This is a genomic window from Sphingobium chlorophenolicum (genome assembly GCF_000722875.1).
GTDB lineage: Bacteria > Pseudomonadota > Alphaproteobacteria > Sphingomonadales > Sphingomonadaceae > Sphingobium > Sphingobium chlorophenolicum.
On the sequence record NZ_JFHR01000001.1, the window covers coordinates 169,867 to 283,948 of the forward strand.

At 63.4% G+C, this 114,082-nt stretch carries 110 protein-coding genes and 1 pseudogene (2 of these 111 running past the window's edge); 62 read left to right on the forward strand and 49 right to left on the reverse strand.

Annotation, left to right across the window (positions count from 1 at the left end):
- From BV95_RS23365 to BV95_RS00875, 8 genes are all read left to right on the forward strand, one after another.
- A protein-coding gene (locus tag BV95_RS23365; protein ID WP_013846881.1) for a hypothetical protein crosses the window boundary here: on the forward strand, positions 1-24 show its end. It extends 171 nt beyond the left edge of the window; only the last 24 of its 195 coding nucleotides appear in the window; the start codon falls outside the window, past its left edge; it ends in the stop codon at positions 22-24.
- Positions 21-569, forward strand: a complete 549-nt coding sequence (locus BV95_RS00845; RefSeq protein ID WP_013846880.1) for a hypothetical protein — start codon at positions 21-23, stop codon at positions 567-569. The genes BV95_RS23365 and BV95_RS00845 overlap by 4 nt, the downstream gene beginning before the upstream one ends.
- Positions 570-691: 122 nt before the next feature.
- On the forward strand, positions 692-1,216 hold the full coding sequence (locus BV95_RS22580; RefSeq protein WP_119034652.1) for a hypothetical protein: 525 nt from the start codon (positions 692-694) through the stop codon (positions 1,214-1,216).
- 205 nt (positions 1,217-1,421) lie between these two features.
- Positions 1,422-1,673, forward strand: a complete 252-nt coding sequence (locus BV95_RS00855) for a type II toxin-antitoxin system prevent-host-death family antitoxin (protein ID WP_013846878.1) — start codon at positions 1,422-1,424, stop codon at positions 1,671-1,673.
- Positions 1,663-2,085: a putative toxin-antitoxin system toxin component, PIN family gene (locus tag BV95_RS00860; protein WP_013846877.1), complete on the forward strand. Its 423-nt coding sequence runs from the start codon at positions 1,663-1,665 to the stop codon at positions 2,083-2,085. The genes BV95_RS00855 and BV95_RS00860 overlap by 11 nt, the downstream gene beginning before the upstream one ends.
- Positions 2,086-2,406: 321 nt before the next feature.
- Positions 2,407-2,706 carry a hypothetical protein gene (locus BV95_RS00865; RefSeq protein WP_013846876.1) on the forward strand — a complete coding sequence of 100 codons (300 nt, stop codon included), beginning with the start codon at positions 2,407-2,409 and terminating at the stop codon, positions 2,704-2,706.
- Positions 2,707-2,757: 51 nt separating this feature from the next.
- Entirely contained in the window at positions 2,758-3,159 is a 402-nt protein-coding gene (locus BV95_RS00870; protein ID WP_030538185.1) for a hypothetical protein, read from the forward strand.
- Between the two features lie 194 nt (positions 3,160-3,353).
- Positions 3,354-4,439: a hypothetical protein gene (locus tag BV95_RS00875; RefSeq protein ID WP_013846875.1), complete on the forward strand. Its 1,086-nt coding sequence runs from the start codon at positions 3,354-3,356 to the stop codon at positions 4,437-4,439.
- A 127-nt stretch (positions 4,440-4,566) separates the two neighbouring features.
- On the opposite strand, the gene BV95_RS24410 is transcribed toward BV95_RS00875, so the two are convergent.
- A complete protein-coding gene (locus BV95_RS24410) occupies positions 4,567-4,884 on the reverse strand; it encodes a hypothetical protein (RefSeq protein WP_170150862.1) in 318 nt (105 codons plus the stop codon).
- On the opposite strand from BV95_RS24410, the gene BV95_RS00885 reads away from it, so the two are divergent.
- Positions 4,868-5,872 carry a deazapurine DNA modification protein DpdA family protein gene (locus BV95_RS00885; protein ID WP_013846873.1) on the forward strand — a complete coding sequence of 335 codons (1,005 nt, stop codon included), beginning with the start codon at positions 4,868-4,870 and terminating at the stop codon, positions 5,870-5,872. The two genes, BV95_RS24410 and BV95_RS00885, sit on opposite strands and share 17 nt — an antisense overlap.
- A gap of 111 nt (positions 5,873-5,983) precedes the next feature.
- Here BV95_RS00885 and BV95_RS00890 read toward each other — a convergent pair whose 3' ends face one another.
- A complete protein-coding gene (locus BV95_RS00890) occupies positions 5,984-6,160 on the reverse strand; it encodes a hypothetical protein (RefSeq protein ID WP_013846872.1) in 177 nt (58 codons plus the stop codon).
- A gap of 234 nt (positions 6,161-6,394) precedes the next feature.
- Between BV95_RS00890 and BV95_RS00895 the strand changes: the two genes are divergently transcribed.
- From BV95_RS00895 to BV95_RS00905, 3 genes are all read left to right on the forward strand, one after another.
- Complete coding sequence (locus tag BV95_RS00895; protein ID WP_013846871.1) at positions 6,395-6,997, forward strand: hypothetical protein; 603 nt, start codon at positions 6,395-6,397, stop codon at positions 6,995-6,997.
- Between the two features lie 87 nt (positions 6,998-7,084).
- Positions 7,085-7,399, forward strand: coding sequence for a type II toxin-antitoxin system Phd/YefM family antitoxin (locus BV95_RS00900; RefSeq protein ID WP_013846870.1), 315 nt, complete (start codon positions 7,085-7,087; stop codon positions 7,397-7,399).
- The gene (locus BV95_RS00905; protein WP_013846869.1) at positions 7,396-7,848 is read left to right on the forward strand and encodes a type II toxin-antitoxin system VapC family toxin; all 453 of its coding nucleotides are present in this window, start codon (positions 7,396-7,398) and stop codon (positions 7,846-7,848) included. The genes BV95_RS00900 and BV95_RS00905 overlap by 4 nt, the downstream gene beginning before the upstream one ends.
- A gap of 25 nt (positions 7,849-7,873) precedes the next feature.
- On the opposite strand, the gene BV95_RS24215 is transcribed toward BV95_RS00905, so the two are convergent.
- Complete coding sequence (locus BV95_RS24215) at positions 7,874-8,023, reverse strand: hypothetical protein (protein ID WP_169804641.1); 150 nt, start codon at positions 8,021-8,023, stop codon at positions 7,874-7,876.
- A 293-nt stretch (positions 8,024-8,316) separates the two neighbouring features.
- Positions 8,317-8,712 carry a hypothetical protein gene (locus BV95_RS00910; protein ID WP_013846867.1) on the reverse strand — a complete coding sequence of 132 codons (396 nt, stop codon included), beginning with the start codon at positions 8,710-8,712 and terminating at the stop codon, positions 8,317-8,319.
- 99 nt (positions 8,713-8,811) lie between these two features.
- Between BV95_RS00910 and BV95_RS23370 the strand changes: the two genes are divergently transcribed.
- From BV95_RS23370 to BV95_RS00925, 3 genes are all read left to right on the forward strand, one after another.
- Complete coding sequence (locus tag BV95_RS23370) at positions 8,812-9,048, forward strand: DUF5818 domain-containing protein (protein WP_062116437.1); 237 nt, start codon at positions 8,812-8,814, stop codon at positions 9,046-9,048.
- A 575-nt stretch (positions 9,049-9,623) separates the two neighbouring features.
- On the forward strand, positions 9,624-10,097 hold the full coding sequence (locus BV95_RS00920; RefSeq protein ID WP_030538182.1) for a DUF736 domain-containing protein: 474 nt from the start codon (positions 9,624-9,626) through the stop codon (positions 10,095-10,097).
- A gap of 83 nt (positions 10,098-10,180) precedes the next feature.
- Positions 10,181-11,206 (forward strand): SLOG family protein, encoded by a 1,026-nt coding sequence (locus tag BV95_RS00925; protein ID WP_013846864.1) that lies wholly within the window; start codon positions 10,181-10,183, stop codon positions 11,204-11,206.
- Positions 11,207-11,370: 164 nt separating this feature from the next.
- Here the strand turns inward: BV95_RS00925 and BV95_RS00930 are convergent, their stop codons facing one another.
- Positions 11,371-11,694: a hypothetical protein gene (locus BV95_RS00930; protein WP_013846863.1), complete on the reverse strand. Its 324-nt coding sequence runs from the start codon at positions 11,692-11,694 to the stop codon at positions 11,371-11,373.
- Positions 11,695-12,158: 464 nt separating this feature from the next.
- Here BV95_RS00930 and BV95_RS00935 point away from each other — a divergent pair, with 464 nt between their 5' ends.
- From BV95_RS00935 to BV95_RS00980, 10 genes are all read left to right on the forward strand, one after another.
- Positions 12,159-12,458, forward strand: a complete 300-nt coding sequence (locus BV95_RS00935) for a ribbon-helix-helix domain-containing protein (RefSeq protein WP_013846862.1) — start codon at positions 12,159-12,161, stop codon at positions 12,456-12,458.
- 172 nt (positions 12,459-12,630) lie between these two features.
- A complete protein-coding gene (locus BV95_RS00940) occupies positions 12,631-14,781 on the forward strand; it encodes a type IV secretion system DNA-binding domain-containing protein (RefSeq protein WP_013846861.1) in 2,151 nt (716 codons plus the stop codon).
- Positions 14,778-17,771, forward strand: coding sequence for a MobF family relaxase (mobF, locus tag BV95_RS00945; RefSeq protein WP_013846860.1), 2,994 nt, complete (start codon positions 14,778-14,780; stop codon positions 17,769-17,771). The genes BV95_RS00940 and mobF overlap by 4 nt, the downstream gene beginning before the upstream one ends.
- A gap of 24 nt (positions 17,772-17,795) precedes the next feature.
- Positions 17,796-18,371, forward strand: a complete 576-nt coding sequence (locus BV95_RS00950) for a restriction endonuclease (protein WP_234703076.1) — start codon at positions 17,796-17,798, stop codon at positions 18,369-18,371.
- A 14-nt stretch (positions 18,372-18,385) separates the two neighbouring features.
- A complete protein-coding gene (locus BV95_RS00955) occupies positions 18,386-18,925 on the forward strand; it encodes a lytic transglycosylase domain-containing protein (protein ID WP_013846858.1) in 540 nt (179 codons plus the stop codon).
- 565 nt (positions 18,926-19,490) lie between these two features.
- Positions 19,491-21,872 (forward strand): phosphoenolpyruvate synthase, encoded by a 2,382-nt coding sequence (gene ppsA / locus BV95_RS00960; RefSeq protein WP_030090317.1) that lies wholly within the window; start codon positions 19,491-19,493, stop codon positions 21,870-21,872.
- 338 nt (positions 21,873-22,210) lie between these two features.
- On the forward strand, positions 22,211-23,182 hold the full coding sequence (locus BV95_RS22880; protein WP_081465117.1) for a universal stress protein: 972 nt from the start codon (positions 22,211-22,213) through the stop codon (positions 23,180-23,182).
- A gap of 3 nt (positions 23,183-23,185) precedes the next feature.
- Positions 23,186-31,597, forward strand: a complete 8,412-nt coding sequence (locus BV95_RS00970) for a GH36-type glycosyl hydrolase domain-containing protein (RefSeq protein ID WP_030090319.1) — start codon at positions 23,186-23,188, stop codon at positions 31,595-31,597.
- A gap of 111 nt (positions 31,598-31,708) precedes the next feature.
- The gene (locus BV95_RS00975; RefSeq protein ID WP_013846854.1) at positions 31,709-31,945 is read left to right on the forward strand and encodes a hypothetical protein; all 237 of its coding nucleotides are present in this window, start codon (positions 31,709-31,711) and stop codon (positions 31,943-31,945) included.
- A gap of 54 nt (positions 31,946-31,999) precedes the next feature.
- A complete protein-coding gene (locus BV95_RS00980; protein ID WP_013846853.1) occupies positions 32,000-32,326 on the forward strand; it encodes a TraR/DksA family transcriptional regulator in 327 nt (108 codons plus the stop codon).
- A gap of 72 nt (positions 32,327-32,398) precedes the next feature.
- On the opposite strand, the gene BV95_RS00985 is transcribed toward BV95_RS00980, so the two are convergent.
- The gene (locus tag BV95_RS00985; RefSeq protein WP_119034650.1) at positions 32,399-33,859 is read right to left on the reverse strand and encodes a bifunctional aminoglycoside phosphotransferase/ATP-binding protein; all 1,461 of its coding nucleotides are present in this window, start codon (positions 33,857-33,859) and stop codon (positions 32,399-32,401) included.
- 100 nt (positions 33,860-33,959) lie between these two features.
- The gene (locus tag BV95_RS00990) at positions 33,960-34,454 is read right to left on the reverse strand and encodes an Hsp20/alpha crystallin family protein (RefSeq protein WP_013846851.1); all 495 of its coding nucleotides are present in this window, start codon (positions 34,452-34,454) and stop codon (positions 33,960-33,962) included.
- A gap of 540 nt (positions 34,455-34,994) precedes the next feature.
- On the opposite strand from BV95_RS00990, the gene BV95_RS00995 reads away from it, so the two are divergent.
- The 14 genes from BV95_RS00995 to BV95_RS01060 all read left to right on the forward strand — a co-directional run bounded on the left by BV95_RS00995 (position 34,995) and on the right by BV95_RS01060 (position 50,668).
- Positions 34,995-36,818 carry a PAS domain-containing sensor histidine kinase gene (locus BV95_RS00995; RefSeq protein ID WP_013846850.1) on the forward strand — a complete coding sequence of 608 codons (1,824 nt, stop codon included), beginning with the start codon at positions 34,995-34,997 and terminating at the stop codon, positions 36,816-36,818.
- Positions 36,808-37,422: a response regulator transcription factor gene (locus BV95_RS01000; RefSeq protein WP_013846849.1), complete on the forward strand. Its 615-nt coding sequence runs from the start codon at positions 36,808-36,810 to the stop codon at positions 37,420-37,422. The genes BV95_RS00995 and BV95_RS01000 overlap by 11 nt, the downstream gene beginning before the upstream one ends.
- 62 nt (positions 37,423-37,484) lie before the next feature.
- Positions 37,485-37,916: a response regulator transcription factor gene (locus BV95_RS01005; protein WP_013846848.1), complete on the forward strand. Its 432-nt coding sequence runs from the start codon at positions 37,485-37,487 to the stop codon at positions 37,914-37,916.
- Between the two features lie 47 nt (positions 37,917-37,963).
- Positions 37,964-38,374: a group II truncated hemoglobin gene (locus BV95_RS01010; protein ID WP_013846847.1), complete on the forward strand. Its 411-nt coding sequence runs from the start codon at positions 37,964-37,966 to the stop codon at positions 38,372-38,374.
- A 31-nt stretch (positions 38,375-38,405) separates the two neighbouring features.
- On the forward strand, positions 38,406-39,413 hold the full coding sequence (locus tag BV95_RS01015; protein WP_013846846.1) for a zinc-dependent alcohol dehydrogenase family protein: 1,008 nt from the start codon (positions 38,406-38,408) through the stop codon (positions 39,411-39,413).
- A 115-nt stretch (positions 39,414-39,528) separates the two neighbouring features.
- Entirely contained in the window at positions 39,529-40,362 is an 834-nt protein-coding gene (locus BV95_RS01020; RefSeq protein ID WP_013846845.1) for a universal stress protein, read from the forward strand.
- A 36-nt stretch (positions 40,363-40,398) separates the two neighbouring features.
- Complete coding sequence (locus BV95_RS01025; protein WP_013846844.1) at positions 40,399-41,436, forward strand: zinc-dependent alcohol dehydrogenase family protein; 1,038 nt, start codon at positions 40,399-40,401, stop codon at positions 41,434-41,436.
- Positions 41,433-43,004, forward strand: coding sequence for a thymidine phosphorylase family protein (locus BV95_RS01030; protein ID WP_425454911.1), 1,572 nt, complete (start codon positions 41,433-41,435; stop codon positions 43,002-43,004). Before BV95_RS01025 ends, BV95_RS01030 begins: the two co-directional genes overlap by 4 nt.
- Complete coding sequence (locus BV95_RS01035) at positions 43,001-43,918, forward strand: ribose-phosphate diphosphokinase (protein ID WP_051749578.1); 918 nt, start codon at positions 43,001-43,003, stop codon at positions 43,916-43,918. Before BV95_RS01030 ends, BV95_RS01035 begins: the two co-directional genes overlap by 4 nt.
- 557 nt (positions 43,919-44,475) lie before the next feature.
- On the forward strand, positions 44,476-44,790 hold the full coding sequence (locus BV95_RS24890; RefSeq protein WP_373886340.1) for a universal stress protein: 315 nt from the start codon (positions 44,476-44,478) through the stop codon (positions 44,788-44,790).
- A 132-nt stretch (positions 44,791-44,922) separates the two neighbouring features.
- Positions 44,923-47,616 (forward strand): HAD-IC family P-type ATPase, encoded by a 2,694-nt coding sequence (locus BV95_RS01045; RefSeq protein ID WP_162849038.1) that lies wholly within the window; start codon positions 44,923-44,925, stop codon positions 47,614-47,616.
- On the forward strand, positions 47,613-48,524 hold the full coding sequence (locus BV95_RS01050; protein WP_021246219.1) for a universal stress protein: 912 nt from the start codon (positions 47,613-47,615) through the stop codon (positions 48,522-48,524). Before BV95_RS01045 ends, BV95_RS01050 begins: the two co-directional genes overlap by 4 nt.
- Positions 48,521-49,489, forward strand: a complete 969-nt coding sequence (locus BV95_RS01055; RefSeq protein WP_030090329.1) for a calcium/sodium antiporter — start codon at positions 48,521-48,523, stop codon at positions 49,487-49,489. Before BV95_RS01050 ends, BV95_RS01055 begins: the two co-directional genes overlap by 4 nt.
- 246 nt (positions 49,490-49,735) lie before the next feature.
- Positions 49,736-50,668: a 1-phosphofructokinase family hexose kinase gene (locus BV95_RS01060; RefSeq protein ID WP_030090330.1), complete on the forward strand. Its 933-nt coding sequence runs from the start codon at positions 49,736-49,738 to the stop codon at positions 50,666-50,668.
- Positions 50,669-50,792: 124 nt separating this feature from the next.
- Here the strand turns inward: BV95_RS01060 and BV95_RS01065 are convergent, their stop codons facing one another.
- Genes BV95_RS01065 through BV95_RS01080 form a run of 4 tightly spaced genes read right to left on the reverse strand, consistent with a single transcriptional unit; the run spans position 50,793 to position 53,950 of the window.
- Positions 50,793-51,125 (reverse strand): carboxymuconolactone decarboxylase family protein, encoded by a 333-nt coding sequence (locus BV95_RS01065; RefSeq protein WP_231746297.1) that lies wholly within the window; start codon positions 51,123-51,125, stop codon positions 50,793-50,795.
- A 38-nt stretch (positions 51,126-51,163) separates the two neighbouring features.
- The gene (locus tag BV95_RS01070; protein WP_030090332.1) at positions 51,164-52,429 is read right to left on the reverse strand and encodes a TolC family outer membrane protein; all 1,266 of its coding nucleotides are present in this window, start codon (positions 52,427-52,429) and stop codon (positions 51,164-51,166) included.
- On the reverse strand, positions 52,426-52,629 hold the full coding sequence (locus tag BV95_RS01075) for a YgaP family membrane protein (RefSeq protein WP_021246224.1): 204 nt from the start codon (positions 52,627-52,629) through the stop codon (positions 52,426-52,428). Before BV95_RS01075 ends, BV95_RS01070 begins: the two co-directional genes overlap by 4 nt.
- Before the next feature lie 40 nt (positions 52,630-52,669).
- Positions 52,670-53,950: an NAD(P)/FAD-dependent oxidoreductase gene (locus BV95_RS01080; RefSeq protein ID WP_030090333.1), complete on the reverse strand. Its 1,281-nt coding sequence runs from the start codon at positions 53,948-53,950 to the stop codon at positions 52,670-52,672.
- An 83-nt stretch (positions 53,951-54,033) separates the two neighbouring features.
- Between BV95_RS01080 and BV95_RS01085 the strand changes: the two genes are divergently transcribed.
- From BV95_RS01085 to BV95_RS01105, 5 genes are read left to right on the forward strand one after another with little or no spacing between them, the layout of a single operon-like run.
- Entirely contained in the window at positions 54,034-54,372 is a 339-nt protein-coding gene (locus BV95_RS01085; protein ID WP_021246226.1) for a rhodanese-like domain-containing protein, read from the forward strand.
- 39 nt (positions 54,373-54,411) lie between these two features.
- Positions 54,412-55,461 (forward strand): efflux RND transporter periplasmic adaptor subunit, encoded by a 1,050-nt coding sequence (locus BV95_RS01090; RefSeq protein WP_030090334.1) that lies wholly within the window; start codon positions 54,412-54,414, stop codon positions 55,459-55,461.
- Entirely contained in the window at positions 55,458-58,664 is a 3,207-nt protein-coding gene (locus tag BV95_RS01095; protein WP_030090335.1) for an efflux RND transporter permease subunit, read from the forward strand. Before BV95_RS01090 ends, BV95_RS01095 begins: the two co-directional genes overlap by 4 nt.
- Positions 58,661-58,984: an ArsR/SmtB family transcription factor gene (locus tag BV95_RS01100; RefSeq protein WP_030090336.1), complete on the forward strand. Its 324-nt coding sequence runs from the start codon at positions 58,661-58,663 to the stop codon at positions 58,982-58,984. The genes BV95_RS01095 and BV95_RS01100 overlap by 4 nt, the downstream gene beginning before the upstream one ends.
- A gap of 8 nt (positions 58,985-58,992) precedes the next feature.
- Positions 58,993-59,619, forward strand: coding sequence for a Tll0287-like domain-containing protein (locus BV95_RS01105; RefSeq protein ID WP_030090337.1), 627 nt, complete (start codon positions 58,993-58,995; stop codon positions 59,617-59,619).
- A 96-nt stretch (positions 59,620-59,715) separates the two neighbouring features.
- On the opposite strand, the gene BV95_RS01110 is transcribed toward BV95_RS01105, so the two are convergent.
- From BV95_RS01110 to BV95_RS01135, 6 genes are all read right to left on the reverse strand, one after another.
- Positions 59,716-60,264, reverse strand: a complete 549-nt coding sequence (locus tag BV95_RS01110) for a cytochrome b (protein WP_030090338.1) — start codon at positions 60,262-60,264, stop codon at positions 59,716-59,718.
- A 96-nt stretch (positions 60,265-60,360) separates the two neighbouring features.
- Positions 60,361-60,666, reverse strand: coding sequence for an alkylphosphonate utilization protein (locus BV95_RS01115; RefSeq protein ID WP_030090339.1), 306 nt, complete (start codon positions 60,664-60,666; stop codon positions 60,361-60,363).
- A gap of 28 nt (positions 60,667-60,694) precedes the next feature.
- Positions 60,695-61,387 carry a DUF1275 family protein gene (locus BV95_RS01120; protein WP_030090340.1) on the reverse strand — a complete coding sequence of 231 codons (693 nt, stop codon included), beginning with the start codon at positions 61,385-61,387 and terminating at the stop codon, positions 60,695-60,697.
- 9 nt (positions 61,388-61,396) lie between these two features.
- Entirely contained in the window at positions 61,397-62,593 is a 1,197-nt protein-coding gene (bktB, locus tag BV95_RS01125; RefSeq protein ID WP_030090341.1) for a beta-ketothiolase BktB, read from the reverse strand.
- A gap of 52 nt (positions 62,594-62,645) precedes the next feature.
- A complete protein-coding gene (locus tag BV95_RS01130; RefSeq protein ID WP_037446394.1) occupies positions 62,646-64,322 on the reverse strand; it encodes a SulP family inorganic anion transporter in 1,677 nt (558 codons plus the stop codon).
- The gene (locus BV95_RS01135) at positions 64,319-64,633 is read right to left on the reverse strand and encodes a helix-turn-helix domain-containing protein (RefSeq protein WP_030091389.1); all 315 of its coding nucleotides are present in this window, start codon (positions 64,631-64,633) and stop codon (positions 64,319-64,321) included. The genes BV95_RS01130 and BV95_RS01135 overlap by 4 nt, the downstream gene beginning before the upstream one ends.
- A 408-nt stretch (positions 64,634-65,041) precedes the next feature.
- Between BV95_RS01135 and BV95_RS01140 the strand changes: the two genes are divergently transcribed.
- From BV95_RS01140 to zapE, 3 genes are all read left to right on the forward strand, one after another.
- On the forward strand, positions 65,042-66,619 hold the full coding sequence (locus BV95_RS01140; RefSeq protein ID WP_030091390.1) for a phosphoenolpyruvate carboxykinase: 1,578 nt from the start codon (positions 65,042-65,044) through the stop codon (positions 66,617-66,619).
- 46 nt (positions 66,620-66,665) lie between these two features.
- Positions 66,666-67,103, forward strand: coding sequence for a DUF983 domain-containing protein (locus BV95_RS01145; protein ID WP_051743820.1), 438 nt, complete (start codon positions 66,666-66,668; stop codon positions 67,101-67,103).
- A gap of 85 nt (positions 67,104-67,188) precedes the next feature.
- Entirely contained in the window at positions 67,189-68,382 is a 1,194-nt protein-coding gene (gene zapE / locus BV95_RS01150) for a cell division protein ZapE (protein ID WP_234703077.1), read from the forward strand.
- A gap of 233 nt (positions 68,383-68,615) precedes the next feature.
- On the opposite strand, the gene BV95_RS01155 is transcribed toward zapE, so the two are convergent.
- The 6 genes from BV95_RS01155 to BV95_RS01180 all read right to left on the reverse strand — a co-directional run bounded on the left by BV95_RS01155 (position 68,616) and on the right by BV95_RS01180 (position 73,293).
- Positions 68,616-69,032, reverse strand: a complete 417-nt coding sequence (locus BV95_RS01155; protein ID WP_030091393.1) for a ferritin-like domain-containing protein — start codon at positions 69,030-69,032, stop codon at positions 68,616-68,618.
- An 85-nt stretch (positions 69,033-69,117) separates the two neighbouring features.
- A complete protein-coding gene (locus tag BV95_RS01160) occupies positions 69,118-69,597 on the reverse strand; it encodes a Dps family protein (RefSeq protein WP_021246237.1) in 480 nt (159 codons plus the stop codon).
- A 22-nt stretch (positions 69,598-69,619) separates the two neighbouring features.
- On the reverse strand, positions 69,620-70,408 hold the full coding sequence (locus BV95_RS01165; RefSeq protein WP_030091394.1) for a TlpA disulfide reductase family protein: 789 nt from the start codon (positions 70,406-70,408) through the stop codon (positions 69,620-69,622).
- 12 nt (positions 70,409-70,420) lie between these two features.
- Positions 70,421-70,531, reverse strand: coding sequence for a cytochrome bd-I oxidase subunit CydX (gene cydX, locus BV95_RS22885; RefSeq protein WP_030091395.1), 111 nt, complete (start codon positions 70,529-70,531; stop codon positions 70,421-70,423).
- A 14-nt stretch (positions 70,532-70,545) separates the two neighbouring features.
- On the reverse strand, positions 70,546-71,694 hold the full coding sequence (gene cydB / locus BV95_RS01175; RefSeq protein ID WP_030091396.1) for a cytochrome d ubiquinol oxidase subunit II: 1,149 nt from the start codon (positions 71,692-71,694) through the stop codon (positions 70,546-70,548).
- 12 nt (positions 71,695-71,706) lie between these two features.
- Positions 71,707-73,293: a cytochrome ubiquinol oxidase subunit I gene (locus BV95_RS01180; RefSeq protein WP_030091397.1), complete on the reverse strand. Its 1,587-nt coding sequence runs from the start codon at positions 73,291-73,293 to the stop codon at positions 71,707-71,709.
- A 90-nt stretch (positions 73,294-73,383) separates the two neighbouring features.
- On the opposite strand from BV95_RS01180, the gene cydD reads away from it, so the two are divergent.
- The 3 genes from cydD (at position 73,384) to BV95_RS01195 (ending at position 77,990) form a co-directional block, all read left to right on the forward strand.
- The gene (cydD, locus tag BV95_RS01185) at positions 73,384-74,967 is read left to right on the forward strand and encodes a thiol reductant ABC exporter subunit CydD (RefSeq protein ID WP_030091398.1); all 1,584 of its coding nucleotides are present in this window, start codon (positions 73,384-73,386) and stop codon (positions 74,965-74,967) included.
- Positions 74,964-76,580: an amino acid ABC transporter ATP-binding/permease protein gene (locus BV95_RS01190; protein WP_030091399.1), complete on the forward strand. Its 1,617-nt coding sequence runs from the start codon at positions 74,964-74,966 to the stop codon at positions 76,578-76,580. Before cydD ends, BV95_RS01190 begins: the two co-directional genes overlap by 4 nt.
- A gap of 162 nt (positions 76,581-76,742) precedes the next feature.
- A complete protein-coding gene (locus BV95_RS01195) occupies positions 76,743-77,990 on the forward strand; it encodes an MgtC/SapB family protein (RefSeq protein WP_021246244.1) in 1,248 nt (415 codons plus the stop codon).
- 162 nt (positions 77,991-78,152) lie between these two features.
- On the opposite strand, the gene BV95_RS01200 is transcribed toward BV95_RS01195, so the two are convergent.
- On the reverse strand, positions 78,153-78,395 hold the full coding sequence (locus BV95_RS01200; protein WP_030091400.1) for an HP1242/YdcH family protein: 243 nt from the start codon (positions 78,393-78,395) through the stop codon (positions 78,153-78,155).
- A gap of 91 nt (positions 78,396-78,486) precedes the next feature.
- Positions 78,487-80,088: an MBL fold metallo-hydrolase gene (locus tag BV95_RS01205; RefSeq protein WP_030091401.1), complete on the reverse strand. Its 1,602-nt coding sequence runs from the start codon at positions 80,086-80,088 to the stop codon at positions 78,487-78,489.
- Positions 80,089-80,304: 216 nt separating this feature from the next.
- Here BV95_RS01205 and BV95_RS24220 point away from each other — a divergent pair, with 216 nt between their 5' ends.
- Entirely contained in the window at positions 80,305-80,532 is a 228-nt protein-coding gene (locus BV95_RS24220; RefSeq protein WP_030091402.1) for a hypothetical protein, read from the forward strand.
- Here BV95_RS24220 and BV95_RS01215 read toward each other — a convergent pair.
- Together BV95_RS01215 and BV95_RS01220 are read right to left on the reverse strand one after the other, a co-directional pair.
- Positions 80,510-80,884, reverse strand: coding sequence for an ArsR/SmtB family transcription factor (locus tag BV95_RS01215; protein WP_030091403.1), 375 nt, complete (start codon positions 80,882-80,884; stop codon positions 80,510-80,512). The genes BV95_RS24220 and BV95_RS01215 overlap by 23 nt on opposite strands.
- Positions 80,881-81,546 (reverse strand): peroxiredoxin, encoded by a 666-nt coding sequence (locus tag BV95_RS01220; protein ID WP_030091404.1) that lies wholly within the window; start codon positions 81,544-81,546, stop codon positions 80,881-80,883. The genes BV95_RS01215 and BV95_RS01220 overlap by 4 nt, the downstream gene beginning before the upstream one ends.
- Before the next feature lie 106 nt (positions 81,547-81,652).
- Here BV95_RS01220 and trxC point away from each other — a divergent pair, with 106 nt between their 5' ends.
- From trxC to BV95_RS22890, 6 genes are all read left to right on the forward strand, one after another.
- On the forward strand, positions 81,653-82,096 hold the full coding sequence (gene trxC, locus BV95_RS01225) for a thioredoxin TrxC (RefSeq protein ID WP_021246250.1): 444 nt from the start codon (positions 81,653-81,655) through the stop codon (positions 82,094-82,096).
- Positions 82,097-82,305: 209 nt separating this feature from the next.
- Positions 82,306-82,950: a peroxiredoxin gene (locus BV95_RS01230; RefSeq protein WP_030091405.1), complete on the forward strand. Its 645-nt coding sequence runs from the start codon at positions 82,306-82,308 to the stop codon at positions 82,948-82,950.
- 70 nt (positions 82,951-83,020) lie between these two features.
- The gene (locus tag BV95_RS01235) at positions 83,021-83,941 is read left to right on the forward strand and encodes an MBL fold metallo-hydrolase (RefSeq protein WP_021246252.1); all 921 of its coding nucleotides are present in this window, start codon (positions 83,021-83,023) and stop codon (positions 83,939-83,941) included.
- Positions 83,942-83,945: 4 nt separating this feature from the next.
- Complete coding sequence (locus tag BV95_RS01240; RefSeq protein ID WP_030091406.1) at positions 83,946-84,734, forward strand: sulfite exporter TauE/SafE family protein; 789 nt, start codon at positions 83,946-83,948, stop codon at positions 84,732-84,734.
- 28 nt (positions 84,735-84,762) lie between these two features.
- Complete coding sequence (locus tag BV95_RS01245; RefSeq protein ID WP_030091407.1) at positions 84,763-85,623, forward strand: class I SAM-dependent methyltransferase; 861 nt, start codon at positions 84,763-84,765, stop codon at positions 85,621-85,623.
- Between the two features lie 25 nt (positions 85,624-85,648).
- On the forward strand, positions 85,649-85,900 hold the full coding sequence (locus BV95_RS22890; protein ID WP_030538178.1) for a hypothetical protein: 252 nt from the start codon (positions 85,649-85,651) through the stop codon (positions 85,898-85,900).
- On the opposite strand, the gene BV95_RS22895 is transcribed toward BV95_RS22890, so the two are convergent.
- The 12 genes from BV95_RS22895 to BV95_RS01305 form a co-directional block, all read right to left on the reverse strand.
- Complete coding sequence (locus BV95_RS22895; RefSeq protein WP_232037386.1) at positions 85,894-86,589, reverse strand: energy transducer TonB family protein; 696 nt, start codon at positions 86,587-86,589, stop codon at positions 85,894-85,896. The two genes, BV95_RS22890 and BV95_RS22895, sit on opposite strands and share 7 nt — an antisense overlap.
- 27 nt (positions 86,590-86,616) lie before the next feature.
- Positions 86,617-88,809: a TonB-dependent receptor gene (locus BV95_RS01255; RefSeq protein WP_119035245.1), complete on the reverse strand. Its 2,193-nt coding sequence runs from the start codon at positions 88,807-88,809 to the stop codon at positions 86,617-86,619.
- A gap of 109 nt (positions 88,810-88,918) precedes the next feature.
- Positions 88,919-89,317, reverse strand: coding sequence for a DUF2946 family protein (locus BV95_RS01260; protein WP_231746293.1), 399 nt, complete (start codon positions 89,315-89,317; stop codon positions 88,919-88,921).
- A 60-nt stretch (positions 89,318-89,377) separates the two neighbouring features.
- A complete protein-coding gene (locus BV95_RS01265; protein ID WP_021246259.1) occupies positions 89,378-90,616 on the reverse strand; it encodes a TolC family protein in 1,239 nt (412 codons plus the stop codon).
- The gene (locus BV95_RS01270; protein ID WP_021246260.1) at positions 90,616-90,915 is read right to left on the reverse strand and encodes a DUF3240 family protein; all 300 of its coding nucleotides are present in this window, start codon (positions 90,913-90,915) and stop codon (positions 90,616-90,618) included. The genes BV95_RS01265 and BV95_RS01270 overlap by 1 nt, the downstream gene beginning before the upstream one ends.
- Positions 90,908-93,979: an efflux RND transporter permease subunit gene (locus tag BV95_RS01275; protein ID WP_030538175.1), complete on the reverse strand. Its 3,072-nt coding sequence runs from the start codon at positions 93,977-93,979 to the stop codon at positions 90,908-90,910. Before BV95_RS01275 ends, BV95_RS01270 begins: the two co-directional genes overlap by 8 nt.
- Positions 93,980-93,988: 9 nt before the next feature.
- Positions 93,989-95,101 carry an efflux RND transporter periplasmic adaptor subunit gene (locus BV95_RS01280; protein WP_030093018.1) on the reverse strand — a complete coding sequence of 371 codons (1,113 nt, stop codon included), beginning with the start codon at positions 95,099-95,101 and terminating at the stop codon, positions 93,989-93,991.
- Between the two features lie 57 nt (positions 95,102-95,158).
- Positions 95,159-96,175 carry a sensor histidine kinase gene (locus tag BV95_RS01285; RefSeq protein ID WP_021246263.1) on the reverse strand — a complete coding sequence of 339 codons (1,017 nt, stop codon included), beginning with the start codon at positions 96,173-96,175 and terminating at the stop codon, positions 95,159-95,161.
- Complete coding sequence (locus BV95_RS01290) at positions 96,172-96,849, reverse strand: response regulator (RefSeq protein WP_021246264.1); 678 nt, start codon at positions 96,847-96,849, stop codon at positions 96,172-96,174. The genes BV95_RS01285 and BV95_RS01290 overlap by 4 nt, the downstream gene beginning before the upstream one ends.
- A 78-nt stretch (positions 96,850-96,927) precedes the next feature.
- A complete protein-coding gene (locus BV95_RS01295; RefSeq protein WP_030538173.1) occupies positions 96,928-97,617 on the reverse strand; it encodes a cytochrome b/b6 domain-containing protein in 690 nt (229 codons plus the stop codon).
- 72 nt (positions 97,618-97,689) lie between these two features.
- Complete coding sequence (locus BV95_RS01300) at positions 97,690-98,391, reverse strand: VIT1/CCC1 transporter family protein (protein ID WP_030538172.1); 702 nt, start codon at positions 98,389-98,391, stop codon at positions 97,690-97,692.
- A 193-nt stretch (positions 98,392-98,584) separates the two neighbouring features.
- Positions 98,585-98,836 carry a hypothetical protein gene (locus tag BV95_RS01305; protein ID WP_021246267.1) on the reverse strand — a complete coding sequence of 84 codons (252 nt, stop codon included), beginning with the start codon at positions 98,834-98,836 and terminating at the stop codon, positions 98,585-98,587.
- A 280-nt stretch (positions 98,837-99,116) separates the two neighbouring features.
- On the opposite strand from BV95_RS01305, the pseudogene BV95_RS24005 reads away from it, so the two are divergent.
- Positions 99,117-99,302: pseudogene (locus BV95_RS24005) on the forward strand (DUF7079 family protein); the annotation flags it as partial.
- Between the two features lie 28 nt (positions 99,303-99,330).
- Here the strand turns inward: BV95_RS24005 and BV95_RS22585 are convergent.
- Positions 99,331-99,981, reverse strand: coding sequence for a hypothetical protein (locus BV95_RS22585; protein WP_051749579.1), 651 nt, complete (start codon positions 99,979-99,981; stop codon positions 99,331-99,333).
- 121 nt (positions 99,982-100,102) lie between these two features.
- Positions 100,103-101,185 carry a L,D-transpeptidase gene (locus BV95_RS01315; protein WP_081856543.1) on the reverse strand — a complete coding sequence of 361 codons (1,083 nt, stop codon included), beginning with the start codon at positions 101,183-101,185 and terminating at the stop codon, positions 100,103-100,105.
- 139 nt (positions 101,186-101,324) lie between these two features.
- On the opposite strand from BV95_RS01315, the gene BV95_RS01320 reads away from it, so the two are divergent.
- Positions 101,325-102,182 (forward strand): universal stress protein, encoded by an 858-nt coding sequence (locus BV95_RS01320; RefSeq protein WP_021690797.1) that lies wholly within the window; start codon positions 101,325-101,327, stop codon positions 102,180-102,182.
- 44 nt (positions 102,183-102,226) lie between these two features.
- Positions 102,227-103,729 (forward strand): phospholipase D family protein, encoded by a 1,503-nt coding sequence (locus BV95_RS01325; protein ID WP_051743722.1) that lies wholly within the window; start codon positions 102,227-102,229, stop codon positions 103,727-103,729.
- 84 nt (positions 103,730-103,813) lie between these two features.
- On the opposite strand, the gene BV95_RS01330 is transcribed toward BV95_RS01325, so the two are convergent.
- From BV95_RS01330 to BV95_RS01360, 7 genes are all read right to left on the reverse strand, one after another.
- Positions 103,814-104,398 (reverse strand): hypothetical protein, encoded by a 585-nt coding sequence (locus BV95_RS01330; RefSeq protein ID WP_021246272.1) that lies wholly within the window; start codon positions 104,396-104,398, stop codon positions 103,814-103,816.
- Positions 104,399-104,479: 81 nt separating this feature from the next.
- Positions 104,480-104,890, reverse strand: coding sequence for a DUF2147 domain-containing protein (locus BV95_RS01335; protein ID WP_021246273.1), 411 nt, complete (start codon positions 104,888-104,890; stop codon positions 104,480-104,482).
- Positions 104,891-104,940: 50 nt separating this feature from the next.
- Positions 104,941-105,513, reverse strand: a complete 573-nt coding sequence (locus BV95_RS01340) for an HdeD family acid-resistance protein (protein ID WP_021246274.1) — start codon at positions 105,511-105,513, stop codon at positions 104,941-104,943.
- Between the two features lie 140 nt (positions 105,514-105,653).
- Positions 105,654-106,877: a phospholipase A gene (locus BV95_RS01345; protein ID WP_030090399.1), complete on the reverse strand. Its 1,224-nt coding sequence runs from the start codon at positions 106,875-106,877 to the stop codon at positions 105,654-105,656.
- Positions 106,874-108,067, reverse strand: a complete 1,194-nt coding sequence (locus tag BV95_RS01350) for an acetate/propionate family kinase (protein ID WP_030090400.1) — start codon at positions 108,065-108,067, stop codon at positions 106,874-106,876. Before BV95_RS01350 ends, BV95_RS01345 begins: the two co-directional genes overlap by 4 nt.
- Complete coding sequence (locus tag BV95_RS01355; protein ID WP_030090401.1) at positions 108,064-109,485, reverse strand: bifunctional enoyl-CoA hydratase/phosphate acetyltransferase; 1,422 nt, start codon at positions 109,483-109,485, stop codon at positions 108,064-108,066. The genes BV95_RS01350 and BV95_RS01355 overlap by 4 nt, the downstream gene beginning before the upstream one ends.
- Before the next feature lie 3 nt (positions 109,486-109,488).
- On the reverse strand, positions 109,489-111,243 hold the full coding sequence (locus tag BV95_RS01360) for a PHA/PHB synthase family protein (RefSeq protein ID WP_030090402.1): 1,755 nt from the start codon (positions 111,241-111,243) through the stop codon (positions 109,489-109,491).
- Between the two features lie 515 nt (positions 111,244-111,758).
- Here BV95_RS01360 and lptB point away from each other — a divergent pair.
- Positions 111,759-112,508 (forward strand): LPS export ABC transporter ATP-binding protein, encoded by a 750-nt coding sequence (lptB, locus tag BV95_RS01365; RefSeq protein ID WP_047169120.1) that lies wholly within the window; start codon positions 111,759-111,761, stop codon positions 112,506-112,508.
- On the opposite strand, the gene BV95_RS22595 is transcribed toward lptB, so the two are convergent.
- Entirely contained in the window at positions 112,498-113,256 is a 759-nt protein-coding gene (locus BV95_RS22595) for a TetR/AcrR family transcriptional regulator (protein ID WP_051749582.1), read from the reverse strand. The two genes, lptB and BV95_RS22595, sit on opposite strands and share 11 nt — an antisense overlap.
- Positions 113,257-113,413: 157 nt before the next feature.
- Here BV95_RS22595 and BV95_RS01375 point away from each other — a divergent pair, with 157 nt between their 5' ends.
- On the forward strand, positions 113,414-114,082 hold the beginning of the coding sequence (locus BV95_RS01375; protein WP_232037389.1) for an efflux transporter outer membrane subunit. The gene runs 744 nt beyond the window's last position; the window shows 669 of its 1,413 coding nt (coding positions 1-669); it begins with the start codon at positions 113,414-113,416; its stop codon lies off the right edge, out of view.

A 114,082-nucleotide genomic window follows, 5' to 3' on the forward strand; every position in this document is an offset into this window, starting at 1 on the left:
TGGCACAAGGAACGCCGCCCATGAAAACGCACGCGATGGCGAGCGGCCTTCGGGTCACTCTCAGCAAGACCGAACTGCAGGCATTGCTTGCGCTCGCGCGATACGGCGCTGAACAGATTGCGGCCGCGCACCACTCTTATATCGTGCCCAAGCGACAGGAAGCCGTGGCGGCCGGCGTCATCCAGGGCCTCGAACAGGGTCTGTCGTCGGTCCGCTGGAAACAGGCGGAGGCCAAGGCAAGACGCGACGCACCGAAACGCGAGGCCGAGCGGCGTGCAACGCGCGAGCATCATGCCCAGATCGACGGCTATACCGTTTGGGGGATGTTGAGTGACTGGACCGATCTCTCCGATGACCCCGACCGGCGCCAGTGGGCGGACCTGTTAAATCCTCTGACCGAAGCGCGTGAGCAGGCAGAAATTCGCCGGAATGTCTGGCGGATATACATCAGCAAGGGCAGCGCGGCGGCGGACGATCTCATCGTCTATCCGGGCGATTGCACGCAAACCGCCGATCGTCAGGAAATCGAGGTGCTCGCCCGACGGATCATCGCGCAACATCGAGAATGACGGGATCGCGCCGGCAAGATATGCGCGCGCCCTCGGAGGGGACCACAGGATCGGCCATTGCGAAAGGGCCCGCAAGGAGGGGAGTAGGAGGGGCTGGCGGTGAACTTCCCTGGGAGCTTGCCATGACCGCCAGCGATTCTGCCACATACCATCGCGTATCCACGCCGCCCATATTCATCTCCGGATCGCTCTCCATCCGACAGCTTCCGGCCAGCGTAATGAAGCGGCTCGGCGCCGTCATCGACAAGGAGTTACCCGTCGTGATCGGCGACGCCCCTGGCGCGGATGCGGCCGTCCAACGATTTCTTGCCGATTGCGGTGTGCGTCACGTCACGATCTTCTGCGGAGGTTCCGTCCCCCGGCACAATATCGGCATATGGCCGGTCCGGCAGATCCGAGCAGATGCTCCTGCGGGCACGCGCGCCTTCCATAGCGCAAAAGATCGGGAAATGTGCCGCCTCGCCGGTGTCGGATTCGTCATATGGGACGGAGCGAGTCAGGGCAGTCGCGCCAACATCCGGCGACTATGCGAGCGCGGGCGGTATGTCGTCGTCTATCTTCGCCCTGAAGACCGTTTCGTCACCCTCGCCAGCGATGCGGAACGGATGGCGTTTTTGGCGTCATCTATCCATAGCGATGGAGTGTGATCATGCCCTCTTCTGACATCGACATATTGCCGTCGCGGGTAGGGACAGCGCCTATCAGCTGGCTCCCGATTTTTCGGACTGCTGGTAGCGCCGTCATGCACGGCGCGCGCGCAAGCGCCGGCGCACAGACCGCTTGAAAGACAGGCTTCTCCTTCTTAGATAGTGAATCGAACGATTCGATCAATTCGGTCGAATGGAGGCAGCTATGCAGACCATCACCGCCAACGAAGCCAAGACCCGCTTCGGCGAACTTATCGACCGCGTACAGCGCGAGCCGGTGCGCGTAACCCGCCGCAATCGGGTTGTGGGTGTGATGGTTTCCCCGGAAGACTATGCAGCCATGCGGGCGTTCTACGCGGACAGGCTCGCCAGCACGCTACGCGAAACCGCCAACGAGGCCGCGAAGAAGGGCCTTACCGATAGCGAACTGGAGCGTCTGCTGTCCGATGAAGGGTGACAGGTTCGTTATCGATACGAATGTCCTCATCAGCGCCGCGCTTTCAGCAGATTCGACCCCCGCAAGGGTGACGCTCTGGGTGATCGCCCATGCCCGGCTGATCTTCGCCGAGGCCACTTTCGAGGAATTTCGTTCCCGTCTTTGGCGTCCGAAATTCGACAGATATCTGACCATCGAGCGTCGAAATCAGATTCTACACGATTTCAGTGCAATCGCCGACTGGGTGGAACTGAATGACGATGCTCTTCCGGTCAGCAGCCGAGATCCGGATGATGATATGTTCATCCGCGCCGCCATTGCCGGATCGGCCCGTTGGCTTGTGAGTGGCGACAGGGATTTGCTGGACATTCAGGGATTGCCAGCGATTACGATCCTGACGCCGGCGGACATGCTGAAGCGGATTTCCGCATAGGTCTGACCCGGGCGGCGCCACGCTAGCGCAGCTGCGAATGACTCTGGCACTCCTCGACGCAAAGTCTTCGCGAATGGGAGGTGCGGCCCGGCTCGATGACGAAGTTCATCTGCGACCGGCGCCTGCTCGATCCCGACGAGTTCGATCATATCGTTGCCTAAGCGTCCACCGATCTCATCGGCTTCCTCGACGTCGTGGCGAGGCTGCCGCCCGATCAACTCCCGACCATCGGAAGCTGGCTCGAGCGGTTCAACGCCGGCGTTTCCTGATCGCTGACGGTCCATCGTTGGACGCAATCCCGCCATTTCTTGCGAGGTTCTTATGCTCACCATCCAGTTCCGGGCGAAAATCGTGACGATCTATTACACGGACGACACCATCGCGTATCGCCGGATCAAGATCCCCAGCATCGCGCGCCACCTCTGCGATATGAACGCCTTTCGCCGCTCACGAAAATTCGGAGCCTATGCGAACAGCGACCTGTTCCTCGCCATGGTGACGCGCGCCCTGAAAGAGAATGGCATCGCGAACTTCCTCCGCATGGGTGCGCTGCCCGAAGGCGTGGCCGTCGACGAAAGCGGTTTCCTCGCAGGCGTCACGATCACGCTTCCCGACCGATAGGGACGAGCAGCAATGCGCTGGGACATCCCCGCGAACTGAAGGAGCTTCGACATGCAAGCCACCGTCCGGCTGACGGCCAATGATATCCGCCAGCTTCGTTCGACCGCCGAACAGATTGCACGGCGGCATAGTTCCGCCCGTCGCTTCGCAATCGAGATTGCCGAACGCGTCAACCTCGCCACCGGCGCCGCTGGCCTCAACATTCGTGCGATCACCGACGATCCCGACTGGGAAGATACCGATCTGCACACGACACATCCCTGGTCGCGCATCCGTGAGCGTCATACGCTCGCCAACGGCACGGCACTGTTCGACCTCTATGTCTATGAGCGGCCCGGCATCGGCGAGACCGGCGATCTTGCCTGCTGCGTCGAGGCCGAACTGGATGGACAGGGCCTCGCAGCCTTTCACGCCGATAGCGCCAAGAATGTCTGGCGCCGGTCGGACCTGTAGATTGTCCTTCCACCCGTTCGATACGATGAGCGAGATCACGCACAGCAACCACACTTTGGGAAACCCGCCATGCGCCTGTCGGACGAGCTTGCCGCCAGACGCATTTTCTAGCGGGTCTGGACCGCAGAAGAGGAGGAAGGAGGTGATGGGCGAGGGGCCATCATGGATCCTCCGATCTCCATAAGGAACAACCCATGCCCATCCATCAGCCATCCGGTCCCGCGACCGAACCCGCCGTCGACACTTCCTCCCAGCCGTCCGCCGATCTTGTCGCGCTGTCCAGCAACGAGCTGATGGTTGCGCGCAGGCTTGCCTATGACCCTGAAAACGACGCCCTTGGTGAAGGGGATCTCTGGGTCGAATATATGGAAAGCGAGGACGACTGCATGGCCGCGCGCCAGATCGTTCCGTTCGACACATTCACGCTTTCCGTCTGGCATACCCTTGCCGCCGACATGTTCGAGGAACGCTCCGATGAACGCGACGCATCGCAGATCGACCAGCTGATCGAAAGGCGTGGCCTTTTTCCTCATGACCCCGCCAATGGTCCGCGGCGTATCGCGCTTCCCGCAATCGAACTCCAGATCGCGCTTGAAAAGGATATCAAAGCAGGTTCGTGTCGGATCGCCAATGCCCGGATAAGGGTCGATGCCCTCGATCAATTGTCCGGCATGGAACCCGACTTCTATACCAATCCGGAAGCCATATCGACCGCGGGCTGGGACGCGCTGTCGGTAACGATCTTCGAACAGACCTGCACGGCACCGACGGGCGGGCGCTTCGGGAACATCTTCGATCAACCCGACCTGACAACCGGAACGCCGCTCGCACACGCCCGCGCCCAACTCTTCGAACTCCAGACGGCACTCGCTACCGCCAAACGAAGCCGGCGGCAGGATCCTGTCTTCAAAATCTATGTGCGGAGCATGATGGACGAGCTGCTCGCGATGCCTCCGCTGCTGGAGGCGATCCATAATGACCACAGCGGCGCATTCCGCATCGTGGCCGCCTTTCTCGACGATCATCATCCCGAATGGTCCGAGGGGCTCTCGAAGAACCAGGCATTCAGTCCCTTGCTGCCCCTGCCTGTCGACTGGAATGGCCACGTCGATATCGTCGGCCTGGTGCAGGACTCGCGCGCCCGCATGTCCGCCGAAACGGTGGGTGTCGCGCCGCAGTTCTTCGGACTCTATGCCGGACGCCGCGATGGCAGTTCCGTCTGGCTTGGAGCGGCGGCCTGCGAAGCCGATGCCCATGCGCTGGTGACCGGGTTGGGCTAACCCGGCCCCATATCGGCCCGCTCATTGGCGCGACAGACTGGTGCAACAACAGGGCGGCAACATGGCGCCCTTCGCGCTCTCCACAGGGGGAAAGGGGGTGGTTGGTGGATGAGTTTCATCTGGGAGTTCACCAACCATGTCCAGCAGCCAGCAAACCACGAACATCCCCGAAATCGTCGTAATCGACAGCATTACCTGCCCCAACTGCGGCGCAGCCGAGTGCTACGATGATCCCACGAGCCCCACAGGCAAGCGGTTCAACATCAACGCCTATAAGGTCGGCGACAAGCACGGTTACTGGTGGAGTCGTTGCAACCTTTGCAATAGCTGGTTCTAGAAGGGCAGGAGGATTTCCGGCTCCCGCAAGCGTAACCGTCTTTCGTCTCACCGACCCTTCGCTTGAGAAGCGTGACGTCGCGGAGGCCAGCATGAACATAGAGATCATCGTCGGCCTCCCGCATCTCAATCGTGGCCCGCTTCTCCAGCGCGCGATCGAGATGCGCTATCCGGTCCTCATTTCAGCGAACGCGCTGTCGCGATGGGATCGCCGCGAGGGCTATGCGCGCTGGGCGGGCTGGAACCTGCGTTCGCTGGCCAATGCCTCGCGCCTGGTGTCGATCGACCTCGACTCCGCCGGCTTTGTCGTCGCTCATCGCTACCGCGGGCTGCCCTGGACGGCCGATGACTATATCGAACTGGCCGCAAGCTACCCATTTCGGCGCTTCGCGAGCCTCGACCTGTGCACCGAAGAGGAAATTGCCCGCGACCGCGACGAAGTCCTCGACCGTATCTCGCGCACCATCGCGCTCAATCATGCCTGTCATGCAAGAGCCGCCGATCGCGGAATCGATGCCCGGTTCATGCCCGTCATCCAGGGACGGCATCCCGACGACTATCTGCGATGCCTCGACGGCATTGCCGGTATCCTTCGGCCAGGCATGGTTGTCGGTATCGGCTCCATGTGCCGCCGCACGGTGTCCGGTCCTGATGGGCTTCTCGCGGTGCTAAGCCGGCTCGACCGGGACGCAGACCCTGCGCTCCGCTTCCACCTTTTCGGTGTGAAGGGAACAGCCCTCCATTATTTGCGGCCGCTTGCGCATCGCATCGCCAGCCTCGATTCCTGCGCCTATTCTCTGGCCGCGCGGATCGAGGCGTGGCGCGAAGGCTTTTCGAAGACCGACGAGTTCGTTGCCGGTCATATGGAGCGATGGCAACGCCGGCAGCAGGCCCGGCTCGACGGGGGCGACGCCGCATTCCAGCATCATCTGCCGCTCACGAAACCTGCGCTTTCGGCCGGAAACGCATGGGACAGAGCACTCGATCTCGCCCGGGCGGAAATCCGCACTTTGATCGAACAAGGGGAGATCGCGCACGAGCAAATCACCGAAGGGTGGGTCGCGCAGTGGGCGGCTGAAACCTATAGCGCCACGTAGTAACGCAGGTCCTGGTGAATTTAGCCTCGGTCGCTGACCTATGCGGTGTGCGAAGAACTCACCGGCCTATAAGGTCGAGGACGCCACGCAGGGTCTTGCCCATCGATCGAATCATCTCCTCGCCCGCCTCACCTCGTCATCCCGACAGAAGTTCCAATACTCGTCCATATCTGCGAGCGTTAGCTTCTTCGGCTGCATCTTGGCCCAGGCATCCGCCATAAAGAGCATGAAGCTCATTGCGCCGTCATCAGAAACGGCATGCGGCTGATACACGATAGGCAGGTTCATCACGAGCATCCCTGTCGGAGCACTTTGTTTCTTTTTCAAAGCGGCGATAGGCGACCGCCCGTTTTTCACAGGTCCGAGACGCTCCGATTACGCCTGTCGCTGCGAATTCACAAGATTGACCGCCAGATTGGCGTGAACGACGCGCGGTTGCAACCACCGATCACCGTCGCCGCACGGCCTGGCTGTGCCGATGGGGGCAATTGCGGCCTTCAAGCCCGCAAAAAGGAGGTATCCGTGACCCAGTGTCCCGAATCCAATTCGGCCGAGCGTCATTGCTATGGCGTGATTCTCCATCATCGCGCCGAATGGTGGCTTGTCGAATTTCCCGAGCGCGATCCGGACCCTATCAAGGCATGGGCCCTGACCGGCCAGCTTACGCCGGCGATGGCGGATTGGTTTCGTGCCGATACGGGCAATAACGCCGCCAAGGCAGAGGTCCCCGCGTTGAACCCGGACAGTCGCTGCTGGTCTGGTGAATTCTCGATCCGCCCGTCGCCGGATGCCGTCGATCGCTTCGACATCGATGCTCATCCCTGGGGCTCCGAAGCGGGCGAACTGGAGACGCGGCTTGCCCGCGCCATGATCGAAAGCACGCTGTTCCCGATCCCGCCCGGCTTCCTTTCGGTCTTCACAGGCCTTCCGGACGACGATCGGCCCGTTCTTGCCATCCGTCTCAGCGGCTATATCTGCTCTACGTTCGAAGTGCTCACCGCCCGCTATATGCCGGTCTATCGGCCTCGATCGCCCTGGCGGGACATATCGGGCGAGGCCGTCGGCGACAGCGGCAGTGACATTCTCGGATGGGCACCCGCCCGCGATTGGATCAGGCCAGCATGACGCACGGGACCCGCCGATGCCGGATCGAGCTTGCGCCGATACAGCTGGGCCATTATATCTGACTAGCTGGTCAGATGGAGAATTCTCATGACTACACCCAAACGGGCCGGTGACGGCCCCGCACGCAAAGGTGGTTCCAGGCTTCCACCAGCGGCGCGCGGATGGAAGCTCGAAGACGCCAAGGCGCGGTTCAGCGAGGTCGTTCGCCTGGCCCGCAGCGAAGGGCCGCAACGCGTCACGGTCCGCGGCAAGGATGCCGTCGTTATCATCAGCGCCGACGAACTCGAAAGGTTGCTGCCGCCCGAGCGTAAGAAGCCGCTCGTCGCCTTTCTCGAAGGACTGCACCTCGACGGCGTCGATCTGACGCGCGAACGCGATAGCGGACGGGATATCGTCTTGTGATCGGCTGGCTTCTCGACACCAATGTGATTGCCGCGCTCATCAATCCGGGCGGCGCGCCGAGCGTGAAGACATGGGCGTCGGAGCAGCCCGAAGAAGCGCTGTTCCTCAGCATCCTGACGCTCGGTGAATATGACAAGGGCATCCACGCCATACCTGCCGACCATTCTGAGCGGTCACGCTATATCGGGGCTCGCGATGCACTCGAAGCGCGTTTCAAAGGTCGCATTCTGTCCCTTGATGACGCGATCATCCGGCGATGGGGAGCAATCTCCGGCGACGTCAAGCTAGGCACGGGCCATACACCGAGCGTTGTCGACACGATGCTGGCGGCCACCGCGATCGAGCACCGGCTTTATCTCGTGACCCGCAACGTCAAGGATGTGCGTCACAGCGGTGCGGCCATATTCAATCCGTGGGAGGATGATCCCACGACACTGGCGCTATCCTGACCAGTTGGGGGAAGGATATCCTTCCTCAGGTTCTTTCGAGAAATCGCTCCCGTGCGAGGTCAAGTGCGTGCGAAAGCCTTATCGCCACCACCTGGTCCTTGGGGTCGACGAGGCACTCAAGTGCCGCCTCCATGTGCTTGATGGCGTTTTCCAGCCTTGGCTCTTCGTCTGTCATGTGTGCTTCTCCGTCCCGTCGCGCTCAGTCGGCGGGCACCCTCCCCGGAGGAGGATGCCGGCCCCTGAGCCGGACGGTCGAAAGACGCGAACAATAGAACGCGTGCCTGATCTTTAGCCGGAGCCTGGACATAATACAGGCAATCCGGCCGCAAGGCATGCGCCGACTCTATTGTTCGGAGTTTCGACTCTCCGGCCCGCCACCGGCGGACACGCTCCTCTAAACCAACCGGGCAGCAACTGCCAGTCGGTTCCGAGCGAAATTACCGGATGCCGCAGGTGGGTGCGGGGTCTTCAGCGTGTCGATAGACGCGCCGCCTCGACCGGCCGATACATGTCCGCGCGATCACGCATTACACCCGTAAGCCAGGCGAGATGGCTCGCAGCGTCCGCCAACGGCAACGTGGCTACCGCGTCGAACAGGTTACGCTGATAGGGTGGACCGCTGTCGAGGATATCCACCAGCTTCTCCCGCGCGGGGCTATGGGGATCGGTGATCTCGGCATTGGCTTCGCGGGCCGCCTCCAGAAAGGCCTCAGCCAGTTCCTGGGTCGCATAGTAGCCGCTGTCGAGATCTTCCCCGAGCGCGAGGGCGGCGATCTGGCTGCGCACATCCGCGATGTCGGGGTCGTTGACCGCATCGATCAGCGACAGGTTGAAATCGAAGGTGGCGAGATAGTCCGCGATCATGGGGAAAGTCCTTTCATCCATCACTGGAACATAGGGCAAACATAGTCACAATGGAAATGATCCTCGCAACGGGAACGCGGTCATGAATCCGTCTTCCGCATGGGCCGCCCCGATCGGCCGGCATCCCGCGCCGTGATCGGGACGGTCGCACCCCTGCGTCTCCGGGGACGCCTGCGTCGAACCGAGCGCGGTTTCCTCCTCGATATGGAGGATGGCCACGTCTGGCGCCTCAATGGCGCGCAGGATTTCCCGCCGCTGGTGGACGCAGTCGTCGTCGTCGAGGGACGCAAGGCGAGCCCCAGCCTCCTCGACGTTCTCTGGCTCGGGCCGGCGTAGCATCCCCAGAGGCACGCTCTGTTTCCTTCCTCAAACGTCGCGCTTGCGGCACCGTCGCCGCGGACCTCGGCGAGGACGCCTCGGCCCGCAATCAGCGTCGCACGATGTCTGTCATCACATTCTGCGCCGCCTCGCAGGGTCTCGGCGTGCCAGGGCTGGTCGGGGCAAGCAAGGGCTGCCTCCGGCCAAGAAAACCTAGGAGTAGAAGGGGCCTGCCGACGTTGTCGCTTGGGGTAAGCGGTCGGCAGGCCCCTTCTACTCCAAGCTTTTCTAAAGGCCGCAGCGCGACGTCCCTTGCTTGCCCCGACCAGCCCTGACCCTTGAGCCCCGGCGACGGCGGCTCCGAATGCGATGACAGACGGCCACCGTCGCGTCCTCCGCTGATCAGGAAGGAATGGCTTCGCCATATTTTTCTTTGTTCGAGACGCTACCGCGTCCGTATTATTGGCTCTGGCTCACCAAATGCGATGAAATACTGTCAAGAAAACAATAGAATATACTCGAAAAAGGGGAGGGGGTATAAGTATAGGTGCAGATGGGGATTGGCCCCGGAAGCATCGTTTGGAGTAAAGGCTATGAATATCGGTGAGTTTAACCTTAACAAGGGCCGCATCATCGGATGGATTGCCACCCGCGCAATCGACCTGCCCAAGCTGGCCTTGCGCCCGGTGGAAAGCGAAAACGAACTGGCCCCGGCTTATGAGATCATCGCGCCCAATGTCGGGGGCCGTGTCGTTCAGGTCGGCGCGCTTTGGGAAGCCGTCGCCAAGAAAACCGGCGAGGTTTTCCTGCAAGGCCATGTTGATGACCCGTCGATGCCCGAAGCCCTGCCCATCGCGCTTTTCGGCTCGGTGGAGGAAGGCTATCGGGTGGCATGGCGCAGGCAGGAGCGCGACGATTTCGGCCCCGCCATTCGCACCCCCCGCGACAATGCGCCTTCCGGCAACCGTGGCGATGACTACGGTTTCGGTGACAGCACCGCCGATGGAAGCGGCGGACTGTCCAGCCAAGGGGCCGCATCCGATTTTGACGACGAGGTGAGAGTCTAGGAACCGGACCAAGACGGGCCGGGGGAGCGCAGCAACGCTTCCCCGGACCCTAACCGATCATCCTGCCATCAGGAGTCAGACCCATGACGAAGAAGTCAGCTAAGAAGGCCGTTAGCACATTTGCCGACCTGCCGGAACTTATCGCGGAGGAAACCGCAACCCCCGCTTTTGAAGCATCCTTTGGCGATCCGTTGCCGCTGTCCATCATCGAACACGGCGACGAACCGGGCGAACATGAGATGCCCGAACCGTTCACCGCGCAGAAGGTTTGCGGCGAACTTATCACGTCGCTTTATTGCCTCTTGACGGACACGCGGCTTGACCCGCTCGCCCCGGATATTGCTTGGGGTATCGTCAACAGCTTCCATTTTGTCGCTGGAACGGTGGAGCGCCGGGAGGATCGCCTAGCCGACAAAATCCGCGATATGACGCGGTGCATGGAACCGGGCGAGGTATTCAACAAAGACCTTGAGGATACCCAGCTTCAATGCCGCTCGCTTGCGGAACAGCGCGCCGCCATCGAAACGATGCGCGACTATGCCGCCGCCATGTATCGCGCTTGCTGGCGTCGCGCATGGGCACCGACCAAGGGCAGCAAGGCGTCATCCGTCACCACCGCAAGCTATATCAATGCGCTGGATTTCTTGCAGGAACGCGCCCTTGCCAAGCGCGAGAAGCACCAGCCGCAAGGCCCCGTCGTCATCTTTTCCGGCCCCGCCATCTGGGACGAATGGGAACCGCTTTGGGCGAAGCTGACAGAGATCAAGGCCCGCGTTCCGCATATGACGCTTGTTACCACCGGGCAGCGGAAAGGGGCGGACGCCATCGCGGCGGCATGGGCAGCGCGGGAAGGCGTCCCCGTTGTCGCTTATGGCCTCTATGGAGGCGGGCGCAAGGCTCCCTATCAGCGAAACCGCAAGATGGGCGAGCTTGAGCCGGTGGAAGCCGTCCTTTGCGAAGGGTCCGGCATCCAAGCCAATCTCTATCAGACCATGCGGAAACAAGGCGTTCCCATCCATGCTTTCCGCAAGCCCAAGGATGCCCCCGCATCCCGCAAGCCGCAGAACGGCGAGGGGGACACGTTCAGGCAAGCACGGCGCAGCGCCTGAAACCAAACGGCGCGGCGCTTCCCCCAGCGCCGCGCTACCCATCACACGAGACCCGCCAAGGCTGGCGCGCATCCCCGCGCGCTGGCCTTTTGTCGTGCCCCCGGCCGCCGCCGCGCCTGACGGCGCGGCGGCGGGAAGAACCAAAAGGGGAAGGGCCGACAGGTTCACGCCCCCACCGAAGGGCCGAGCGCCCCACCGTCATCCCCCTTTGCGGGCCTTGGCGCGGCTGGCGCTTTCCCCGAATGGGAAGCATCGGAGGCACCCGACGCCCCCTTGAGCGCAGCCAGCGCGGCAGCGCCGCCCAACCGCAACACATGGCCCAGCACGTCCCGGAACTCGCGTTCCGTCAATTGCTCGACCGGCAGCGCCGTCACCATTGCCGCATAGCGATCGCGTAGCCGCTTGCGTAGCGCAGCCTTCTCGACCGCAATCCTCTTCTCGCGATCTTCCAGATCAGCGAGCCTATCGCGTTCAGACATTTTAGGCATGACCAGTTTCCTTCTCAGGCTGGCCCGCTCGTCACGCGATCCTTGTCGCACAGGCGCACCCGCGCCACAAGCGACCCCACCGCATAGCGCGACCTATCTCCCCACATCGACCACCACCGCAATGGGTGCGCCCGGCAGCGGTAGGGATGACGCAGCAACTCCGTTGCTGCGGGCAAGCGACGCACGCGCTTCGCGGTTTGTAATGCACCGTACGCACGGGTGCTGTGGCCTGAAACTGCCCTATAATCAATGGTTTCCGTTGGCAGACGCGTCAGCCAGATTTCACGTTATTTGGCTGACGCGTCTGCCGCCTCAGTACTATTGCCCGAAAAAGCCCCGCAATTCCGCCGTTTCCGGCTGGCAGACACGTCCGCCACGCTGATTTTATTGTGATCGTCGCTTGTCTGCGCTATAGTTGCTGTGCGTCGTGACCTCCTTGTCGAAGCTCCAGTCGGAGCATCACCTTGGCAAGGGTCACAATCCGGATCGACGATGCCCTTTACGAGCGGCTGCAGCGCCGTGCCCGTAAAGTCGGCGTCAGCGTCGCCGAACTCCTCCGCCCCGCGATCGACCAGACCGCCGATCCCCGCGGCGGCTACGTCTACACGACGCAGGACGAAATCCTCTCCTGCGTCCTGCAGACGCTCTCTATCCTCGCGGCATCGGTGCGACGCCGGTCGCCCGAGACGCTCGAACAGGGCATGGCCGACGCCAGGGCGCTGCTCCTCGAAAAGGGGCTGCTCTCACCGGACGAACAGCCATGACCCGGCGCGCGGATCCCCACCTCGCGGACACATGCCCGGCCTCGCGTTCCCCCTCGGCGGGCTTCCCGTCCGGCCGCGCGATTGCCTGCGATTATTCCCTGCCGGTCAGGGCCATCCCAAATCCGGGGGCATGCCGTAGCGCACCGCCAGCCGTTCGGGGGAGGGGCCGGCCATGAGCATCTTCCGCAACGACACGTTGGGGAGCTGGACGCGGGGCGGGCAGGCGATCGTCCACAATGTCCGCATGACCACCCAGGTCTTTTTCCAGACCGTGCTGGCCGGGCTGATCCTCTGGTTGATGGGGACCTGCTGGTATGCGTTCGAAAAGTCGACCGACTATCAGCGCTTCGTCCTCGCCAAGCTGGTGGAGGCGACCATCAAGGCGGATGCGGCGCCGGGGACCAATGACCCGGTGCTGTTCCGCACCCCCGACGGGCGCCAATACTGGACCTCGGCCGACACCCTCGCCGACTCCGGTGTCGCGAAGCAGGCGCTCCACAAACTCGAAAAGGACCTCATCCACGGGGCGGCCATTGCCGGTGTGGTCGCCCTCTTCGGACTGGTCAGTGCCTGGTTCTATTTTACCAGAACTGGGAAGGGGCTCGGCTCCAACGAATATCTGCGCGGCGCCCGCTTCGGGACGGCCTCGGAAGTGCGGCGCGCGCTCCGGGGGCAGAAGAAGGGGGCGCTCACAATCGGCGGCGTCGCCGTGCCGGAAGCCTTCGAGCCCGAACATATCCTGCTGGTCGGCGCTCCAGGAACGGGCAAGACCAACCTCATCACCACCATGCTCGAAGGCATCCGCAAGCAGGGTAAGCGGGCGATCGTCTATGACACGGCCGGGAGCTTCGTTGAGAAATTCTATCGCCCCGGCAGGGACATCCTGCTCAACCCGCTCGACAAGCGCACCGACATCTGGAGTCCCTGGGTCGATGTTCCGCGGGAGTATCATTACGACCAGATCGCGGAATCTACGATCCCCGACAAACATGGCGATCCGTTCTGGAGCAAGGCCGCGCGCGGCACGCTGGTCGCCGTCCTGCGCAAGCTCGCGCGGCAGAAGCACACGCTCATCTCGGTCCTGCTTGATCGGGTGCTGCGTTCCCCGCTCGCCGATCTTGCCGCCTATGTGAAGGGCACCGATGCCGCCGCTTTCATCTCCGCCGAGGGAGAGCGCACCTCGGCCGGCGTCCAGGCCGAGCTTGCCTCGGTCATGCGCAGCTTCGCCTATCTCGACGATACCGAGGACGGCTTCTCGATCCGGCGTTGGGTCGAGGACGAGAAGGACGACAGCTGGCTGTTCGTCACCGTCAAGGCCGACCAGCTTCCTTCGCTGCGCCCCCTGATCACGGTCTGGCTCGACATCGCGATCAGCGCGATCATGAGCCTCACGCCCGACCGCGACCGGCGGCTCTATTGCGTCATTGACGAATTGCCGACGCTCCAGAAGCTCCCCAGCCTATCCGACTTCCTCGCCCGTGCGCGCAAATATGGCGGCTGCGGCATATTGGGGTTCCAGTCCTATCCCCAGCTGACCGCGACCTACGGCAAGGAGGATGCGGCGGCCATCACCGGCTACTGCTCGACCTGGGTCGCGCTCCGGGCGAACGATAGCGACACCTCGGAACTTATCTCCAAAAACCTTGGCCGGGTCGAGCAGGTCGAAGCCAACGAGGGGATGAGCTACGGCGTCAATGACATGCGCGACGGGGTGAACCTCAGTCGCATGCAGGTGACCCGCCCGCTGGTTCTGGACACCGAGGTCACCCATCTGCCGAACCTTTCGGGTTTCCTCCGTTTCGGGCGCAATCTCCCCGTCGTCCGTTTCACCGATCGCTTCAATCCGCTGCCTTCGATCGCGGCCGCGTTCGTTGAACGCACCGAGCCCCCCAAAAGGCTGCCGCTCGGCAAGGCCATCATCTCCCAGGCGTGGGCAGAGCGCCGCGCGCGCCAGGCGCGGGAGGAGGCCGCGAGGCGAGGGCAGGGTCCGGGACATCCGGACACGCCGCCGTCTCCCGGAACGGGGCAAGGCGATCTTTTTACCGGCGAGGCCAATCCCCCGCCGGCGCGGGAGCCGACCCAGGAGCCGCCCAGCCTGCCGGATCCCCAGGACGCCGTGCCGCAGGATGAGGTGTTCGGACCCACCGACCACAGCGATTCCGGCATGACGGACGAGGGAGCGCCGATCGACGATCATCCCGACGAGGAGAACAGGGTTGCCACCCCCATCCCCTTGTTGGGGGCGACGCGCGGCACGATCCGTGTGCGGCTCGACAGCCATGGCCGTTCCGAAGGCCCGCGTGAGAAGGCGAAGCCGGCATGATCCATCCTCGCCGCCTCAAGGGGACACCCGCCAATATCGGCCGCTACTATACAATCGGCGACTATTATACCAAGGGCGGCAACGAACCCTCCGAATGGGGCGGCAAGCTCGCCGCCAGCCTCGGCCTGTCCGGGCCTGTCGACCCCAAGCAGTTCGAGGAACTGCTCGCCGGCAAGGTCGGCGACCAGCAGCTCGGTCGCCGGCGCAAGGAAGGCATCCAGCATCATCCCGGCTGGGATTTCACGATCAGCGCGCCCAAGTCGATCTCGATCCTGGCGCTGGTCACGGGCGACGAGCGCATCCTTGCCGCGCACGAGCGGGCGGTCGGGGTTGCGCTTGCCTATGCCGAGGAACATGCCGAGCTGCGCCGCCGGGTGGACGGCGAGATCGTCCACGAGACGACGGGCCGGCTGCTGTTCGCGCGTTTCACCGAATATGCCAGCCGCGAGCACGACCCGCAGCTCCATACCCATGTCGTCATTCTCAACATGACCAACCATCTCAATGGCGACCGCATGTCGAGTCTCGAGACGCGCTCGATGTATGCCGAGCAGCTCGTCATGGGTCAGATCTATCGCAACGAGATTGCCCGCGACGTGCGCGCGCTGGGGCATGAGATCGTGTTCGATCCGCGTAAGGGGCTGTTCGAGGTCGAAGGCATGCCCGGCCAGCTTATCCGTGACTATTCGCAGCGCGCCGAGCAGATCAACGAGCATGCCGCGGAGCACGGGCTTGAGGGACAGGCCCAGCGCCGGATCTCCTTCTTCGCGACCCGAAAGGCCAAGGAGACGATCGGCCTCGATGACCTGCGCGAGCAATGGCGCGTGCGTGCTGAACCCTATCGTGAAGATCTCGACAGGCTCCAGGCCGCGGCGCAGGAGCGGGGTGAACGAACCATCGAGACCGATCCGCGCGTTGCCCGCCGCGCCGCTCTGTTCGGCATCCGCCAGAATGAAACGCGCGAGGCGGTCAACAATATAGGCCGTCTCTATCGCACCGCGCTCGCATCGCATGTCGGTGAGGTCCGCCTGGGCGACGTGCGGCCGCTCTACGATGCGCAGGAGAACAAGGGCAAGCTGCTGGTCACGGTGCGCCAGACCGGCGACCAGCCGCTTCCGCGCGGCCGGACATCGCGCCGGACCGCCAAACTCGAACTCGCCCTGTCCGAGCATCTGTCGCTGGCCATGGGCGATGCGAAGCCGGTTGCCACCCGTGAACGGCTGGAAGAGGCTGCGACGGCCGCCAGGCTGAAGCCCGAACAGACCGCGGCGCTGATCGCCATCGGCAGCGGCACAAACCGGGCGGTCGGCGTGCATGGTGTCGGCGGCGCAGGCAAATCCACCCTGGTCGCCGCGTTGGTCGATGCGACCCGCGACGACTATACCACCGTGGCGCTCGCACCGACCTCTTCGGCGGCGGCGGAACTCGGGCACAAGGCGGGCATCGAATCCCGCACGCTCGCCTCGCTGCTCGCGAGCGGCGGTTATGGCATTACCGACAGGCATATTCTCGCGCTCGACGAGGCGGGCCAGCTCGGCAACCGCCAGGCGCTGCGCGTGCTGGAGATCAGCCGCGCGACCGGCGCGCGTCTCATATTCCTCGGCGACAATAAGCAGACGGGCGCGATCGAGCAGGGCAAGGCCTATTGGCTGCTCCAGCAACTCGGGCTGCCGACTAGCCAGCTCAAGGAGTCGCGGCGCCACCTGACCGACGCGACGCAGGAGGCCGCGGACATGGCGCGCAAGGGCGACTATGCCGCGTCGCTCGCCGCGCTGGATCGCGTGACCACCGGCGACACCGCGGAGAACCTCGCCAAGGCGATGGTCGCCGATTGGACCCGGCTCAAACCGGAGATACGGGGCGAAACCAATATCCTCGTCCTCGACAACGCGACCCGTCTGATCGTCAACAGCCATATCCGCGAAGTCCTGAAACGCGAGGGCACCGTCGCGGCCGAAGACCATCGGCTCGAAGTGCTGACCCCGTCCGGCCTGACCGACCAGGAAAAGCAGATGGCGCGCTTCTACAGCGCGGGCCAGGTGCTCAAGTTCACGCGCGACAATCCCAGGCTGGGGATCGCACGCGACGCCGACTATCGCGTCGTCGGGGTCGGCCGGAACAATCATGGCCGCCAGGTCGTGCGCCTGGTCGACGAGCATGGCCGCCAGATCGAATGGCGTCCGGGCCTCGGCAAGGCGGCGCATGTCAATGTGTTCCTGCCTGAGAAGCGCGACCTTGCCCAGGGCGACCGCATCCAGTGGCGGCTGGTCAACAAGGAACTCGAGGTCAAGAATGCCGAACGCGGCACCGTTCTGGCGCTCGAGGGCAATATCGCGACGATCAGATGGGACCGCGGCGAGCGCGTCCAGCAGGTCGATCTCTCGGTCCACCGGACCTGGGATCATGGGTATTCGGAAACCGTCTATTCGTCGCAGTCCAAGACCTATGACCGCGTCTATGCGCTGGCGCCTGTGGAATCCGGCCTCGTCAACGGTCAGAACTATTACACCGCCATCACTCGCGCCGCCTATGGCGTGAAGCTCTGGACCGAGAGCCAGCAACGTCTCGCGGAAAAGCTCGCCTCGCGATCGGGCGAGAAGACCTCGTCGCTCGAAGGGCTCGGCCGGATCAGGGCCGACAGCCACAAGATGCGGGGACTTCGCCACAAGGACCGGCACGACCGCTCCCGCGAGGAGAATGCCCGCGAGCGCGCCGCCCGTAATGCCGAGCGGGAGCAGCGCGAGCGGAAACGGCAGGGCCGCTCCGAACCCCGCCCGAACAGTCTTGCCGAGATCCTCGCCGGCCGCGCGCAGGAGGCTGCCTCGCTGGTCGACCGCTTCCTGCGCGGCACGATCGAACGGGACCGTCAGCACGCGCCGGCGGAGCCCGATCGCGCGGGTACGCGCGAGCCTGTCCACCAACCAGAACCCCAATCCCAACCTCAGCCGCAGCACGATCATGGCGATCGTGGCGGCGGGCATGACCGATAGGAGAAGATGATGGAACTTTTGCTGATGGCGATCGCCTGCGCCGCCCTCGTTGCCCTGCTATACCGCCATTATCGCGTTCCGATCCGTCATCGCTGGCGACGCCGACAGGCTCGAACGATGTGCGAGCAGCTGCGCGGACCGGATCGCGATCAGCCCGCCGTCTTGCACTATGCCCGGCTGCGCGCGATGGATCCGCTGGCGTTCGAGGAATTACTGCTCGAAGCCTTCGAGCAGCGCGGGCACCGCGTCATCCGTAATCGCCGCTATACCGGGGACGGCGGCGTCGACGGGGAGGTCATCATCGATGGCCGGCGCTGGCTGATCCAGGCGAAGCGGTATCGCGATGCGATCAAGCCTGAACATGTGCGTGAGTTCGCCATGCTTTGCGCTGCGCGGCGGCGGCGCGGCATGTTCATCCACACCGGTCGCACCGGCGGGATGAGCCGCACGATCTGTTCGAGCGCCGATGGCATCGAAATCGTCTCCGGGCAGCGATTGCTTGCGCTGCTGACCGGCGCTCCGTTCGAGCCGGATGGTCTGCCGTCTCGCGATCTTCTTCGACGTGGCCCCTCCGATTTTCGTGATCGGATAGTGCAATGAGGGCGTGTCGATCAATGATTTTCCAGGCCTCGGTAGCGGGAAGGGCGCTCACCAGTATAGCGATCCTGTCCGTCATACTGACGCCGGCTCCTGTGCTGGCGAAGCAAGCTGCACCTGGTGAGGTCGCCGAAATCGCCCGTTGCATCCGCGTCGCCGCGCGGGGGCGTGCCTGGCTTGAAAAGACGCTTTGGGGCTTGCGGACACAGGAGGCTGGCTGGCTGGGCGCGGAGATCGCGAATACCAACGGCACCCACGATCTCGGGCCGCTTCAGATCAACAGTAGCTGGGTGCCGAAAATGTCCCGACTGCTCGAACGACCCCAGGAGCAGATCCGTCATTGGCTGCGCTACGATCCCTGTTTTAATGTCGAGGCGGCACGCTGGATATTCCTGTCCGGGCTGGAAGCGACCGGAGACTATTGGAAAGCGGTTGGCGTCTATCATAGCCCAACCGAGGCGAGGCAGGTCGCCTATGCGAAGAAGGTCGCAAGCCACATGCGTCGGCGGTTTGGCCCGGACGTGTTTGCGGCAAGCCGCGGGAACCTGGTGAGGTAGTTTTGGGCGATGAATACAAGCGGTTGAATAGCTTTCAACGCTGGACTCCAAGGCTGGGCAGGCAGCCCGTTCGCTGCATCTGCCCTCCGAGGTCATCCCTTTTCAGCGAACACTGGGATCGTACCTAAGATCGTGCGCTGGCCACCTGCGCTTTGCAGCTTCCGCCCCAATTCAGCGATGCGTCGTTCGCCGTCCTCTTACGTCAGTGTACTCCTTCGATGGGGCTGGCGGACTTGCACAGCTTGGCAGGCTTGGTGGACGGCCTGCGATCTGCTGATCGGTGAAACTGACGACAGGCAGGCAATGGCGCGATAGGGTGAGTATTACGCCCGCGCCCGCAGTTCGTCGATCATGCATTTGTGTTGCCCATAACCTGCTCTCGATCTTGGGCCATCCGGCCGGAGCTGATCCGGTCAATCTGATGATCGAGCCGAAGTCCATCGATACACTCAGGAGCCTTACGTAGTGACGTTGCCAGTCGGCGCGGTGATGGTGACCACAAAAGAGGTGGCTGGGTGAAACCTTGAGGCGGCCTCTGGCACCTTACGCAAGCTGGAGATGAGCTATGTCCAAGCCGATGATTTTGTGGTTCGAAGACATCGGTATCGCTGATGTGCAGGCCGTAGGCGGCAAGAACGCGTCTTTAGGCGAGATGACCGCGGCCCTCGCTCAGAAGGGCGTGAAGGTGCCCTCTGGCTTTGCCACCACTGCGGACGCTTACAGGGCGTTCATTCACGACAATGAGCTTGCACCCCGCATTACGGAACATCTCTCCGCCTTCCACTCCGGCGGATGCACCCTTCAGGAAGCGGGGCAGGCTATAAGGAGTCTGTTTCTGGAAGCGGAAATGCCCTCCCATATCGCCGAGGAGATTGTGTCCGCTTATGCGGAACTTGGCCGGCGTACCGGCACAGAGCGTCCCGCCGTTGCCGTGCGCAGCAGCGCGACCGCCGAAGATCTGCCGGATGCGAGCTTCGCGGGCCAGCAGGAAACCTTCCTCAATGTCCGGGGCCGGGCCGCACTTCTGGCGGCCTGTCGTCGATGCTTCGCCTCGCTGTTCACCGATCGCGCGATCAGTTACCGCGATGCGAAAGGCTTCGATCATCTCGAGGTTGCGCTGTCGATCGGCATTCAGCAGATGGTCCGCTCGGACCTGTGCGGATCGGGCGTCATGTTCTCGATCGATACCGAAACTGGCTTTCCAAATGCTATCGTCATCAGCGCCGCCTGGGGGCTGGGCGAGACCGTCGTCCAGGGGAGCGTAAACCCGGACAGATATGTCGTATTCAAACCGCTTCTCGCGCAGCCGGGGACCGAACCGATCATCGACAAGGAGTTGGGCGGTAAGGCGTTCCGCATGGTCTATGGGGAAGGCGGAAGCCACCGTACGAGGATCGTCGAGACAACCGAGCAGGAGCGTCAGAGCTTCGTTCTCGATAACAGCGATATCGTCCAGCTCGCGCGGTGGGCCGTGGCAATCGAGGACCATTACCAGCGTCCCATGGACATGGAATGGGCGAAGGACGGCGAGACTGGTGAACTCTACATCGTCCAGGCGCGTCCCGAAACGGTTCAGGCCCAGGCCAGCACTTCGACATTCCGGCATTACCGCCTCAAGGAGAAAGGCGACCCGCTATTGACGGGCGCGGCGGTGGGAACAGCCATCGCTGCTGGCAAGGCTTGTGTCATCCGGACCGCCGCCGACATCGCCCAGTTCCGGGACGGGTCTATTCTCATCACTGAGACGACTGACCCCGATTGGGTTCCGGTCATGAAACGCGCGGCGGGGATCGTGACCAATCATGGCGGCACCACCAGCCACGCTGCCATCGTCAGCCGCGAACTCGGTGTTCCCGCAATCGTCGGCACCGGAAACGCGACCGAGATCATTGCCGAGAACAGCGAGATCACGATCAGCTGCGCTGACGGTGACGTCGGAACAATCTACGCCAGCATACTCGATTTTTCCGTGACGGACGTGGATATCGGCTCCCTGCCGGCCACCCGGACGGACATCATGGTCAATATCGCGAACCCGGCGGCGGCATTCCAGTGGTGGCGGCTTCCTGCCCGAGGGGTCGGCCTTGCGCGCATGGAGTTCATCATCAACGCGCATATCAAGGTGCATCCGATGGCACTGGTTCACCCGGATCGCGTGAGCGCTGAAGCTCAACGGCAAATACGCGATCTGACCAAGGGGTATTCCGACCCATCGGAGTTTTTTGTCGATGTCCTCGCGCGCGGCATCGCGAAGCTTGCAAGTCCCTATTACCCGCACCCCGCCATCGTGCGCCTGAGCGATTTCAAAACGAACGAATATGCGCACCTTGTGGGCGGCGACGCCTTCGAGCCGGATGAGGAGAATCCGATGCTCGGCTTCCGCGGCGCCTCGCGCTATTACGATGAACGGTATCGCGAAGGCTTCGCTCTCGAATGCCGCGCGCTCAAGCGGGTCCGGGAGGAACTGGGCTTCTCGAACGTCATCGTCATGGTCCCCTTCTGCCGCACGCCGGCCGAGGCGGATCGCGTGCTCGAAGCGATGGCCGAGAACGGTTTGCGCCGCGGGGAGAATGGGCTGCAAATCTACATGATGTGCGAGATACCCTCGAACGTCATTCTCGCCGAGCAGTTCGCTACGCGCTTCGACGGATTTTCCATCGGCTCCAACGACCTCACCCAGCTTGTGTTGGGTGTCGACCGCGATTCCGGGATTCTGGCCAATCTCTTCGATGAAAGAGACGAAGCCGTCACCCGCATGATCTCGGAAGCCATTCGCAAGGCGCACGCGGCGGGCATCAAGATCGGCATATGCGGCCAGGGGCCGAGCAACCATCCGGACTTTGCGGCGTTCCTGATTTCGGAGGGTATCGATTCCATGTCGCTCAATCCCGACAGCTTCGTGCGAACGATCAAGGCCGTCGCGGAGGCGGAGGGACAATCGGGCTGAGCGCCGGGTGAAATGACACTGATGCGAGGTACAGGAAATTGCGTCTACCGGTGCTGATCCGCCTGGGTTCACCCGCATATTGTCGCGCAATCGCGAGCTCGGGAAGGTTACCCGAGAACGTCGTCTGAGTCCGGCGGCATTCGTAAAAGCCCTAATGGCCCCATCCTGGAACCGCCGATAGCCTTTGAGTGCTGGCTGGAATCGGGGAACAGGGTCCGGCCAGATGACGTTGATAGCAACAGTCGGAATGAGCGCCGCCGGTAGCGGGGAGACGGACGGCAACAGGAGGTTTTCCTATGTCTGCCGTATCTGCCTTTCCATCCTTCTCCCAGCCCCGAATGTCCGCGAAGACATCCGGCGTCGTCGCGTGCATCGATTGCACCGATCGCAACGCGTGGATCTATCCACACGCTCTTGCTCTGGCTTCAACGCTCGACGTTCCGGTAACGCTGCTTCAGGTCTTGGACAGAGACGCGTCGCCCGACGCACGGCCTGACCCCATCGAGTGCAATCTTCGTCGCCGCGAGGCCATGCGGGTGCTCGATCGTTGTGCTGCGACGATCGAACCGTCCTCATCTCAAACGACCATTGAGCTCGCAGAAGGACCGGCGGCGGAGGAAATCTGCCGGTACGTGCGGGAGTGTGACGAAGGGATGGTCGTGCTGGGCAGGCGCGGACGAAAGGAAGCCGGCCGCGACGGCGTCGGGGGCACAGTCCACAAGGTGCTGTCCCAGGCACCAGGCCCTGTCCTGCTTGTTCCGGTGGAAGCGCCCGTCCCGGGTTCGGCCTATCGACGGATCGTGGTGCCGCTCGATGGCTCGCGCTGGGCCGAAAGCGTGCTGCCCCTTGCGGTGCGCCTCGCGAAGGCAGCCGACGCTGAGCTGCTGCTCGTTCATGTCGTCCCCACGCCCGAAATGATCCAGGCGCGACCCCTGGAAACCGAAGACGAGACGCTGCGCGAAAACCTGATCGAACGCAACGAGCAGGCCGCGCGCAGCTATCTGGATCGGACCAGGTCCAATCTTTCGGCGATGGGCCTTCGCGCTCGCGCGATTGTCATCCGTGGCGGCGACGTTCGCGACACGCTTTGCGCGTTGATCGATCGCGAAGCGGCTGATCTCGCGGTGATGTCCGCACGCGGGCACGGGCATCAGCATGTCAGGGACGTCCCGTACGGAACGGTTGCCTCCTATCTGATGGCCCATTGCAGTGTCCCGATGCTCGTCCTGCCTTCGGCGAGTCGCAAGGCGCAAATGACTTCGCCTGCCGCCAGCCAGAGCGTGAGATTGCCAACGGCCATTCAGGTCTGATTGATGGCCGATTATGAGGAGCGCGATCCGCTCGCCGGGGCGGCGGAGGAGGTCGCCGACCGTCATCGCCTGACAGGACTGCTCGGCAAGTCGGTGCCGCTGCCCGCATGGGCGCATCTCGAGGAGATGAAGACCTGGCTGAGGCAGGCCCGACAGGCGGCCGCCAAGGCCGACAAGCGCGCAGGCGCCGCGGCTGAATGGCTGCTCGACAACGATTATCAGATACAACGCGCCATCCTGCAGATCCGCGAGGATCTTCCCGGAGAGTTCTACGCGAAACTTCCGGCGATCTCCGGGGACGGGCTCGGTCGCCCTCGCGTGCATCAGCTTGCCCATGCCTTGCTGCAGGCTTCTCACCTGCAGGTCTCGCTGAATGGCGCGGTGCTGTTCGTAGAGCAATATCAAAAGAAGATGCCGCTCAGCATCGCCGAGACCTGGGCCTTCCCGACCATGCTGCGCATAGTCTGCCTGGAATTGCTCATCGGAGGTTTCAGCCACCTCTTCCCGGAGGTCGAGCCGCCCTTTGAGATCGTCGAGACGCCCGACACGGCGATGGTTGGTTTTGACGATACGGAATGCGTCGCGCGCGCAATCGCGAACCTTGGCGTGATCGCGACGATTCAATGGAACGACTTCTTCGATCGAACGAGCCAGGTCGAAGCCATCCTCCGGCGCGACCCGGCAGGCGTCTATCCACATATGGACTTCGATACGCGCGATCGATATCGCCATGCGGTCGAGCAGCTTGCCGACCAGTCGGGACTCCCGGAATGGGATGTCGCCGAGCGTGCCTTGCGCCAGTGCTATAGCAGCGACGAAGCGCCATCGGGCCATGTAGGCTTCTGGCTCATCGATATCGGACGGCCTGCCTTTGCCGACGCGATCGATCCTCGTCCATGGACGCCGGGCTCGATATTGCGACGCGCGCTGCGTTATCCAGGCCTGCTTTATGCAGCCGCCTTGCTGCTCGCGGGCCTTGCGGGCTTTGCTCTACCCGCAGCCTATCTGGTTTCCACCGGCGCCACCGCCGGATCCTGGCTTCTAGGGATCGCGCTCACCCTGCTACCCGCATCGATCCTGAGCATCACCTTCGTCAATTGGCTCGTGACCCACATCGTTCGGCCGAACGTACTCCCCAAGCTCGATTTCAAGGACGGCATCCCCGAAAGTTCGGCGACGGCAGTCGTGATGCCTGTCTTGGTCGCGCGATTGTCGGATATCGCGCCGCTGCTTCGGCGCCTGGAGGCACACCGCCTTTCCAATCCCGATGCCGCGCTCGAATTCGTGCTGCTCAGCGATTTCGCCGATGCGTCACAGGAAAGTGTCTCGGTCGATGCCGATATCGTTCGCGCGCTGACCAGCGGGATCGAGGAACTCAACGCGCGCTTTGCCAATGCCAAGGGACATGGGCCGTTCCATTTGCTGCATCGGCCACGACGGTTCAACGCGGCCCAGGGCTGCTGGATGGGCTGGGAGCGAAAGCGCGGAAAGCTTGAGCAGTTCAACGCCTTCATCCTGAACGGAGATGCGTCCCCCTTCAATGTGACCGTCGGTAGCATCGAACGGTTGCGGCGATGCCGTTTCGTGATGACGGCCGATGCCGATACCAGGTTGTCGGCCGGCATCGTCCGGCGACTGGTGGGGACGCTATCTCATCCCCTTAACCGCGCCCACTTCAACGCTGCGACCGGCGCGGTCGAACGAGGATATACGGTTCTTCAGCCGCGCGTTGAGCTGGCGCCGGAAGCGACCGGCCAATCCTTGTTTTCGCGCCTCTATGGCGGTGACACGACCATCGATATCTATTCGCGCGCCGTATCCGACGTCTATCAGGATCTGCTCGGCACAGGCGTCTACGTGGGCAAGGGCCTCTATGATGTGGCGGCCTTTCATCGGAGCCTCGAAGGGCGCGTTCCCGAGAATACACTTCTCAGCCATGACCTGTTCGAAGGACTGCACGGGCGAGCGGCGCTGGTCAGCGATGCGATCGTTTATGAGAGCTTCCCGACCAGCTATCTCGACTTCACCTGGCGCTGGCACAGATGGGTCCGTGGGGACTGGCAGATCCTGCCATGGCTCTTTCCCTTCGTGCCCGGCGGCGATGGCCGATGGCTGCGCAACCGGCTCGGCTGGTTCGATCGGCTGAAGATATTCGACAATTTGCGGCGCAGCATAATTCCAGCGAGTATTGTGGCGCTGCTGGTGGGTGGATGGTTTCTTCTCCATGGGCAGCCCTGGGTCTGGACCTTGCTTGCCGTCATCGCGCCCGGTGCATATCTCTTTACGGACCTCGTGACCGGCCTCGCGCAGGGCCGCCGCCGCGGCGTCATGCAGAACCTGCTGCGACGTCTGGCGGATCACGCGGGTCGCTGGTTTCTCGCTATCGTCTTTCTCGTCAGTGACGCGATGATAGCGCTGCATGCCATTGCCATCACCCTATGGCGTCTCCATTCGGGCCAAAGAAAGCTCGAATGGACGTCGGCCGCCCACATGGCGACGCGCAACGCGGCGCGACATCCGCGACTGGCGGCATGGCGTGACATGGCCGCCTCTCCGGTGTTCGCGCTGATCATCGGCGCGGGTCTGTTCCTTGCGGCGCCCGCTTCCCTGCCTGTCGCGGCTCCCCTGCTGCTGCTCTGGTTCATTGCGCCTGAGATCGCGATCCGGATCAGCCGTCCGATTGAGCCGGCAAAGGACACGCTGTCCGAAAACGATCGAAAGTTCCTGAGACTGATGGCGCGGCGCACCTGGCTCTTTTTCGAGACCTTTGTGCGCCCCGAGGACAACTGGCTGCCACCCGATAACTATCAGGAGCCGCCCGACGAGGAAATCGCGCACCGAACCTCGCCGACCAACATCGGAATGATGATGGTATCGGTCCTCACTGCCTGGCGCCTCGGACATATCGGCCTCAACGAGGTTGCGACACGGCTTCACAACACGCTCGATACGTTGGATCGCCTGGACCGCTACCGCGGCCATATTCTCAACTGGTACGAGACGAGAACGCTCGCGGCCCTGGAGCCCCGATATGTTTCGACCGTCGACAGCGGAAATCTCGCGGTCAGTCTGATCACCGTCGCGCGAGCCCTTCAGGAAGCCAGAAGCTTGCCACCGGTCGCCACGGATTTGTGGCGAGGGTTTGACGACAATATCGAGTTGCTCGCCGAAGCGATTGCGACGATCGACCTCGAAGCGGCCTCCGCCGCCGGCTCGATCCTTGAGGCTATGCGGGAAACCGCCCGCAGGATTGAGGAAGGGAGGCAAGACTGGGCCGAGAGGATCGACGATCTCCTGTCGATCGATCTTCCTCGCCTGCGCGAGCAGATTACCCTGATGGCCGAAAGCGTCGGCGAGGATGAAATCGCCTCCCTGCGGAATGTCCAAGCCTGGCTGGAGCGGCTCGAACATCATCTGTCCGGCATGCGGCGAGACCTTCGGCTGTTCTCGCCCTGGTGGGAGACGCTCGCGGCGCATCCGGCAGAGTGTTCGAACGTCGCGGCAAAAGTCGCCGACCTGTTGGCGAACGACCGGCTGCCGTCCACGCACGCGGGCGCCGCGGCAGCAATTGGCGTCCTCAATGCGGCGAGAGACCAGCTACCGGCGGAAAGCCGGCAATGGGCGCACGATCTCCAGGCGGCGATCGAGGAAGGCCAGGCGGCCCGGCAAGCGCTTCATGACCGCCTCGATGACCTCTCCAGTCGCGCTAACGCCGCCGCGCACGCCATGGACTTCTCGTTCCTGTTCGATGCCGGCAGCCGGCTCTTTCATATCGGCTACAATGTGAGCGCCGATCGAATAGATCCGCACCACTACGATCTGCTCGCCAGCGAAGCACGCCTCGCCAGCTTTTTCGCCATCGCGAAGGGCGACATAGAGCCTCTGCACTGGTTCCATCTCGGGCGGCCCATCACCAAGCAGCACGCAGGCCTGGCGTTGATATCGTGGAACGGCTCGATGTTCGAATATCTGATGCCGAACATCTTCCTGCAGAGCGATCCCCAAACCCTGCTCGGAATGAGTGACCGGACCGCGATTGCTATCCAGATCGCATTCGGGCGGTCACATGATATGCCTTGGGGTATTTCGGAGTCGTCCTTCGCATCGATGGGCGAGGACCGCGTCTACCGATATCACGCATTCGGCGTCCCTGCGCTCGGCCTCCAGCGAGGTCTGGGGCGCGATCTGGTTATCAGCCCCTATGCGACGGCGCTGGCGCTGACGATCCGGCCCGCGCTGGCGACGCGCAACCTTCAAACTCTGGCGGATCTTGGCCTCATCGGCCGATACGGATTTTTCGAAGCGGTCGACTTCACGCCCGAGCGGGCGCCTGACGGTGAACGCTTTGCCGTCGTGCGCTCCTACATGGCTCATCATCATGGCATGAGCCTTGCCGCGCTCGGAAACGCGTTGTGCGATGACATGCTCGTGCGCTGGTTCCACACCGATCCTCATATCCGCACCGTCGACCTGCTCCTTAACGAAAGGATTCCATGGGAGCTGCCGCCCGAGATCGCGCGGCTTGAGGTTCGTGAGCCACAGCCGGAACCCGACGAACTGATTCCGGGCCTTTACGGCTGGGCACCCACTCGGCGCCGTGGGGAGCACGCGTGGCAGATTCTCGGCAATGGCCGGCTTTCGAGCCGCATTCGGACAGACGGTGCAGGTGGGCTGAGCTGGAACCAGCATGCCCTGACCCGTGGGGACGCAGGTTTCTGGATCTATCTGCACGACCGGGATGCAGATGTTACCTGGTCGGCAACGGGCGGCCCCTTTTCTCGACCCGAAGACGCGCCGGAGGTGATCTTCCAAGCGCATCAGGTGGAGTTCCACCAGCGCGCCCACGGCTTGTCGGTCACGACAACGATCAATGTCGCCAATGCCGACGACCTGGAGATCCGGCGTGTCGCTCTTGTCAATGATAGCGATAAGCCCCGGACCATCGAAGTCACGGGCTACGCGCAGATCGTTCTGGCTCCGGCCCAGGACGCGGCGCGCCACCCTGCCTTCAGCAAGCTGTTCGTGGGGGCGGAAGCCTTGCCTGGCAATGACGGCCTGCTTTTCACGCGGCGGCCGCGCAGTTCGGCGGAACGTCCGCCCGTCCTGCTGACCCGTGTGATCGGGGATGAAGATGGCGTTACCCTGCTCGGTCTCGAAGCCGATCGCAGCGCTTTCATCGGACGATATGGGTGCCCCAGGCGGCCCGCATTGTTGACCGGGGAACTGCCTGGTGGCCCGCTCGGCTGGACGCTTGATCCGATCTGCGCGATCAGGATGACGGTGGAACTGCCTCCGCGCGCGCGACGTGAATTCGCCTTCGTCACCATTGCGGCTGGATCCCGGCAATCGGCCCTCGAACTTGCCGAGCGCTTTACCACCCTGCCGTCACTCGACTGGGCTGTGAGCGATACGGCAAGTGCGGCGGCGCGCGAGATGCACAAGCTGGGCCTGCAGCCGCACATCGTGCCGCAGGCGCAGGCGTTGCTGTCCACTCTTCTCACCAGAGCGGCAGAGCCGGGATCGGCCGGCGCGCGCACATTTCGGCGCGGGGACCTTTGGGCGCTCGGGATATCGGGCGACCATCCTATTTTGATGCTGCGTTCCGGAACCGCGGAGCAGCAGGACCTGCTTCGACAGCTTCTCTCCTTCCACAAGCTCATGCGGCAGCGTGGTATGCCGATCGACCTGGTGGTGACGCATGAAGGAACGTCGGGCTATATCGAGCCCGTCCGCGAGCGTCTTCTGGAAGTGCTGAAGGATGCCGGGCTACAGGATCGCCTTGGCACCCATGCCGGGATACACCTCGTCGGCATCGGTCCATCCGATGGCGAGCGGGCGGCGCTTCTCGATCAGGTTGCCCGCCTCATCCTTGACGAAGCCGGCGGCAGCCTAGTCGACCAGCTTGCGCGATACGACCAGCCGCCGCATCCGGGCCCGCTGTTCGCGCCGGTCGGGGCGAACTCCGGTACAATCATGACGGCGCCCGTACCGCGCCCGGCTGATCTGCAATTCGATAATGGGTGGGGAGGCTTCGATCCGGATACGGGCGACTATACTATCTATCTGGAACCCGGTGCGCCGACCCCTGCGCCCTGGGCCAACGTCCTCGCCAACGACGGCTTCGGGACGATCGTGACCGAGGGCGGTCTGGGCTTCACCTGGGCGATAAACAGTGGTGAAAACCGTCTCACGCCGTGGTTCAACGACCCTGTCGAAGATCCTCAAGGCGAACGCCTTTATCTGCGCGATGAGGAAAACGCACGGCTCTGGACGCCGACGCCGCTTCCGGCCGGTGGAGACACGGCATGCCGCATCGATCACGGCCCCGACCGTACGTCCTGGCACCGGCATAGCGAAGGCCTTGAACAGGAGCTCTCCGTCATCGTGCCGACGCACGACACCGTGAAGCTTGTCCGGCTTCGCTTGCGTAATCAGTTGCCGCGTCCGCGCCGGATCACGGCTACCTACTATGCCGAATGGCTGATGGGCGCTGTGCAAGGAGAACAGGCGCCCCTGCGCCGCTCATTCTATGATCCGATCTCGCACGCGATTCTCGGCCAAAATCCCTGGACCGACGAATTTGCCGACCGCATCTCCTTTCTTGCTTCGACACTTCCGGTCCACACGCTCACCACCTCACGCTACGATTTTCACGGCGATGACGCCGACCCCACCAGTCCCCTCGGACTTCTGAACTGGGATCTTGGTCACCGGCAGCATGCTGCCGGTGACGACTGCTGCGCCGCCCTGCAGGTCCATCTTGATATCCCGGCTGAAGGAACCGCAGAAGTTTGCTTTGTGCTGGGGCAGGGCGACGACCTGGATCACGCGCGTGACCTTGTCCGTCGCTGGCAGGACCCATCGGCCTTCGAGACCGCGGCGCGGGAGTGTGCCGGTTTCTGGAAGGACAGGCTGGACGCGGTGCAGGTCAAGACGCCCGATCCCGCCTTTGACCTGATGGTCAACCGGTGGCTGCCGCACCAGTCGCTCAGCGCCCGCATCCGCGCTCGCGCGGGCTTTTATCAGGCGAGCGGCGCTTTCGGTTTTCGCGACCAGCTGCAGGATGTTCTGGCACAGATCCATGCCGATCCGAATGCAACACGGCAGCATATCCTTGCCGCGGCTGCCCATCAGTTCGAGGAAGGCGACGTGCTGCATTGGTGGCATCCGCCATTGGATCGCGGCGTCCGCACGCGCTGCTCGGACGATCTGGTCTGGCTACCGTACGCCGTTGCTCATTATGTTGAGGCGACCGGAGACAAAACCATCCTGAGCGAGCTGGTTCCTTTTCTGCGGGCGCCCCCGCTCACGGCCGAAGAAACCGATCGCTATGCGCGTTTCGAGGTGAGTGACTACACGCAATCCCTGTTCGTTCATTGCGAGCGCGCGCTTTCCCACGCCTACCGCCTCGGGTCTCATGGCCTCCCGCTGATTGGTGCAGGGGACTGGAATGACGGCATGGATCGCGTGGGCAACCGGGGGCATGGCGAAAGCATATGGCTCGCCTGGTTTCTCATCGCGACCATCCGAAATTTCACGCGTCATTGTGTGGATGCGGACCGGAACGAGTTCCGCGACCATTGGAACGGCCGCGCAGAGACGCTTGCGGCCGCGGTGGAACGGTCGGGGTGGGATGGCGAATGGTATTTGCGCGCATTCGACGACGACGGCCGTCCATGGGGCGCGTCGGAAGAACAGGAATGCCGCATCGATTCCATCGCGCAGTCGTGGTCCGTATTGTCGGGTGCCGGCAAGGTCGAGCGTACCCGATCGGCGCTCGCTTCGGCCAGACGATATCTGGTTCGGGATGACGACAGTCTCGTGCGTCTGCTGGATCCGCCCTTTGACCGCACGCCGCGTGAGCCGGGTTATATCAAGGCCTATCCGCCGGGAATTCGCGAGAATGGAGGCCAGTATACCCACGCGGCAAGCTGGCTCGCGCTCGCGTTCGCGCGCACGGGGGATGGTGATGGGGCCAAGGCGCTCTTCGACCGAATCAATCCTATTCAGCATGCCGCGACGGCTCGCAGCGCCGCCCATTATCGAACCGAGCCTTATGTCGTGGCGGCTGACATTGCCGGCATGGAGCCCCACCTCGGCCGAGGTGGCTGGACCTGGTACACGGGTGCCGCAGCCTGGACATGGCGGTTGGCGGTAGAGGAGATTCTTGGCGTTCGGCTCGTGGGCGGCGAACTTCAGGTGCGCCCCGTCTTGCCCAGGGACTGGGAGAGCGTCGAATTGACCCTGCGGCGAGGCCGTGGGTCTATTCATGTGACGATCGAGACGGATGATACTCTGGAGAGCGAAGAACCGGTAATCGAGGTTGAAGGGACGCTCTGGGACGCACGCGGAATCCCGTTCCCCGAGAACGATCATACGCGGATAGTCGTCGTGCGGGTTGCGCAGCGAGCCTGAAGAGCAATCCAGGACCGGGGCCAACGTGTATCCGGTGCTTTACGTAGCGCCCAGTGCTTCAGGCTCGGCTACAGGAACACTTCTCAACACCTTGTTGCCGGGGAGCGACCGATGAGCACCATTGAAGAACTTAAGGCTGATCTTGCCAAGCTCCGGGACGAAGCCAAGGTCCAGGTGCATCTGGGCGCGATGGAAGCTCGCGAGGAGTGGGACGAGCTCGAAACCAAATGGCACCATTTCGTTGCAGAAGCTCGCCTTCAGGAGAGCGGCGGTAACATCAAGGCCGCGCTCCAGGTGCTCGCTGATGAACTTCGTTCGGCTTACCTGCGTCTGAAGAAGGCGCTATAAATCTGCACCGAACCCCAAGCCGATTTCGGTACCTACTGTTCTGAAGGAATCTCCGTGACTGACACAGCCGCCATAGAAGAGCGCCTGACAGAGCGACTGTCGGAACTTCGCGCTCGGCTGACGCGAGTGAATGCGGATCTGGCTGAGCCCCTTAATGCGGACTCATCGGAACAGGCCGTCGAAGTCGAAGATGATGCGGGTCTGGAAGCCGAGGCAAGCTTGATCGTGCGGGAGGCCGCTTCGATCGATCGTGCCCTGGAGCGAATTGCGAAGGGCACCTATGGCGAATGCGTTCGTTGTGGGTCGCAGATTGCACCGGCTCGGCTGGATGCACGGCCGGAGGCAGCATTGTGCATCGATTGCGCGCGCGCCGAACAATGATCGGCATCGCGACCTCACCGGATGGAGAATCCCTTCGGCTGGGGCGACATGCGCGGCCTGCATCATTCCCCGTCACAAATGGCGAACATCCAGGACGTCCATGACTTGCGTTGCGACCGTCTTGCGGTCATCCGCCGCGTTGACGCGGTGCCAGTCGATCTCACCCAGATCATAGCGAGTCTGCAATTCGACAACGGCGCCGTTGGCGTCGGAAGCGTCATGTGTCCGGGCGGATACCCTCGCCGTCAGCATATCGGGTGATGCGTCGAGCCATATCCCATCGAACCGCACATCTCGTCGCAGTGCGACCTGATGGATCTCCGTGCGCTCTTCAGGCTTCGCATGGACAGCGTCGGCCACCACCGAATGCCCGGCGTAAAGCATGTGTCCCGCCAGCCGTCTCAGCTCTGTGTAAATCGCTGCGTTCGCGGACAGGGTATATGCGTCTTTGGGAAGCGGCGATTCTGGCGGCACGCCGGCAAGTCGCTTCCGCAGCACATCGGATCTCAGAATACGCGCGCCTGGAACCTCGCCGAGGGAATGGCCGATCAGTTTCGCTATTGTGGACTTGCCGGATCCGGAAAGCCCGCCAATGGCGACGAGCCGCGCGGGCACCGGTTCGAGCACTGCGCGCGCCAGCGTCAGATAGGCGCTGGCCTTTTGGGTCAGAGCTTCGTCTGAACCATCGCTCGCCTGTGCGGCCGATGTATGGGCGCGAATCCCGGCTCGGATCGAAAGAAACAACGGCACAAGGGCCACGCCGGCATCGTCCTGAGGGGAAATGTCCAGATAGCGATTGAACAGGGCATTCGCTTCGCAATGAAGGCCGCGGCCCCATAAATCCATGAGTAGGAACGCAAGGTCGTAAAGGACATCGCCGGTCGCAAGTTCGGGACTGAATTCCAGGCAGTCGAACAGGACGGGGCTCCCGTCGATCACGGCAATGTTACCCAGATGCAGATCGCCATGGCCATGTCTCACGCGCCCGCTTCGCGCACGTGAATCGAGCAGATCGGAGTGCTGGGCCAGCAGGGCGACTTGCCTGTCGATCAGGTCTCTCACGAGCCGAGCGGGAAGAATGTCGGGGAATCGAGCCATGCTTCGATCATTCCCGGCAATGACGGCTTCCAAACGGCTGCGCCCCGATCCGGACAGGCACGTCTCGGCGCCATCATGAAATGCCTTGATCCGGTCTGCGAGCTGCGTGATCAGCACATCGGTCAGGCCACCTTGGGTTGCCACATGATCGAGCAAGGCGTCATCGGGAAAGCGGCGCATCTCCAGAAGCCAATCGACAGGTTCTCCGTCGCCATCGAGGTTCAGGCAGCCCGCCGAATTCTTGGATACCGGGCGAACCGCCAGGTAGAGTTCCGGCGCGGTCCTGCGATTAAGCCGTAGCTCCGCTTCCAGGGCGGCGCGGCGTCTATCGGCGGTTGAAAAATCCAGATAGTCGAACTGGACGGCACGCTTGAGCTTCCATGCGCGATCGCCGACGAGGAATAGACGCGCCGCATGCGTGTCGATCCGACGCATGGGCTCTCCAGAGCCGAAGGCTCGTCCCTCGAGAAGGGTTATGACGTCGGCTTGCGGGTCTGCGTGGTGCCGAGGTCCCGTCGAAGCCTCCGGCAAACTGCTATGCCTGCCCGATTTCGATCTTCCGACTCCGCGCTGGCGCATTTTCATCCTTGGTCAGTGTGACGGTGAGGACACCATCCTTGAATGCAGCGGTGATCGCGTTCGGGTCAACGTCGCTGGGCAAGGATACCTGGCGCCGGAAGGAGCCATATCGCCGTTCGCTGAATACATAGCCCTTGTCCTTGCGTTCGGTCTCCTCCTTCTTTTCGCCGGCTATCGTCAGGAGACCGTCAGCGACGCTGATATCGATATCATCATCGGACAGGCCAGGGAGCTCGGCGGTGAGGCGATAGGCCTTGTCCTCATCGACAAGTTCAACAGCCGGAACTGGCGCGATTGAAGATCGATTGCCGACACCGAACAGACTGGCGGCGGGGCGGCCAAAATCTTCGAAGAGGCGGTCAATCTCCGTGCGAAGCCAATCAACCGGATGATCGAGAATTGGGCTGATCGGATTGGCCTTGGACGTGGTCGCTGGAACCTGATCATTCATGGCGGACCTCCTGCGAAATGAATGCTCGAGGTCCGGATTGGGCGGGGGGGGATGGCCGATGAATCAGGCCAACAGCGATCCGGCCCTCGAGCGAGGAGGAGGCTATGCGGTTGCCTGGGTGGGCTCTATCCGGAAAGTTACTGAGGGGCGTTTGGGGCGCTCACCATCTCACAATGGACCCGCGGGTCCATTGGTTCAGGTAGCAGCGCGCAAGTCGCACGGATGATGACAATCCGAAGAGCCCGGCCTAAAGAACGCCGACGGTTTGAAGCTCGTGGATGCGACGGTCTGGACATGTTTCCAGCGCTGAACTCCAAAGCAAGTAACATCATCGTTGAGATGGTTGCCAATTTTAATGGATCGCACGAGGCGCTGTTGATAGGCTTGAGACAGAAAGGGGTATCAGCGCTTGCTGCTTCCTTCTGACGACGAAGAGGCAGAGTCATCATTAAAACCGCTCCGCGATCCGGGAAATTCCTCCATTCATGGCAAGCGGGTGCCATTGCGCCACTGGTTGACCGTTCGATCCATGCCCGGCTTTTGACCGCGTCCCTTGCGGGACTGGCTATCGCCGTCATCGCGGTGGTCACACGATGGCAGCTTGGCCGGCAGATCGACGAGAGCGTTCATTATTTCGTCTCTCTCGGCGTGGCCGGTATGGTGCTCGTGGCGCTCAGGCCGGATATCGTGGTGTTGGCGGGCGTCACGCTCGTTACCCTTACGACGCTCGCAATCGTTGACGGTTGGCCGACCGTGGCAGAACAGTGGGTTGCCCTGTTCCTGTTTCTCGCCGCCATGGCTCTGCTTTGGCGGAATCACCATCGTACTCTCTCACGCGCTCGCGATCTCGCGGACGGGACGAGGATGCTGGCCGCAGAACTGAACCTGCTCATCGATGGGGCGGAAGATTATGCGATCTATATGCTCGATGCTGAAGGACGGGTCACGATCTGGAACGGGGGCGCCGAGCGTCTGAAAGGCTGGACAGAGGCCGAGATGGCCGGCCAGCTTACAGATCGGTTTTATCCGGCCGATGTCGTCGCCAGCGGCAAGCCGACGTCCTTGCTTGCCGAAGCACAACACCGTGGCAAGATCGAGATCGACGAGTGGCAGATTCGTAAGGATGGCAGTGAGTTTCTGGCTCACATTTCCATCACCGCGTTGAAAAAACCCGACGGATCGTTGGGCGGTTTCGCGACAATTGTCCACGACATCACCGACCAGCGAGCAACGCTGAGCTCTCTTCGCAACAGTGAAGCGCATCTTCGTTCGATTTTGTCGACGGTCCCCGATGCAATGATCGTCATCGATGAAGGCGGCACGATGGTGTCGTTCAGCACGGCGGCCGAGCGTTTGTTCGGTTACACTCAGGAGGAAGTCCTGGGTTCCAATGTCAGCATGTTGATGCCCTCGCCTTATCGCGAACGCCATGACGGTTTTCTCGAGCGCTATCTGCGTACAGGAGAGAGGCGCATCATCGGGATCGGACGCGTGGTTTTTGCACTGCGAAAGGATGGGACGACCTTCCCGATGGAGTTGTCGGTTGGAGAAGCGGCCGGCGAGAGCCAGCGGCTGTTCACCGGCTTCATTCGCGATCTGACGGATCGCCAAAGGACACAGGAGCGGCTAGAGCAGCTTCAATCCGAACTGATCCACGTCGCGCGCGTCAGCGCGATGGGGACGATGGCGTCGACGCTCGCCCATGAGCTGAATCAGCCGATCACCGCCGTAGCCAACTATCTCGAAGCGGTCCGGGACCTGCTCGACCAGCCAGATCCCGATGATCTGCCCGACATCCGGGAGGCGCTGACAGACGCCGCGGGGGAAGCGATGCGCGCGGGTCATATCGTGCGCCGTTTGCGTGATTTCGTTGCCAGGGGGGAGGTCGAGAAGACTGTCGAGAACTTGCCCAACCTCATTAACGAAGCGGCTGCCTTCGGCCTGATGGGCGCGGGCGAGAAATCGATCGAAACCCGCATGGACATCGATCACGAAGCTGCGACGGTCCTCGTCGATAAGGTCCAGATCCAGCAGGTCCTCGTGAACTTGATCCGCAATGCGGTCGAGGCCATGAATGCGCGCGCCAGGCCTGTGCTCACCATCCGCACCGGTCCCGACCAGGCGGGTTTTGTGCGTGTCACGGTGTCCGATACCGGCACGGGAATGGCCCCCGAGGTCGCTGCCCAGCTCTTCAAGGCCTTTGTCAGCACCAAGTCGGACGGCATGGGGTTGGGTCTCTCGATTTGTCGAACGATTGTCGAAGCCAATGGCGGGCGCATCTGGATGGAGCCTGCGGAAGGGGGCGGCACGCAATTCCATTTCACACTGGTCAGGGCAGATAGGGAGCAATCTTATGGAGGATAAGCGGATCGTCCACATCGTCGACGATGAAGATGCAATCCGTCGATCTGCCGGTTTCATGCTCAAGAAATCAGGTTTCTCGGTCGAAACCTGGTCCTCCGGTGTTGAATTTCTGAAAGACGTGAGGAACGCGGCCGAGGGCTGCATTCTCCTCGATGTGCGTATGCCTCAGATGGATGGGCTCGAAGTCCAAAAGGAATTGAACGAACGCGGTATCGCGATGCCCGTCATCATCCTGACCGGGCATGGCGATGTGTCGATCGCTGTAAGCGCGATGAAGGCCGGCGCAGTCGACTTCATCGAGAAACCGTTCGAGAAGGCGGTGTTGCTCGCGGCTATTGAAAGTGCCTTCGAACGGCTTGCCGACGTTGAAGGCAGGGCAACCCGCGCCGCCGACGCAACGATCCGCATCGCCGCTCTGTCCGGGCGCGAACAGGATGTGCTCAAGGGGCTTGCGCGAGGACTGCCAAACAAGACGATCGCTTATGATCTTGGGATTTCGCCGCGCACCGTAGAGGTGCATCGCGCCAACCTCATGACCAAGCTGGGCGTTCGCAGCCTGTCGGAGGCGCTCCGTATCGCGTTTTCCGCGGGGATCACGGGCTGAGGATCGGGACACTTACGTAGCGACCCGGGGATCGTTTCCTGACATCGTCCGAGGGACCAGCAATGCCGCTGGGCCGATGGTGTGAGATGTCAGGCGAGAATATTGCGGCCCCGTTGCGGGAACGCCCGCGTCTTCTTCTGGTCGAGGATGACGCCGGTGTTCGCCGTTCACTGCAGCTTCTCTTTCGTGCGCAGGGTTTTGACGTCCGGGCCTATGCGGCTGGTGCGGCGCTTCTGGACGATCCGTTATCGGGGGATGCCTGCTGCTTCGTTGCTGATTTTCGATTGGAGCAGAGCGATGGCATCGAGGTGCTTTGCCGCCTGCGCGAACGTGGCTGGCCGGGTCCAGCCATACTCATCACCGCGTTCCCATCGGCCGAACTGACCGAGCGTGCCTTGGCGCAGGGGTTCGCCCAGGTTCTGGAAAAGCCCCTGCGGGAACATGCGCTGACTGGCGCGCTTGCCAGGCTGACGGGCGTGGGAAAGCGCATTTGAAACGACGCTCGACCAAAAGGGAGTGCGCAGCATAACAGGAGAAACGTGTGACAGCAGCGGAACAGAAACAGCAGGCGCCCTATGATCTGGTTGGAGGGGCCGTCGTCGTCCGGAATATCGTAGACCGCTTCTATGATCTGATGGATCAGGAGGACGCCTATCGGGAGTTGCGTGCGCTACACGCCCCGGAGTTGGGGCCGATGCGCGTTTCGCTTGCCGGTTTTCTCAACGCATGGCTGGGCGGACCGCGAGATTGGTTTGATGATCACCCTGGCGTTTGCATGATGTCGGCCCATGCGCGCCTGCCGATCACTGGTGAGACAGCGGATCAGTGGTGTGACGCGATGCGCCGCGCCATCGCTGATTCGACGGTAGATCCTGCCCTGGGCGTCAAGATGGCCGAAGCCTTGTCGAACATGGCGCAGGGCATGGCGGCGCGTGCCGCGTCGGCAGCGTGACCCCGCGGCGCGAACAGGCGAAGAAATCACTATGACCGAGATGTTCGCGATGCAGCTCGAAGCGGTCGGCACGCCGCTGCGGCTCGTTGCGCGACAGGTTCCAACGCCTGGTCGAGGCGAGCTTCTCATCGAGGTCGCTGCTTGCGGCGTCTGCCGAACCGATCTGCATATCGTCGATGGGGAGATCGAATCCCGCCTCCCCATCGTTCCCGGGCACGAAATTGTCGGCATCGTTGTTGCGGCGGGGGAAGGGGTCGCCGATGTCGCGATCGGTGATCGCGTCGGCGTTCCCTGGCTCGGACATAGCTGCGGCCATTGCGACTATTGCCGAACAGGTCATGAAAATCTGTGCGATAGTCCCGCATTCACGGGATGCACCCGGGATGGCGGTTATGCGACCCATACGGTTGCGGACGCTCGCTTCTGCTTCAGGATACCCGACGCCTTTTCCAATGAAGAAGCCGCGCCCTTGCTGTGCGCCGGGCTGATCGGCTGGCGGTCCCTGCGCGCTGCGGGGGAGGGAACGCGGATCGGTCTCTACGGATTTGGCGCCGCCGCGCATATCATCGCCCAGATTGCGCTGTGGCAGGGCCGGGCGGTTTATGCCTTTACCAGGGCGGGAGACGACGAGGGACAGGCTTTTGCGCGATCACTCGGCTGCGCCTGGGCCGGATCATCGGAGGATGACCCGCCCGTGGAACTCGATGCGGCGATCCTCTTTGCCCCCGTCGGTGATCTTGTTCCGCGCGCGCTGCGTGCAGTCCACAAGGGAGGCAGGGTGATCTGCGCAGGGATCCACATGAGCGACATTCCGTCGTTCCCCTATGCTGACCTCTGGGGTGAGCGAACCATTGCATCGGTGGCTAATCTGACCCGCGAAGACGGCACAAGCTTTTTCGAGATCGCGCAGAAAGCCAACGTCAAATCCGTGACGACGGTCTTTCCGCTGGCTCAAGCCAATGTCGCGCTTGAGCGGTTGCGCAGTGGCGCCGTTGTTGGAGCGGCCGTCCTGGTGCCATCGAACTACGCGAAGGCTTGAGTATGCACTCGCCGCGAAGCGCCCTCTTCACGGCCCCAGGGGCGAGTGCGCGTCACGCGGTGCCTCTGTAAAGTTACGGAGTGCGGTCATCAATGGCCGGGGCCATGATGCGATCATGAGCAGCATTTCACAGATCAAACATGTGCTCGTCGTCGTGGACGGTGCAGAGCATTCCCTGACCGCCGTTGATCAGGCGCTTGCCTATGCCGGTATGCATGAAGCGGCGCTTACGATCGTCGTCGTGACCGAAAATCTCGCATTCGCCGCGGCGGCTGATGCGATGGCTTTCGCGCAGGCCATCACGGTATCCGAGGACCAGCGCGACGAACATCTGGCGGCCGTTCGCGAACGAACCAGGAATACCGCGATCGAAGTAGAGGTTCACTCGGTGTTCGAGGCCAGCGGGCTGATACCCGGTCTCGTGAAGGCTGAAGGCCAGTACGCGGATATCGCGCTGATTCCGGGTGTCGGGCGCTGGCAAAGGGATGGCTTGAGGCGCCGTATCTCCGAGGCGCTTCTGTTTACGGGCGTGCCGACGGTCATTTTGCCGGCCTCCTGGAATCCTGGTCCCATCGATCACGCCGTATTGGGCTGGAACGCATCACTTGAATCGTTCCGCGCCGCGAGGGCGCTTCTCAATCTGGCCGAACCCGATGCCCGTATCGACGTTGCGATTGTCGATGATCCGGGTGTCGAATCCGGGGAGCACCGGGGCGGTGTCCAGATCGCCCGCCTTTTCGCGCGACATGGCCATAGCGGCGGCGTTTGTCCGATCAGCTCATCCGGTAAGGATACGTCGGCTGTCCTTCAGAATTACGCAGTGGAGCAGAAAGCCGATGTGCTCGTGATCGGTGGCTATGGGCGTTCGCGCGCACTCGAGTTCGTGCTTGGCGGCGTGACGCGGGAACTGATCGATCATCAGCGCCTGCCGATCGTTTTCGTACACTGACTGGCGAACCCGTCTAACGGTTGAACGGAGGAGATCATGAAAGCTCTCGTTTATCATGGCCCCGGCGAGAAGAGTCTCGAGGATCGCCCGAGGCCGGCCTTGCAGGCACCCGGCGATGCGATCGTGCGGATCACGAAGACCACCATTTGCGGCACCGACCTGCACATCCTGAAGGGGGATGTGCCGACGTGCGAGCCGGGCAGGATCCTCGGACATGAGGGTGTCGGGATCGTGGAGGAGGTCGGAACCGCGGTTGGAGCCTTCAAGCCCGGAGATCATGTCCTGATCTCCTGCATCACCTCTTGTGCCCGGTGTGAATATTGCCGGCGCGGCATGTATTCGCATTGCGTCGAGGGCGGCTGGATATTGGGCAACAGGATCGATGGCACGCAAGCCGAATTCGTGCGCATCCCCCATGCCGACAACAGCCTTCACGCGATCCCGCCGGGGGCCGATGAGGATGCCCTCGTCATGCTGAGCGACATTCTTCCGACGGGCTATGAGTGCGGCGTCCTGAACGGGAAGGTTGCACCGGGCAGCAGCGTCGCGATCGTCGGCGCTGGACCGATCGGCCTGGCGACCCTGCTGACTGCGCAATTTTATGCACCGGCCCGGATCATCATGATCGATCTCGACGACAATCGCCTCGCCGTCGCGCGCAAGTTCGGCGCGACGGACACGTTCAACAGCGGACGTGATCCGGTCGTGAGCCTGGTTCGAGAGCTCACCGACGGCAAGGGGGTCGATACGGCTATCGAAGCAGTCGGGATCCCTGCGACATTCGCGTTATGCGAAGAACTGGTCGCGCCCGGCGGGGTAATTGCCAATGTCGGTGTCCACGGCGCCAAGGTCGACCTCCATCTGGAGGAACTCTGGTCGCGCAACATCACCATCACCACCCGGCTCGTCGACACCGTCAGCACGCCGATGCTCCTGAAGACGGTCGAGGCCAAGCGCCTGCGGCCCGAACAGCTCGTCACCCATCGTTTCGTGTTGTCGGACATATTGGAGGCGTATGAGACGTTCGCGCGCGCAGCCGATACTCATGCCTTGAAGGTGGTGATCGACACGTGATCGGGGTTTCCAGCGATATTCCGGGCGATGCGCAGCAATTCCATCCGAATATAGGGAGTTCCGAACCGGCGGAACCATCGTTCGCGCGCGCGCGCCGGCTGCGCCTTCACACGCATCATGAGCTGGTCGCGATCATGCGGACCGACAGCCCGGTGTGCCATGCCGAGGGCCTTGCCGCGCACACCCAGGTCTATATCCGCAACGGCAGCCAGCCGATCGCGGCCACGCTCTATCAGGTGGAGGGCGACTTCCTGGCCGGCGACGAGATCGGTCTGTCCGAAGCGGCCTGGGTCGCGCTTGGCGTGGAGGAGGGAACCGTTGTCCAGGTCGGTCATGCGCCGCCCCTCGAATCGATCGCCTGCGTCCGCCAGCGCATCTACGGACACAGGCTGAACGGGGCCGCGCTGACCAGCATCGTCGGTGACGTGGTGGCGGGCCGCTATGCCGATGTGCACCTCGCCGCCTTCCTCACGGCTACCGCCACGCTTCCCTTCGACGAGGACGAGACCTACCATCTCACCAGGGCGATGGTCGAGGCCGGCGACCGTTTGCGCTGGCCGAGCGAGATCGTCGTCGACAAGCATTGCGTTGGCGGTCTGCCGGGCAACCGCACGAGCCCGATCGTCGTCGCCATCGCTGCCGCCTGCGGTCTGACCATGCCCAAGACGTCGTCGCGGGCGATCACGTCCCCGGCGGGAACGGCCGATACCATGGAGACGCTCACCCGGGTCGATCTCGACCTTGGCGCCATGCAGCGCGTGGTGGCGGTCGAGGGCGGCTGCCTCGCCTGGGGCGGCGCGGTCTGCCTCAGTCCCGCCGATGACATCTTCATCGGCGTGGAACGCGCGCTCGACATCGATACGGAGGGGCAGCTCATCGCCTCCGTTCTGTCGAAGAAGATAGCGGCGGGCGCGACCCATGTGGTGCTCGACATTCCGATCGGGCCGACCGCCAAGGTGCGCAGCGTCGCGGCGGCCGAACGGCTGGAAGCCACGCTTGGCGCCGTCGCCGCCCGTTTTGGCCTTGTTATCCGCTGTGTCCAGACCGATGGCACCCAGCCCGTCGGCCGGGCGATCGGGCCCGCCCTGGAGGCGCGCGACGTGCTGGCGGTGCTGACAGGCGATGCCGATGCTCCGCCGGGCCTTCGGGACCGCGCCTGCACGCTCGCCGGCGTGGTGCTCGAACTCGGGAAGGTCGCGGAAGAAGGCCAGGGACGCGCGCGCGCCGAACGCACATTGGCCGACGGCAGCGCCTGGGACAGGTTCCAAAGGATATGCCAGGCCCAGGGCGGCATGCGCACCCCGCCCACGGCCAGGCTCACCCATCCGATCCTGGCGGCGCATAGCGGCCGCGTCACCCATATCGACAATCGCCGGATAGCGCGCCTTGCGAAGCTGGCGGGCGCGCCCGACTCGCCGGCCGCGGGCATGCTTCTTCATGTTCGCCTGGGCGACGACGTTATCGCTGGCCAGCCTTTGCTGACCCTCCACGCCCAGTCGCAGGGTGAAATGGCTTATGCGCTGACCTACGCCGCCGCCAATGCCGACATGCTTGCGATCGTGCCATGACGGCGATGCTGTTTTCCATGCCCGGGAACGAACGGCTGGCCGCATCCATCGCGGAACATACCGGGTGGGCGACAGGCACGCTCGAGGTTCGCCGGTTTCCCGATCAGGAGAGCTATGTCCGGCTCCGCTCCGGGGTGTCGGGATCAGCCGTGGCCGTCATATGCACGCTCGCGCGGCCCGACGACCAGATCATGCGGCTGCTCTTTGCTGCAAGGCTGCTGCGCGAGAGCGGGGCGCGGTCGGTCCATCTCGTGGCGCCTTATCTTGCCTATATGCGACAGGATCGGCGGTTCAAGGATGGCGAAGCGCTGACGTCCCGCCAGTTCGCCCAGCTCCTTTCATCCGAGTTCGATGGGCTCGTGACCGTCGATCCGCATCTCCACCGCTACGCGGATCTGGGGGAGATCTATTCGATGGAGACGGCTTCGCTCGCGGCATCTCCGCTTCTGGCGGACTGGGTCCGGGCCAATGTCGATGCACCGCTCATCATAGGACCCGACAGCGAGAGCGAGCAGTGGGCGGGCGCAATCGCCAGGCTTATCGGAGCGCCCCATGCGGTCTTCGCGAAATCGCGGCGCGGTGATCGGGACGTCCTTATCGCGGCCTCGGACCTGGGGGCATGGAAAGGCCGCACGCCGATCCTCGTCGATGACGTGATTTCGTCGGGACACACCCTTGCCAACGCCGCGCACGAGATCATCGACCAGGGCTTCCCTCCGCCGATCTGCCTGGCTGTTCACGGCCTCTTCGCGGCTGGTGCCGAGGCTTTGCTCAGGGAAGTCGGCTGCCGCATGGTTACGACCGAAAGTATCTCGCATGCCAGTAACGCGATCACTCTTGGCGCACTGCTTGGCGATGCGCTGGCCCGGCAGATGGAAGGGGGCGCCGGTCGGCTACGTATAACACCCGAATGAATCCCATCACGGCGCTGGGTAGCAGGAATAGCTCAAAGCTGGAGGGACATATGGCTATCAAGGACATTCTCGCCGTCGTCGATACCGGAGACAAGGACGAGCGGTTTTTGCGCGATGCGCTTGCCTTTGCCGAGTTCCACGACGCCAGCCTTGCCATCGTCGTGCTGTCGGCTCTCCCCGCGAGCGACTATGCCCTGACGGTTGCACTGCCTTATGTACTTCTTCCCGATTATACTGAAGCGGTGGAGGCGAAGCAGCAGCGGATCGCGATGCTCGCCCGCTCCACGAACGTAGAGGTGAGGACGATTTCGGACCAGCCGGCGGTGATCTTCGCCAAGACCGCGGTCTATGCCCGTTATGCCGACCTCGTCCTGTTCGGTCCTTCGGACAATTACGACCATCCGCCAATTCGACGTGATACGCTTGAGCGTTGCCTGTTCGCATCTGGGCGTCCCGTTCTGATCCTGCCCACCGGCTATAAACCGGCCGCCATCGATCACTTGGCGATCGGCTGGAATGCGACCCGCGAGGCGACGCACGCGCTGCGCGACGCGACCATGTTCGCGGCGCCTGGGGCAAGGATCGATATACTCATCCTCGATGCGAAGCCGACGGTCCAGGGCCACGGTTCCGAACCGGGAGCCGATGTCGCCCACCATCTCGCCCGGCATGGCTTTACGTCGACCGTAGTTCCCATCCAGGGCGGTGACGTGTCGGATGCGGAGGCGCTGGTCGAAGCGGCTCACCGGCGTGGCGCCGGGATGCTCGCGCTTGGCGCTTATGGCCACTCTCGCCTGCGCGAGATGATCCTGGGCGGCGTCACGCGCGACCTGCTCACTGGCGCGCCGCTGCCGCTGCTGTTTGCGCATTGAAGCCCATTCAATCGGCGGCACGCAAGCGCGGAACCGCGGGCCGGGAATGAAACCGGTCCGCACGGTCTTCGCTCCGCATGCTCAACACGAGATGGTTTGATGTAATACGAAAGAGATTTGATGTCAGGACCCATGGAAACTTCCGAAGTGCGCTGGCATATGCTGTCAACCAGCGAAGTTGCCACGGCACTCGACGTCGGTTGTGCGGGTCTCTCTTCTCCGGAGGTGGATCGGCAATCGGCCCGCTTTGGGCCGAACGCGCTACCCCGGTCGGCGCGTCGCAATGTGTTCCTTAGGTTCCTCGCGCAATTCCATAACACGTTGATCTATGTGCTTCTTGCCGGGGCATTGGCCGCAGCGCTGCTCGATCACATGATCGACGCGGTGGTCATCGTCGCCGTCGTGATCGTGAATGCGGTGATCGGGCATATCCAGGAAGGAAAGGCTGAACAGGCGCTTGAGGCCATCCAGCAGATGATCGCGCCCAAGGCCAGCGTGGTGCGTGACGGCGTGAGGCAAACGATTCCCGTCCGCGAGATCGTGCCCGGCGATCTCGTGATGATCGAGGCCGGTGATCGCGTTCCCGCCGATCTCAGGCTTCTCCATGCGCGGCGAATGCTTATCGACGAGGCGCTGCTGACGGGCGAATCGGTGGCTGCCGAAAAGCAGGAAGCGGTGCTGCCCGAGCAGACCGATTTGGCGGATCGGCGTAATATGGCCTTTTCGGGCACGATGGTTGCGGCTGGGCACGCAAGCGGGCTCGCTGTTGCCACCGGATCTCGCACGCAGATCGGACGGATCAGTTCGCTTATCCAGTCGGTCGAACAACTGGCAACCCCGCTGCTGAAGCAGATCGACGGTTTTGCCCGGCGCTTCACCTGGTTCGTACTCGCGGGGGGGCTTGCGCTGTTCGCCTTTGCCGTTCTGGCGCGGAATTACGATTGGATCGACGCGCTGATCGCCGTGGTCGCGCTCGCCGTGGGGATCGTGCCGGAAGGGCTGCCGGCGGTCATCACGATTACTCTCGCGATCGGCGTGCGGCGGATGGCGGGGCGCAACGCCGTCATCCGAAAGCTCCCGGCCGTCGAAACGCTCGGCGCGACCTCGGTGATATGCACCGACAAGACCGGCACGCTCACACGCAACGAAATGACGGCCCGCCGCGTCATCACCGAGCGGCATACGATGATCGCGAGCGGATCCGGCTATGTTCCCGATGGTCAAATCCGGATCGTCGGGTCCGGGGACCAGGCAGAGGCTATGGCCGATGCGATGCCACTGATCCGCTGCGGGCTGCTGTGCAACGATGCCGCGCTGCGCAAGGTCGGTGCGGAATGGCGTGTCGAGGGCGATCCGATGGAGGGGGCCCTCTTCGCCCTGGCAATGAAGGCGGCCATCGATCCGGAGCAGGAGCGGGCGGAATGGGAGCGGCTCGACGAGATTCCCTTCGACGCCGCGCATCGGTTCATGGCGACGCTCTGCCGGGGTTCCAACGGCACGCGCTTGCTGTTCGTGAAGGGCGCGCCCGAAGCGCTCTTGGCGATGACCGCGCCCGACAATTGTTCCTATTGGGAGAGTTCCATCGCTACCGCCGGAAGCGATGGCGAGCGCGTTCTCGCCTTCGGCGCGAAGGAAATGCCTGCCGGCAGCGAACGGATCTCGTTCGAAGATCTCTCGACTGGCGTGTGCCTCCTGGGCCTTGTCGGCTTCATCGATCCGCCTCGTGCGGAGGTCAAGGACGCCATCGCCGAATGCCGGTCCGCCGGAATCGGCGTCAAGATGATCACTGGCGATCATGCGGCGACGGCGCTGGCGATCGCCCGGCAACTCGACCTTGCCGACGACCCGCGCGTGCTGACCGGGCTGGAACTGGAAAAGCTTCCGGACACCGAACTGGAGCAAGCGGTCGCGGATGTCTCGGTCTTTGCCCGGACCAGCCCGGAACATAAATTGCGGATCGTCCGTGCGCTGCAGGCTCAGGGAAAGATCGTCGCGATGACGGGGGACGGCGTGAACGACGCGCCGTCCCTCAAGCAGGCCGACGTCGGGGTCGCCATGGGCATCAAGGGCACCGAAGCGTCGAAAGAAGCGGCTTCCATGGTGCTGCTCGACGATAATTTTGCCTCGATCGTCAGCGCCGTTCGCGAAGGCCGAACGGTCTACGACAACATTCGCAAGGTCATTTCCTGGGAAATCCCTACGAACGGCGGTGAAACACTGGCGGTCGTATTGGCGATCCTGCTGGGCTTCGCGCTGCCGATGACGGCGACGCAGATCCTCTGGGTGAACCTCGTCCTCGCCGCCACGCTCGGCCTCGTGCTGGCGTTCGAGCCCACGGAACCCGGTGCGATGTTGCGCCGGCCACGGGAGCGCGGCGCGCCGTTGCTTTCGCCGTTCCTGCTTTGGCGTGTCCTTCTCGTCTCTGTGCTGTTCGCGGCCGTCACTCTCGGAATCTTTTTCCATGTTCTGGCGCAAGGCCGGAGCCTGGAGATGGCGCGCACCATGGTCGTCAACATGTTCATCATCGCGGAGATCTTCTACCTCTTCAACGTCCGCTATCTCCACATGACGTCCCTGACATGGCGCGGCGCGATCGGTACTCCCGCCGTGTTGATCGCGATCGGCGTTCTCGTCATCGGCCAGGCGCTCTTCACCTATGCGCCGTTCATGAACGCGATTTTCCACTCGCAGCCGCTGGGCTTCGCGGACTGGGTGTTGCTGGTGGCGTGCGGCATGCTTCTCATGCTGTCGCTGGAGGTGGAGAAGCATGTGATGCGGCGACTGGGCTGGTTTAGCGAACTTAATAATCAGGAGGACATGCCATGACGCGTGACGGTTTCCCTAAATGCATCGCGCTCGCGACCGACCTCAGCCATCGTTGCGACCGCGCCTTCGATCGCGCCCTGCTGGTAGCCCAGGCATGGCGGGCGGAGCTTATGGTCATCCACGCGCTGAACCCGCCGGAAGACGGGATGCTGTCCGTCCGACTCGGCGATCTGCCGTCCTGGCGTCGGCCTCTCGAAGACCCGGTGCGGGCGGCGCGCCATCGCATCTACCACGACCTTGTTCGCGAGGCGCCGCCAATCGACATTTCGGTCCACGTCGAAACCGGCTCGCCGGCACCGGTCGTCCTCGATATCGCCGGAAAGGGCGAGGCGGGCCTGATCGTCACCGGCGTGGCTCGCGATGGGCCGCTGGCCCGGATGCTGCTCGGCGATACCGTGGACCGGCTGATCCGCAAGGCGCCCGTTCCGATCCTGATCGTACGCGACCGCGCTTTCGAGCCTTACCGCGCCATGGTGGTCGCGACAGATTTCTCCGCGCCCGCCCGGATCGCTCTGGAGACCGCCGTCCGCTTTTTTCCCGATGCGGCTATCTCCCTTTTCCACGCCTACGATGTGCCCTTCGCGGGCTATCTCGGCCGATCGGAAATCGAACGGCAATTCGAGGGTTATGGCGAGGCTGCGGCCGACAAGTTCCTTGCCGAAGCGGGACTGTCTGATGTGGCGGCCCGGAACGTCACGCGCATGATCGAGCACGGGGTTCCCGAAGCGCTGCTTCGCGACCGTGCGGAAAATGCCGCACGTCACCTGACGGTCGTTGGAACCCATGGCGGTGGCCTCGTCTATGAGGCTATGATCGGCAGTACGGCGCGCAAGATCCTTGATGCGGTCCCGGGCGATGTCCTCCTCGTACCCGATCCCGCCAGGCGCAAGGTGAACCCGGCCGGATGACGCTGGCGATCGTTTCCAGCCTCATGGGGCTCGCCGCCCTGATCGCTGGTGCGGAGTGGCTGGTGAGGGGAGGCTCGGCGCTGGCCGCGCGGCTGGGCGTTTCGCCGCTGCTCATCGGCCTCACGATCGTGGCGCTGGGAACGAGCACGCCCGAACTCGCCGTCGGGATCGAGGCGGCGCTCCAGGGAAACGGCTCGCTCGCGGTTGGCAACATCGCCGGCACCAACACCGTCAACATCCTCCTTATCCTCGGCCTCAGCGCGATGCTGCAACCACTTGCCATTCGGATGCAGACGCTGCGTCTGGAACTGCCTGTCATCGTCATCGCGTCGGCCGCGCTACTCGTCTTTGCCTGGGACGGTGTGCTCTCGCGCCTTGAGGGGCTGTTTTTGATCACGATGGGAATGGCCTTCACGCTGACCGTCATTCGCGTCGCCCGGCGGGAAAGCATCACGGTGAAGCTGGAGTTCGCGCGGGAATTCGCGGCGCCGCGCTTTTCCCGCCGCCACGGTTTCTCCGCAATGGCGATGCTGGCCATCGGCCTCGTCGTGATCGTCGTGGGCGCCAACTGGCTGGTGGATGGTGCGGTCGCGCTTGCCCGGTTGTGGAACGTATCGGACGCCTTTATCGGACTGACGATCGTTGCGATCGGTACTTCCGCTCCTGAACTCGTTACGACGATCATTTCGACGATTCGTGGCGAGCGCGACATCGCGATCGGCAATCTGATCGGCAGCAGCGTTTACAATATTCTGGTGATTCTCGGCGCGGCCTGCCTGTTTCCGTCGAACGGGATCGAGGTCAGCGCGCAACTGATCCGGGTCGACATCCCGGTCATGTTGGGGGTCGCGCTGGCCTGCATTCCCGTATTCATCAGCGGACGCCAAATTTCGCGGTTCGAGGGTGGAATGTTTGTGAGTGCCTACTTGCTATATCTTGCCTATTTGATCAATGATCGGATTTAACCGATAAGGAAAGCGCGAGGGCATCTTTTGACAACGCCGCGATTTTCCCGCCTTTCGTCTATTATCCAGTGATTTTGGGTCGCAGGCGGTGGCTGCTGCTGTCAGGTTGCTAACGCGGGTCTTTCGATCCCGGTAGAACTTCGCACCCTTTCGATCGGAGCCTTCGCATTCGTGGACCCGCGATAGCGTAACGATTAGGGAAATCCCGGATAGACCCGAGCCCATCCGGGTCCCTCAATGGCGGCCATGATGAACATCGCGACCCTCACCCTGAACCCGACGATCGACGTCGCCTATGAAGTCGATCATGTCTACCACACCCGTAAAATGCGGACGAAGACAGAATTCTATTCGCCGGGTGGCGGGGGAATCAACGTGGCCCGTGTCTATGTCCGGCTCGGCGGGAACGCGCGGAGCTACTATCTTTCGGGCGGTGCAACCGGCCACGCGCTCGATGGTCTGCTCGACCTGCACCAGCTGGTGCGCAACCGTATCCCGATCAAGGGGCATACCAGGGTGGCCACCGCAGTGCTCGAGCGCGAAAGCGGGAAGGAATATCGCCTCGTTCCGTCCGGACCGATGGTCGAACCTGCAGAATGGCGGCAGTGCCTCAATCAGCTCCAGACGGCACAATGTGACTATCTGGTCGCGAGCGGTTCGCTCTCACCCGGCATTCCGGATGATTTCTATGGCCAGGTCGTCGCGATGATGACGGAACGCAATATACCGGTCGTGCTCGACAGTTCAGGCGCTGGCCTGCGCGGAGGCCTTGAGCAAGGCGGCGTCTTCCTCGTCAAGCCCAGCATTGGCGAGTTGCGCCAGTTCACCGGTCGGGATCTTCCCGACACGGAGTCGGTGGGACGGGCGGCCATGCAGATCGTCGGGGGCGGTCATGCGCAATATGTGGCGGTGACGATGGGGCACGAGGGCGCTCTCCTTGCCTCGGCCGAGCGCCAACTCCTGCTTCCCGCAGTGGACATCGAGGTCAGAAGCGCGGTCGGCGCGGGCGACAGTTTCCTTTCGGCGATGGTCTTTGCTATCTCCTCAGGCTGGGAGATCGAAGAAGCGTTCCGCTTCGGCATCGCGGCAGGCGCGGCGGCCGTGATGAATCCGGGGCACGATCTTGCGCGACCCGAAGACATCCGGCGGCTCTATTCGCAGGTCCGTGCAGCCTCCTGAACCTTGCGTTGAACTTGAGCGTACTCCACCGACCAGTTCATGATCGTGGTTCCCGGTCGCGAAATTCGCGACCGGTTCGGCGCACTGCCGGTCAAGTGTTCGGCTGTTTCGATTTCACGGCGTATTATTGTTTCGCTTGATCGGAGAACTGATCGAAGGCCTCGACCGCCTGCGCGGCATACATGAGGCTGGGGCCAGCGCCCATGTAGAGCGCCATGCCCATCGTCTCCATCACTTCATCGCGCGTGGCGCCATGCTTGACGGCGGCCTTCGAATGGAAGGCAACGCAGCCGTCGCAGCGGATGGCGACCGAGATGGCAAGAGCGATCAGTTCCTTGGTCTTGGCATCGAGCGCCCCGGCCTTGGTGGCCGCAGTCGCCATGGCGGAAAAGGCCTGCATCACGTCGGGCGTGCCGAGCCGCACTTCCTTGATGGCGCCATTCAGCTCGGTCGCCATTTTCGGCCAGTCCTTGTGCATATCGTCTCCTGTAAAGTTCAGCGTCCGAGAAGGGCAAGCAGTCGGTAAGCCGCGACGATGCGATCGCTTCGCGCGCGAGCTTCGCTGACCGCTGCGGCGGTTGCCTCGCGTTCGGCATCGAGCAGATCGAGCTGGGGCTTCATCCCCACGCGAACCTCGTGGCGCACGCTGTCGCGCGCCTGTCCGGCGGCAAGGGCTTGCTGGGAAGCAGCCGCTTCGACCAGGGCGGCCGAGCGCACCCCGGAAAAGGCGCTGATCGTCTGTTCATCGACGGCGGCGCGTGCGGCGCGCATACGCGCATCGGCGGCCCTGACCGCACTATCGGATTCGGTAATCTTGGCTGAGACTCGCCCGCCCGCGAATATCTGCCAGCGCGCCCGCACGCCGACCGTGGCGGCATCGGAGCGATAATCGGGAAAGAACTGGTCACGCACCGTCGAACCTTCGGCGAAGGCGCCGATCGTGGGCAGGCGTTCGGCCCGCGCGCCCCGCGCGCCGGCCTGGGCGGCATCCAATGCCGCTTCGGCTTGCGCCAGCGCCGGGTTGTTCCCGCGGGCGCTGTCGAGCGCTTCATCGAGCGAGGCAGGCAGGACCGGACTTGCCGGAATGGGCTGGAGATCCTGCGGGGCAAGGCCAGTGAGGTTGGTGAATCGCGCATCGGCCGAGATGGCAAAGCCGCGCGCGCCTTCAAGGGCTGCCTGTGCTTCGGCAAGGCGCGCCGCCGCCTGCGCAACATCGGTGCTGGGGCTTTCGCCTGCCTTGAAGCGGAGCCGGGCCTGGCGCTGGATCTCCTCCATCTGGCCGACCATCTGTTCATAGAGCGCTATCATTCGGTGCGTGGTCAGCACGTCGCCATAGGCTTGGACCGTCGCGACAACGATCTGGCTGCGGGTCATCGTTTCACCGGCGCGTGCTGCTTCGCTGCCCGCTTTCGCCTGTGCGATCCCGGCGCTGACCCTGCCGCCCATAAAGAGGGGCTGTTCGATAGTGAGCTGCGCCGCGCGCGGCGTGACGTTGGCCGCCGGAAGCCCGAAGAAACCCTGCGGATCGAGTCGTCCATAGCCGATCGTCCCGCTCAGCGTCGCGGTTGGCAGACCCTGGCCGCGTGCTTCCCTGATCCGGGCGTCGGCCGCATCGGCATCGGCCCCCGCCGCCTCGATTTCCGGCGCGTGGTTCACGGCGGCCGCAATGGCTTCTTCAAGCGTCGTTGCCTGCGCGGGCATGGCGACACTCGCCAGCAGGCCGGCGAGCAGGGGGAGGGGGATCGTCCGCCTGAGCGTCATTTGAAGGCGGTTCCCGGACGGACGCCGAACGCCTTGAACACCATCGCAGCCGGGCAGAAACCAGTGAAGCTTGCCTGAAGCATATTGAGGCCGGCAAAGGCGGTGAGCGCGATCCACCAGGGATGCACGGTCAGCGACAGGACGACGCCGAGCAGTACGACACAACCGGCGAACGCCATCACGGCACGATCGAGAGTCATCAGTCTCACTCCTTCGCTTGGGAAACCAGAAGCCGGGGCATCAGAAACGCAGCTTGCGGATGCCCATCGCGTGCATGGCGAGCTTTTCGTAGAAGGGCTCGCTCTCGCCCTTGCGGACCTTGCGCAGGAAATATTTCTCAAAGCCGACCTTGGCCAGATGGACCCATTTGCCGCTGGACGACCAGTTGACGTTGCGCGGCGGGATCTGCGGCTGGGCGACGAAGGCGACGCCTCCGTCGCCAAAATCGGCGAGACACACCGCGTTCCACGTCGCTTCCGCCGTCGGCTCCTGGCCGTCGAGAACCAGCGAGAGATTGGCGGCGATCGCCGTGACCATGGATTCGATCATGAAACCGGTCTTGGGCACGCCCACCGGAACCGGCGTCGGGCCGGTCGGCGGGATGGCGACACAGACACCGAGCGCGAATATCTCGGGGAAGGCCGGATTGCGCTGGTGCTTGTCGACGATGATGAAGCCGCGCGGATTGGCCAGCCCTTCGATATTGCTGACCGCGGGGACGCCCCGGAACGCAGGGAGCATCATCGAGAAGCCGAAGGGCAGGTCGTGCGTCTTCTTCACCGCGCCGTCCTCGCCGACTTCCTCGACGTGCATGACGCCGGGCTCGACCTTGGTGACGCGGGCGTTGGTGATCCATTTGATGTGGCGATCACGCAGCTCGCTCTCGAGCAGCGACTTGGTATCGCCGACGCCGTCGAGCCCAAGGTGGCCGATATAGGGTTCGGGCGTCACATAGATCATCGGCACCTTGTCGCGGATCTTGCGCTTGCGCAGTTCGGTGTCGAGGATCATCGCGAATTCGTAGGCCGGGCCGTAGCAGGACGCGCCCTGCACCGCGCCGACGACGATCGGGCCGGGATTTTGTGCAAAGGCATCGAACGCATCGGCGGCGGCTGAGGCGTGGGGCGTCTGGCAGATGGAGAGGGTATGGCCGCCATGCGGACCCAGCCCCTCGATCTCGTCGAACGCGAGTTCCGGGCCGGTAGCGATTACAAGATAATCGTAATTGATGGATGAGCCGTCATTGAGTTCGAGTCGCTTTTCGCCGGCATGCAGCCGCTTCGCGCCGACCGAGGTGAAGCCGATCTTCTTTTTGGCGAACACGGGAGGGAGGTGGACCTGGATGGCTTCAGGCTCGCGCCAGCGCACGGCGACCCAGGGATTGGACGGGATGAAGTTGTAGGTATCGCTATCGGATACCGTCATCACGTCGGCGCGGTCTTTGACGGCAGCCTTGATCTCATAGGAGGCGATCGTGCCTCCCAGACCCGCGCCCAGCACCACGATCAAAGGCTTGCCCATCTGCGATCCTTCCATGTCTCAATGGCATTGACGAATATCATCATTACACGTTATATGCAAATAACAAAGTTGAGGAAGCTGCCATGTTCGGATTCAAGAAACGTGATGCCCACCGTGAGATCGGCCCCGCCGAGCTGGACGCCATGCTGAAGGGCGGCAAGGCGCTCCTGATCGACGTGCGCGAGACAGGCGAGTTCGCCGCCGGCCACATACTGGGCGCAATAAACATGCCACTGTCGGGCTTTTCACCTCGTAACATCCCTGATCCCAAGGGCCGGACTGTCGTGCTGCAATGCGCGGGCGGAAAGCGCTCGGGCCAGGCACTCGATCAATGCGCGGCGGCGCAGAGCGCGATCGACACCCACCTCGCTGGCGGGATCGGTGCGTGGAAAGACGCCGGCTTCCCGGTCGTTGGTGATTGAGAGCCTGAAAGAGAACCAAAAAAGAGGGGTATCGGCGGCATGATGAGCGGCAGGGGCAAGTGGCTCTGGTTGGCGGGCGCCGCGCTGGCGCTGTCGGCATGCGGGAGCAAGCCGGAGCAGGAGCAGGCGGCGGCGACGCTACCCGCCGGGGAAACTCTGCGGCTCGCCGCAACCGAAATCCCGGACATGAAGGTAGTCGGCGCGGAGATCGCCACGCGCGACCAGGCCGAAGTGCTCGCCCGCATCCCCGGCATCCTCACGTCGCTTTCCGTCCGTGCCGGCGACACGGTGCAAAAGGGCCAGCGGATCGGCATGATCGTCGATTCGCGGCTCGGCTATGAGACAAGCGCCTATGGCGCCCAGACCGCCGCCGCCCAGGCCGAAGCCGCGCGGACCAATGCCGATCTCGCCCGCATTCGCGATCTCTATGGCCAAGGCGTCTATGCCAAGGCGCGCCTGGATCAGGCCGTTGCGGCCGCGCGCGCGGCCGATGCGCAGGTTGCTGCCGCTCGGGCGCAGCAGGGCGCAAGCGTCAGCGTCGCGGGGCAGGGGGCGGTGATCGCCCCGGCGAGCGGTCGGGTGCTTCGCGCCGATATTCCCGCCGGATCACCGGTGGCGCCGGGCATGTCGATCGCGACGGTTACCGCGGGGCCGCCGGTGCTGCGGTTGATGCTGCCGGAGTCGGTTGCCGGACAGGTCCATCCCGGTGCGCGCGTGATCGTCAATGAAGCGGATATGCCGTCCGGGCAGCGCGAAGGCAGTGTGGCGCAGGTCTATCCCGCGATCACTGGCGGCCAGGTCCGCGTCGATGCGACTTTGCCTGGGCTTTCCACCCAATTCATCGGCCGCCGCGTGAGCGCGTCGGTCGAGATCGGCACGCGCAAGGCGCTGGTCGTGCCGCGCTCCTTCATCACCACGCGCTATGGCATGGATCAGGTGCAGATCGTCGCGGAAGGCAAGCGGCTCAGCATGGTGCCGGTCCAGATCGCGCCGACGGCCGATCCCGCCCTGGTCGAGATATTGAGCGGTGCGGCCGCCGGCGACGTGCTGTTCGCCCCCGGTAAGCCGGCCAAGGCTCCGCGGCCATGAATCTCGGTGTTTCCGGTCGCCTCACCAGGGCCACTATCGCTTCCCCCCTGACGCCGCTGTTTCTGCTGGCGGCGATCGCTGTCGGTCTGCTGGCTCTTCTTTCCATCCCAAGGGAGGAGGAACCGCAGATCAGCGTGCCGATGGTGGACATTCAGGTGATGGCGCCCGGCCTGTCCGCCGCCGATGCGACCGAGCTGGTGGGCATTCCGCTCGAAACCATCGTCAAGAGCGTCGACGGGGTGGAGCATGTCTATACCCAGGCGCAGGACGATGGCGTAATGGTGACGGCGCGCTTCCTCGTCGGGTCGAACCCGGAGGATGCAGCGATCCGCATCGAGGAGAAGCTGCGCGCCAATTGGGATCGTAAGCCGGTCGGCATCCCCGATCCCAAGGTGACGGTGCGCGGCATTAACGACGTTCCCGCTGTCGTCCTGACCCTTGCCCCCAAGCCCGGCGCGGCAGGGCAGTGGAACGATGCCAGCCTCTACGAACTCGCCGCGAAGCTGCGCACCGAGATCGCCAAGGTCGACAATGTCGGGATCAGCTTCCTCGTCGGTGGCCGCCCCGAGGAAATCCGCATTGCGCCCGATCCGGCCAGGCTCCGCCAGTATGGCGTGCCGCTGGGGAGCGTGATCGAGGCCGCGAGCCAGGCCAATCGGTCCTTTCCGCTGGGTAATATCCGCGAGGACGGCAAGGCGGTCGGCGTCACGGCGGGCCGCACCCTGTCATCGGCGCAGGAGGTCGGACTTCTGACCGTGCGCTCTGCCTCCGGCTCGCCCGTCTATCTGCGCGACGTTGCCAGCGTAACGCAGGGGCCGCGCGAGGATCAGGCGCGGGCGTGGCGCTGGGCGAAGGAGGAAAACGGCAAGTGGCATAGCGCCCCCGCCGTCAGCATCGCCTTCGCCAAGCGCGCCGGCGCCAATGCCGTGGTGGTGTCCGATGCGATCCTCGAGCGCGTCGAGAGCCTGAAAGGCAAGCTCATCCCCGATGACGTCACGGTCGCCGTCACCCGCAACTATGGCGAGACGGCGAACGAGAAGGCCAACGAGCTGCTGTTCCATCTGGCGCTGGCGACCGTCTCCATCGTCGTGCTGATCGGCTTCGCGATCGGGTGGCGCGAGGCGGGCGTGACCGCCGTGGTCATTCCGACGACGATCCTGCTGACCATGTTCGCCTCGAACCTCATGGGCTACACCATCAACCGCGTCAGCCTGTTCGCGCTGATCTTCTCGATCGGCATCCTCGTCGACGACGCGATCGTCATGATCGAGAATATCGCGCGCCATTGGGCGATGGACGATGACCGCAACCGTACCCAGGCCGCGATCGAGGCGGTGGCGGAGGTCGGCAATCCCACGGTGGTCGCGACATTGACCGTGGTTGCGGCGCTGCTGCCGATGCTGTTCGTTTCCGGCCTGATGGGCCCCTACATGGCTCCCATCCCGGTCAATGCGTCGGCGGCGATGATCTTTTCCTTCTTCGTCGCCGTGGTCATTGCGCCGTGGCTGATGATCCGTTTTGCCCGCAAGACGCTCGGCTCTGGCCACGGCCATGACGAGAGCGGCGGCAAGCTGGGGCAGCTCTATGCCCGTGTCGCGCATCGCGTCATCGATACGAAGAAGTCCGCCCGCAATTTCCTGATCGCGGTGGGCGTGGCGACACTGGTCGCCTGCTCGATGTTCTATTTCAAGGCCGTTACCGTGAAGCTGCTGCCCTTCGACAACAAGTCGGAGGTTCAGGTCGTGGTCGATATGCCCGAAGGCACCGCGCTCGAAAACACGGGCCGCGTGCTGGAAGATGTTGCCGGCGTGGTGCGAGGCTTGCCCGAAGCGACGGCGATGGAGGCCTATGTCGGCACATCGGCGCCGTTCAACTTCAACGGCCTTGTCCGCCATTATTTCCTGCGCTCGCAGCCCGAGCAGGGCGATGTGATGGTGACGCTGCTGCCCAAGGGGGATCGCAGCCGGTCCAGCCATCAGATTGCGCTCGACCTGCGCCAGCGGCTGAAGGCGCTGCGCTTGCCCAATGGCGCATCTATCAAGGTGGTCGAGACGCCTCCAGGACCGCCCGTCCTCGCGACCCTGCTGGCCGAGGTCTATGGCCCCGACGAAGTCACGCGCCAGAAGACAGCGTCCGAGCTGGAAAAGATCTTCAAGTCCGTCCCCTTCATCGTCGACGTGGACAACAGCTTCGGCGAGGCGCGCCCGAAGCTCCGCCTCGACGTGCAGCGCGACCGGCTCGATTATTACGGCCTTTCCCAGCGGCAGGTCGCCGACAGCATCGGTATGCTCATGGGGAGCCAGACTGTCGGCTACGCGCCGCGCGGCGATGGCCGCAGCCCACTACCGATTACAATCGCGCTGGAACAGAAGGACCGCAGCTGGACGCAAGCCTTGTCGAGTATGCCTGTCGCACAGACGCCGGGCGGCCAGCTCATCGACCTTGGCGCGGTGGTCGAAGCGCGCACCGAGACGGGGAGTCCTGCGATCTTCCGCCGTGACGGTCGATATGCCGACATGGTCACGGCCGAGCTGGCCGGAGCCTATGAAGCGCCGATCTACGGCATGATCGAAGTGAACCGCGCGGTCGATGCCTATGACTGGGCGGCCAAGGGCCTCCAGAAGCCGGAAATCCGTCTCAACGGTCAGCCCGAGGATGAGAGCGTGCCGTCCCTGCTCTGGGATGGCGAATGGGAGATCACCTGGGTCACGTTCCGCGACATGGGCGGCGCCTTCATGGTCGCGCTGCTGGCGATCTACATCATCGTCGTCGCGCAGTTCAAAAGCTTCCGCCTGCCGCTCGTGATCCTGACGCCGGTGCCGCTCACGCTGGTCGGGATCGTCATTGGCCACATGCTGTTCCGTGCACCGTTTACGGCAACCTCGATGATAGGGTTCATCGCGCTCGCCGGTATCATCGTGCGCAACTCGATCCTGCTGGTCGACTTCATCCGCCATTCGGCCACGCCGGACAAATCGCTGCGCGACGTGCTGCTGGAAGCCGGCACGATCCGGTTCAAGCCGATCGTTCTCACGGCCGCCGCGGCGATGATTGGCGCGGCCGTGATCCTGACCGATCCGATCTTTCAGGGTTTGGCGATCTCGCTGCTGTTCGGCCTTGCGTCCTCGACGCTGCTGACCGTGCTGGTTATTCCGGCCATTTACATCGTGCTTCGAGATGATGGGAAACCCGCGACCAGATGATGCCGCTTGAGACGCCCCTTGCACAACTCGCCGAGCACGCCGCCCATGCGGCGAGCGTGCTGAAGCTGCTGGCCAATGAACAGCGTCTGCTGATCCTGTGCCGGCTGACCCAGGGCGAATTCTCCGTCGGGGAGATGGTGGAGTTGTGCGGGCAATCGCAATCCAGCGTGTCCCAGCATCTGGGGAAATTGCGAGAAGGGGGTCTGGTCAAGACCCGGCGCGAGGCGACGACGATCTACTACAGCCTTGCTGACAGCGACGTCCGCAAGTTGATCGACATGCTCTGCGATCGCTTCGGTCCCGGTGCTGGACAATCCTGAGAAATCCGATGCGACGCGCCGTCCTTCCGCTCCTGTCCATGGTCTCTCTCGGGGCTTGCGCCTCGAATGAGCCGCCGTCGGATCCGGCGGTGATGGTGCAGGAGGCACAAGCGCGCTCCGATATCCTGGCCGACCGCTTCCAGAAGGAATTATTGAGCGCGCTGACCGCCGCGATGGCGGCGGATGGTCCGCAAGGCGCGATCAGCGTCTGTTCGAGCATAGCGCCCGCGCTCGCCGCGCAGATCTCCGAGGAAAGCGGAGCGACCGTCCGGCGCACGGCGCTGCGCACGCGTAATCCCGCTGCCAGTCCTGACGCTACCGAACGCCGCGTCATGGAGAGCTGGGCCGCCGCGCCGTTTGGCGTCGACGGCAAGCCCAGGCGCTGGTCGGCGTATGAGGGCGGGCAATATCGCTATATGCGCGCCATACCGACCATGCCCATGTGCCTCGCTTGCCATGGCGAGAATGTCGCCCCGGAGGTGATGGCGGCGATCCGCGCGCATTATCCCGCAGATCAGGCGACGGGTTTTGCTTCCGGCCAGCTTCGGGGCGCCTTTTCGATCCGGTGGGAGGAGGCAGCCCTGGCGCGTGCGATCAAAGGCGGGGAGGGCGCGCAGCGAGGTCTGCACCCATGACGATCTTGCGCGCGCTTGCGCTGGCCCGATTTTACAGCGCTGCGGCAGCTGTCGCCTACCGCTCAGCGGCGCCGTGATCGCCAGAGTGCTTTGCCATCAGGTTCGGCCCGGCAGCATTCGGCGCAAGGTATCATCCTTGACGATGTAATGATGGAAGAGAGCGGCAAGGGCGTGAAAGCCGATCAGGAAATATCCGATGGTCCCGACTGTCTCGTGCCAATCCTTCATCTGTCCCGCCAGGGCTTTGCTCTGGCCGACAAGAGCCGGCAGTTCCAGACCGAAGAATGGAATCGGCTTGCCCGACGCACTCAGGATCACCCAGCCCGCCAAGGGCATCGCCAGCATGAACGCGTAGAGTGCGAGATGCGTCGCATTGGCTAAAAGCGTCTGCCATGACGGCGGTTCCGGCGTGATCGGGGGGGTGCGCTGGCTGAGGCGTGCCAGCAGGCGGATGATCGCCAGCGCCAGAACGGTGAGTCCGAGTATGAAATGCCAGGTTTTCAGCCCCTCGCGGATGTCGGTTCCCTTGGGATAGTTCTCCCGCAGGAGAATGGTAGCGTAAACGACCGAGATCAGCAGCACCATGAGCCAGTGCAGAGTGATCGACAGGGAAGAGAAGCGGTTACGGATATCGGTTGTACTCATGGCGAACCTCCCATCAATTTTCATATTGCCAGCGAGATGAGAAAAATGCCTTGATCCTTCTCAAGAAGCTTTGCGCCGAACAACCGCAATAACCGGTCAGCTGCGCTTGCGGACAAATTCCGCACGAAGCACCAAACCTTTGATGCCTTCATACCGGCAGTCGATTTCCTGCGGGTCATCCGTGAGGCGGATCGACTTTATCAGCGTTCCCCGCCTCAGAGTCTGGCCGGCGCCCTTGACGACCAGATCCTTGATCAACGTGACCTGGTCGCCGTCGGCAAGCAGGTTGCCCACGGCATCGCGGACTTCGATCCGGTCCGCGGTGGCGCGCCGTTCCTTCAGTTCGGATGCAGCCATCCATTCACCGGATTCTTCATCGTAGACATATTCATCTTCGCTCATGGAGTTCTCCATCGGTCAGGAATGTGCGTCAGGCACCGAACAGATCGCGTTCAATCAGCCAGGCGCGCATTGCCAGCAATGCGGCGACGAGGGCAGCCACGGCAAAGGCTCTGGCGTCGAGCGTGATCCACGCAACAGCGCCTGCAAGCCCGCCAATAAGGAAGACCAGCCAAAAGGATGCATGCAAGCCAAGCTGGCGATAGTTCGCGTGATGCCGTCCGCCGGCCAATGCCTCCCCGAACCGCACGACCTGCGTGGAGGGCGAAATAGCCTCCTGCAGGTCGGGATCATCCCTCTCAAAAGTGCAATGAGCACTACCCATGGCCATCGCGATCAGCACGGCCGGGATGATCGCCAGATGCGAGAGGAATGTCAGATAGGCGGCGGCCAACGCGATTGCGGTACAAACGAGCGCGATTGTGCGCCGGTACCGGCCTAGCCAGTGCGTAATCAAGGTCGTGAGGACCACACCCCCCACGAAGCTGAAGATCATTCCGCCCACAAATTTCGTGATACCAAAGCCACCGGGAAGGCTCGTGCCCAGAACAGTGGCGTTGGCCTCGGGCGAGGCAAGGAAGACGTGCCCGAATGCCAGAAAGCCGGCTGCATTGATCGCGCCGGCAAGGGCCGCCAGCATGGCGGCCAGTTGGACCAGCGCGCGCTGCGCTCTGCCGATATCCAGGGAGCTGGGCCGTCTGCCTGTCCGATCCGGTTCGCTCATGCTCGCCTCTTACGCATCCTGGCTCGGCAATCGCTCGATCACGAGTGCAATGCCTTGTCCGCCGCCAATGCACATGGTCACAAGCCCGTAGCGGCCGCCAATACGCTCGAGCTCGTAAAGCGCCTTGATGGTGATGATGGCGCCGGTTGCCCCGACGGGATGCCCAAGTCCAATGCCGCTGCCATTGGGATTGACCTTCTCGGGCGGGAAATCGAGCAGTTTGGCGACCGCGCAAGCCTGCGCGGCAAAAGCCTCGTTCGCCTCGATCACGTCGATGTCGTCAAGCGATAGTCCGGCCCGCTTGAGGGCGATGGGCACGGCTTCGACGGGACCGAGCCCCATCACTTCGGGGGCAACACCGGCATGTCCCCAGCTTACAACCCTGGCGCGGGGTGTCAGGCCGTGTCTCTCGGCGGCGGCGGCGGAAGCCAGCACCAGAGCCGCGCCAGCGTCGTTGATGCCGCTGGCGTTGCCCGCCGTTACGGTCCCGCCATCCTTGCGGAAGATGGGCGTGAGTGCGCCGAGGCCTTCGCTGGAAACGTCGGTGCGCACATGCTCGTCGGCCTCGAACATAAAGGTGCCGCTACGGCCCTTGACCTCGACGGAAACGATCTGCTCGCGAAAACGGTCTTCCTGCTGTGCTCTTGCTGCCCGGCGATGGCTTTCGGCCGCCAGCGCGTCCTGCTCGGCCCGGGTGATGCCATGACGTTCGGCAACGTTCTCGGCAGTGACCCCCATGTGACCTGCACCGAACGGATCGCTCAGCGTCGCGTTCATCGCGTCGATCATCATTTCATCGCCCATCCTGCGCCCCCAGCGCAGGCCCTTGAGAACGTGTGGGGATTGGCTCATGCTCTCGACACCGCCAGCAACGGCGATGTCACACTCGGCCAATGCGATCATTTGGGCGGCGGAAATAATCGCCTGCACACTCGATCCGCAAAGGCGGTTCAGGGTGAGCGCCGGGGTCCGATCGGGAATCCCCGCCGCGATAGCGGCAATTCGCGAGACATATGCATCGCTGGGTTCGCTTTGAATGACCTGGCCAAGGACAACATGCTCGACATGGCCTGGTTCGATTCCGGCCCGCTTGATGGCTTCGGCAATGACGATGCGGCCAAGCTCCCACGGCGCGACGTCCTTAAGGCTGCCTCCAAAATCCCCGATAGCGGTGCGCACACCCGACAGGATCACGACGTCGTTCAAATTTCCTTCCTTTCGACAATATGTTCGCCCGAACCGCAGCAGGGTGCGCCGATCAGTGCGGCTGAGTTTTGGGCGCTTCGAGCAAGCTGACCGCGAGCGACTGGGCGCTGGCGAAGTCCGCGGCATAGAAAAGCTTGTCCGAACCAGCTTCCAGGTGAACGCGCGCAAGCATCGACTTCGGTTGCGGCTGCACGCCGGACAACACGACCGTTGCGCCGGCGACGCGCGCTTGTTCGATGAACTGTTCGAGCGCCTGGACGCCGCTTGCATCGAGCAGGGGAACGAGCCGCATGCGCAGGATGATGACTTTGGGCGACTGACCGACGCGGCGCAGCGTATCGAGCAGTTCGCCTGCTACGCCGAAGAAGAACGGGCCGGTGATCCGGAACACCTCGACACCCTCCGGCAACGCGTCGCGCTGGTGAACGTCTTCGGAATCGAGATCGATGTCCTGCCGGCCGCTGCTGTCGACCTCGACAGCCTCGCTCATGCGGGCCATGAAGAGGAGCGAGGCCAGAGTTACGCCGACGCCGATTGCGACGGTGAGATCCACCAGTACCGTCAGGCCGAATGTCAGTAGCAGCACGGCCCGGTCGCTGTTGGGCATGTGCAGCAAGGCAATGAACCGCTCATATTCACTCATGCCCCAGGCGACCATGAACAGGATCGCGGCAAGCGCGGCCATGGGTACGAATGCCATCAGGTCCGTGGCGAACAGGATGAACAGAAGAAGGAACACGGCATGCATGATTCCGGCAACCGGGGTTCTGGCCCCGGAGCGGATATTGGTGGCGGTACGCGCAATCGCGCCCGTCGCGGGTAGCCCACCGAACAGGGCGGATCCGATATTGGCGACGCCCTGGCCGATCAATTCCTGGTTGGAGCGATGCCGCGTTCCGGCCATGCCATCGGCGACGACGGCCGACAGCAGGGCTTCGATGCCGGCGAGAAATGCAATGGTGAATGCCGAAGGCATCACCGCATTGATCTTGGCGAAGGTGAATTCCGGCAGGGACGGCATCGGCAGGCCGGAAGGAATGTCCGGGAAGCGGGAGCCGATAGTGTCGACCGGGAGCTTGAGCAGAGCGACGGCGAGGGAACTTACCACGACCGCGATCAGGAACCCGGGCAGTCTGGGCGCGAGTTTGCGCAGCACGATGATGGTCGCAAGTGCTCCGACCCCGACGCCTAGAGTTGCCCAACTGGTGCTCGGCAGAGCGGCGAGATAGGACTGCCATTTGGGCAGGAACTCAGCCGGGACCTCGGTCATCGAGAGCCCGAGGAAGTCCTTCACCTGACTCGAGGCAATGATAACGGCGATCCCCGCGGTGAATCCGGTGACGACCGGATGGGGGATGAATTTGATCATCTGCCCGAGGCGAAACGCACCGGCGGCAATGAGGATGATGCCTGCCAGGAGCGTCGCGATCAGCAGCCCATCATAGCCGTGCTGGGCGATAACATTGAAAATGACGACGACAAAGGCGCCCGTGGGTCCGCCGACCTGGACCCGCGATCCGCCGAGCGCGGAAATCAGGAACCCCGCCACCACGGCCGTGACAAGCCCCTTGTCGGGAGAAGCGCCGCTGGCGATGCCCAGGGCCATGGCAAGAGGCAGCGCGACGATCGCGACCGTCAGGCCCGCTATGGCGTCGGCGCGGAAGGTCTGAGCGGTGTACCCTTCGCGCAAGGTCGTGATGAGCTTGGGCGTATAGGCTTTCGCGCTCACCTGACCGGTTCCTCCGCCTTGTCATAGAGAAGCGACTGCCCCTGGCCGCCGGACTTTCCCGCGGTCGTTTCGCGCAGACGCACACCGCGGCCCACGCCCGTGCTGGGCGCATTCTCGCCCAGCAGTTCGATGCCTGCGCCTTCCAGCGCGGTGATCACCTTGACCAGCGTGTCGACCACACCGCGCACTTGGCCATCGGATGATTCCATGCGCTGGATGGTCGGCAGGGAGAGGCCGGCCAGCGCGGCGAGCTGGCGTTGATCAAGTCCGAGGAGGGCGCGCGCGGCGCGCATTTGCTGCGACGTGATCATGTTGGCTCCATGATGTTTAATACATCAAATATCACTCTTAACAAATTAGGAGGGAGTTGTATATGTGCATTGTACCGGATAATCGATCACACGCGCTTTGTCGGGGTGAGGTATTTCCGCGTCTGAGAAAGCCGATGGTCTTGAGGGCTGCGACCTTCGAGCCTCCAGATCGGAGATGAGCAAATGATCGTGGAGAAAAAGCACCGCCGCAAAGGTGCAGGTCGACAGGCGCCGCCATCGGATGCCCCGGCGGCGGCGAGTCCGGTGTCGCAACCCGATCGTCTTCGGCGCCCGAAGCTCAGGCTGAAACTTCCCGTCGGAACAGGTTCGGGCGACGCCCGATCCGCCTGCTTCCTTCCAACCCGATCCGAAAGGCCACACAGCAAAATCACGCAGATCCCCGCAGCTTTGGACATCACGGTCAAATCCGGTGGGACGCTTCACGAAAATCTCGATACGCCCGAACTCGTCGAGATCGCCTTGCGGCGCGGTGAAGGCCGCCTGTCCGAGCATGGCGCCTTCGTGGTTGAAACCGGAAAACATACCGGCCGTTCGGCCCAGGACAAATTCATCGTCCGTGATGAGGTCACCAGGGATGATGTCTGGTGGGGGGCTTCCAACAAGCCGATGTCGGAAGAAGCCTTCGCCAATCTGCGCGAGGATTTCCTCAAGCATCTTGCCGCACTCGACGACGTCTTCGTCCAGGATCTGTTCGGCGGCTCGCAGCCGGAATTCCGTGTCGGAGTCCGGGTCGTCACGGAACTGGCCTGGCACTCGCATTTCGTGCGCACCATGCTGGTTAGGCCGACGGCGGATGAACTCACGCATTTCACGGCGGATTACACCATCATCGACTTGCCCGGCTTCCGCGCCGATCCCGAACGCCATGGCTGCCGGTCGGAAACCATCATCGCGATCGATTTCACCCACCGGCTGATCCTGATCGGCGGCACCGGCTATGCCGGCGAGATGAAGAAGGCGGTGTTCTCGGTGCTGAACTATGTGCTGCCGCAAAAGGGCGTCATGCCGATGCATTGTTCGGCGAACATCGGTCCCGATGGCGACACCGCGATCTTCTTCGGCCTCTCGGGCACCGGCAAGACCACTTTGTCCGCTGATGTTTCGCGCACGCTGATCGGCGACGACGAGCATGGCTGGTCGGACAGCGCCGTCTTCAATTTCGAAGGCGGCTGCTACGCCAAGATGATCCGTCTCTCGGCCGAGGCGGAGCCTGAAATCCATGCGACCACCCGCCGCTTCGGTACGATCCTCGAGAATGTCGTCATGGATCCGGAAACCCGCGCACTCGACCTCGACGACGCCTCGCTCGCCGAGAACAGCAGGGGCGCCTATCCGATCCACTTCATCCCCAATGCCTCCGCCGAGAACATGGGGCCGGTGCCGAAGAACATCATCATGCTGACGGCCGATGCCTTCGGCGTGCTCCCGCCCATCGCGAAGCTAACGCCCGAACAGGCGATGTATCATTTCCTGTCCGGCTACACAGCCAAGGTCGCGGGCACCGAACTCGGTGTCACCGAACCCGAAGCGACGTTCTCGACCTGCTTTGGCGCGCCGTTCATGCCGCGGCATCCCAGCGTCTACGGCAATCTGCTTCGCAAGCGTATCGCCGCGGGGAATGTCGATTGCTGGCTGGTCAACACCGGCTGGACCGGCGGCCAATATGGAACGGGATCGCGGATGCCGATCAAGGTGACGCGCGCACTGCTCAATGCTGCGCTTTCCGGGACTCTCGAAGGCGCACAGTTCCGCACCGATCCCAACTTCGGCTTCGTGGTCCCCGTTGCTGTAGAGGGTGTGGATTCGAGTATTCTCGACCCGCGTTCCACCTGGGCTGATGGGGCCGCCTATGACGGCACGGCGCGTTCCCTGGTCGACCGCTTCAAGCGCAACTTCACGCAGTTTGTCGCTCATGTCGACGAAAGCATCCGCGCGGCGGCCCCTCCCGGATGGTTCGATGCCTGACCTCATCCGGTTCCCCTTTGACAAGTTTCACGAAAAGCCAGAATCCATGCCCGCTCATGAACAGGGATCGGTAACCGGCAAGCTTGTCTTGCCGGTCACAGGTTGGGCCGCGATCCTGCGCGGGTTGCGCGGGCGATGCCCCCGGTGCGGCGAGGCGCGCCTGTTCATGCGGTTCCTGAAACCGATCCCTCATTGCCCGCAATGCGGCCAGGACTGGACGCATCAGCAAGCTGATGATTTCCCGGCCTATGTCTCGATCTTCGTGACGGGGCATCTGATGGCGCCGCTCATTATCGCCGTGACCAGTCGCGCGGAAATGTCCGTGCCGATGTTGATGGCGATCCTGCTTCCGTTGGCGTTGCTCCTGATGGTCGGGCTGCTTCAGCCCGCCAAGGGAGCCATCATTGCCTTGCAGTGGTGGTTCGGCATGCATGGGTTTCGCAGGGAACGCCCGGGAGCAATTCCGGACGACGCCGATACATGATCTTCAGCTTCGGCCGTGGCCAGTCTCGAGATTGACCAGGGTATGAGGCTGTCGGGCCGATGCGCGACTTCTCAAATTCAACTTTTTGCCGGAGAACTTTGTCTTGCCTCAGAGCAAAGTCCTGACGCGTTACGTGAACGCCATTTCAACGGGTCAGCTGCGCCCTGACGACGCCCAGCGGCAGGTCGCTCTGCGTTTCGGCAAGGCGGTTGCGGAATTGGAAGCACAGGCGCGCCGTCAGGGCCTCCTGTCGCGTTTCGTCAGGCGCAAACCCGATCCCGTGCGGGGAGTCTATCTCTGGGGAGGGGTCGGCCGCGGCAAATCGATGCTGATGGATCTCTTCTTCGACTGCGTCGAGATCGCCGGGAAACGGCGCGTCCACTTCCACGAGTTCATGCAGGAGGTGCATGACCGGCTACGCTCCGAACGCGCCAAGGAGACCGGCGATCCGATATTGCCGGTCGCCGATGCCATCGCGGCCGAAGCGCGGCTGATCGCCTTCGACGAAATGATCGTAACCAATTCGGCTGACGCGATGATCCTGTCGAGGCTGTTTACCCGGATCATCGGACATGGCGTTACCGTGGTCGCTACATCCAACCGGCCGCCTCAGGACCTCTACAAGAACGGCCTCAACCGCGAACATTTTCTGCCATTCATCGCGCTCCTCAAGGATCGGCTCGATGTGCTCACCCTGGATGGGCCGACTGACTATCGCATGCAGCGCCTTGGAGGGTTCCAGACCTGGCACGTGCCCAATGGCGATGCGGCGACGGAAGCCCTGAGCCGGGCGTTCTTCCGGTTGACCGATTTTCCGGTCGAGGACCGGGAGCATGTTCCCTCCGAAACACTGGCAATCAAGGGCGGACGAGAACTGTTCGTGCCCAAGTCGCTGAAAGGCGTGGCCGTCTTCTCATTCAAGCGGCTATGCGGCGAACCGCGCGGCATTCCCGATTATCTTGCATTGGCCTACCGCTATCACACCGTGATCCTGGTCGGGATCCCCGTTCTCGACGCAAACCGGAAATCGGAAGCGGCGCGATTCAAGACACTGATCGACGCCTTCTATGAAAATGGCGTCAAGCTGCTGGCTTCCGCCGATCGCGAACCCGACGCGCTGTATTGCGCGGCAGACGACGCCTTCGAGTTCGAGCGGACGATCTCGCGCCTCAACGAAATGGGATCGCAGGACTATCTCGCCCGCGGTCATGGAGTGAGCGACGAGGTCGCGCTCGCCGAGGTTCAGCGTCCATCGAGAACACAAAGGCTTATGGAATGATTCCGAAACCGGATCTCAAGCCGGCAGTCCGAAACAGCGATGTCTATCTGAACAGACGTGATGTGTGCCTCGCCGAGGCGAAGGAAATGTACGAGAAAGCGCAGCTGTTCGAGGAACGCCAAAGGCGCTGACGCCGACAGGTCATGCCTCGCGCCCTCTGTCGATGCCATCCACCGTCGATTACGGATCCCAAAAGCAGCCTGTGCCTGAGTGATCGCGATTGAGGGAGGCCGTCACGAACGGCGATCGCGTTCCCGCTCCAGGCATTGCCTGAAAGCTGGAAGGTGGCGCTCGCGCGAGGCGGCCTGCAGGTTTTCCATCACCTGGCGCGCCGCGGGGTCGTCGACCATCGGGATCAGCCGGTCGTAAAGCGCGATATTCTCGATCTCGCCCTGGACCGCGCTTTCGCAAGCCTGCGCGAGAGAAGCTGGTGCCGCCACTTTCCCCGTCCATGGATCGGGCGGTACGTCGATGCCCAGCCGGGCAAGCTGGCGCTCAAGTGCGGCGGCATGGCGCTGTTCGGCCTCTATGATGTTGGAAAAGGGCCGGACAGGGCCGAACTTTTCGATCACGGCGGCATAGGTCGCCTCCGCCTTCCGCTCGTCTTCGAGCGCATCGAGGAGGATGTTTGCCAGCTTTGACGTAGCCAAGGTCTCGTCCTTTCAATGGCGGCAGTTCGCTAACGGCCCCGGCCTCGCAGAGATTGCGCGGCCGGGGCCAGTCGTTGAGCGTGTCTTACTCTTCGAGCAGGGCGCGCAGCATCCATGCGGCCTGCTCATGCACGCCGATCCGTTGGGTGAGCAGGTCCGCGGTCGGCTCGTCGCTCGCCTTCTCGACCAGAGGGAACAGCGTGCGCGCCGTGCGGGCGGCCGCTTCATGCCCCTTGGCGAGGATGTCGACCATGTCGAGCGCCTTCGGCGGCACTTCCGGCGCGTCGGGCAGGGAACTGAGTTTGGCGAACTGCGCGTAGGAACCGGGTGCGGGCTGTCCGAGCGAGCGGATGCGTTCGGCGATCGGGTCGATCGCGTTCCACAACTCGGTATATTGCGTCATGAACATGGCATGGAGGCTGTTGAACATCGGCCCGGTCACGTTCCAGTGAAAGTTGTGCGAGGTCAGATAGAGAGTGTAGGTGTCCGCCAGGAGGCGGCTCAGGCCTTCGCAAATCGCAACCCGATCTTCCTCGCCGATTCCAATATTCACTTGTCTGGTCATGGTCTTCTCCTTGATCGAAACTCTACTTCAGATCGCGTAGTCCCGCGAGCAGGGCGGCCCGCGAGATTTCACCGACATGGAGCGCACGGATCACGCCTTTGCTGTCGACGAACAGCGTCGCGGGAAGCCCGGCCGAGCCGGTCGCGGCAGCTATGCGCAGGTCGCGGTCGAGATGGACGTGCGCCGCTTCAAGGCGCTTGCTGTCCAGCCACGCACGTACGTTGTCTGCATCCTCGCCCTGATTGACAAGCAGGATCGGCACGGCCGAGTGTGCCGCTTCTACGACCATCATCGGCATTTCACGCTGGCACGGCGGGCACCAGGTTGCCCAGAGATTGACGACGAACGGCTTGCCCCGGCGATCGTCGAGCAGGCTCGTTCCGCTGTCCAGCGACTGGAGAACGATTCCTTGCGGTAGAGGTCGCTGCGCCGAGGCAAGGGCCGCTGCCGTGGCGCCGGATGTGACCGCGACGCAGCCCGCGAAGACGAGTGTCAAAGGTGCTAGGGCGCGAGATCGCCGTAGTGACACGCCCAGCACGATTGCGGCAGTCACCAGACCGGGGAGCGGCGAGAAACCTCCTTGCCAGACATAGAGGATGGTTGCGGGTTCGATGGCGAAGGCATGCCAGTTCTGCGCCACAAAACCCGCGCGAGCTGCAACGAGGCCAGCGAGCAATGCCCGCCACGCGGCCGTATCGCAATCCACGCCGCGACGGCGGCCTATCCAGTTCGCCGCCGCCAGGAAGGCGATGATCCCGAGAATCGCGAACAGCCGTTCCAACGCGAGCGCGAGAGGGCCGATGGCAATCATGATCCGTCGCGGTCAGGCCGCAATGTCCTCATCGGGATCGGCGTGGAATTCATGCCACATGCCGTTGAGGATACCGAACCCGACGGCGAGGCCCACGCCCAGAATCCAACTGAAATACCACATGGAAAGTCGTCCTTTCAGTAATAGTCGGGGTTGGTGTCGACATCGCGCAGCGTGATGCGGCCGAACAGGACCTTGTAGACCCAGGCGGTGTAGAGCAGGATGATCGGCAGGAAGATCACCGTCACGGCCAGCATGATGAACAAAGTCACATGGCTGGACGAGGCGTTCCAGACCGTCAGGCTCGAGGCCGGGTCGATCGAACTGGGCAGGATGAACGGGAACATCGAGAGGCCCACGGTCGCGATGATGCCGATCGCGCCGATCGATGAGCCGCCAAAGGCCAGAACCTCGCGGCCCTTGCGGATGCCGATCCACGCCAGCAGCGGCCCCGCGAAGCCGAGGATCGGGGCGATCAGCATCCAGGGATGGGCGCCATAATTGTTGAGCCAGGCCCCCGGCGCCGCGACCGTTCCCGACAGCAGCGGATTGGACGGGCCGAGCGGATCGGCCGCATGGGTCAGGCGGAAGCCCATGCCCATTTTCGCGACCATGACCCCGCCCAGCGCGAACAGCAGGATCGACGCGACCGCCGCGACCTTGCCGAAGGCGCGCGCGCGGTCATGCACGACGCCGCGTTCGATCTTGATCGCAAGCCAGCTCGCGCCGTGCAGCACGATCATGGCGACCGAGAGCAGCCCGGCGACCAGCGAGAACGGATGGAACAGGCCGAGCAGGCTGCCCTCGTAGAAGGAGCGCAGATCGCTATCGAGCCGGAAGGGGATGCCGGTCAGGACATTGCCGACCGCGACGCCGAACACCAGCGCAGGCACGAACCCGCCGACGAACAGCGCCCAATCCCAGCGCGAGCGCCATGTGGCATCGGGCTTCTTCGAGCGGTATTTGAAGCCCACGGGCCGCAGGATGAGCGCGGCGAGGACGAGGAACATGGCCAGATAGAAGCCCGAGAAGCTGACCGCATAGACGAACGGCCAGGCCGCGAAGATCGCGCCGCCGCCGAGGATGAACCAGACCTGGTTGCCTTCCCAGGTCGCGCCGATCGAGTTGATGACGAGACGCCGTTCGGCGTCGGTCTTCGCGACGAAGGGCAGCAGCGCGGCGGTGCCGAGGTCGAAGCCGTCGGTGAGAGTGAAGCCGATCAGGAGGACGCCCATCAGCAGCCACCAGATCAGCCGGAGCGTTTCATAGTCGATGGGAGGTGCCATGACCTGTTCTCCTTATTCGGCAGGGATGGGCGCGTAGCCGCTGTGGGTTTCGGGGGATGGCGCCGGAGGCCGATGCTGGTCCGGTCCCTTGCGGATTGCCGCCAGCATCAGCCGCACTTCGATGACGGCGAGCGCGCCATAGATCACCGTGAACCCGATGATCGTCGTCCAGAGCTGCGCGACGGTCAGGCTCGAGGCGGCAAGGAACGTCGGCAGAACGCCATCGATCGCCCAGGGCTGGCGGCCGATCTCGGCCAGGATCCAGCCAAATTCGATGGCGATCCACGGCAGCGGGATGACCCAGACCGCCGCGCGCAGGAAGGTGCGGCAGAAGCGGCTGTCGCAGTTCAGCTTGCGGATCGAAGCCATCCAGAAGGCGGCGCCGAAGAAGGCGATGAAGAAGAAGCCGAGGCCGGCCATCACCCGGAACACCCAGAACATCACCGGGACATTGGGCACGGTCGACCATGCGGCCTTTTCGATGTCCTGGGGCGTGGCTTGCCGCGGATCGGCGACGAAGCGTTTCAGCAGCAGGGCATAGCCAAGATCGGCCTTGGCTTCCTCGAATGCCTCGCGCGCGACCATGTCCTTCTGGTCCACCTTCAGCTTTTCCACCGCATCATAGGCCTTGATGCCGTTCTCGATGCGGTCCTGCGCCCTGGCGACCAGTTCGAAGATGCCGGAGACTTCGCCCGTCAGGCTGCGCGTGGAGATGAGACCGAGCACATAGGGGATCTTGACCTCGAAATAGGTCTCGCGGTCGGCGACGCTGGGAAAGCCGACAACGGCAATGCCCGCGGGCGCGGGCTCAGTGTGCCACATGGCCTCGAGCGCGGCGAGCTTCATCTTCTGGTTATCGGTCAGCGCGTAGCCGCTTTCGTCGCCGAGCACGACGACCGACAGCGACGAGGCAAGGCCGAAGGCGGCGGCGACCGTGAAGCTGCGCCGCGCGACCGCGACCCACTTGCCCTTGAGCAGATACCAGGCCGAGACGCCCAGCACGAAAACGGAGGCGCAGACATAGCCCGCGCTCACCGTATGGACGAACTTCGCCTGCGCGACCGGATTGAACAGCACCGCCATGAAGTCGGAGACTTCCATCCGCATCGTTTCGGGATTGAAGCGCGATCCCACCGGATTCTGCATCCAGCCATTGGCGACGAGGATCCACAGCGCCGATAGGTTCGAGCCGAGAGCCACCATGAAGGTGGTGAGCAGATGCCCGACCCTGGACAGCTTGTCCCATCCGAAGAACATGAGGCCCACGAACGTCGCTTCGAGGAAGAAGGCCATCAGCCCTTCGATGGCGAGCGGCGCGCCGAAGATGTCGCCGACATAATGCGAATAGTAGGACCAGTTGGTGCCGAACTGGAATTCCATGGTAATGCCGGTAGCGACGCCCAGCACGAAGTTGATACCGAACAGCTTGCCCCAGAAGCGCGTGACGGTGCGCCAGATCTCACGGCCCGTCATCACATAGATGCTCTCCATGATGACGAGGATGAAGGAGAGGCCGAGCGTCAGGGGGACGAACAGGAAATGGTAGAGAGCCGTCAGGGCGAATTGGAGGCGTGAAAGCTCGATCACAGCCATGTCCATGGCAAGACTCCTTGCGTTCCGGCCCGGCTTCCATGGGTGTCCTGAGTCGGTTGAAAAGATTATGATTATTCGTTACTCGTAATTGAGTATATGAGCAACCCGTTAGATAGACAGGCTGCGGCCCTTTTCTGGATCGGCGACAGCGGCGCGGCGATCCTCATGGCGGCGGCGCTGGCCGGAGCCGTGGCATCAATGGAGCAAGGGGCGGGGCAGGGCCATCTTGCGCTTGCCGCGGGCGGACTGATAGCCGCCGCCCTGCTTCGCGCCGGGATGCAGATCGGTGCGACCAACGCCGGCGAAGCGGCTGCTATGCGCGTCAAGACGAACTGGCGCCAGCGGGTGTATCCAGGCATTCTCGTCGCCGCGCCGGGGGATCGCCGGATGCTGGGCGAGGCGGTCGCCGATGCCGTCGACCGGATCGAGGACCTGGGCGGCTTCCATGCCCGCTTCCTGCCGCTGCGCCGCGCCGCGGTCCTGTCCCCGCTCATAATCGCGATTGCTGCCGTATTTGGGAGCTGGGTCGCCGGCGTGATCATGCTCGCGACGCTGATTCCCTTTGCCATGGGCATGGCGCTCGCAGGAACGGCGGCCGCGCGGGCCGCCGCGCGCCAGCTCGATGCGCTGAGTCGCCTGTCGGGCCTGTTCGTCGACCGGGTGCGCGCGCTCCCGGTGATCGTCGCCTTCGCCGCGCAGGACCGTATCGGCCGCCACCTTGCCGACGCTACCCGCGAGGTCGCCGCGCGCACGATCGATGTGCTCAAGGTCGCCTTCGTGTCGAGCGCGATCATCGAGTTCTTCGCGGCGCTGTCGGTGGCGCTGGTCGCGCTCTATTGCGGCTTCAACCTGCTCGGCATCCTGCCCTTTCCGGCTCCCGAAAAGCTGACCCTGGGCCAAGCCCTGTTTGTTCTTGTCCTCGCGCCGGAATTCTATCTTCCCATGCGCCGCCTTGCCGCCGCCTATCACGACAAGCAGGTCGGGGAGGCTGCGGTGGAACGCCTTGAAGCGCTCGCGCCCGCTTCTCCGCCCGCGCCGAAACCCGCGATCGAAGGGCCGCCAGCGCTGCGCTTTGACGGCGTGGTGATCGACTATGGCGAGACGGCCATCGGTCCCTTCACGCTGGATATCCCGGCGGGCACCAGCCTTGCCCTGCGCGGAAGCACCGGGGTCGGCAAATCGAGCCTGCTCCATGCGCTGCTGGGGCTGGCCCCCATTGGTGGGGGACGGATTCTGGTTGACGGCCGGGATGCGGCCGAGGTTGCGCTTCCCGGCCATGTCGGCTGGGCGGGCCAGACGGTTGCGTTCGTCCCGGGCACGCTGGCCGACAATATCCGTCTTGCGCGTCCCGATGCCGACGATGCGGCAGTCGAAGCCGTGGCCCATCTGGCAGGCCTTGGGCCGATGATCGAAGCGCGCGGACAGGGATTGGCCTTGCCGCTCGATCATCGCGGGTCGGGCCTGTCCGGTGGGGAACGCCGGCGCGTCGGCATCGCGCGCGTGTTGCTCAAGGACGCGCCGCTCTGGCTGCTCGACGAACCGACCGCGGATCTCGACGCGGGATCGGCGGCCGACATCGCCGGGATACTGGCGTCCGCCGCAAAGGGCCGCACGGTCCTGATAGTGACGCACAGCGCCGAGCTGGCCGCGATCGCCACCAAAGAAATGGTGCTTTCATGAGCCGCGCGGATATGGACCTGCTGCTCGCTGAAGCTATCGGCCCCGAACGCCGCGCCTTCCGAATCGCGGGCTTGCTTGCCTCCGCTGCGACAATCGCCGCGGTCCTGCTGCTGGGCCTGTCTGGATGGTTCATCACCGGCGCGGCACTGGCCGGGCTGGGCGGCGTGTTGGCCGCGCAGGGTTTCAACTACCTGGTGCCGAGCGCGATGATCAGGCTGCTCGCGATCGTAAGGACGACGGCGCGTTACGGCGAACGGCTCTATGGCCACCGCGCGGCCTTGATGGCGCTCGCCGCGGTTCGCGCGCGCCTGTTCGACCGCATCCTGTCGGTGCGCGACGTGCGGGCCGTATCGGCGGGCGATGCCGTGACGCGGCTCGTGCAGGACATCGGCGCGCTGGAGGACAATCTGGTCCGTAAGCCGGCATTGCCCGCCGCGTTCGCCGGCGCTGCCATCGGCCTTGCCCTTGCGTGGCTGGCCAGCCCCTGGACGAGCCTTGCCTTGCTGGCGTTGCTTGCCGGTCTTGTCCTCTGGGCGCATCTGGCGACCCCCCGCCTGCTGGCGAGCGCCGCGACCGATATGGCGGAGGCGCTGGCGCGGCTCAAGGCGAGCATGGTGGACTATGCCGCCGCTTCGCCCGAAATCCTTGCCTACGATCTCGCTCCGGCGATCGGGCGAAGCCTCGCGGTCGAGACGGCCGAGTTGGACAGCGCGCGACCTCGGTTCGCGCGCGGCGAAGCGATCATCGATGCGGGCCTCGTGTTGGGTGGGGGCATCGCCATGGGCGCGATGCTGATCTTCTCCCATGCCTCCCTGCCGGTGACGGTCCTTGCCGTGCTGGCGGCGGCGGGCGCGATCGAAGCGCTTTCCGGCTATGTGCGCGGGGTGTCGCGCGGCGCGCTGGTCGCGGCCGCCCTCTCGCGATTGGAGGGCATGGCGGGTCAACCGTCTGCGCCTGTCCGAAAGGCGACGGCATCCATGGCGCCCGCGCGGACCATTGCCTTTGACCGGGACGGCATGAATATCCGGATCATGGCGGGCGAGCGCTTGGGGATTTCAGGCAAATCCGGCAGCGGCAAGACCAGCCTTCTGGAAACGCTCGCTGGTATTCGGCCCGCTGGCGAGCATTGCGGCATTGCTCTTGATGACCAGCTTCTTGCTTCCCTGCCGTCCGAGGACGTGCGAGCGGCATTCGCGCTCTCGCCCCAGGATGCCCAGCTCCTGTCGGGAACCATCCGCGACAATTTGCGTGTGGCGCGCCCCGGCCTCAGCGACGAACGGCTTTGGGCGGCGCTGGAAGTCGCCTGCCTCGCTGTCGATATTCGCGCGATGCCGCATGGGCTTGACCAATGGGTCGGCGACGGCGGAGCGCGGTTGTCGGGCGGCCAGCGCAAGCGGTTGTCGATCGCCCGCGCCTTGCTTGCCGGCAGGCCGTGGCTGCTGCTCGACGAGCCGAGCGAGGGGTTGGACATGGCGACGGAGGCGCGGCTTGCGGGCCACCTCGACGCGTGGCTTCGCGAGACAGGGACCGGAGTCGTGGTGGTGAGTCATCGACCGATTTTCTTGAGTCTCGTCGGCAAGGGTCGAACAATCAACTTGAAGGATCGCCGCTAATATAGGGATATCTGTAGCTGGCCTGGGGGCGGATCGATTTGGCGCGCGTAATCAAATCCATTCAATCCACGTCGCGCATAAGGAGGAGCCTATCTGCCGCGTTCATACTACCGTTCCCGATCGATTACCTTGCCGTGGAGTGATCATTTGATATCGCTTGATATGGAACTGCTTCGTTCGCTTGCTGCGGCGCTCGCGGTAGGCGTGCTGATCGGTATCGAGCGAGGCTGGCGGCAGCGCGAGGCAGCGGATGGCAGCCGGGTCAGCGGTTTGCGCACCTTTGGCCTGCTCGGTCTTGCCGGCGGCCTTGCCAGCCATATGCCCGAAAGCCTTGCGGCGGTAATCGGGCTGGCGGTCACTGCCAGCCTGGTTCTTGGATATCGCAGCGAACAAGCCCGCACGGCCAGCCTGTCCATCACCAATACGTTGGTCGGCATTATCACCTTCGCCTTGGGATATATGGCCGGGCAGGGCCTGGTGAGCGAGACGCTGGCCGTCGCGGCGGTAACCACCTTGATCCTGACGCTCAGGCAGCAATCCCACGCCATGCTCAAAGGGATGAGCCACAAGGAGGTCGAATCGATCGCCACGTTCGCGATCGTCGCGTTGGTCATCCTGCCGCTGCTGCCGGATGCGAGCTACGGCCCCTTTGAGGCCTGGAACCCGCGGCAAATCTGGATGGTCGTCGTCGTCGTGCTCGGACTCTCCTTCGCCGGCTATGTCGCCAGTCGTCGGCTCGGCGCGGACAAGGGGGTCATGATAACCGCTTTGTTCGGGGCATTGGTATCGTCCACGGCGGTCACTGTTGCCTATGCCCGGCGTTTGCGCGCCAATGATGGTCCGCAAGGCCCCTTGATTGCTGGTATTGCGCTCGCCTCGCTCGTGATGTTCGCGCGCGTCCAGATACTCTCTTTTACCCTCATCCCCTACGCCAGCACATCGCTCGCGCTTGCAATGGTTCCGGCTTTCGTCGTCGGCGGTCTGACAACCCTTCTGGCGCTACGCTCCAAGGTGGATGGTGATGGCGCCAGCGAGGTGAAGCTGGGCAATCCGCTGGATTTCGGGCCGGCGCTTCTGCTGGCGGGCGCGGTTGCGTTGATTGCTGTCCCGGCACGTTGGGCGCTCGCGCGGTTCGGCGATCAGGGCATTGTCGTTGTGCTTGGCCTTACGGGCATGTGGGATGTGGACGCAGCCGTACTCACGCTCGCGGGGCTGCCTGAGGATATGCTGAAACCCGACACGGCCGGACTGGTGCTTGCGGTGCCCGTGCTCGCCAACACGATGTGGAAGGCTGTACTCACGCTGGTACTGGCAGGGCCATCAAAGCAAGGCTGGAAGGCGTCCGGCCCACTCTTCGCATCAGTTCTGGCATCTGCTGCCGGTATCGCCGCGCTCATGGTGTTTCGCTAGGAGCGATGAGCGGGCAGCTCGTGACTGGTTCGAAGCTGGTTCAGGTCCATTCCTGAGCGGGGATGCGCGCTTTCGTTGCTGGCCGTGAATTTGTGGCGACGCAGAGCCATGGCCGGCTATTGTCGTAAGGGCCGAACGCGCGGCATCCGGCCCTTGGGCAGATCAGGCGGCCTGCGACAGGGCTTCGGCGATCTGATCCTTGATCGCGAGGCGGCGCTTGCGAAGTTCGGTCTCGTGATCTTGCGAGGTCGGTTCGATATTGGTTTCAGCCACGTGGATTTCGTCATTCACGACATCATAATCGAGAAGAAGCTGCGCGAAGCGAGAGTCCGAAGCCTTCAAGGCGTGAATCTTGTCCATCTGACCGGGGAATTCCTCGCTCAGGGTGTGGGGGGTATTCGACATAATTACTCCTTTGATGAAACTATGATATATAGCGAATTCGCGGGTGGCCGCACCCGTTTATGTCTGGGGCTGGTCACTTTGTTTTCGCCGATCAGCTCGATCGGCTCTTACGATGCTCGCGATAGGCCTGATAGGAATGCAGAATCTCGGCCATGCGGGCGAGTGCCTCGCGCCGGCCCGACGCGCTCTCGATATTCTGCAGTTCTTTTTTCAGATGGGTCGAAAAATCCGCATAGTCATTCTGCCAATCGCGGCCGACAGCCTCCTGTAGTTCCGGCTTTCCGGTCTTCAGGCGCTTGGACGGGGCGCGTGACGGCAGTGAATAGGTTTCCCCGATCTTCGGCGTGACAATCGATGCCGCGGCATCGTCCGCCTGCATCAGGCGGCGGAACGTCTCGATCGAGCCCTCTTCGCCGTGTCCCAGGAACAGGCTGCCATCGATCGGCTTCCGCGCCCTTATCCAGCGCTGCAGATCCTTCTGGTCGGCATGCGCCGAATAAGTGTCGATCCGCCGGATCTGCGCGCGCACCGCGACGTCCTGCCCCCAGATGCGCACGCGGTTCGCGCCATCGAGGATTGTCCGGCCAAGGGTGCCTGCGGCCTGGAAACCGACGAACAGGATCGTCGATTCACGGCGGCCGAGATTGTACCGCAGATGGTGACGGATGCGTCCCGCTTCGCACATGCCGGATGCCGCCATGATGATGGCTCCGGACATGTCGTTGAGCCGCATCGATTCCATCGTGCTGGCAGTGTAGTGGAACGAGGGGTGACGGAAGATTTCACCCGAGCCCATGTCTTCGAGTTCCCCGGCATGTTTGGCGAACACCTCTGTCGCGCGGGTCGCAAGTGGCGAATCGATGAACACCTGCGGATGCGCCAGGCGTCCGGTGTTGATCAGGGTCGCGATATCGAGGAGCAATTCCTGGGTGCGTTCGAGCGCGAAAACGGGAATGACGAGGTTGCCGCCGCGCGTAAGCGCTGCATTGATCTCGGCTTCCAGCAAAGTCCGGCGCTGCTCGATCGTCACGTCCTCGCGGACGCGGTCGCCATAGGTGCTCTCGCAGAACACATGATCGAGTCCTGCCGGACCCTCGGGATCGGCATGAAAGGCCTTGTGGTCTGGACCCAGGTCGCCGGAGAAGAGCAAGTGCACGCCACCGACCTCGATCTCCACGGATGTGGAACCCAGGATATGGCCCGCATTCCACAAGCGCGCCCGAAAACCGGCGGCAGGTGCGAACCAGTCGTGCAGCGCTACTGTCTCGACCTGTTCATAGGCCGCTTTGGAATCCGCTTCGGTATAGATCGGTTCGATCGGCTCCTCGTCCCGGCGATCCTGCCGTCGATTGCGGCGCTCCGCATCGCCCTCCTGAATTCGTCCGGCGTCGGGCAGCATGTAATACAGAAGGTCGCGGGTTTGCGGTGTCGCGAAGATCGGCCCGCGATACCCTTCCGCCGTGAGCCTGGGCAGCAGGCCGCTATGGTCGATATGCGCGTGCGTCAGGACAACGGCGTCGATCTTGCGCACGTCGAACGCGAAGGGGTCGCGATTGAGTGTTTCCAGCGTCCGGGATCCCTGGAACAAGCCGCAATCTATGAGGATCGTCTTTCCGCCATGGCGTAGTTCCATGCAGGAACCAGTGACTGTGCCGGCAGCGCCGTGGAAGGTTATGGTGGGTACGCTACTCATCGGTCCTCTCATTCTCTCGCCGGCGGTCCAATAGGCTGGTTATGCGCGGGTCGCAGGCCAATCATCTGTAAACTCGCCGATCTTCGTCTGTCCTTACGTATGGTTCCGAATTTGATCGGTGAAGCCCGGATCGATAGTGGCGCTGAGATTGATTCCATGGAGTTCTTGCAAGGACGTGGGCGACGTCCGCGAACTGGTTGAGCTCAAGCAGGGAAAATGGAGGACGATGCCGCCCTCGAAGGCCAGACCTCGCTTCTTGACCGCGAAATTGCTCCCATGAGCCGGGCGCTGGAGCGGATCAGGCGAGGCGCTTACGGCGAATGCTTGCAGTTATGGTATTCCACAAGCCTCGAAATGCTCTCTAACGTTGCAGCGATGATGTTCAGAACTTTCTTGGAAGACATCGTCCAGGACAATATCGTCACAAAATCTTGGCGAAGGTAGCGACCGATCCCTGGGGAAAAGGTCGCTTTGTTTTCGCGGCAGTGTCTCCTCTATTTATCGGAGTTCCCGCTAGAGCGCATAGCAATTTCGCTGTTCCCTCCATATTGGCCGATACGATGCTATAGAAAACGAGTTTCGCATCGCGGCGCGTCTGAACCAGTTCCGCCTTGCGCAAAATTGCGAGTTGTTGGGACAGGCCCGGTTGACCGATGCCGGTGAGGGCTTCGAGTTCGCCTACAGACTTCTCGCCATGTTCGAGGAGCGTCCGCAGGAGCTTCAGGCGGACGTCATGGGCGATCGCCTTGAGGACGCTGGCAGCCTCTTCAAGCTGCGTATCGGTGAAAGTCATCACTTGCCTGTCTTCCCATGCTTGTCGGGCTGCGTGCGGTGGAACCAGCAGCCATCGCCCGCCGCATCGAGCGCACCGTGCTGGTCCTGATAGGGCGGAAGAAGCACGTCATCGCCGGGATGCCAGCCTTCGGGGGTCACTATGTTGTCGTTGTCGACCCGTTGCAGCGCGGTCAGGACTCGAAGCAGCTCCTCCACCGATCGCCCGATGGTGGCTGGATAGCAGAGCTTGGCGCGGACAATGCCTTCGGGGTCGATGAAGAAGGTCGAGCGCAGCGTGGCCGCGTCGGGGGCGTTGTCCGCGAGCATTCCATAGGCGCGGCCGATCACCATCGAGGGATCTTCGACGATCGGGAAAGCGATGGTCACGCCGAAATGCTCGCGGATCGCCCTGATCCATCCGAGATGGGAATAGAGGCTGTCGACCGACACCGCGACCAGGTCGCAGCCGAGCGCCTTGAACCGATCGCTGGCGCGCGAGAGGGCGACGAATTCACTGGTGCAAACCGGCGTAAAATCGGCGGGATGAGAGAACAGCAGTACCCAGCGGCCGCGATGGCCGGACAGGGTCATGTCGCCCATCGTCGTGCGGGCGCGGAAATCAGGCGCGGGATCGCCGATCTGGATAGGGGAGCACACGGCATTGTCGTCTGCGTTCGAGTTCAACTTTCTCACTCCTGCAGAGAGGCAAGTCTTGAACCCTCTCCCTTACACGGTTACATCATGCGGGTAAACGATTAAGCGGTATTGGCGTTCCACAGGAGAGAAGCGCATGTCCGATGTCCCGCTGGTAGCCTGCCCGGTTTGCGCGAGCATCAACCGCGTTCCTGCAGCGAAGATCGGCGCGGCGCCAATTTGCGGGAAATGCGGAATGCCGCTTTTCCAGGGACAGCCGGTCGATGTCGACCAGGCGGCATTCGATCGGCATGTAGGTCGCGGAAGCCTGCCGGTTCTCGTCGATTTCTGGGCGAGTTGGTGCGGACCTTGCCGCGCCATGGCGCCGGCGTTCAAGGCGGCCGCTGCGGAGCTGGAGCCGCATGTCCGGCTCCTGAAGGTCGATACCGAAGCTGAGCAGGGTATTGCCGGGCGCTACCGCATTCAGTCGATTCCGACGCTGATCCTGTTCAGGGGTGGCCGCGAGGTCGCCCGACAGGCCGGGGCGATGGACCGTGCGCGACTCGTCGCCTGGACAAGGCAGGCGCTCGTCACCGCCTGATTCGGGGTGTGATGACCCCATACTTAGCATAAACGATGCTTTGACGTGTTCGCGCCTCTGGTCCCGTGCGCTGCGAATCCGGCCTAATTCGGCCGATTGCAGAAGTGATTGAAAAATCCGATCAAAGGAATTAGATTTATCGTGTTATCACGATTAATAGAAATGTGTATTCAATGTCTGTCACTCACTCAGTCATAGGAGACGATAAAATGACAGACCAGGTCACTCCCTCCATGCCGCGGATCAACGAACCGGCGCCTCCCTTCAAGGCCAAGACGACCCACGGCGAACGCTCGCTCGACGATTACAAGGGCAAGTGGCTCGTTCTCTTTTCCCACCCCGCCGACTTCACGCCGGTCTGCACGACCGAATTCATGGGCTTCGCCAAGGCCGCCGACCGCTTCAAGGCGCTCAACTGCGAGTTGCTGGGCCTCTCCATCGACTCGGTGCATTCGCACATCGCCTGGATGCGCAGCATCGAGGAGAAGTTCGGCGTCGAGATCCCGTTCCCGATTATCGACGATCTGTCGATGAACGTCGCCAAGGCCTTCGGCATGATCCATCCCGGTGCCTCGGACACCTCGGCCGTTCGCGCCACCTTCATCATCGACCCCGAAGGCATTGTCCGCGCGATGGTCTATTATCCGATGTCGAACGGCCGCTCGGTCGATGAATTCGTCCGCCTGCTCACCGCGCTCCAGACGTCCGACGCCAACAAGGTGGCGACGCCTGAAAACTGGCAGCCCGGCGAGCCGGTGATCGTGCCGCCGCCCGCGACGGCCGAAGCCGCCAGGGCCCGCAAGGACGAAGGCTACGACTACACCGATTGGTATTTCAGCAAGAAGACCCTCTGAGGCAGCTGGACCGGCTTCGCGTCCCAAGTGCGAAGCCGGTACGCCGGGCCAGACAGGAAAGGACAAGGCCATGGCCGACCCGCAAATCCGTGAAGCCACCCGCATCGTCGAGGCCGCGAGCAATGCGCGGCCCGCCGTCATCCGCAGCTTCTTCGACGAGGACACGTTTACCGTGACCCACGTCATCTCAGATCCCGCCACGGCCAAGGCCGCGATCATCGATAGCGTGCTCGATTTCGATCCGGCTTCGGGGCGCACCTCCTTCGCGTCGGCCGACAAGGTGATCGACTATATCCGGAGCGAAGGGCTCGAGGTCGAATGGCTGCTGGAGACGCACGCCCATGCCGACCATCTGTCGGCCGCGCCCTATCTTCAGGAGAAGCTGGGCGGCACGCTGGCGATCGGTCGCCATATTCTCACCGTGCAGGAGGTCTTCGGCAAGATCTTCAACGAGGGAACGCGCTTTGCTCGCGACGGCTCGCAGTTCGACCGGCTGTTCGATGACGGCGACCGTTTCAGGGTCGGCTCGATCGAGGCGATCGCGCTGCATGTGCCGGGCCATACGCCCGCCGACATGACCTATGTGATCGGCGATGCGGCGTTCATCGGCGACACGCTGTTCATGCCCGACTACGGCACGGCCCGCGCCGACTTCCCGGGCGGCGATGCGCGCACGCTTTATCGGTCGATCCGCCGCCTGCTGTCGCTCCCCGATCAGACCGGCCTTCATCTTTGCCACGACTACAAGGCCCCCGGGCGCGACACCTATGCCTGGGAAACGTCGGTCGGCGAGGAGCGAGAGCATAATGTCCATGTTCGCGACGGGGTGAGCGAGGACCAGTTCGTCGCCATGCGCGAGGCGCGCGATGCGACGCTCGGGATGCCGCGCCTCATTCTGCCGTCCATCCAGGTCAACATGCGCGGCGGCCACCTGCCCGAGCCGGAAGACAATGGCATGCGCTACCTCAAGCTGCCGATAAACGCGCTGTAAGGCCATGGCACTCGAATCCATCCAATATCTGCTTGGTGCCGGATCGGGCTCGCTCGTCGGATTCACGCTGGGGCTGGTGGGCGGTGGGGGCTCAATCCTCGCCGTCCCGCTCATGGTCTATCTGGTCGGCGTCGCCTCGCCGCATGTCGCGATCGGCACCAGCGCGCTGGCGGTCGCCGCCAATGCCGGGGCCAATCTCGTTCCCCACGCGCGCCAGCGGACGATCAAATGGCGTTGCGCCGGCATGTTCGCCGCTGCTGGTGTCGCCGGCGCCTATGCCGGATCGACACTCGGTAAAGCGTTCGATGGACAGAAGCTGCTGTTCCTGTTCGCTCTGCTGATGGTCCTGGTTGGCGGGCTGATGCTAAAAAGCCGGGGCGATCCCGGCAATCCCGATGTCCAATGCCGGCGCGAGAATGCGCCCAAGGTGATCGGTTATGGGGCCGCCACTGGTCTCTTTTCCGGGTTCTTCGGCATCGGCGGGGGCTTCCTGATCGTGCCGGGACTGATGGCTTCGACCGGGATGCCGATGCGCAACGCCGTCGGATCGTCGCTGGTCGCCGTCACCGCTTTTGGTCTGACGGCCGCGCTCAACTATGCCCTTTCCGGCTTGGTTGATTGGGGGCTTGCTGCGGCGTTCATCGCCGGCGGCGTCATCGGCGGCCTTGTGGGCGCGGCGCTCTCTCGGCGGCTGTCGGCGCACAAGGGGGCGCTCAATACGATATTCGCACTGCTGATCTTTGCGGTTGCCGCCTACATGCTGTGGCAAAGTACCGCCGCGATCCTGGGCTGATTCTTGAAACGACGATGGGAGTACATCGATGAACGATGCTGGCGAGAACAGGGAAGGTTTGGCCGCGCACGATTGGGCCGGCCAGGCGGGCATGCGTTGGCTCGCCCAGCTCGACCGCTTCGAAAGCATGATCGAGCCGATCGGCAGGGCGTTGCTTGCCCAGGCCGCATACAACGCCGGCGAAACGGTGGTCGATGTCGGATGCGGCGGTGGCTGGACCACGCGGCAGATCGCCACGGCCGTCGGCAACACCGGATTTGCGCTCGGCCTCGACATCTCACCCGATCTGGTGGGGATGGCCAGGGAACGGGCACAGCGCGCGGGCCTTGCCAATATCCGCTTCGAGCAGGGCGATGCCGCGACGACGATGCTGGAGGAAGCGCCGTTCGATCGGCTGTTCTCGCGCTTCGGTTCGATGTTCTTCGCTGAGCCTTATCCCGCTTTCGCCAATCTGCGCCGGATGTTGCGCGATGGCGGGCGGCTCGACATCGCTGTCTGGGCGTCCATCGCTGACAATCCGTGGCAGCTTAGTGTCATGGGCATCATCAAGGAGCATATGGACCTGCCGACGCCGCAGTCGCGCGCGCCGGGACCATTCGCGCTCGGCGAGCAGGACTATGTGATCGACCTTCTCCAAAGCGCGGGTTTCTGCGAGGTCAGATTCGATGCCTGGACAGGTGAGCAGCGCGTGGGCGGCCCCGGCAGTGATCCCGAGAGCGCCGCTCGCTTCGTGCTTGAGGGGATGCAGATCGGCGATCTTGTTCGACAGAACGGGGCAGAGGTACGCAAGGCCATTCACCAGCATCTTGTCGAGCTGTTCGAGCGCCATTGCGATGAGAATGGCGTTCATATGGGGGCGAAGGCCTGGCTGGTGAGCGCACGGGCCTGAGAGCATTCAAGAAAAGGGTGATAATATGGCGCGCAAGAAGCTATCGCTTCGGCTTCCGGGGAAAGGTTCATCCGATGGTGACGCTGCCAATTCCGAGGAAATAGCGGCGGCGCTCGCACTGATCGAGACGCATGGGCAACGTGCCGGACAGGCTCTTGTCGATGAGGCGCAGGCTGCCATCAAGGCTCGCGACGATCACCGTGTTTTGTTTCTGGAACGTGTGCGCGTCGCCCTATTGACGATCGAGCCATCCTCGTCCGCCATGCGGCCTCAATGAAAGCTGAATGGTATCGTAAAGACCAACTGCTCGCTTTCCACGCCCATAGGCGGTGTTGGAAAAGGAGCAGCATTGCGCACCGTGCGGAGCGCCAGGCGATCGAGCGCGGCATTCCCGCTGCTGCCGGCCAGCTCGACGGCAATCAGCGCGCCGTCAGCCCCGACGATGAAGCGGACCGTTGCGACCCCGTCGAGGTGGATCCCCGCGGGCTTGCGCGCGGCTATTCGCGCCCAGAGCTGGCGCTGATAGGCCGCAAGCGCGGACTGTTTCTTATCATCCTGGGCTTGCGGCGGCGCGACCTCGGGTTCCGGCGCGGGCGGTCTGCTTACCGGCGCGACAGCGAACGGAGAGGCGATTGCTGGAGCAGCGGGTATAGGCGACGAAGCTGGTCCGCCTCTTTCTCCCGTCGTAGCCAGCTCGGGCGGGTGCGCAGGGCGCCGCTCCGGCGATAGGCGGGCCTCGTCTGTCCGCGATCGCGACAACGTTGAAGGCGGTGGTGACGGTGGCGACGGGGTAAACAACCGGAAGCGGCTCACCTGCACAGGCTGCGTCATTCGCAGCCGTCCCGATAGATTGGCATTGAGCGCCACTAGCACCAGCAGGCAGCATGACGCGGCGGCAAGGCCCGCGCCCAGGCGCTGCGACCAGGCCGAGGGCTGGCCATAGCCTGCCCTCGGCTCCTCGTTCATGTCGTGCGAGTTCGGGAGCATGGGCGCTCAAAACGCAATCGTGATCCCGGCGTTGACCGATCGCCCCCGGCCCGGAACCGGGCGGCGCACGCCGGTCGCCTTCAGATCGCCGAGCGACATGCCGCTAAGCGGAGCATAATAGGCCTTGTCGAACAGATTGTCGGCGCCGAGCGTCAGGCGAACCTTGTCGATGCGATAGGCGAGCTGGACATTGAGCAGCGCGTAGCTGCCCGTCCGCGGTTCGTTGCGGGTCGGATCGGCGCGATCCTTTTCCGTCACGATGTCGAGGTCAATCCGGGTTTCGAGGCCGCCGATCCGATGCTCGAGGCTCAGCGCCGCATTGAACGGCATCTGGTGATAGAGCGGTGCGTGGTCGGTCAGATTCTGGCCGTGCAGCCAGCTCGCGCGCGCGGTCAGACGCGCGGTGCCGGCCGACGACGATGACCATAGCGGCACGGCGCCCGATATGTCGATGCCGTAGATCTCTGCCTTCTGGTTGGCGAACTGCAATTGAACGAACCCGGTCGGACTGCCCATCATGTCGGTGAAGTCCGCCAGCTTAAAGGCGTCGATATATTCGTCGACATGGGTGTAATAGGGCGCGATCTTGAACGACCAGCCATCCTTGCCGCCTCCGGAAATGGCCAGGGCGGCGCTCAGCGTATCGGCCTTTTCGGGGCGAAGGTCGAGGTTGCCGACATAGCCGTTCCCGTCGCCGAACCACCCGATCATGCGGCTCGCCATGCTGCCCCGGCCCCAGCTATAGCGCTCGTAGATATTGGGCGAGCGAACCTTGCGGGCATAGCCGATCTCGATATCCGCCCCGTCCGAAAGCGCGTAGCGGACCAGCAGGCTGCCGCTCCAATTGCTGTCGTGGCGCTTGCGGTCGGCCTTGTTGAACGCCGCTGCCGCCATGACATCGGCCATCTGCATCATGCCGGTGCCATAGGGCGCGACCTTGCCGGTGTTCATCCAGACCTGATCGTTACGGATGCCGGCGATGAGGGAGAAACCGCTATCCCAGCGCGTTTCCCACTCGAGGAAGGTGCCGAGCCGATCGCGCTTGGCCCCGTTGACGTTGATGAACGCATTCGGCCCCATCATCATATTGCCCACAACGGGCGGCCAATAGTCGTTGAGCCATTGATGCTGGAATTCGCTGCCCAGGCGCAGCGTGCCGCCGCCGAGCAATATATCCGCCTGGACGGTATAGCTCGCGCTGTGGACCTCCGTGTTCATCGGCATCCCGCCGGTCGCGGTCCCGCCCTTGTCGGCGAGGAAGTTCATGACGTGGTCGGTGTCGCGCCAGCTCGCCCGCACATCGAGATTGCCCCAATCGAAGACGCCGGCATAATGGCCGTTCAGGAACCACGACTTGTTGGACGTCATGTCCATATATTGGTTCGGGAAACCCTCATAGGGCGCGAAATGATAGCCGCCTTTCAGCTCGATCAGGCCGTTGCTGACTTGCGCTGCGAGATTGAGGCTGTGGTCGGTCTTGGCATATTCGCTGGATCGCACGACGCCCAGCGAGCCGCCGCCCTTGAAATTGTCGGCTTGAGTGTAGGAGCCATTGTAAGTCAGGCTGACCTTGTCGCTCGCGGCCGTCACTGACAGGGCGCCGCCGAACCCGTCGCCATTGCTGCGATAGAAGGCCGAGGTTTCGCCGGTCAGCAGCGTTTCCCCTTGCTTAGCAAAGCGGGGCGGAGCGCTCTCGACGCGAATGATCCCGCCGATGCTGTCGCCGCCATAGCTGACTGGCGAAACGCCGGTAATGACGTCGATCGCGCTCACGGTTTGCGGATCGGTGTAGGACAGGGGCGGATTCATATCGTTCGGACAGGCCGAGGCAATCGCCACGCCGTCGACCAGCACGGTCAAGCGCTGCGCTTCAAGGCCCCGGATCACCGGCAAGGTCGAGAAGCCCCCGGCCCCATAGCCGCTGACGCCGGGTACGCTTTGCAGGATCGCTGCGGTATCGCTCGAGCCGACCTGAAGGTCGCGCAGGCGCGAGGGGGAAAGCCGCTCACCCGAAACCGTCGACCCCGCCTCGCTCGCCGAGCTAACGTCGACCTCTGGCAGCGGCGTCCCGTCCTGGGCGAAGGCTCGCGAGATGGGGGCGCCCGCCAGCACAGCGACGAGTGCGGGAAAAGCGAAGCTCCCGGCGAGGCGAACCTTGAAAGTTGGTTGCTTGCTGGTGGAGCGAGCGAAGGCAGGCATGGTGGTTGCCGCGCAATGCGCGGAATCAAGCATAATCGTCATGTCGGAATCCTGATTCACATGCGGCGCCCCGGCGAGGGGCGCCCATCAACGGGGAATGTCGAAGGAATCAGGTGGTGGGAGGACCGATCGCCGGCGGGCGCAGATAGGTGCCGCGCCGGAGGACTAGGCGGTTTGGACGCCGAAAAACCGTTGCGAGGATGAAGGCGAGGGCGACGGCTAGGAGCAGCGCATCGACGGCCGCGAGCGATGGCGAGGACAGGCCGGTAAAGGCGCAAGGCGCTTCCGCCTTCTTGTGCTCGTCATGGTCCTGCTCGCCGCCTTTGCTCGGCAACTTGATTGCGATCTTCTGAGGCCCTTGCCCCGAGCACAGCTGGACCAGGATCACGCCATTCGAGACGACCGGCATGAAACCCGCCGGCACCAACGCCTTCACGAGCAGCGCAGCGCCTAGCAGGAGCGCGCACAGCCAATGGTGCCGGACAAGGAATTTGCGAGCTTCGGTCACGCAGCATCCTCTAAGTGCAGGCTCGTTTCATGTCGAGAATGTTTGCTTGCCGTATGTTAGCTAGTCGTGCCCCGCTTCATCTGGTGCCCAGATGCTGTGGGAATCGATCTGGATCTTGAGCAGAGCACGATCGGCTTCGGAGCGCGCCTCGATTTCCATTCGGCGCGCGTCATTGGCCTGCCGGCGGGCATAGAGCATATCGGAGAGGTCGATCTGCCCGAGTTGGTAACCGCGCACCGTCCTTTCGGCGGCGTCGCCGGCGCTGCGCGCCGAAGCGTCGGCATTGCGCCAGGCATCGAGCCGGGTGTGCGCGTTGGAAAGGTCGGCATTGGCGGTCGCCTCGATGCTGCGCTGCACGGCCGCGAGTTCCATGCGCGCGGCATTGGCCTCGGCTGACGCCTGATCGGCTGCGGCTCTGCGATAGCCACCGCCGAGCGGGATTAAAGCCACCACGCCCGCGCCGGCTTCCGCGCCGCCGCGCTCGCTGAACAGGCGGACGCCGAAGCTCGGGTCTGCGATGCGATCCGCTCGCACCCGACGCGAAGTCACGTTCAGACGCTGCGCTTCCTTGTCGGCGGCGCGGATCTCGTGACTGCGCTCGATTACCAGGTCGCGCATCGCTTCCAGCCCCTGGGCGGGCAGCATGGGGTCGGCCAGTTCTGGTGGTTCGGAGGGGAGCGGGATTTCCGGAAAGGACGCTGCGAAGGTCACGCGCGCCTGTTCGCGCAGCGAGAGTGACGATGCGGCCTGCGCGCGCGCCTGAGCCAGCGCCGCCTGCGCCTGGTCGAGGTCGAGTTGGGCGGCGTCTCGCAGCGTGACCCGCCGCTTTATGGCGGCGATTGCCTCCTCCAGCCCGCGGACGCTGTCGAGATCGTTGCGATAATGGCTTCCCGCAGTGAGCCAGTCGTGCCAATAGCCGGCCAGCAGCAGCGCGGTTTGATGGCGGACATCCTCCATCTGGTTTTCCGCGACCTCAATGCCGAGCGCACCGGCTTCGCGGTCGAGCGCGGCCTTGCCCGGCAGGCGGAATGGGCGGCTGATTGTCGTATCGAATTCGTCGAACCCGCCTTCGCGATCGACGGTTCGGCGAATGTAGCTGCCGCTCACCGTCACTTCGTGGGGGCCTTTGCGCAGCATATCGCCGCGTGCCCGTGCGGCTTCGACGCGCGCAATTGCGGCGGCGACGCTGGGGTGATTGTCGAGCGCTTCGTTGACCTTGTCGGCAGGCGGCAGATCGGTATGCTGGGCCAGGGCAGGCGCGGCCGTCAGAAGGCCGAGAGCGGCGAGTACGATCCGCATCAGGCGATCCTTCCATGATCGAGCAGGGGCGTCGTGCGCCACCGGACCGGCAGATCGCGCCGCGCGTCTTTTACGGTGCGGAGCAGGTCGGGCACCGCGTCCGCGCTCACGATCAGTTCGAGCGTCGAACGCTTCAATTCGCCCGACACGCGCTCGGCGGTTCCCGCATCGCCAAAATCGCGACCTCGCACAGCTTCCCCGCGGACATGGATTGGCGTGGGGGAGACGGCGCGGATCGCGTCCACGAGAAGCTCGGTATCGCGGGTGGCGCAATGGAGGGTGAACAGCAGGTCAGGCATTAGCGGCCTCCCCGGCGCTTTCCCCGAAGCGCTCGAACAGGATCGGCAGCAGGACCAGCGTCAGCAAAGTGGAGGTAATGAGGCCGCCGATCACCACGATCGCGAGCGGCCGCTGGATCTCGGACCCCGGCCCGCTGGCGAACAGCAGGGGGACGAGGCCGAAGGCCGTGATGCCGGCAGTCATCAGCACCGGTCGCAGCCGACGCTGCGCGCCCAGGCGCACGGTCTCGGCCATACCCACCCCGTCGGCGCGCAACTGGCGGAAATAGGCCACCAGCACCAACCCATTGAGCACGGCGATGCCGAGCAGGGCGATGAACCCCACCGACGCCGGGACCGAGAGATACTCGCCCGACAGCCACAGCGAGATCAGCCCGCCGACCATCGCGAAGGGGATGTTGGAGAGGATCAGCAGCGCGGCGCGCAATGAGCGCAGCGCCGCCAGCAGGACGAGGAAGATCAACACCAGCGCTACGGGCACCACCATCATCAGCCGGGCCGATGCGCGCTGCTGGTTCTCGAACTGACCGCCCCAGACGATGCTGTAGCCTGCCGGTAGCCGTACCTTGGCGGTGACCTGCGCCTTCGCCTCATCGACATAGCCGACCAGATCGCGGCCGGAGACGAAGGCCTGCACCAGCGCGAAGCGCGAGCCGTTCTCGTGATCGAGCTTCACCGGTCCCTGCGTGCGCTCCACCCGCGCCATGTCGCTGACACGCGCCAGCGTGCCATCGGGCGTGCGCAATTGCAGGTCGGCGAAACGGGCCGGATCGCTCCGGATGCCGTCGTCACCGCGAATGACGATCGGAATGCGTTTCTGACCTTCGGCCACGACCCCGGACCGCACGCCCTCGACCTGTCCGCGCAGCGCGTCCTGGAGCTGGTCGACCGGCATCCCGAACCGCCCCGCTGCCGCGCGGTCGATGTCGAGTTGGAGATAGTCCACATTGTCGTTGGCGACCGTCAGGACCTCCGATGAGCCGTGGATGCCGGACAGGATATGCTGGATCCGACCCGCGAGCTCGGCGAGCGTTGCGGTGTCAGGCCCGAAAATCTTGACCGCTAGATCGCCGCGCGCGCCGGTGAGCATCTCCGAGACGCGCATCTCGATCGGCTGGGTGAAACTCGATTGGATACCGGGCAGGCCGTCCAGCGCCTTGCGCATTTCCCCGACGACGAAATCCTTGTCCCCGCGCCATTGCGAGCGCGGCTTCAACTGGACGAAGCTGTCGGTCTCGTTCGGTCCCATCGGATCGAGACCGATCTCGTCGGAGCCGACGCGGGCGATCACGTCCTCCACCTCCGGCACGGTGCGGAGCGCGCGCTGCACCGCCATGTCGCCGGCCACCGATTGGTCCAGGCTGATCGAGGGCAGCTTGGTAAGCTGCACGATCACCGAGCCTTCGTCCATCGTCGGCATGAAGGTCTTCCCGGCCGCGCCATAAGCGAGGCCCGCCAGCACCAGCCCGGTGGCGGAGAGACCATAGACCAGCTTCTTGTGCGCGAACGCCGCGTCGAGCAGCGCCTGGTAGCGTGGGCCGATCTGCCGCATGATCCATGGCTCACCATGATGGCCGCTCCTGAGGCTGAAGGAGGCAAGGACCGGCACCAGCGTCAGGGCGAGCAGCAGGGAGCCCGCGAGCGCGAAGACGATGGTGAGCGCGACGGGCGCGAACAGCTTGCCCTCCAGCCCCTGCAGCGAAAGCAGGGGCAGGAACACGAGCGCGATGATGACGATGCCCGCCGACACCGGCACGATCACCTCGCTGGTTGCGCGGAATACGTGGTTGAGTCGGGGCGTGTCCTCGCCCTGGGCATGGCTCAGGCGCTCGACGACATTCTCGACCACCACCACCGCGCCGTCGACCAGCATCCCGATCGCGATGGCGAGCCCGCCGAGGCTCATGAGGTTCGCGGACAGCCCCATGCCGCGCATGAACAGGAAGGTGATGAGCGCGGCCATCGGCAGGGTCGCCGCGACGATCGTGGCCGCACGCCAGTCGCCGAGGAACAGGATCAGCAGCACGACGACCAGCACGGTCGCTTCCAGCAGCGCCTCCTCGACCGTGCCGACCGCGCGCCCGATCAGATCGGAGCGATCGTAGAAGACATGGATCTGCGTGCCTGCGGGCAAGCTGTGCTGAAGCCCGGCAAGCCGCGTCCGCACGCCATCGACCACCGCCCGCGCATCCGCGCCGCGCAGCGCGATCACCAGGCCCTCCACCGCCTCGGCCTTGCCGCCGCGCGTCACCGCCCCATAGCGGGTGAGGCTGCCGGTGCCGACTGTGGCGACGTCGCCCAGGCGGACGATGCGGCCGTCCCGGCTGGCGATGACCAGCGTTTGCAGATCCTCCACGCTGCGGATCGCGCCCACGGCTCGGACGATCAGCGATTCCTCGCCATCGGTCAGGCGCCCCGCGCCGTCATTGCGATTGCCGCTTTCGATCGCGGTGCGCAGATCGGAGATCGAGAGCTTCGCGCTCGCCAGCGCCACCGGATCAGGCCGGACCTCGAAGGTACGAACATAGCCGCCCAGCGCGTTCACGTCCGCGACGCCGGGCACTGTGCGCAGCGCCGGGCGGATCGTCCAGTCGAGCAGTTCGCGTTTCTGCTGGAGAGACAGCGGCCCTTCGATCGTGAACATGTAGACGTCGGACAGGGGCGTCGAGATCGGCGCGAGACCGCCGGTCACGGCAGCAGGCAGATCGCCCGTCACGCCCGCCAGCCGTTCGGCGACCTGTTGGCGCGCCCAGTAGATGTCGGTGCCGTCGGTAAAGTCGATGGTTATGTCGGCGATGGCATATTTGGCGCTCGAGCGCAGGATCGCCTGGTTGGGAATGCCGAGCATCTCCGTCTCGATCGGCGTGATGACGCGGCTCTCGACCTCCTCCGGCGTCATGCCGGGGGCTTTGAGGATCAGCTTCACCTGGGTCTGCGCGATGTTGGGATAGGCATCGACCGGCAAGTTGACAAAAGCCCAGACCCCGAGCCCGGCCGTGGCGGCGGCAAGGATCAGGACGAGCAGACGATAGGACAGCGCGGTGGCGACAAGCGAACGCAGCATCGGGAGAGCCTATTGCGCGGTGGCGAGCGCCTTGAGCGCGCTCGTACCGGAAACCACCACCTGTTCACCGGGCCTGATCCCGGAGAGCAGCACCGTGCGGCCATCACTGCCGCTGCCGCCGGTCACGGCGCGCACGGCAAAGCCGCCGCGCGCGGTCACGAACACAACCGGCTTGCCGTCGATCATGGTGACCGCCGTATCGGGCACGCTGACCGCGCCCGCCGGCGCCGGGCCGACGATGACGATGCTGGTTGCGCGCCCCGCGACAACACCGGGTCCGGCCGGAATCTCCGCCTTGAGGCCGGCCGAACGGGTCGCGGGATCGATGGCCGTTCCCACCGCGACGATCCGGCCGGTGAGGTTGGGAAGTAGCCGCACGCTCATGCCGGGGCGCACTTGCCCGATCAGCCGTTCGGGCAATTGGCCGACCACTTCATAGCGATCCGTCGCGTCGATCACATAGGGCGCGGTGGTGCCGTCCACCGGATTGCCGGTCTGGATGGAGGCGCTGGTGACGCGACCCGCGATAGGAGCCGTCAGCGTATAGGAGCCGCTGGCGCCATGACCGCCCACCATCGCCAGGATGCGCGACTTTTCCGAAACGTCGGCGCGAGCCTCGGCTGCGATGGCATTGGCTTCGTCAGCGCGCGCGCCTGCGATGATGCCTTCGCGGCTGAGCAGGGAGAGCCGCGCGGCATTGGCCTCGGCTACGCCACGCCGCGCGTTCGCGCGGCTGAGGTCCGCGCCGATCGTCAGCACGTCGCGGCTGGCGATGATCGCCAGCGGCTGGCCCCGCCGCACGCTGTCGCCCTCGACCACGAGAGTCCGCAACACGGTGCCGGGAAAGGTCGCGGCCACCGCCACCCGGGCGTTGGCGGGAGGCTCGATCATCGCGGGGATGGTGGCGAGCGCCGCATCCGCGGCTGCCGTCGCGGGCATAAGGCGGATACCCATCTGCGCGGCGCGGCGCGCATCCACCGCCAGGATCCCATCTGTCGGTTGGGCGTTGCTTGCCGGCGCGGAGTTGCCCGTCTCGACCGGTCGACTGGCGAACCACCACAGGCCTGATAGAATCAAAGCGATCGTCGCGGCGCCCGCAATGAGGGTGTATCGTCTGGACATGCGCTCGGGCTAGGGAGCGTTCCTGACCGAACCCTGACGGGATATGAGGATTGAAGATCAGGTCGCGGGAAAACGCAGCACCAGTTCACGGTCGGCCGGATCGGTCTCAAGCGTGCCGCCATGGGCCGCCATGATCCGGTCGACGATAGCGAGGCCGAGGCCGGCGCCATCCTTGCTCGCATGGTCGGCGCGGCGGTGGCGTTGCACAAGGTCGCGCAACCTTTCGAGCGCCAGCCCAGGGCCCTCGTCCCGCACGCCCAATAGCGCGTGGGGGCCGGCGAAGACCTGGATCGTGCCACCAGCCGGCGTCACGCGCGCGGCATTCTCGATCAGATTGCGCAGCGCTGCCGCAATCGCTTCGCGCCTGCCGTTCACGACCGCAGCCTGACCGCGGGTATCGAACGCGATCAGCTTGCCTTGTGCGATGATCCCCGGCGCCACGGCGCTGACGACCTCGCTCGCCACATCCGCGAGTGACACCTGTTCGGGAGCGGTCTGGGCGGCCTCCGCCGCGTCGATCTGCGCGAGCAGCATGAGTTGGTCGATCAGCCGGCGCATGGCCGCCACGTCTTCCTTGAGGCGCGCGGCGTCGTCATAGTCAAGCCGGTCGAGTTCGAGAGACAGGAGGGCGAGCGGCGTGCGCAACTCGTGCGCGACGTCGGCGGCGAACGCTTCCTGCCGCCGCGCGGCCTGATCGAGCCGCGCCAACAGATCGTTGACCGCATAGACGAAGGGTAGCGCCTCGGCGGGCATTTGCGACGCATCGATGCGGAACCCTCGTTCGTGGCCCTGTGCAGCCTCGATCCGGGCGGCGGCATCTTCCAGCGGTGCGAAGGCCTGGCGGATCACTCGGAGCACCATGATCGCGACGGGAACGAGCAGGACGACAAGCGGCAGAGCGACATGCTCAAGCATTTCCTTGATCGCGCGGATCATCGCCGCGCGTGCATCGAGATGTGTGAAGGTGACACTGTAGAAGAAGGCGACCGCCGCCAGCAGCAGAACGGTGCCCGCCACACCAATCAGGCCCAAACCGCGTTTGAGGCGCCGTGAGATGGAGCGCTGCACGGTCATGCCTTCCCGTCCTTCAGCATATAGCCGACACCCCGAACGGTATGGAGCGCGCCGGCCACGCCCGTGTCTTCGAGCTTGCGGCGCAGACGCGAAATGGCGGCTTCGACCGCATTGGGGGTCACCGGATCGTTGAAGCTGTAGAGCGCGTTCTCGATCACTTCGCGATGGACCACCGTGCCGGCTCGCCGCATCAGCAGTTCCAGAAGGTCCGCCTCGCGGCGCGAAAGGTCGATCTCGCGATCGCCAATGCTGGCAGAGCGGCTTGCCGTGTCGAAACGCAGCATGCCGACTTCGATGACGGGCTGGGTTCGAACGCCAGGCCGGCGCAGCAGGGCGCGGATGCGCGCGGCGAGCTCGTCGATCTCGAAGGGTTTGACGATATAATCGTCTGCGCCGGAATCGAGACCGGTGACGCGATCCTCCAGCGCCCCACGCGCGGTCTGGATGATGGCAGGCGGCATCTGCTGATATTTTCGGCGGCTCGCGAGCCAGTCGATCCCGTCGCCGTCGGGCAGGCCGAGGTCGAGTATGATGGCATCATAGCTCGCGCTGCCCATCGCAGCGTCGGCTTGTGCGAGATCATGGGCAACATCGCACACGAAGCCCCGGCGCTGAAGACCGTCGGCGATCAGTGCCGCCATTCGCTCATTATCTTCGACGATGAGAAGGCGCATGGGTTTAATGTAGACTTTCCACCAGGAACGAAAGGCAAGAAGGATTGAAGCTTTCTACCAGACCATCAACCGATGTTTTCAATCCCTTTCCTCGTGCGAACCGTGATGGGAATGGCGTTGCTGCGGCGCGAAGGCGGTCGGATCCACCATGACAATGGCGATGATTGCCAGAACGATCGCTGCGGCACCAAGTAGAGCCGCAAACAAGCCTGGTCCCCGAGCCTCACGCACATTCGGATAGAGGCTGTTCTTCTTGCGGCCGCTGATCATCGCGCGAACAAGGTTTTCGCCGGTGAGCAGCGACATCAACAGCACGGCGCCGACATGAAGCCCGATCAAAGCAAGCAGGCTGTAGGCGAGGGTTTCATGAAGGTCTTTGTCCATGCCGCCTGCCGCAACGCTGCTGCCGCTCCAGATGACGATTCCGGTCAATCCGATCAGCGCCACGACTGCGATCGCGCCCAGTGGATTATGACCCACGGAACGTCGAGGATGGCCAGCTAGAAGGTCGCGTGCATGGGTGGCGATTGCTGTTGGCCGAATGAAATTCACGAACCGGGCATGCTCGCCTCCGACGAAGCCCCAGATCAGACGGAACGCAAGCAAGGCAGCAGCAGACCATCCTGCGACCATATGCCACGATGCGATCGGACTATCGTCGTCGGAAGAGAGAAACGCGATCGAGATCGCTAGGACCAGCAGCCAATGGAATAGCCGTAGCGGCGTGTCCCAAACCTTGAATGTCCTTGTATATTCAGAATTTGTCATCACGTTCGCCTTTCCAGCTGGAAGGGCTACGGGTGTTCACTGACCGAATCCTGACGATGTGAGCAGCGTGGTTCAAACCACTGTTCCGAACAGCCTCCCGATGCCCGCGGTCGCAGCCAGGGCCAGCGCGCCCCAGAATGTGACCCGTAGGATTGATTTCATGGGGCGGGCGCCCCCGGCCCAGGCGCCAAGCGCGCCCAGCAGTGCGAGAAACAACAGGGTTGCCGCGACCTCGATTGCGACGAGGCTATCATGCGGAACGACGGCGACCAACAACAGGGGCATGAGGGCGCCTGTGCTGAAAGTTGCGGCGGATGTGAGCGCGGCCTGGATAGGGCGGGCGGTCACGACTTCGGAAATGCCGAGTTCGTCGCGGGCATGCGCGGCCAGCGCATCCTTTGCCATTAGTTCGTCGGCTACCTGCCGGGCCAGTTCCTCATTCAGACCGCGTTTGACATAGATGTCCGCCAGTTCCTGATGCTCGAGCACCGGTTGAACGGCGAGTTCACCTCTTTCCCGGGCGAGGTCGGCATTCTCCGTGTCCGCCTGAGAGCTGACCGAGACATATTCGCCGGCGGCCATCGACATGGCGCCTGCCACCAGCGCCGCCATCCCTGCGACCAGGATATTGGCCTTGCCCGCGCCGGAGGCTGCGACGCCGACGATGAGGCTCGCGGTCGAAACGATCCCATCATTGGCTCCCAGCACTGCCGCGCGTAGCCAGCCGATGCGTGACACCGCATGGCGTTCGGGATGGGATCTTAGTCGGCTCATGGTGTCCTTCGTAAAATGCCGTGAAAAAGTTCAACAGTCTTTCCTGACGAAACCCTGACGATGATTGGTAGCCGGCATAGCTCAGCAATCCCTACTTGAATCGGTCTACATTTGTCGCACCACGCTGAAATCGGCACTCGGTGAAGGGGCCGTCACGCTTGAATCCATAGAGATTGGAGAGACCCGGCCTAGTTCATGTGATCATGGCCTCCTGCAGGCGGCTCATGAGAGGCAGCGCCAATTCCAGATCATCCGGTTCGACGGCTGCCTCCAATATGGTTTCGACGTGCATGACGGCTATGTTCACAGCTTTGGCCTTCGCATGACCGCGGGGATCGATTTCGGAATCCGTCTTCTTGCGAAACTTCGGGGTGAAGAGACTGCAAAAATTACGTAACTCGCGATCGAATATGATCCAGCCCCCCGTTCGATACGGGTCGTCCACGTAATGCGAGTCCTGAACTAATCGCGACAGCGCGTGCGATTATGGGTGAGGATGCGGCCTATCAGGCCGCTTTGATCGCTGCGGAACGTCGCGTATGAGTGAGAGGCGCGTTAGAGGGGCTTACAAGCCGCATCAGCTTCCAGCCCAGGAAATAGCGGAACGGGAGCCGAACTGGGCAAGGATAACTTGCACTGCGTCGCTCAATAACTGCGGCAATCCCCATTCGGATAACGGAAACCGAGCGTATATTGCGAGATGAAGTGATACGGCCTTCCGCTCGAACATGATCGCCGTCGCTGGACAATGGAAGCCGTGGACCGAAAGGGAGGTCCACGAAATCGTAGCCCGATCACGGGAAAGGAATTATCTTTCCCGATTGCTGACCCACATGCTTGCCGTTTTTCGCTGGCGGATGATCGAACAAGATTGGCGGCGCCTCCTCTCGCTGCTTGCTCCGTCAAAGTGAGCGGTTTCGCGCGGGCATCGTCCCCAGTCTACCGTTTCGGCGCCTTTGGGCGCTGCGCGCGGATTTCCGCCAGCAGCACGCCAAGATATTTCTCAGCTTCGGCAGCTTCGCTTTCGGGATAGGCGGCCGTCATGCGTCCGCTCCAATAGCCATAGTCGACTGTCGTCAGGCTGGAACGCCATGGTTTGCCGTCGCGATAGCCGGTGAAAGTTCCGCGATAGGCCTTGAGGCGGCGATTGGTTGGGATCGTCGCCGGTCCTTCCGACACGATGGTCGGCGCGGCAAAATGGGACATCGTAGCCTGACGCATGATCATATAGTGGTCGCGTGGCGACATCTGGTCGATATGGACCACCGCCATCCGCACCACGATGCGATCGTCGCCGGTGCCGAGTGGCCGGTCGTAGCCGATGGCGATATACTCGCCGCCCGGATCGAATGCCCGTTCCCTGAGGCGGGTAAAGCCCTCGAATTCCTCCGGGAAGCGCAGGCCGCTGGCCACGTGGACAAGAGTTGTGCCGTCCGGCGCCAACTCAAATCCGTCGGGTACCGCGATTGCCGTGGCGTCGGCCGAAGGCGGCGCAGCGGGCGCGGTTTCAGCCAGTGACGGAGCCGCCGAGGACAGCCCCAGCAGGATGGCGGCGGCAAGGGAAACTGGAACGCGCAATGATCGGGACATCGAAGTCAAATCCTCTGGTGAGTATGTCGTAATTAGGCCGGTCTTCGCAATTATGGCAGGGGGCTGTTTGGAATCAGGCGGTAAGACGCTGCGATGGACGCGAAGTCGGGATTGCGCAACGTCATCGTTCGTTTGTATCCGCTTGGGCATCCTCGCCCGTGAGCACGGTCAGGGATGTGCCTGTACTCCCGCTTTCGAGGGTATCGGCCGTGACGATCAGCGTGCTTCCCGGTTTGAGCACCGACAGCAGGCCCCGTCTGAAGTCCTCGGGAAGGATTAGCCGCTCCCGGTCCTGCCGCGAGACTTCCCCCGTCTGTGCACCGCCAAATACAGGGAGGAACATCCAATGCGTCCCGTGTTCGTCGATGGAGGCGAGGTTGAAGGCCTGAAGGCCGGAGATCTTGCCGCGGATGGCGACAGGCGCCGAACCGATTTCGATGCCGTTTCGCAACACCACGGCGCGCTGGTCCGCCGCGCTGACGATTATGGAGATCGGCCCTGTGAGTGCTTTCTCTGGCTGCCAGACCGTCAAAAAGGCATTCCCGAACGACGAGCGCCGGGCCGTATCCTGCAGGATACGGGGAGCTGGGGCAAAGCGCGGAATCTCGCTTGCCTGCGTGATGATGACCGTCAGGCCAAGCTGCGTGACATCATAGAGGTGCTCGGCGAACGTCAGGGGAAACCGGATGCATCCGTGCGAGGCGGGATAGCCCGGAAGATTGCCGGCGTGCATGGCAATCCCGTCCCAGGTGAGGCGCTGCATGTAGGGCATCGGCGCGTCATTGTAGAGGTTCGATCTGTGCGCGACTTTCTTTTGGAGGATGGTGAAAACCCCGGTCGGCGTTTCGTGGCCGGCTGCGCCGGTGGAAACGGTCGAGATGCCGATCAGGACGCCGTTGCGATAGACATAGGCCCGCTGCCTGGCGAGGCTGACGATGATGACCACCGGACCATCGGGAGCCGCTTCGGGCGCCCACAGGAACTCTCCTGGCCGTAACGCTTCCACGCTCGCCGCGATCGATCCTGGATCAAGCGCCATAGCGCGGATCGGAGCGGCGGTCAGGCAGAGCGCGGCAGTCATGGTGCCGGCAAGAAGCGTTCGGCGCGAGAAGCGTGTCGATGGTGCGTGGGATGCGCCGGCCGTTGCCACGGCAGTGAGCGTCGGGGTTCGCAATATGATGTCTGGTGTTGTGATTTTATCCATCCTCTTCTGATCAGGCCATAATATCGGTCTGCTTCGCGACGGCCAGCGAATCCTTGCCGAAGAACATTTCTGTCCGTCCTGCAAATACACGGCGACACGTTCCTTGGTTGGCGGACCACTGCTGATATGTTGCGTCGATATGACCCCGCGAACGATTCTGTTTCCAACCGATTTTAGCGGTCGCTGCGACCGAGCCCGCGACCGCGCGATACAGCTGGCGAGCGAGTGGCGCGCACATCTGGTTCTTCTCCACGTTCAGAGGGATCCCGATCCCGCAGACATGCTCGACGGACTGCAGGCCGCCGAGAGTCGCCTTCATGCCCGCTTGCGGGCGGAGGTGGCGGACCCGGATATTCCGGTCGAGACACGCCTCGCCACCGGCGCCGTCTCGCAGGCGGTGCTGGAAGCGTCAACCGCATGCGGGGCGGATCTCATCGTGACCGGCATCTCGCGCCATGACGATATCGGGGATTTCCTGATCGGCACGACCGTGGAGCGCATGATACGCCATGCTCATGCGCCGGTGCTTATCGTGAAGGAAAAGACCCAGCACCACTATCGCCGGGTCTTGGTCGCAACCGATTTCTCCGGCTGCTCGGCCCAGGCGCTTCGCACGGCCATGGCCGCATTCCCCGCTGCCGAGATCACTCTCGTTCACGCCTATCACGTGCCGCTGGAGGCACTTCGGGGCCGGGAAGGGCCGGCAGCTGCGCTGCAGGCCAGGATAGCCTATGATCTGGATGCCTTTCTGGACAGGACCGATCTGCCCGCCGACGCACGCGACAGGCTGGATATCAATGTCGACTATGGCGAGGTTTGCGAGGTTGTCCGCAATCATGTGAAGCTGAGCGAAACCGACCTGGCCGTGATCGGAACGCACGGTCGATCGGCCCTGACGGTGGCGGTGCTCGGCAGCACGGCGCGGGCGCTGCTCAGCCGTCTCGATTGCGATGTCCTGCTCGTGCGCCAGCAGCCGCAGGCGGATGCTGCCGTCTGATCCGGATCGTCATCCTTGCCTGCCTGGGCTTCGTCGCGGCGTCGATGCTCGCGACTTGGGTCTACGGCCTGTTCGCCAGTCGCGCGCAGGGGGAGCCTTCCTACGCACTGTCGATCGAACGCGGCCGGACGCCGCTCGATCAGCGTATCGGCGCCACGACGGATGCGCACCCCGGTGAGAGCGGCCTGCTTTTGCTGGACGAGAATCTCGACGCCTTCGCGGCACGTGGATTGTCGGCGCGCAAGGTCGAGCGCTCGCTCGATCTGATGTATTACATCTGGCACGACGATCTGACCGGCCGCCTTCTTCTGGCCGAGGCCCTGTCCGCGGCCGATCGCGGCGTCAGGGTGCGGATCCTGATCGACGACATCGGCACCAGCCATACATCTGATGCGATGATCGCCATGGCGCATCATCCGCATATCGAGATCCGTATCTTCAACCCGACCCGGGCGCGGCAGGGCGGCTTGCGGCGCGGCATCGAAATGATGCTGCGCGCCTTCAGCGTGACCCGGCGCATGCACAACAAGGCCTGGATCGCTGATGGCCGCGTTGCCATCCTTGGCGGGCGCAATATCGGCGACGCCTATTTCGATGCCGCGACGCAAACCAATTTCCGCGACATGGACGTGCTGGTGATGGGGCCAGCCGTCGCCCAGACGGAGAAGATCTTCGACGATTACTGGAACAGCGGCCTGGCGTTGCCGGTCGATAGGCTTTCGCCCTTGAAAGATCCTGGCGCGGCGCTGACGCGGATCGCCGCCGAATTGAGCAACGCTGCCAATGAGGCTGCCGCGCGCCCCTATCTGGAGCGCATCGCCAAACGGCTCTCGCTTCTCGATCCCGAGACCACGCGGCCCGACTGGACTCGCGCCGCCCGCGTGATCGCCGATCCGCCGCGCAAGGTGCTGGGCAAGGAGGGCAAGAACTGGCTGATGCACGACCTGCTGCCGGTCTTCGATGCGGCGCGGGAAAGGCTTGAAATCACTTCGCCCTATTTCATCCCCGGCGAGGAAGGCACGGCGGCGCTCGCCGCGATTGCGGCAAAGGGGGTTTCGGTCTCGGTCCTGACCAATTCTCTTGCGGCAACCGATGTCGCCGCGGTCCATGGCGGTTATGCGCGCTACCGTGTTCCGCTGCTCGAGGCAGGGATCAAGCTCTGGGAATTGCGCCCCGAGCATCAGGAGCGGGACTTTTCCCTGCGAGGATCGAGCCGGGCAAGCCTGCACACCAAGGCTTTCACTGCCGACGGGCATATGGGGTTCATCGGCTCGATGAACCTGGATCCTCGTTCGGCTTCCCTCAACACGGAAATGGGCGTCCTCTTCGAGTCCGAGGCCCTGGCCCGGAAGATGGCTGCCATCTGGCAGCGCGATACCGCGCCCTCCCGCAGCTATGAGGTCTGTCTGACGTCGGATGGCGACGTGGCATGGGCCGGGAGCCGGAACGGCGTGCCCGTCCGATACGACCGGGAACCGGAAGCCTCGTTCTGGCGCAGACTAACCGCACAGGCCATTGGCCTTCTGCCGCTGGAATCGCAGCTTTGACCCAAGCAGGCTTTCGGCGCCGTCTTCAATTTTGCGTGTTGCCGACGAATGGACCGTCTGCGACGGGGACCTGTTTCCTTGAGATCATGCGCTTGAGCGCGGATCGTTGTCGGAGCGCAGAAATCTGCTCCAGTCGATCTGGGCGAGCGCAGCAAGCAGGATGATCATGCCGATCTGCATCGCGATGCCCCACGGACTGGTGAGGCGCTCGGTAAAGACGTCACCCAGGCTCGATTTGCGGATCACGCCTGCTGTCGCGGCATAGATCGAATAGGAGACGAGACGCCCGACGAAAAACGCTGCTGTGAACTTCCCCAGCCTGATACCCGCAAGGCCGGCCGCTTCGAACAGTTGCGCCGAGGGAAGCGGAGAGAGCGCGAACAACGCGAGCCCGAAAATCGCGCTTTTCGGTCGGTCCTCGACGACTTTTTTCGCTGCTTCGAGGTTGCGCTTTTGTTTCGCGGGCAAATAGTCCTTGAGAAATCGAAAGCCCCAGGCAAGCAGCAAACGTCCAAGAGCGGCCGCGAGCGCGCCAATGAACACGATCAAGGCGACAGGCAGATCGGTCGTCAGGCCATAGAGAACGATGATCGACCATGTCGGGGGACCGAACGCGGGCAACAGGTTGATACCAAGGACGATCAGGAAGAGAATCAGGCACGCGGTCATTTCGCCTTCGGCGTTATCGCATTTGCGCAGGGTCAGCGAGCCGGATGGGAGAGGTGTCTTTCAGCCTGTCAATCCATGCGTCTACTTCTCGACGCGCGTCCAGATCTGCGACCGGCACCCGATGCGCCCGACGAGGCAGCCGTTCGCCTCGAGCCTGTTGCTGTCGAGTACCGTGACGCGCCCGGTGAAGGTCCGGCCGATATCGGGCACGAAAACGCGGCCGCGCCACACGCCGGGCTGCTCCTGCTCGAAATCACGAAACAGCTGTGCGCCCACCAGAGGATCCGGGCTGCCCTTGCGCGCATCGGCTTTCGCCTTGTCGTTAGCCCAGACGACGACACCGCACATCCTGTCGTCGCACGGTTGCGCGCGGATATGCACACTGTTTGCAGGGTTGCGCCAGATAGTCCCGGAAATGCTCGATGCCGGAGCATTTCCGACCGTTGCCGCCAGGATGAGCAAGACCGAAAGCGGTTTGTATCCTCCGATCATCCTGGCGTTTCCTTTGTTGTTCGGGGCAGGGCACCCTTGCCGCACTAAGTCTATAGCTTACCGATGCGGCGCAGACCCATGGCGAGGATGATGAGGAAGGTTCCTCGCAGCAGGAAGCTCAGGCCGACCGCCAATGCCAGGAAGGCAAGTCCGGTCGCGGGATCGCTGAACAGGAGGAGACCGCCCAGAACAGTGTCGAGAACGCCGAGTAGCAGGCGCCAGCCCCGGTCATGCGCAGACTGGAATGCGCCGACGATTTCGAAAACGCCGATGATGAGCAACCAGGCGCCGATCAGCGCGACGAGCGTCAAGGCCCCGGCGAAGGGATTGAAGAAAGTGATGGCGGCCGCGACGAGGCTCAGCACGCCGAGGAGGATCTCGATCCAGCGTGCGCGCCGGGAGAGCGAGGACAACCCGGCCGCGATAGCCAGTATTCCGTATATGAGGAGCGCCACGGCAAGGAAAACACCTGTCGCGAAGCCCGTCGCGATTGGGTTGAGGAGCGCAAAAACGCCGATCAGGATCACGAGCAGCCCATAAGCCAGGACCCAGCCCCAACTGGTCTCCAATGCCGGGTCGGCCATACCATAGGGGCTGGAATAGCGCCTCGATTGTGACGGCATGTGAAGGGCTCCTTCTTGGTGACTCGGAACTTTTGCTGTGAGCGTGTCGACTATTGCCAGAGTGCAACCTCAAGTCGAGCAGGAAGCGCTGATGTCGCAGGAGGCGTCGCTCAAGTGCGTGATGTGCATGAAGGCGGGTTTCAACGCACCAGTGCCACGCCCAGACGAAAACGGGTCGTATGGCGATCATAGTCGAGCAGATTCTCGCCATAGCCGATGAAGCTCTGGCCGAAGAGATAGAAGTCGGGTCCCCCGCCCAATAGCCGCGAGAGCGGATAGGAAAAATCGGCGGCGAGTGCGCCTTTGCCGCTGGAGACGCTGAACCGCGTGGATGTCGTAAGGCGTAGGCCGTCATCTTTCCCGACTTCCAGGAAGAGCGAGCTATTGCCTCTGTAGCGGCGGATATCGGGATTGTCGGATTTGTCGCCGACAAGGAGGGAGAAGCGCGGAGCTACCGACAGGCGATAGCCGCCGCCGAGCGGGAAGGCGGCCATCGGCGCCACATAGAGCGTGTTGAGGCTGCGGGAATCGAGACCGGAGCGACCGTTGGATTCATGGCGAAAGCCGCCCTGTGCGCTCAGCGAGATGCCGCGTGTCAACGTAGCTGAAGGGGTCAGGTAGAAGAGTTCCGGCTGATAGTCGATGTTACGAAACGGCGAGGAATCCGCGCCAAGATCCCAGAACATGCGCTGGGTATAGGCAAAATGCAGTCCGTCGCGCCAGGAAAGTGGCAAGCCCTGGGCGCGTCTCGTTCCGAAAATCTGATATTTGAAGCTGATCTGGATGCGTGCGGCGCTGTCGGTGCCCGGACCATAGACAGCATAGATCGGTTCATAGGCCGACAGGTTGGCGAAAAAGGCGTTGCCCGCCGACCGGTCCGAGGGAGGCGGCACAGCCTTGTTTTCCAACCCCGGCGCGTTGGGAGGCCCGGATTGCGCGGAGGTGTTCGTGGCTATTTGCGCCCCTCGGTCCGCGGGCCGCAATGCCAGCGTGATCTGCCGCGTGCCCCATGCGGGAACGGAGATCGCGGCGCCTTCCAGCGACAGATTGGTCCTCCGCGCAAGCCGGTAGGTCGCGCGCGTGAAACCGCCAGGTGGAATGATCGGGTTTGGAGGCGTCGTCGCCATGCGCTCCAGCCAGGCGGTGCGAGAGACGCCGCTCTGCTCCACCTGCGCTTCGATGCGGTCCGGAAGGGCCATGCCCTGCGGATCGCCGCTGTCATTGAGCAGGCGCAGATCGACTAGGACAGCGCCGGTTTCGTCCTCCTGCCCGGCATCGCTGATCAGGATTTCGACGGGCGATGCGGCATGAGCCGCGGCAGGGACGGCAAGCGCGATGGTGGCAAGGCTTATCGCGCGCCTCATGATGGATTCTCCCCCAGCACGTGCAAGGTGTGGAGCGCGATCATCCGTTCCTCGTCGGTGGGAATGACGCGCACCGCGACATGGCTGCCGGGCGTGCTGACAAGCGGGGCGCCGGCAGCGTTCGCCTGTTCGTCGAGTTCCACGCCCAGCCATGCGAGGCGTGCGCAGATACGCTGGCGCATCGCGGCGTCGTTCTCTCCGATCCCGGCGGTGAAGACGATGCCGTCCAGCCCGCCCATCGACGAGGCGAGCGCGGCCGTCTCGCGCGCGGCGCGCCAGGCGAACAGCGCCATGGCTTCTTCCGCTTCCGGCGCATCGCTGGCCGCGAGCGCCCGCATGTCGCTCGACAGGCCGGACACGCCGAGCAGGCCGGACTGCCGGTAAAGCATGTCCTCCACATCGGCCGCGCTCATGCCCATGCGGAGCTGAAAGTGCAGGATCACGCCGGGATCGATAGTGCCGCAGCGCGTGCCCATCACCAGGCCGTCGAGCGCAGTGAAGCCCATGGTCGTATCGACGCTCCTGCAGTCCCGCATGGCGCAGAGGCTGGCCCCGTTGCCCAGGTGCGCCGCGACCACGCGGCCCGCGGCCAGCGCCGGGTCGATCTCCGCGAGACGCATTGCGACATATTCATAGGACAGGCCGTGAAAGCCGTAGCGGCGGATGCCCTGATCGTGGAACTTGCGCGGGATGGCCAGGCGCGAGGCGACGTCCGGCTTGTCGTGGTGGAAGGCCGTATCGAAGCAGGCGACCTGCGGCAGGTCGGGTTTCAGCTTCGCGATCGCGCGGATCGCCGCGAGGTTGTGCGGCTGATGCAGCGGGGCGAGGGGGCACAGCGTTTCCAGCCTGTCCAGCAGGTCGGCATCGACCAGGCGGGGCGTGACGAAGTCCAGGCCGCCATGCACCACGCGATGGCCGATGGCGATCACGTCCCGCCCTTCCAGCGGATGGTCTCCTGCCCAGGCGAAGAGGTCCATAAGCAGGTCGGCATGGCTGAGCGCGGCGCCGTCCGGCCAGTCCCGCTCGATGAGCGTTTCCCCCGTCGCGGAGCGGGCCCGCAGGCTGGGCGCGATGCCGATCTTCTCGATCTTGCCGCCTGCCGAGAGCGTCAGCCCGTCCCGGCCATCGAGCGTGAACAGCGAGAACTTGATGCTGGACGAACCGGAGTTGATGGCGACGACGGCTTTCATGCGCTCGCCGCTCCCGGCAGGCCGGGCGCGGCCTTGGTGGCGGCGCGCGCCATCAGCACCGCGACCGCGCAGGAGGCGAGGCGGGTGCGCAGGCTGTCGGCCCGGCTGGTGAGGATGATCGGCACGCGCGCGCCCATCACGATGCCCGCCGCGTCCGCGCCGCCCAGGAACGTCAACTGCTTGGCCAGCATATTGCCCGCTTCCAGGTTGGGCACGACGAGGATTTCGGCCTTGCCCGCCACCAGCGAGACGATGCCTTTCTCCTTGGCGGCGGCTTCGCTGATCGCGTTGTCGAAAGCCAGGGGCCCGTCCAGAATGCCGCCCGTGATCTGCCCGCGATCCGCCATCTTGCACAGGGCGGCAGCGTCCAGCGTGGATTGCATCGCGGGATTGACCGTCTCCACGGCGGAAAGGATCGCCACTTTCGGCTTCTCGATGCCGATGACATGGGCAAGGTCGATGGCGTTGCGGATGATGTCCGCCTTTTCATCGAGCGTCGGGGCGATGTTGATCGCGGCATCCGTGATGATGAGCGGCGTCGGATGGCCCGGCACGTCCATGATATAGGCATGGCTGATCCGCCGTTCGGTCCGCAGGCCCGTGGCGGAGCGCACGATGGCGCCCATCAGTTCGTCGGTATGGAGCGAGCCTTTCATCAACAGCTTCGCTTCGCCGCCGCGCACCAGGTCCACGGCCTTTGCCGCCGCTTCGTGGCTATGGGCGGCGGATACGATGCGGAAAGGCGAAATGTCCTTGCCGGCGTCTTCGGCCGCCTTGCGGATCTTCGCTTCCGGCCCGACCAGGATCGGCATGATGAGATTGGCTTCGGCGGCTTCAATCGCGGCCAGCATGGCGGCCGCGCTGCAGGGATGAGCCACCGCCGTCGGTTCCGGCACGCCATTGGCGGTCATCTCGATCAGCTTGCGGTAGCCGTCATGGTCGCGCAGGCTGACCTCCGGCAGCGCCGCACGGGGGCGGCGGACCTTCTCGGCCGGCGCCTTGACTTCGGCCTGGCCGCTGATGACTTCCTCGCCGTCCTGGTTGACGCAGCGGCAATCGAACAGGATATCATGGTGCGCGCGTTTTTCCGCCACCGTCACCGACGCCGTGATCGTGTCGCCAAGGCCTACCGGCCGCGTGAACTGCAGCGACTGGCTGAGATAGATCGCGCCGGGGCCGGGCAGTTCGGTGCCCAGCACGGCGGAGATGAGACCGCCGCCCCATAGTCCGTGCGCGATGACGCGGCGGAACATGTCGGTCGCGGCATAGTCGGCGTCCATATGCGCCGGGTTCACGTCGCCGGACACGAGCGCGAAAAGCTGGATGTCCTCTTCGGTCAGCGTGCGCGAGATACTGGCGGTATCGCCCACTTTTATCTCGTCGAAGGTGCGGTTCTCGATCATGGTTCCGTCAGTCATTGCTCAATGCTCCAGCACATAATGGCCGGGAGCATCGGCGATCGCCGCATAGCCCTTGTCCGCTGCGCCCATGGGCGGCGGCGCACCAGGTTCTCCCGAACGCGCGGCCAGCCATTCTCCCCACGCCGTCCACCATGAGCCTTGCTTTTGCTCGGCGCGGCTTGCCCATTCTTCGGGATCGTAGGAGGTGCCGTCGACCTCGCGGGTCAACACGCGGTAGCGGCGGCCCTTGTGGCCCGGTTCCGAAACGATGCCGGCATTGTGCCCGCCGCTGGTCAGGACGAAAGTGATCTCGGCCCCGGTCAGCAGGTGGATCTTGTGGACGGAATGCCACGGCGCGACATGATCGCGCTCGGTTCCGACCACGAACAGCGGTTTGCGGATGGAGGCAAGGTTGATGGTTCGCCCATCCACCCGGTATTTTCCTTCGGCCAGGTCGTCGTCGAGGAACAGGCGGCGCAGATACTGGCTGTGCATGGCATAGGGCATCCGTGTGCCGTCGGCGTTCCAGGCCATGAGGTCGTTCATCGGTTCGCGCTCGCCCATCAGGTAGGTGGCGAGCACACGCGACCAGACCAGGTCGTTGGAACGCAAGACCTGGAAGGCGCCGCCCATCTGGCTGCTGTCCAGATAGCCCCGGCTCCACATCATGTTCTCCAGCAGGTTGAGCTGGCCTTCGTCGATAAACAGGCCCAATTCCCCCGGCTCGCTGAATTCCGTCTGTGCGGCCAGCAGTGTGACGCTGGCGAGCCTGTCATCTCCGTCGCGCGCCATGGCCGCGGCCGCGATGGAAAGCAGCGTGCCGCCAAGGCAATAGCCCATGGCATGGATGCCCGTCGCGCCGGTGATCGCCGTCACCGCATCGAGCGCCGCCATCGGTCCGAGGTGCCGGTAGGCGTCCATGTCGAGGTCACGGTCGGCACTGCCGGGATTGTGCCACGAAATCATGAACACGGTGAAGCCTTGCGCCGTCAGCCAGCGGACCAGCGAGTTCTCGGGCGACAGGTCGAGAATATAGTATTTCATGATCCACGCGGGCACGATCAGGATTGGCTCGGGCCGCACGGTGTCCGTGGTCGGTTCATACTGGATCAGTTCGATCAGCTTGTTGCGGTAGACGACCTTGCCTTTGGCAGTGGCGACGTTTTCGCCCACGCGAAAGGCTTCGGCGCCGACCGGCGGCAGGCCGCGCGCCATGTGCTGCATGTCCTCGACCAGGTGCCGGAAGCCGTCGACCAGGCATTGGCCACCTGTTTCCGCGATCTTGTGTTGGAGAACGGGATTGGTGGCGAGAAAGTTGGTCGGCGCGAGCATGTCCAGCATCTGCCGTGCGGCGAATTCCACCATGTCTTCATGATGTTTCGAGACACCGCCAATGCCTGTCGTCGCGGCGTGCCACCATTGCTGGTTGAGCAGGAAGGCCTGAGCGACGAGATTGAAAGGTAATTCTTTCCAGGCGGGATCGGCGAAGCGCCGGTCCTGCGGCAATGGTTCGATGGCCGGTTCGGCCTCGCTGTCTTCCATGCGGCGCTGCAGATAGTCGAAAAGCCGGGCATGCTTGCGGATGGCCTTGGCGCCAAGCTGCATTTGTTTGCCCGGCGACGTGGCGAGATGAATCCCCCAATCGGCCATGGCAAGCAGGAGCGTGGCCGGCGAAAGGCCGAAAGTCGTCTGCGCGATGGCCGCCGATGCCGTGCGGTCGAGCGTTTCGCTGATTCCGTCCAGCGGATCGTCGGAAGGCGGAGGGGACGTGGCCATGACTATATACTCCGAGTTCCGCTGGAAGGTGCCTCGTCTCTCCGACAGGATTCCACAGCAGATGTTTGGGCCGCCCCTCCCGGTTCTTCTTATGCCGAACGGTACTGCATAGGTAAGATAGAATGCAAGCCGCACGGAGCTTGGTTGCGACCGGACGGCTGTCTGACGGCCAGTCGCAACCGCGGGCGCGGGGATATTCGGCCATGGCCTGCTGGAGAAAAAGGAGCCTCAATCATTGAGCGTAAAGCCACTAGGTATAGTTCACGATGGCGATGCATTGCCTGGAGATACAGTGTACGGCGGTCGTCATCCCGGGCAATTTTGCGGGAAATTGAAGGAGAATGGATGATCCGCGAGATCGCCATGATGGCAGCGGTTGCGCTGGTGCTGGCCGGCCGGGATGGAGACGCGTACTGACCCGGCTTTTGAGGGACCTTGGCGGAAATCTCGGGCATGATGCCCAACTCGTATCGCCGGCCGCGCGTTCGGAGAGCGAGCCGCTTGCGCCCGCGTCAATCGGACCGGTCGCAGTCGAGCGCGCGCCGACGGTTCTTTCGATCGCCGGGATCGAGAAGTCCTTTGGCAAGCGGAAGGTGCTTGACGATGTCGCGCTCGAAGTGCGGGCAGGCGAAATCGTGGGGCTTCTGGGGCCAAACGGGGCCGGCAAGACGCTCTGCTTCTATGCGATTGCCGGCCTGATGAGCGTGGATGCCGGCAGGATCGAGATTGGCGGTCAGGATGTCACCGCGCTTCCCATGGATCGAAGAGCGAAGCTGGGCCTCGGCTATCTTCCCCAGGAAGGATCGATCTTCCGCGGCATGACGGCTGCGGAGAATATCGCGGCCGTGCTCGAACTGCATATCGCCGATCGCGATGTAGCTGCCGCGCGGCTCGATGAACTTCTTGCCGAGTTCAATATCGCCCACATTCGCGACGTTCCCGCACAGCGGTTGTCCGGCGGGGAACGCAGGCGCTGCGAGATCGCCAGGGCCATGGCGGCAGCGCCCTCGGTTATCCTGCTCGATGAACCGTTCGCGGGCATCGATCCCATGTCGATCGCCGACGTCAAGGCGATGGTGCGAAAGCTCAAGCGAGAAGGCGTGGCGATCCTTCTGACCGACCACAATGTGCATGAGATGCTCGAACTGGTCGAGCGGGCCTATATCATCGATCAGGGCAGGATGCTGTTCGAGGGCGGCCCAGAAGCGGTACTCGACAACCCCGAAGTCCGGCATCGCTATCTTGGCGAGGGCTTCAGGATGTGAGGCGGTTACCGCGCCCTTCGTTCAGGAACGGAATGGCCTTTGCCATGAGGTCGAGCGCTCGCTCGATATAGGCAGCCTTTGTCCGGGTGGTGTTGTGCAGATCATGGCGCTGCAGGATGCGCTGGCGCGGCACGGTGACCAGCGCGTCGAAGAGAAAAGCAGCGAGGAACGGAAGATCGCCTGCTTCCTCGCTGTTCGGTTCGCTCGCCTCGGCAAGGATCGTCTGCATCAGATCGATGCCGAACTGGGTGCCGATCGCGGGCTGTGCCCGCATCATGCCCGGATTGTGGTTTGCCAGCCAGATGATGAGCGCTTCGATGCCCACGACATCGCCTTGAAGCGACAGGTCGAGCATCCTGCGAGCGATATAGGCGATTTTTTTGCGGGTGCTTCCTCGAGGGACCGATGCCGCGATCGGATCGAGATAGCGGGCAAGGCCGTGTTCCATGGCGGCGACGAGCAGGGCGAGCTTTGAGCCGAAGCGGGAATAGAGCGTTCGCTTCGATGTCTGTGCGGCGGCGGCGATAGCTTCCATACTCGTACCCTCGACGCCGCCGGCGATGAATTGGGCAAGCGCCGTCTCGAGGATATGATGTCCAAGCCGGGCTGCGACCTCCTGTGGCGGCCTTCCTCCCCTGGGATCGCGGGCAGGCAGACGCGAGCCGGTTCCCGATGCGGCGCCGTCATCTTTCATGAATCGCTCGCGGCCCATCGCTGCTTCATTCCAGCTTTCGCGCTTGATCGGCAAGTGATACCGGGCAATATCAAAACCACTAAGTGTAGATACTAATAGTCCGGAGAGGTGCTTGCCCATAGGCGTACCGCCTGTTTGAACCAGAATGGAACCGGACTAGATGGCTCGCCGCGCTCATATTACTGGCCGTTTATGCGGGTTCCGGGCCGTCATGGCGGCGATGATCGTGCCATCTTTCCTGTCCGGCTGTTCCTTCGCGCCGCCCAATGTCCGGCCGGCCCAGCCGGTGCCGCAGGACTATCCCGCGCCAGCCGCGCTGGGCGCGTCCATCGCGCGGATCGGTTGGCATGATTTCTTCCGGGAAGAGCATCTGCGTGCGCTGATCGCGGCCGCGCTGGAGAACAACCGCGATATCCGTATCGCCGCGGCCCGCGTCGATCAGGCGCGCGCGGCCTGGCGTATCGAGGGCTCGGCGCTCTATCCCGAACTCAACGCCGTCGGCACCGGCACGCGGGGTCGTTCCATCATCAGCCTGCCGGGCGCAGGCACGCAGAGCTATGACATCAAGCAGGTCACCGCGCAGGTGAGCGCGAGCTGGGAAATCGATTTCTGGGGCCGTCTGCGCAACCTGAACGACGCCGCGCGCAATCGTTATCTGGCGACGGAAGAGGCGAAGCGCGCCGTTGCCACCGGCCTGATCGCGCAGGTCGCCAATGGCTATCTGCTGGAGCGCGAATATGAGGAACGCCTCGCGCTTGCCCGGCGGACGATCGTCACGCGCGAGGACTCGCTGCGGATCATGCGTCGCCGCTATGAAGTTGGTTCAGGTTCCAAACTGGAAATGACCCAGGCGCAGTTGCTGCTGGCGCAGGCGCAGGAT

Coding starts and splice junctions, on each gene's coding strand:
- BV95_RS00910 (WP_013846867.1), bottom strand. CDS start 8,712: ATGATCGCGGACTATCTCGCCACCTTCGATTTCAACCTGTCGCTGATC.
- BV95_RS01235 (WP_021246252.1), top strand. CDS start 83,021: ATGGCCGACCCGCAAATCCGTGAAGCCACCCGCATCGTCGAGGCCGCG.
- BV95_RS01120 (WP_030090340.1), bottom strand. CDS start 61,387: ATGAGCGAACCGGATCGGACAGGCAGACGGCCCAGCTCCCTGGATATC.
- BV95_RS00860 (WP_013846877.1), top strand. CDS start 1,663: ATGAAGGGTGACAGGTTCGTTATCGATACGAATGTCCTCATCAGCGCC.
- BV95_RS01325 (WP_051743722.1), top strand. CDS start 102,227: ATGCTCGCGACTTGGGTCTACGGCCTGTTCGCCAGTCGCGCGCAGGGG.
- BV95_RS01360 (WP_030090402.1), bottom strand. CDS start 111,243: ATGGCCACGTCCCCTCCGCCTTCCGACGATCCGCTGGACGGAATCAGC.
- BV95_RS00975 (WP_013846854.1), top strand. CDS start 31,709: ATGAGCACCATTGAAGAACTTAAGGCTGATCTTGCCAAGCTCCGGGAC.
- BV95_RS00920 (WP_030538182.1), top strand. CDS start 9,624: ATGAATATCGGTGAGTTTAACCTTAACAAGGGCCGCATCATCGGATGG.
- BV95_RS01060 (WP_030090330.1), top strand. CDS start 49,736: ATGATGAACATCGCGACCCTCACCCTGAACCCGACGATCGACGTCGCC.
- BV95_RS01350 (WP_030090400.1), bottom strand. CDS start 108,067: ATGAAAGCCGTCGTCGCCATCAACTCCGGTTCGTCCAGCATCAAGTTC.
- BV95_RS01345 (WP_030090399.1), bottom strand. CDS start 106,877: ATGAGGCGCGCGATAAGCCTTGCCACCATCGCGCTTGCCGTCCCTGCC.
- BV95_RS01200 (WP_030091400.1), bottom strand. CDS start 78,395: ATGTCGAATACCCCCCACACCCTGAGCGAGGAATTCCCCGGTCAGATG.
- BV95_RS22580 (WP_119034652.1), top strand. CDS start 692: ATGACCGCCAGCGATTCTGCCACATACCATCGCGTATCCACGCCGCCC.
- BV95_RS01315 (WP_081856543.1), bottom strand. CDS start 101,185: ATGGATAAAATCACAACACCAGACATCATATTGCGAACCCCGACGCTC.
- BV95_RS01020 (WP_013846845.1), top strand. CDS start 39,529: ATGAGCAGCATTTCACAGATCAAACATGTGCTCGTCGTCGTGGACGGT.
- BV95_RS01300 (WP_030538172.1), bottom strand. CDS start 98,391: ATGAGCCGACTAAGATCCCATCCCGAACGCCATGCGGTGTCACGCATC.
- BV95_RS01160 (WP_021246237.1), bottom strand. CDS start 69,597: ATGACCAGACAAGTGAATATTGGAATCGGCGAGGAAGATCGGGTTGCG.
- BV95_RS00990 (WP_013846851.1), bottom strand. CDS start 34,454: ATGAATGATCAGGTTCCAGCGACCACGTCCAAGGCCAATCCGATCAGC.
- BV95_RS01285 (WP_021246263.1), bottom strand. CDS start 96,175: ATGACCGTGCAGCGCTCCATCTCACGGCGCCTCAAACGCGGTTTGGGC.
- BV95_RS01280 (WP_030093018.1), bottom strand. CDS start 95,101: ATGTCCAGACGATACACCCTCATTGCGGGCGCCGCGACGATCGCTTTG.
- mobF (WP_013846860.1), top strand. CDS start 14,778: ATGATCCATCCTCGCCGCCTCAAGGGGACACCCGCCAATATCGGCCGC.
- BV95_RS01095 (WP_030090335.1), top strand. CDS start 55,458: ATGAATCTCGGTGTTTCCGGTCGCCTCACCAGGGCCACTATCGCTTCC.
- cydX (WP_030091395.1), bottom strand. CDS start 70,531: ATGTGGTATTTCAGTTGGATTCTGGGCGTGGGCCTCGCCGTCGGGTTC.
- BV95_RS01355 (WP_030090401.1), bottom strand. CDS start 109,485: ATGACTGACGGAACCATGATCGAGAACCGCACCTTCGACGAGATAAAA.
- BV95_RS24220 (WP_030091402.1), top strand. CDS start 80,305: ATGGAGGACGATGCCGCCCTCGAAGGCCAGACCTCGCTTCTTGACCGC.
- BV95_RS01090 (WP_030090334.1), top strand. CDS start 54,412: ATGATGAGCGGCAGGGGCAAGTGGCTCTGGTTGGCGGGCGCCGCGCTG.
- BV95_RS00870 (WP_030538185.1), top strand. CDS start 2,758: ATGCAAGCCACCGTCCGGCTGACGGCCAATGATATCCGCCAGCTTCGT.
- BV95_RS01190 (WP_030091399.1), top strand. CDS start 74,964: ATGAGCCGCGCGGATATGGACCTGCTGCTCGCTGAAGCTATCGGCCCC.
- BV95_RS00890 (WP_013846872.1), bottom strand. CDS start 6,160: ATGAACCTGCCTATCGTGTATCAGCCGCATGCCGTTTCTGATGACGGC.
- BV95_RS22895 (WP_232037386.1), bottom strand. CDS start 86,589: ATGAACGAGGAGCCGAGGGCAGGCTATGGCCAGCCCTCGGCCTGGTCG.
- BV95_RS01335 (WP_021246273.1), bottom strand. CDS start 104,890: ATGATCGGAGGATACAAACCGCTTTCGGTCTTGCTCATCCTGGCGGCA.
- BV95_RS01340 (WP_021246274.1), bottom strand. CDS start 105,513: ATGCCGTCACAATCGAGGCGCTATTCCAGCCCCTATGGTATGGCCGAC.
- BV95_RS00985 (WP_119034650.1), bottom strand. CDS start 33,859: ATGCGTCGGATCGACACGCATGCGGCGCGTCTATTCCTCGTCGGCGAT.
- BV95_RS00855 (WP_013846878.1), top strand. CDS start 1,422: ATGCAGACCATCACCGCCAACGAAGCCAAGACCCGCTTCGGCGAACTT.
- BV95_RS01180 (WP_030091397.1), bottom strand. CDS start 73,293: ATGGACATGGCTGTGATCGAGCTTTCACGCCTCCAATTCGCCCTGACG.
- BV95_RS00950 (WP_234703076.1), top strand. CDS start 17,796: ATGGCGATCGCCTGCGCCGCCCTCGTTGCCCTGCTATACCGCCATTAT.
- BV95_RS00865 (WP_013846876.1), top strand. CDS start 2,407: ATGCTCACCATCCAGTTCCGGGCGAAAATCGTGACGATCTATTACACG.
- BV95_RS22585 (WP_051749579.1), bottom strand. CDS start 99,981: ATGTCCCGATCATTGCGCGTTCCAGTTTCCCTTGCCGCCGCCATCCTG.
- BV95_RS01035 (WP_051749578.1), top strand. CDS start 43,001: ATGACGGCGATGCTGTTTTCCATGCCCGGGAACGAACGGCTGGCCGCA.
- BV95_RS01265 (WP_021246259.1), bottom strand. CDS start 90,616: ATGCGGATCGTACTCGCCGCTCTCGGCCTTCTGACGGCCGCGCCTGCC.
- BV95_RS00970 (WP_030090319.1), top strand. CDS start 23,186: ATGGCCGATTATGAGGAGCGCGATCCGCTCGCCGGGGCGGCGGAGGAG.
- BV95_RS01085 (WP_021246226.1), top strand. CDS start 54,034: ATGTTCGGATTCAAGAAACGTGATGCCCACCGTGAGATCGGCCCCGCC.
- BV95_RS00930 (WP_013846863.1), bottom strand. CDS start 11,694: ATGCCTAAAATGTCTGAACGCGATAGGCTCGCTGATCTGGAAGATCGC.
- BV95_RS01015 (WP_013846846.1), top strand. CDS start 38,406: ATGACCGAGATGTTCGCGATGCAGCTCGAAGCGGTCGGCACGCCGCTG.
- BV95_RS00925 (WP_013846864.1), top strand. CDS start 10,181: ATGACGAAGAAGTCAGCTAAGAAGGCCGTTAGCACATTTGCCGACCTG.
- BV95_RS01000 (WP_013846849.1), top strand. CDS start 36,808: ATGGAGGATAAGCGGATCGTCCACATCGTCGACGATGAAGATGCAATC.
- cydD (WP_030091398.1), top strand. CDS start 73,384: ATGAGCAACCCGTTAGATAGACAGGCTGCGGCCCTTTTCTGGATCGGC.
- BV95_RS01320 (WP_021690797.1), top strand. CDS start 101,325: ATGACCCCGCGAACGATTCTGTTTCCAACCGATTTTAGCGGTCGCTGC.
- BV95_RS01255 (WP_119035245.1), bottom strand. CDS start 88,809: ATGCCTGCCTTCGCTCGCTCCACCAGCAAGCAACCAACTTTCAAGGTT.
- cydB (WP_030091396.1), bottom strand. CDS start 71,694: ATGGCACCTCCCATCGACTATGAAACGCTCCGGCTGATCTGGTGGCTG.
- BV95_RS01115 (WP_030090339.1), bottom strand. CDS start 60,666: ATGAGCGAAGATGAATATGTCTACGATGAAGAATCCGGTGAATGGATG.
- BV95_RS01065 (WP_231746297.1), bottom strand. CDS start 51,125: ATGGCGACCGAGCTGAATGGCGCCATCAAGGAAGTGCGGCTCGGCACG.
- BV95_RS01195 (WP_021246244.1), top strand. CDS start 76,743: ATGGAACTGCTTCGTTCGCTTGCTGCGGCGCTCGCGGTAGGCGTGCTG.
- BV95_RS22880 (WP_081465117.1), top strand. CDS start 22,211: ATGTCCGCGAAGACATCCGGCGTCGTCGCGTGCATCGATTGCACCGAT.
- BV95_RS01005 (WP_013846848.1), top strand. CDS start 37,485: ATGCCGCTGGGCCGATGGTGTGAGATGTCAGGCGAGAATATTGCGGCC.
- BV95_RS01055 (WP_030090329.1), top strand. CDS start 48,521: ATGACGCTGGCGATCGTTTCCAGCCTCATGGGGCTCGCCGCCCTGATC.
- BV95_RS24890 (WP_373886340.1), top strand. CDS start 44,476: ATGTTCGCGGCGCCTGGGGCAAGGATCGATATACTCATCCTCGATGCG.
- BV95_RS01275 (WP_030538175.1), bottom strand. CDS start 93,979: ATGCTGCGTTCGCTTGTCGCCACCGCGCTGTCCTATCGTCTGCTCGTC.
- BV95_RS01230 (WP_030091405.1), top strand. CDS start 82,306: ATGACAGACCAGGTCACTCCCTCCATGCCGCGGATCAACGAACCGGCG.
- BV95_RS00885 (WP_013846873.1), top strand. CDS start 4,868: ATGAACATAGAGATCATCGTCGGCCTCCCGCATCTCAATCGTGGCCCG.
- trxC (WP_021246250.1), top strand. CDS start 81,653: ATGTCCGATGTCCCGCTGGTAGCCTGCCCGGTTTGCGCGAGCATCAAC.
- BV95_RS01075 (WP_021246224.1), bottom strand. CDS start 52,629: ATGACTCTCGATCGTGCCGTGATGGCGTTCGCCGGTTGTGTCGTACTG.
- BV95_RS00875 (WP_013846875.1), top strand. CDS start 3,354: ATGCCCATCCATCAGCCATCCGGTCCCGCGACCGAACCCGCCGTCGAC.
- BV95_RS01135 (WP_030091389.1), bottom strand. CDS start 64,633: ATGATCACGTCGCAGCAAATGCGCGCCGCGCGCGCCCTCCTCGGACTT.
- BV95_RS22890 (WP_030538178.1), top strand. CDS start 85,649: ATGGCGCGCAAGAAGCTATCGCTTCGGCTTCCGGGGAAAGGTTCATCC.
- BV95_RS01145 (WP_051743820.1), top strand. CDS start 66,666: ATGCCCGCTCATGAACAGGGATCGGTAACCGGCAAGCTTGTCTTGCCG.
- BV95_RS01165 (WP_030091394.1), bottom strand. CDS start 70,408: ATGATTGCCATCGGCCCTCTCGCGCTCGCGTTGGAACGGCTGTTCGCG.
- BV95_RS00940 (WP_013846861.1), top strand. CDS start 12,631: ATGAGCATCTTCCGCAACGACACGTTGGGGAGCTGGACGCGGGGCGGG.
- BV95_RS01050 (WP_021246219.1), top strand. CDS start 47,613: ATGACGCGTGACGGTTTCCCTAAATGCATCGCGCTCGCGACCGACCTC.
- BV95_RS01245 (WP_030091407.1), top strand. CDS start 84,763: ATGAACGATGCTGGCGAGAACAGGGAAGGTTTGGCCGCGCACGATTGG.
- BV95_RS00955 (WP_013846858.1), top strand. CDS start 18,386: ATGATTTTCCAGGCCTCGGTAGCGGGAAGGGCGCTCACCAGTATAGCG.
- BV95_RS01205 (WP_030091401.1), bottom strand. CDS start 80,088: ATGAGTAGCGTACCCACCATAACCTTCCACGGCGCTGCCGGCACAGTC.
- BV95_RS00900 (WP_013846870.1), top strand. CDS start 7,085: ATGACTACACCCAAACGGGCCGGTGACGGCCCCGCACGCAAAGGTGGT.
- BV95_RS01290 (WP_021246264.1), bottom strand. CDS start 96,849: ATGCGCCTTCTCATCGTCGAAGATAATGAGCGAATGGCGGCACTGATC.
- BV95_RS01295 (WP_030538173.1), bottom strand. CDS start 97,617: ATGACAAATTCTGAATATACAAGGACATTCAAGGTTTGGGACACGCCG.
- BV95_RS01080 (WP_030090333.1), bottom strand. CDS start 53,950: ATGGGCAAGCCTTTGATCGTGGTGCTGGGCGCGGGTCTGGGAGGCACG.
- BV95_RS01110 (WP_030090338.1), bottom strand. CDS start 60,264: ATGAGTACAACCGATATCCGTAACCGCTTCTCTTCCCTGTCGATCACT.
- BV95_RS24410 (WP_170150862.1), bottom strand. CDS start 4,884: ATGATCTCTATGTTCATGCTGGCCTCCGCGACGTCACGCTTCTCAAGC.
- BV95_RS01100 (WP_030090336.1), top strand. CDS start 58,661: ATGATGCCGCTTGAGACGCCCCTTGCACAACTCGCCGAGCACGCCGCC.
- ppsA (WP_030090317.1), top strand. CDS start 19,491: ATGTCCAAGCCGATGATTTTGTGGTTCGAAGACATCGGTATCGCTGAT.
- BV95_RS01045 (WP_162849038.1), top strand. CDS start 44,923: ATGGAAACTTCCGAAGTGCGCTGGCATATGCTGTCAACCAGCGAAGTT.
- BV95_RS01330 (WP_021246272.1), bottom strand. CDS start 104,398: ATGACCGCGTGCCTGATTCTCTTCCTGATCGTCCTTGGTATCAACCTG.
- BV95_RS01105 (WP_030090337.1), top strand. CDS start 58,993: ATGCGACGCGCCGTCCTTCCGCTCCTGTCCATGGTCTCTCTCGGGGCT.
- BV95_RS00845 (WP_013846880.1), top strand. CDS start 21: ATGAAAACGCACGCGATGGCGAGCGGCCTTCGGGTCACTCTCAGCAAG.
- BV95_RS01025 (WP_013846844.1), top strand. CDS start 40,399: ATGAAAGCTCTCGTTTATCATGGCCCCGGCGAGAAGAGTCTCGAGGAT.
- BV95_RS01070 (WP_030090332.1), bottom strand. CDS start 52,429: ATGACGCTCAGGCGGACGATCCCCCTCCCCCTGCTCGCCGGCCTGCTG.
- BV95_RS24215 (WP_169804641.1), bottom strand. CDS start 8,023: ATGACAGACGAAGAGCCAAGGCTGGAAAACGCCATCAAGCACATGGAG.
- BV95_RS01270 (WP_021246260.1), bottom strand. CDS start 90,915: ATGCCTGACCTGCTGTTCACCCTCCATTGCGCCACCCGCGATACCGAG.
- BV95_RS23370 (WP_062116437.1), top strand. CDS start 8,812: ATGGGCCGCCCCGATCGGCCGGCATCCCGCGCCGTGATCGGGACGGTC.
- BV95_RS01240 (WP_030091406.1), top strand. CDS start 83,946: ATGGCACTCGAATCCATCCAATATCTGCTTGGTGCCGGATCGGGCTCG.